102 protein-coding genes and 3 tRNA genes (1 of these 105 cut by a window edge) are annotated in these 111784 nt (G+C 67.2%); 48 read left to right on the forward strand and 57 right to left on the reverse strand.

Translation table 11 applies throughout. From position 1 onward, the window contains the following. Nucleotides 1-273: 273 nt before the first annotated feature. Nucleotides 274-2214 (forward strand): methyl-accepting chemotaxis protein, encoded by a 1941-nt coding sequence (locus tag HPA01S_RS06345; RefSeq protein ID WP_066267993.1) that lies wholly within the window; start codon nucleotides 274-276, stop codon nucleotides 2212-2214. Between the two features lie 179 nt (nucleotides 2215-2393). Here HPA01S_RS06345 and HPA01S_RS06350 read toward each other — a convergent pair whose 3' ends face one another. Then, a complete protein-coding gene (locus tag HPA01S_RS06350) occupies nucleotides 2394-2843 on the reverse strand; it encodes a DUF4148 domain-containing protein (RefSeq protein ID WP_066267995.1) in 450 nt (149 codons plus the stop codon). 217 nt (nucleotides 2844-3060) lie between these two features. On the opposite strand from HPA01S_RS06350, the gene HPA01S_RS06355 reads away from it, so the two are divergent. After that, nucleotides 3061-3744 (forward strand): heavy metal response regulator transcription factor, encoded by a 684-nt coding sequence (locus tag HPA01S_RS06355; protein WP_066267996.1) that lies wholly within the window; start codon nucleotides 3061-3063, stop codon nucleotides 3742-3744. Continuing rightward, nucleotides 3741-5159, forward strand: coding sequence for a heavy metal sensor histidine kinase (locus HPA01S_RS06360; protein WP_066267997.1), 1419 nt, complete (start codon nucleotides 3741-3743; stop codon nucleotides 5157-5159). The genes HPA01S_RS06355 and HPA01S_RS06360 overlap by 4 nt, the downstream gene beginning before the upstream one ends. A 35-nt stretch (nucleotides 5160-5194) precedes the next feature. Here the strand turns inward: HPA01S_RS06360 and hemW are convergent, their stop codons facing one another. The 5 genes from hemW to HPA01S_RS06385 form a co-directional block, all read right to left on the reverse strand. After that, a complete protein-coding gene (gene hemW / locus HPA01S_RS06365) occupies nucleotides 5195-6481 on the reverse strand; it encodes a radical SAM family heme chaperone HemW (protein ID WP_157084916.1) in 1287 nt (428 codons plus the stop codon). Further along, nucleotides 6478-7101 (reverse strand): RdgB/HAM1 family non-canonical purine NTP pyrophosphatase, encoded by a 624-nt coding sequence (gene rdgB / locus HPA01S_RS06370; protein WP_066267999.1) that lies wholly within the window; start codon nucleotides 7099-7101, stop codon nucleotides 6478-6480. Before rdgB ends, hemW begins: the two co-directional genes overlap by 4 nt. Next, entirely contained in the window at nucleotides 7098-7778 is a 681-nt protein-coding gene (rph, locus tag HPA01S_RS06375; RefSeq protein WP_370670982.1) for a ribonuclease PH, read from the reverse strand. The genes rdgB and rph overlap by 4 nt, the downstream gene beginning before the upstream one ends. Nucleotides 7779-7845: 67 nt before the next feature. Continuing rightward, complete coding sequence (locus HPA01S_RS06380; RefSeq protein ID WP_066268003.1) at nucleotides 7846-8754, reverse strand: PP2C family protein-serine/threonine phosphatase; 909 nt, start codon at nucleotides 8752-8754, stop codon at nucleotides 7846-7848. Further along, on the reverse strand, nucleotides 8751-9758 hold the full coding sequence (locus tag HPA01S_RS06385) for a serine/threonine protein kinase (protein WP_066268004.1): 1008 nt from the start codon (nucleotides 9756-9758) through the stop codon (nucleotides 8751-8753). Before HPA01S_RS06385 ends, HPA01S_RS06380 begins: the two co-directional genes overlap by 4 nt. Before the next feature lie 61 nt (nucleotides 9759-9819). Here HPA01S_RS06385 and HPA01S_RS06390 point away from each other — a divergent pair, with 61 nt between their 5' ends. From HPA01S_RS06390 to HPA01S_RS06405, 4 genes are all read left to right on the forward strand, one after another. Beyond that, nucleotides 9820-10752 (forward strand): YicC/YloC family endoribonuclease, encoded by a 933-nt coding sequence (locus HPA01S_RS06390; protein WP_066268006.1) that lies wholly within the window; start codon nucleotides 9820-9822, stop codon nucleotides 10750-10752. A gap of 2 nt (nucleotides 10753-10754) precedes the next feature. Beyond that, nucleotides 10755-11375: a guanylate kinase gene (gene gmk / locus HPA01S_RS06395; RefSeq protein ID WP_066268008.1), complete on the forward strand. Its 621-nt coding sequence runs from the start codon at nucleotides 10755-10757 to the stop codon at nucleotides 11373-11375. A 27-nt stretch (nucleotides 11376-11402) separates the two neighbouring features. Further along, complete coding sequence (rpoZ, locus tag HPA01S_RS06400) at nucleotides 11403-11606, forward strand: DNA-directed RNA polymerase subunit omega (RefSeq protein ID WP_066268010.1); 204 nt, start codon at nucleotides 11403-11405, stop codon at nucleotides 11604-11606. A gap of 131 nt (nucleotides 11607-11737) precedes the next feature. Continuing rightward, the gene (locus HPA01S_RS06405) at nucleotides 11738-13987 is read left to right on the forward strand and encodes a RelA/SpoT family protein (RefSeq protein WP_066268012.1); all 2250 of its coding nucleotides are present in this window, start codon (nucleotides 11738-11740) and stop codon (nucleotides 13985-13987) included. Nucleotides 13988-13996: 9 nt separating this feature from the next. Here the strand turns inward: HPA01S_RS06405 and greB are convergent, their stop codons facing one another. The 4 genes from greB to hrcA form a co-directional block, all read right to left on the reverse strand. Continuing rightward, nucleotides 13997-14569, reverse strand: a complete 573-nt coding sequence (gene greB / locus HPA01S_RS06410) for a transcription elongation factor GreB (protein ID WP_066268014.1) — start codon at nucleotides 14567-14569, stop codon at nucleotides 13997-13999. 57 nt (nucleotides 14570-14626) lie between these two features. After that, nucleotides 14627-14703: transfer RNA gene (locus HPA01S_RS06415), tRNA-Arg, on the reverse strand. 254 nt (nucleotides 14704-14957) lie between these two features. Then, nucleotides 14958-15034 (reverse strand) — tRNA-Ile (locus tag HPA01S_RS06420). 34 nt (nucleotides 15035-15068) lie between these two features. After that, a complete protein-coding gene (hrcA, locus tag HPA01S_RS06425; RefSeq protein ID WP_066268016.1) occupies nucleotides 15069-16088 on the reverse strand; it encodes a heat-inducible transcriptional repressor HrcA in 1020 nt (339 codons plus the stop codon). Nucleotides 16089-16180: 92 nt separating this feature from the next. On the opposite strand from hrcA, the gene HPA01S_RS06430 reads away from it, so the two are divergent. The 3 genes from HPA01S_RS06430 to rapZ are packed head-to-tail and all read left to right on the forward strand — an operon-like array spanning nucleotide 16181 to nucleotide 19676. Beyond that, nucleotides 16181-17098, forward strand: coding sequence for an NAD kinase (locus tag HPA01S_RS06430; protein WP_066268018.1), 918 nt, complete (start codon nucleotides 16181-16183; stop codon nucleotides 17096-17098). 3 nt (nucleotides 17099-17101) lie between these two features. Beyond that, nucleotides 17102-18745, forward strand: a complete 1644-nt coding sequence (gene recN / locus HPA01S_RS06435; protein WP_066268019.1) for a DNA repair protein RecN — start codon at nucleotides 17102-17104, stop codon at nucleotides 18743-18745. Between the two features lie 7 nt (nucleotides 18746-18752). After that, nucleotides 18753-19676, forward strand: a complete 924-nt coding sequence (rapZ, locus tag HPA01S_RS06440) for an RNase adapter RapZ (protein ID WP_066268020.1) — start codon at nucleotides 18753-18755, stop codon at nucleotides 19674-19676. A 126-nt stretch (nucleotides 19677-19802) separates the two neighbouring features. Here the strand turns inward: rapZ and mutY are convergent, their stop codons facing one another. The 3 genes from mutY to mutM form a co-directional block, all read right to left on the reverse strand. After that, nucleotides 19803-20894 (reverse strand): A/G-specific adenine glycosylase, encoded by a 1092-nt coding sequence (gene mutY / locus HPA01S_RS06445; RefSeq protein ID WP_066268223.1) that lies wholly within the window; start codon nucleotides 20892-20894, stop codon nucleotides 19803-19805. Between the two features lie 5 nt (nucleotides 20895-20899). After that, complete coding sequence (locus HPA01S_RS06450) at nucleotides 20900-22846, reverse strand: dynamin family protein (RefSeq protein WP_066268021.1); 1947 nt, start codon at nucleotides 22844-22846, stop codon at nucleotides 20900-20902. Between the two features lie 112 nt (nucleotides 22847-22958). Beyond that, entirely contained in the window at nucleotides 22959-23774 is an 816-nt protein-coding gene (mutM, locus tag HPA01S_RS06455) for a bifunctional DNA-formamidopyrimidine glycosylase/DNA-(apurinic or apyrimidinic site) lyase (RefSeq protein WP_066268224.1), read from the reverse strand. A gap of 92 nt (nucleotides 23775-23866) precedes the next feature. On the opposite strand from mutM, the gene HPA01S_RS06460 reads away from it, so the two are divergent. The 7 genes from HPA01S_RS06460 to pth all read left to right on the forward strand — a co-directional run bounded on the left by HPA01S_RS06460 (nucleotide 23867) and on the right by pth (nucleotide 29783). Next, complete coding sequence (locus HPA01S_RS06460) at nucleotides 23867-25648, forward strand: tetratricopeptide repeat protein (protein ID WP_066268022.1); 1782 nt, start codon at nucleotides 23867-23869, stop codon at nucleotides 25646-25648. Then, nucleotides 25645-26142, forward strand: a complete 498-nt coding sequence (locus HPA01S_RS06465; RefSeq protein WP_066268023.1) for a lipoprotein insertase outer membrane protein LolB — start codon at nucleotides 25645-25647, stop codon at nucleotides 26140-26142. The genes HPA01S_RS06460 and HPA01S_RS06465 overlap by 4 nt, the downstream gene beginning before the upstream one ends. 17 nt (nucleotides 26143-26159) lie before the next feature. Then, nucleotides 26160-27041, forward strand: coding sequence for a 4-(cytidine 5'-diphospho)-2-C-methyl-D-erythritol kinase (gene ispE / locus HPA01S_RS06470; protein WP_066268226.1), 882 nt, complete (start codon nucleotides 26160-26162; stop codon nucleotides 27039-27041). A 91-nt stretch (nucleotides 27042-27132) separates the two neighbouring features. Continuing rightward, nucleotides 27133-27209: transfer RNA gene (locus HPA01S_RS06475), tRNA-Gln, on the forward strand. A gap of 95 nt (nucleotides 27210-27304) precedes the next feature. Next, nucleotides 27305-28279 (forward strand): ribose-phosphate pyrophosphokinase, encoded by a 975-nt coding sequence (locus tag HPA01S_RS06480; RefSeq protein ID WP_066268025.1) that lies wholly within the window; start codon nucleotides 27305-27307, stop codon nucleotides 28277-28279. Between the two features lie 99 nt (nucleotides 28280-28378). Beyond that, complete coding sequence (locus tag HPA01S_RS06485; protein ID WP_066268028.1) at nucleotides 28379-29008, forward strand: 50S ribosomal protein L25/general stress protein Ctc; 630 nt, start codon at nucleotides 28379-28381, stop codon at nucleotides 29006-29008. Between the two features lie 97 nt (nucleotides 29009-29105). Next, entirely contained in the window at nucleotides 29106-29783 is a 678-nt protein-coding gene (gene pth, locus HPA01S_RS06490; protein ID WP_066268228.1) for an aminoacyl-tRNA hydrolase, read from the forward strand. Here pth and HPA01S_RS06495 read toward each other — a convergent pair. From HPA01S_RS06495 to HPA01S_RS06515, 5 genes are all read right to left on the reverse strand, one after another. Beyond that, nucleotides 29723-30031 (reverse strand): YfhL family 4Fe-4S dicluster ferredoxin, encoded by a 309-nt coding sequence (locus tag HPA01S_RS06495; RefSeq protein WP_066268030.1) that lies wholly within the window; start codon nucleotides 30029-30031, stop codon nucleotides 29723-29725. The two genes, pth and HPA01S_RS06495, sit on opposite strands and share 61 nt — an antisense overlap. Before the next feature lie 2 nt (nucleotides 30032-30033). After that, on the reverse strand, nucleotides 30034-30552 hold the full coding sequence (gene coaD, locus HPA01S_RS06500; protein WP_066268032.1) for a pantetheine-phosphate adenylyltransferase: 519 nt from the start codon (nucleotides 30550-30552) through the stop codon (nucleotides 30034-30036). Nucleotides 30553-30588: 36 nt separating this feature from the next. Further along, nucleotides 30589-31203: a 16S rRNA (guanine(966)-N(2))-methyltransferase RsmD gene (gene rsmD / locus HPA01S_RS06505; RefSeq protein ID WP_066268230.1), complete on the reverse strand. Its 615-nt coding sequence runs from the start codon at nucleotides 31201-31203 to the stop codon at nucleotides 30589-30591. Nucleotides 31204-31335: 132 nt separating this feature from the next. Next, the gene (locus tag HPA01S_RS06510; protein WP_066268033.1) at nucleotides 31336-32670 is read right to left on the reverse strand and encodes a M16 family metallopeptidase; all 1335 of its coding nucleotides are present in this window, start codon (nucleotides 32668-32670) and stop codon (nucleotides 31336-31338) included. An 18-nt stretch (nucleotides 32671-32688) separates the two neighbouring features. Next, the gene (locus HPA01S_RS06515) at nucleotides 32689-34137 is read right to left on the reverse strand and encodes a M16 family metallopeptidase (protein WP_084360514.1); all 1449 of its coding nucleotides are present in this window, start codon (nucleotides 34135-34137) and stop codon (nucleotides 32689-32691) included. A gap of 77 nt (nucleotides 34138-34214) precedes the next feature. Between HPA01S_RS06515 and ftsY the strand changes: the two genes are divergently transcribed. From ftsY to HPA01S_RS06535, 4 genes are all read left to right on the forward strand, one after another. Next, nucleotides 34215-35309, forward strand: coding sequence for a signal recognition particle-docking protein FtsY (ftsY, locus tag HPA01S_RS06520; RefSeq protein ID WP_066268035.1), 1095 nt, complete (start codon nucleotides 34215-34217; stop codon nucleotides 35307-35309). A gap of 67 nt (nucleotides 35310-35376) precedes the next feature. Then, a complete protein-coding gene (locus HPA01S_RS06525; RefSeq protein WP_066268036.1) occupies nucleotides 35377-36216 on the forward strand; it encodes an undecaprenyl-diphosphate phosphatase in 840 nt (279 codons plus the stop codon). Between the two features lie 415 nt (nucleotides 36217-36631). After that, complete coding sequence (locus HPA01S_RS06530) at nucleotides 36632-37249, forward strand: hypothetical protein (protein WP_066268037.1); 618 nt, start codon at nucleotides 36632-36634, stop codon at nucleotides 37247-37249. 50 nt (nucleotides 37250-37299) lie between these two features. Next, nucleotides 37300-38091: a DUF4399 domain-containing protein gene (locus HPA01S_RS06535; protein ID WP_066268038.1), complete on the forward strand. Its 792-nt coding sequence runs from the start codon at nucleotides 37300-37302 to the stop codon at nucleotides 38089-38091. 170 nt (nucleotides 38092-38261) lie between these two features. Here HPA01S_RS06535 and HPA01S_RS06540 read toward each other — a convergent pair whose 3' ends face one another. From HPA01S_RS06540 to HPA01S_RS06560, 5 genes are all read right to left on the reverse strand, one after another. Then, nucleotides 38262-38957, reverse strand: a complete 696-nt coding sequence (locus tag HPA01S_RS06540; RefSeq protein WP_066268040.1) for a haloacid dehalogenase type II — start codon at nucleotides 38955-38957, stop codon at nucleotides 38262-38264. Nucleotides 38958-38966: 9 nt separating this feature from the next. Then, nucleotides 38967-39350, reverse strand: coding sequence for a RidA family protein (locus HPA01S_RS06545; protein ID WP_066268042.1), 384 nt, complete (start codon nucleotides 39348-39350; stop codon nucleotides 38967-38969). A 96-nt stretch (nucleotides 39351-39446) separates the two neighbouring features. Continuing rightward, on the reverse strand, nucleotides 39447-40448 hold the full coding sequence (gene egtD, locus HPA01S_RS06550; protein ID WP_066268044.1) for an L-histidine N(alpha)-methyltransferase: 1002 nt from the start codon (nucleotides 40446-40448) through the stop codon (nucleotides 39447-39449). Nucleotides 40449-40476: 28 nt separating this feature from the next. Continuing rightward, nucleotides 40477-41805 carry an ergothioneine biosynthesis protein EgtB gene (gene egtB, locus HPA01S_RS06555; protein WP_084360501.1) on the reverse strand — a complete coding sequence of 443 codons (1329 nt, stop codon included), beginning with the start codon at nucleotides 41803-41805 and terminating at the stop codon, nucleotides 40477-40479. A 4-nt stretch (nucleotides 41806-41809) separates the two neighbouring features. Continuing rightward, nucleotides 41810-42937: a PQQ-dependent sugar dehydrogenase gene (locus HPA01S_RS06560; protein ID WP_245638586.1), complete on the reverse strand. Its 1128-nt coding sequence runs from the start codon at nucleotides 42935-42937 to the stop codon at nucleotides 41810-41812. 142 nt (nucleotides 42938-43079) lie between these two features. On the opposite strand from HPA01S_RS06560, the gene HPA01S_RS06565 reads away from it, so the two are divergent. Then, a complete protein-coding gene (locus HPA01S_RS06565; RefSeq protein WP_066268047.1) occupies nucleotides 43080-44186 on the forward strand; it encodes a DUF418 domain-containing protein in 1107 nt (368 codons plus the stop codon). A gap of 51 nt (nucleotides 44187-44237) precedes the next feature. Here HPA01S_RS06565 and HPA01S_RS06570 read toward each other — a convergent pair whose 3' ends face one another. Next, nucleotides 44238-45446, reverse strand: coding sequence for a glycosyltransferase family 4 protein (locus tag HPA01S_RS06570; protein ID WP_169801508.1), 1209 nt, complete (start codon nucleotides 45444-45446; stop codon nucleotides 44238-44240). A 148-nt stretch (nucleotides 45447-45594) separates the two neighbouring features. On the opposite strand from HPA01S_RS06570, the gene HPA01S_RS06575 reads away from it, so the two are divergent. Beyond that, nucleotides 45595-46659: an aldose epimerase family protein gene (locus HPA01S_RS06575; protein ID WP_066268050.1), complete on the forward strand. Its 1065-nt coding sequence runs from the start codon at nucleotides 45595-45597 to the stop codon at nucleotides 46657-46659. 15 nt (nucleotides 46660-46674) lie between these two features. On the opposite strand, the gene HPA01S_RS06580 is transcribed toward HPA01S_RS06575, so the two are convergent. From HPA01S_RS06580 to HPA01S_RS06590, 3 genes are all read right to left on the reverse strand, one after another. Beyond that, nucleotides 46675-47166, reverse strand: coding sequence for a hypothetical protein (locus HPA01S_RS06580; RefSeq protein ID WP_066268052.1), 492 nt, complete (start codon nucleotides 47164-47166; stop codon nucleotides 46675-46677). A gap of 102 nt (nucleotides 47167-47268) precedes the next feature. Further along, the gene (locus HPA01S_RS06585; protein ID WP_066268054.1) at nucleotides 47269-47685 is read right to left on the reverse strand and encodes a hypothetical protein; all 417 of its coding nucleotides are present in this window, start codon (nucleotides 47683-47685) and stop codon (nucleotides 47269-47271) included. Between the two features lie 37 nt (nucleotides 47686-47722). Continuing rightward, nucleotides 47723-48601, reverse strand: a complete 879-nt coding sequence (locus HPA01S_RS06590) for an NUDIX hydrolase (RefSeq protein WP_157084917.1) — start codon at nucleotides 48599-48601, stop codon at nucleotides 47723-47725. 226 nt (nucleotides 48602-48827) lie between these two features. On the opposite strand from HPA01S_RS06590, the gene rpoH reads away from it, so the two are divergent. Both rpoH and HPA01S_RS06600 read left to right on the forward strand, forming a co-directional pair. After that, the gene (rpoH, locus tag HPA01S_RS06595) at nucleotides 48828-49775 is read left to right on the forward strand and encodes an RNA polymerase sigma factor RpoH (protein ID WP_066268057.1); all 948 of its coding nucleotides are present in this window, start codon (nucleotides 48828-48830) and stop codon (nucleotides 49773-49775) included. Between the two features lie 127 nt (nucleotides 49776-49902). Beyond that, nucleotides 49903-51693, forward strand: a complete 1791-nt coding sequence (locus tag HPA01S_RS06600) for a 7TM diverse intracellular signaling domain-containing protein (protein ID WP_084360504.1) — start codon at nucleotides 49903-49905, stop codon at nucleotides 51691-51693. Nucleotides 51694-51892: 199 nt separating this feature from the next. Here the strand turns inward: HPA01S_RS06600 and lysS are convergent, their stop codons facing one another. The 10 genes from lysS to HPA01S_RS06650 all read right to left on the reverse strand — a co-directional run bounded on the left by lysS (nucleotide 51893) and on the right by HPA01S_RS06650 (nucleotide 64253). Then, a complete protein-coding gene (gene lysS / locus HPA01S_RS06605; protein ID WP_066268061.1) occupies nucleotides 51893-53443 on the reverse strand; it encodes a lysine--tRNA ligase in 1551 nt (516 codons plus the stop codon). Nucleotides 53444-53624: 181 nt separating this feature from the next. Then, entirely contained in the window at nucleotides 53625-54341 is a 717-nt protein-coding gene (locus tag HPA01S_RS06610) for an ABC transporter ATP-binding protein (protein ID WP_157084918.1), read from the reverse strand. Between the two features lie 130 nt (nucleotides 54342-54471). Further along, nucleotides 54472-55242, reverse strand: coding sequence for an ABC transporter ATP-binding protein (locus tag HPA01S_RS06615; RefSeq protein ID WP_066268065.1), 771 nt, complete (start codon nucleotides 55240-55242; stop codon nucleotides 54472-54474). 13 nt (nucleotides 55243-55255) lie between these two features. Further along, complete coding sequence (locus tag HPA01S_RS06620; RefSeq protein ID WP_066268070.1) at nucleotides 55256-56341, reverse strand: branched-chain amino acid ABC transporter permease; 1086 nt, start codon at nucleotides 56339-56341, stop codon at nucleotides 55256-55258. A gap of 18 nt (nucleotides 56342-56359) precedes the next feature. Further along, on the reverse strand, nucleotides 56360-57289 hold the full coding sequence (locus HPA01S_RS06625; RefSeq protein WP_066268072.1) for a branched-chain amino acid ABC transporter permease: 930 nt from the start codon (nucleotides 57287-57289) through the stop codon (nucleotides 56360-56362). Between the two features lie 328 nt (nucleotides 57290-57617). Further along, complete coding sequence (locus tag HPA01S_RS06630) at nucleotides 57618-59003, reverse strand: glycosyltransferase family 4 protein (RefSeq protein WP_169801509.1); 1386 nt, start codon at nucleotides 59001-59003, stop codon at nucleotides 57618-57620. A 60-nt stretch (nucleotides 59004-59063) separates the two neighbouring features. Beyond that, the gene (locus HPA01S_RS06635; RefSeq protein WP_066268236.1) at nucleotides 59064-60368 is read right to left on the reverse strand and encodes a replication-associated recombination protein A; all 1305 of its coding nucleotides are present in this window, start codon (nucleotides 60366-60368) and stop codon (nucleotides 59064-59066) included. 34 nt (nucleotides 60369-60402) lie between these two features. Continuing rightward, on the reverse strand, nucleotides 60403-61047 hold the full coding sequence (lolA, locus tag HPA01S_RS06640) for an outer membrane lipoprotein periplasmic chaperone LolA (protein ID WP_066268076.1): 645 nt from the start codon (nucleotides 61045-61047) through the stop codon (nucleotides 60403-60405). Between the two features lie 64 nt (nucleotides 61048-61111). Continuing rightward, nucleotides 61112-63463 carry a DNA translocase FtsK gene (locus tag HPA01S_RS06645; RefSeq protein WP_066268077.1) on the reverse strand — a complete coding sequence of 784 codons (2352 nt, stop codon included), beginning with the start codon at nucleotides 63461-63463 and terminating at the stop codon, nucleotides 61112-61114. Between the two features lie 115 nt (nucleotides 63464-63578). Further along, nucleotides 63579-64253: a Crp/Fnr family transcriptional regulator gene (locus tag HPA01S_RS06650; protein WP_066268078.1), complete on the reverse strand. Its 675-nt coding sequence runs from the start codon at nucleotides 64251-64253 to the stop codon at nucleotides 63579-63581. A 155-nt stretch (nucleotides 64254-64408) separates the two neighbouring features. On the opposite strand from HPA01S_RS06650, the gene trxB reads away from it, so the two are divergent. The 3 genes from trxB to rpmG all read left to right on the forward strand — a co-directional run bounded on the left by trxB (nucleotide 64409) and on the right by rpmG (nucleotide 65974). Continuing rightward, entirely contained in the window at nucleotides 64409-65356 is a 948-nt protein-coding gene (gene trxB / locus HPA01S_RS06655) for a thioredoxin-disulfide reductase (protein WP_066268080.1), read from the forward strand. Between the two features lie 201 nt (nucleotides 65357-65557). Next, a complete protein-coding gene (rpmB, locus tag HPA01S_RS06660) occupies nucleotides 65558-65791 on the forward strand; it encodes a 50S ribosomal protein L28 (RefSeq protein WP_066268082.1) in 234 nt (77 codons plus the stop codon). A 12-nt stretch (nucleotides 65792-65803) separates the two neighbouring features. Beyond that, a complete protein-coding gene (rpmG, locus tag HPA01S_RS06665; RefSeq protein WP_066268084.1) occupies nucleotides 65804-65974 on the forward strand; it encodes a 50S ribosomal protein L33 in 171 nt (56 codons plus the stop codon). Nucleotides 65975-66129: 155 nt separating this feature from the next. Here rpmG and HPA01S_RS06670 read toward each other — a convergent pair whose 3' ends face one another. Together HPA01S_RS06670 and HPA01S_RS06675 are read right to left on the reverse strand one after the other, a co-directional pair. Next, nucleotides 66130-67344, reverse strand: coding sequence for a DesA family fatty acid desaturase (locus HPA01S_RS06670; RefSeq protein ID WP_066268085.1), 1215 nt, complete (start codon nucleotides 67342-67344; stop codon nucleotides 66130-66132). Between the two features lie 163 nt (nucleotides 67345-67507). Next, entirely contained in the window at nucleotides 67508-68776 is a 1269-nt protein-coding gene (locus tag HPA01S_RS06675; RefSeq protein ID WP_066268086.1) for an RsmB/NOP family class I SAM-dependent RNA methyltransferase, read from the reverse strand. A 180-nt stretch (nucleotides 68777-68956) separates the two neighbouring features. On the opposite strand from HPA01S_RS06675, the gene HPA01S_RS06680 reads away from it, so the two are divergent. Next, on the forward strand, nucleotides 68957-70576 hold the full coding sequence (locus HPA01S_RS06680; RefSeq protein ID WP_066268087.1) for a peptide chain release factor 3: 1620 nt from the start codon (nucleotides 68957-68959) through the stop codon (nucleotides 70574-70576). On the opposite strand, the gene purN is transcribed toward HPA01S_RS06680, so the two are convergent. Next, nucleotides 70577-71173 carry a phosphoribosylglycinamide formyltransferase gene (gene purN, locus HPA01S_RS06685; protein ID WP_066268090.1) on the reverse strand — a complete coding sequence of 199 codons (597 nt, stop codon included), beginning with the start codon at nucleotides 71171-71173 and terminating at the stop codon, nucleotides 70577-70579. A 14-nt stretch (nucleotides 71174-71187) separates the two neighbouring features. Here purN and HPA01S_RS06690 point away from each other — a divergent pair, with 14 nt between their 5' ends. From HPA01S_RS06690 to HPA01S_RS06705, 4 genes are all read left to right on the forward strand, one after another. Continuing rightward, a complete protein-coding gene (locus HPA01S_RS06690) occupies nucleotides 71188-71919 on the forward strand; it encodes a YceH family protein (RefSeq protein ID WP_066268097.1) in 732 nt (243 codons plus the stop codon). 122 nt (nucleotides 71920-72041) lie between these two features. Next, a complete protein-coding gene (locus HPA01S_RS06695) occupies nucleotides 72042-73223 on the forward strand; it encodes an acyl-CoA dehydrogenase family protein (RefSeq protein WP_066268101.1) in 1182 nt (393 codons plus the stop codon). 11 nt (nucleotides 73224-73234) lie between these two features. Then, nucleotides 73235-74350: an acyl-CoA dehydrogenase family protein gene (locus HPA01S_RS06700; RefSeq protein WP_066268103.1), complete on the forward strand. Its 1116-nt coding sequence runs from the start codon at nucleotides 73235-73237 to the stop codon at nucleotides 74348-74350. 67 nt (nucleotides 74351-74417) lie between these two features. Beyond that, nucleotides 74418-75788, forward strand: a complete 1371-nt coding sequence (locus HPA01S_RS06705; protein ID WP_066268105.1) for an alpha/beta fold hydrolase — start codon at nucleotides 74418-74420, stop codon at nucleotides 75786-75788. 29 nt (nucleotides 75789-75817) lie between these two features. Here the strand turns inward: HPA01S_RS06705 and HPA01S_RS06710 are convergent, their stop codons facing one another. Then, a complete protein-coding gene (locus HPA01S_RS06710; protein ID WP_066268107.1) occupies nucleotides 75818-76723 on the reverse strand; it encodes a LysR family transcriptional regulator in 906 nt (301 codons plus the stop codon). Nucleotides 76724-76775: 52 nt separating this feature from the next. Here HPA01S_RS06710 and HPA01S_RS06715 point away from each other — a divergent pair, with 52 nt between their 5' ends. Genes HPA01S_RS06715 through HPA01S_RS06725 form a run of 3 tightly spaced genes read left to right on the forward strand, consistent with a single transcriptional unit; the run spans nucleotide 76776 to nucleotide 79165 of the window. Then, nucleotides 76776-77129 carry a hypothetical protein gene (locus tag HPA01S_RS06715; protein WP_066268109.1) on the forward strand — a complete coding sequence of 118 codons (354 nt, stop codon included), beginning with the start codon at nucleotides 76776-76778 and terminating at the stop codon, nucleotides 77127-77129. A gap of 9 nt (nucleotides 77130-77138) precedes the next feature. Continuing rightward, nucleotides 77139-78149, forward strand: a complete 1011-nt coding sequence (locus tag HPA01S_RS06720) for an alpha/beta hydrolase (RefSeq protein WP_218005328.1) — start codon at nucleotides 77139-77141, stop codon at nucleotides 78147-78149. 44 nt (nucleotides 78150-78193) lie between these two features. Beyond that, entirely contained in the window at nucleotides 78194-79165 is a 972-nt protein-coding gene (locus HPA01S_RS06725) for a Bug family tripartite tricarboxylate transporter substrate binding protein (protein ID WP_066268111.1), read from the forward strand. Nucleotides 79166-79196: 31 nt separating this feature from the next. Here the strand turns inward: HPA01S_RS06725 and HPA01S_RS06730 are convergent, their stop codons facing one another. Next, nucleotides 79197-79754 carry an HNH endonuclease gene (locus tag HPA01S_RS06730; RefSeq protein ID WP_066268113.1) on the reverse strand — a complete coding sequence of 186 codons (558 nt, stop codon included), beginning with the start codon at nucleotides 79752-79754 and terminating at the stop codon, nucleotides 79197-79199. A 204-nt stretch (nucleotides 79755-79958) separates the two neighbouring features. Between HPA01S_RS06730 and HPA01S_RS06735 the strand changes: the two genes are divergently transcribed. The 5 genes from HPA01S_RS06735 (at nucleotide 79959) to HPA01S_RS06755 (ending at nucleotide 87599) form a co-directional block, all read left to right on the forward strand. Then, nucleotides 79959-81023, forward strand: a complete 1065-nt coding sequence (locus tag HPA01S_RS06735) for a bifunctional riboflavin kinase/FAD synthetase (RefSeq protein ID WP_066268115.1) — start codon at nucleotides 79959-79961, stop codon at nucleotides 81021-81023. A gap of 120 nt (nucleotides 81024-81143) precedes the next feature. Continuing rightward, a complete protein-coding gene (ileS, locus tag HPA01S_RS06740) occupies nucleotides 81144-83990 on the forward strand; it encodes an isoleucine--tRNA ligase (protein WP_066268117.1) in 2847 nt (948 codons plus the stop codon). After that, nucleotides 83990-84514, forward strand: coding sequence for a signal peptidase II (lspA, locus tag HPA01S_RS06745; protein ID WP_066268119.1), 525 nt, complete (start codon nucleotides 83990-83992; stop codon nucleotides 84512-84514). Before ileS ends, lspA begins: the two co-directional genes overlap by 1 nt. Before the next feature lie 143 nt (nucleotides 84515-84657). Then, nucleotides 84658-86322 carry a Na/Pi cotransporter family protein gene (locus HPA01S_RS06750; protein WP_066268123.1) on the forward strand — a complete coding sequence of 555 codons (1665 nt, stop codon included), beginning with the start codon at nucleotides 84658-84660 and terminating at the stop codon, nucleotides 86320-86322. A gap of 92 nt (nucleotides 86323-86414) precedes the next feature. Beyond that, complete coding sequence (locus HPA01S_RS06755) at nucleotides 86415-87599, forward strand: aminotransferase class V-fold PLP-dependent enzyme (protein ID WP_066268124.1); 1185 nt, start codon at nucleotides 86415-86417, stop codon at nucleotides 87597-87599. Nucleotides 87600-87635: 36 nt separating this feature from the next. Here the strand turns inward: HPA01S_RS06755 and HPA01S_RS06760 are convergent, their stop codons facing one another. Next, nucleotides 87636-88541, reverse strand: a complete 906-nt coding sequence (locus tag HPA01S_RS06760) for a LysR family transcriptional regulator (RefSeq protein ID WP_066268126.1) — start codon at nucleotides 88539-88541, stop codon at nucleotides 87636-87638. Nucleotides 88542-88674: 133 nt separating this feature from the next. Here HPA01S_RS06760 and HPA01S_RS06765 point away from each other — a divergent pair, with 133 nt between their 5' ends. Further along, complete coding sequence (locus HPA01S_RS06765) at nucleotides 88675-90249, forward strand: MFS transporter (RefSeq protein ID WP_084360506.1); 1575 nt, start codon at nucleotides 88675-88677, stop codon at nucleotides 90247-90249. 111 nt (nucleotides 90250-90360) lie between these two features. Here the strand turns inward: HPA01S_RS06765 and HPA01S_RS06770 are convergent, their stop codons facing one another. Then, nucleotides 90361-91353 carry a quinone oxidoreductase family protein gene (locus HPA01S_RS06770; protein WP_066268128.1) on the reverse strand — a complete coding sequence of 331 codons (993 nt, stop codon included), beginning with the start codon at nucleotides 91351-91353 and terminating at the stop codon, nucleotides 90361-90363. 127 nt (nucleotides 91354-91480) lie between these two features. On the opposite strand from HPA01S_RS06770, the gene HPA01S_RS06775 reads away from it, so the two are divergent. After that, nucleotides 91481-92419: a DMT family transporter gene (locus HPA01S_RS06775; RefSeq protein ID WP_066268130.1), complete on the forward strand. Its 939-nt coding sequence runs from the start codon at nucleotides 91481-91483 to the stop codon at nucleotides 92417-92419. A gap of 15 nt (nucleotides 92420-92434) precedes the next feature. Here the strand turns inward: HPA01S_RS06775 and HPA01S_RS06780 are convergent, their stop codons facing one another. From HPA01S_RS06780 to HPA01S_RS06805, 6 genes are read right to left on the reverse strand one after another with little or no spacing between them, the layout of a single operon-like run. Continuing rightward, entirely contained in the window at nucleotides 92435-93232 is a 798-nt protein-coding gene (locus HPA01S_RS06780) for an SDR family oxidoreductase (RefSeq protein WP_066268132.1), read from the reverse strand. Between the two features lie 21 nt (nucleotides 93233-93253). Next, nucleotides 93254-94192, reverse strand: a complete 939-nt coding sequence (locus HPA01S_RS06785) for a DMT family transporter (protein WP_066268134.1) — start codon at nucleotides 94190-94192, stop codon at nucleotides 93254-93256. Nucleotides 94193-94243: 51 nt separating this feature from the next. After that, a complete protein-coding gene (locus HPA01S_RS06790) occupies nucleotides 94244-95830 on the reverse strand; it encodes a tripartite tricarboxylate transporter permease (RefSeq protein ID WP_066268136.1) in 1587 nt (528 codons plus the stop codon). 19 nt (nucleotides 95831-95849) lie between these two features. After that, nucleotides 95850-96356 carry a tripartite tricarboxylate transporter TctB family protein gene (locus HPA01S_RS06795; protein WP_066268138.1) on the reverse strand — a complete coding sequence of 169 codons (507 nt, stop codon included), beginning with the start codon at nucleotides 96354-96356 and terminating at the stop codon, nucleotides 95850-95852. A gap of 16 nt (nucleotides 96357-96372) precedes the next feature. Beyond that, nucleotides 96373-98184, reverse strand: coding sequence for a type IV pilus assembly ATPase TfpB (gene tfpB, locus HPA01S_RS06800; RefSeq protein WP_066268140.1), 1812 nt, complete (start codon nucleotides 98182-98184; stop codon nucleotides 96373-96375). Nucleotides 98185-98191: 7 nt separating this feature from the next. Further along, entirely contained in the window at nucleotides 98192-98974 is a 783-nt protein-coding gene (locus tag HPA01S_RS06805; protein ID WP_066268141.1) for a spermine/spermidine synthase domain-containing protein, read from the reverse strand. A 145-nt stretch (nucleotides 98975-99119) separates the two neighbouring features. Here HPA01S_RS06805 and HPA01S_RS06810 point away from each other — a divergent pair, with 145 nt between their 5' ends. Further along, the gene (locus tag HPA01S_RS06810; protein WP_066268142.1) at nucleotides 99120-99935 is read left to right on the forward strand and encodes a mechanosensitive ion channel family protein; all 816 of its coding nucleotides are present in this window, start codon (nucleotides 99120-99122) and stop codon (nucleotides 99933-99935) included. A gap of 34 nt (nucleotides 99936-99969) precedes the next feature. Here HPA01S_RS06810 and HPA01S_RS06815 read toward each other — a convergent pair whose 3' ends face one another. Beyond that, nucleotides 99970-100467 (reverse strand): DNA-deoxyinosine glycosylase, encoded by a 498-nt coding sequence (locus tag HPA01S_RS06815; RefSeq protein WP_066268144.1) that lies wholly within the window; start codon nucleotides 100465-100467, stop codon nucleotides 99970-99972. After that, on the reverse strand, nucleotides 100464-101309 hold the full coding sequence (locus HPA01S_RS06820) for a TatD family hydrolase (RefSeq protein ID WP_066268146.1): 846 nt from the start codon (nucleotides 101307-101309) through the stop codon (nucleotides 100464-100466). Before HPA01S_RS06820 ends, HPA01S_RS06815 begins: the two co-directional genes overlap by 4 nt. A gap of 77 nt (nucleotides 101310-101386) precedes the next feature. Here HPA01S_RS06820 and HPA01S_RS06825 point away from each other — a divergent pair, with 77 nt between their 5' ends. Further along, nucleotides 101387-101821, forward strand: a complete 435-nt coding sequence (locus HPA01S_RS06825; RefSeq protein WP_066268148.1) for an META domain-containing protein — start codon at nucleotides 101387-101389, stop codon at nucleotides 101819-101821. Between the two features lie 108 nt (nucleotides 101822-101929). Here the strand turns inward: HPA01S_RS06825 and lolD are convergent, their stop codons facing one another. Further along, nucleotides 101930-102604, reverse strand: a complete 675-nt coding sequence (lolD, locus tag HPA01S_RS06830) for a lipoprotein-releasing ABC transporter ATP-binding protein LolD (protein WP_066268153.1) — start codon at nucleotides 102602-102604, stop codon at nucleotides 101930-101932. Next, nucleotides 102597-103853: a lipoprotein-releasing ABC transporter permease subunit gene (locus HPA01S_RS06835; protein WP_066268242.1), complete on the reverse strand. Its 1257-nt coding sequence runs from the start codon at nucleotides 103851-103853 to the stop codon at nucleotides 102597-102599. Before HPA01S_RS06835 ends, lolD begins: the two co-directional genes overlap by 8 nt. 40 nt (nucleotides 103854-103893) lie before the next feature. Here HPA01S_RS06835 and HPA01S_RS06840 point away from each other — a divergent pair, with 40 nt between their 5' ends. Both HPA01S_RS06840 and recJ read left to right on the forward strand, forming a co-directional pair. Further along, the gene (locus tag HPA01S_RS06840; RefSeq protein ID WP_084360508.1) at nucleotides 103894-104889 is read left to right on the forward strand and encodes a hypothetical protein; all 996 of its coding nucleotides are present in this window, start codon (nucleotides 103894-103896) and stop codon (nucleotides 104887-104889) included. After that, nucleotides 104886-106706: a single-stranded-DNA-specific exonuclease RecJ gene (gene recJ / locus HPA01S_RS06845; RefSeq protein ID WP_066268154.1), complete on the forward strand. Its 1821-nt coding sequence runs from the start codon at nucleotides 104886-104888 to the stop codon at nucleotides 106704-106706. Before HPA01S_RS06840 ends, recJ begins: the two co-directional genes overlap by 4 nt. Before the next feature lie 315 nt (nucleotides 106707-107021). Here the strand turns inward: recJ and HPA01S_RS06850 are convergent, their stop codons facing one another. From HPA01S_RS06850 to HPA01S_RS06860, 3 genes are all read right to left on the reverse strand, one after another. Then, nucleotides 107022-108284: a putative Na+/H+ antiporter gene (locus tag HPA01S_RS06850; RefSeq protein WP_066268155.1), complete on the reverse strand. Its 1263-nt coding sequence runs from the start codon at nucleotides 108282-108284 to the stop codon at nucleotides 107022-107024. Between the two features lie 143 nt (nucleotides 108285-108427). Next, a complete protein-coding gene (locus tag HPA01S_RS06855; RefSeq protein ID WP_066268156.1) occupies nucleotides 108428-109171 on the reverse strand; it encodes a LytR/AlgR family response regulator transcription factor in 744 nt (247 codons plus the stop codon). A gap of 42 nt (nucleotides 109172-109213) precedes the next feature. Then, on the reverse strand, nucleotides 109214-110275 hold the full coding sequence (locus tag HPA01S_RS06860; protein WP_066268158.1) for a sensor histidine kinase: 1062 nt from the start codon (nucleotides 110273-110275) through the stop codon (nucleotides 109214-109216). A gap of 143 nt (nucleotides 110276-110418) precedes the next feature. Here HPA01S_RS06860 and argH point away from each other — a divergent pair, with 143 nt between their 5' ends. Further along, nucleotides 110419-111784 carry the 5' portion of an argininosuccinate lyase gene (argH, locus tag HPA01S_RS06865; protein ID WP_084360509.1) on the forward strand. Its footprint extends 86 nt past the window's final position, so the window shows 1366 of its 1452 coding nt (coding positions 1-1366); the start codon lies at nucleotides 110419-110421; its stop codon lies off the right edge, out of view.

Genomic DNA, 111784 nt, shown 5'->3' on the forward strand with positions numbered 1-111784 from the left:
GGGGGGGGACGTCAGCCGCACTGCGAGAGCAGTCTCGGCATGCACCTTCGCGTGGGCCATGCCACCACGCCGATTCACCCACCGGCACAGGAACTGCGGGCGCTTTCCCCCTCTCTTCCCGGGTTTCTCTGACCCGGCAACGTGGGACAGTCGTCATCAGAGGCATTGCGCGGCTCGAGTGGTTTGATCCGCCTGGCAATTGCCTCGCAGATCGACGAAAGGAACCCTGTGCCCCATTCCCTGTCTCCCACAACAGGCAGCGCCCTGGCCTCCATGAGCCTGCGGACCAAGCTGCTGCTGCTCGTCGTTGGCGTGGTGCTGGTCGGCTTTGCCGCCACCGTGTTGACCCTCACGCGCCAGGCCGGCCAGTTGCAGGAAAGCACGGCCCTCATGTATGCCGAGGAGCTGGCCACCCGCAACGCCGCGCAGATCGGGGCCGAGCTCAATGCGACGATGACCGCCGCGCGCACGCTGTCGCAGTCGTTGGCCGGTTTGAAGGCCAGCGGCAACGCCGACCGTGCGCAGGCCGATGCCCTCATCCGCAGTGTGCTGGCGAACTCGCCGCAGTTCCAGGGCGCCTGGGCCGCCTGGGAGCCCGATGCCTTCGACGGCCGCGATGCCGATTTCGCCGGCAAGCCGGGCCACGACGCCTCGGGGCGCTACATCCCGTACTGGAACCGGGGCGACGGTGCGCTGGTGATGGAGGTGCTGGTGGACTACGACAAGCCCGGCGCGGGCGACTACTACCAGCTGCCCAAACAAAGCGGGAAGGAGACGCTGATCGAGCCCTACACCTACACGGTGGCGGGCAAGGACGTGCTGATCACCACCACCTCGGTGCCCATCGTGGTGGATGGCCGCTTCGTCGGTGTGGCCGGCATCGACGTGCCGCTCTCCAGCCTGCAGGACAAGGTGCAGGCGATCCGCATCTACGACACGGGTTATGCCAGCCTGCTGTCCCATGGCGGTGTGTACGTCGGTGATCGCGACGCGGCGCAGGTGGGCCAGGCCCTGGCGAAACCGGCGCAGCTCGATGCCGTGCGCGCCACGCTGCGCGACAACCACCCGGTGCGCATCCACTACGAACACGACCGCTTGAACACCGCGGTGACCGGCATCTATGTGCCCGTGCACGTGGGCAAGGACGGTTCGTCGTGGGCGTTCGCGGCCACGGTGCCGCAAGACCGCATCCTGGCCGAGGTCCGCCAGCTCAACATCACGGCCTGGGTGCTCGGCGCGGTGTCGATCGTTCTGGTGTCGCTGGGCCTGCTGTGGGCCCTGCAGCGCCTCGTGTTGCGGCCGCTGGGGGGTGAGCCAGCGGAGGCGGTTGCCGTCAGCGCCCGCGTGGCGCGTGGCGACCTGGGGCAGTCCGTGCCCGTGCGCCAGGGCGATGCCCACAGCCTGATGGCACAGCTCTCACGCATGCAGCAAGACCTGGCCGGTGTGGTGGCCCGGGTGCGGCAAGGCGCCGAGGCGGTGGCCACGGCCAGCGCGCAGATCTCGCAAGGCAACCAGGACTTGTCGGGCCGCACCGAAGGCCAGGCCAGCGCGCTGGAAGAAACCGCCGCCTCCATGGAGCAGCTGGGCACGGCCGTGGGCCAGAACTCGACCCACGCGCGCGAAGCCGACCAGTTGGCGCGTTCGGCCAGCACGCTTGCCGAACAGGGTGGCACCGCGGTGCAGCGTGTCGTGGACACCATGCGCGACATCGACGCCGGTTCCCGCAAGATCGCCGACATCATCGGCGTGATCGACGGCATCGCATTCCAGACCAACATCCTGGCGCTCAACGCGGCCGTGGAAGCGGCCCGCGCCGGCGAGCAGGGCCGCGGTTTTGCGGTGGTGGCGGGCGAGGTGCGCAGCCTCGCCACGCGCTCGGCACAGGCCGCACGCGAGATCAAGGAGCTGATTGGCAGCAGCGTGGAGAGCGTGGAGAACGGCACTGCGATCGTGAACGAGGCGGGCCAGACCATGCAGGCCGTGATCGCCTCTATCCAGAAGGTGTCGCGGCTGATGTCCGAGATCAGCACCGCCAGCGGCGAACAGAGTGCGGGCGTGAGCCAGGTTGGCGAAGCGGTGGTCCAGCTGGATCAGACCACGCAGCAGAACGCGGCGCTGGTGGAAGAAATGTCCGCCGCCGCGAACAGCCTGCGCCAGCAGGCAGACGAGCTGGTCAAAACCGTGTCCGTTTTTCAGCTGAAGGGCGGCGCATAGCCAGCACAACCGGGGTGACGGGGCAGCGCACCGGGCCGCGTTGCAGAAACGAAAAAACCGCCACAGGCCCTCCCGGGCCCTGGCGGTTCAGCTTGGCAGCGATGCCGTCTGGTGAAGCGCCCCGGCCGGACCCTTTCCGCCGAACCGCTCCGCCAGACGGCTGCCACAACTGGTGTCGATCAGCGTTTCGCCATCGTGTTGCCGTTGTTGAGGGCGCGCAGGCCAGCCTGGCGCACTTGTTCGGCTTGTGCCGGGGTTGCAATCACCGGGTAGAGGTGGCTGTCCACGTTCACCAGGCCCAGGCGTTGGGCTTCCTGCAGTTCGGCCAGCACTTGCGGGCGGGTCTTCTCGAAGCCGGCCGGCACCTTCAGGGGCATGGTGTCCATGTTGTCCATCAGGCCGGCGTTACGCGCGGCAATGGCCTCGGCACGCACTTCGGTACGGGTCTTCTCGAAACCGGCGGAAACCTTGAGAGGCATGGTGTCCATGTCGTTCATCAGGCCGGCATCGCGCGCTGCGATGGCCTCGGCACGCACTTCGGCGCGGGTCAGCGGGGCGTTCTGGGCCATGGCGGTGCCGGCAACGGCGGTCAGAACCAGGGGCAGGAGGATGCGGGTGGAGAGCTTCATGATGGTGTCCTTGATACGTTGGGGGAAGACGACTGGGTAATCTGTTTGCGTCGCAATCTGCGCGGCACAGGAGTGACTGTAGAAACCGGGTCTGTCGTTTTCCGAACGCGAGAATTACGGATTCGTAATTCAGCAAAACCGGCAATTCCCGGACAATTCGGGTTCCTGCGACGTCTTTTGGCGTTGTTTCCTCCACCCCCATCACCGGATTGCTGACATGCGCGTGCTGGTCATTGAAGACGAATCCAAGCTGGCGGACTACGTCAAGCGGGGTCTCTCCGAGGCCGGCTACACCGTGGACGTGGCGCGCGACGGCATCGAGGGCCGTTACCTCGCGCTGGAGGGCGACTACCAGTTGGTGGTGCTCGACATCATGTTGCCCGGCATCGACGGCTTCGGCGTGCTCGCCGCGCTGCGCGAGAAACGCAACACGCCGGTGCTGATGCTGACCGCACGCGACCGCGTGGAAGACCGCGTGCAAGGCCTGGAAGCCGGCGCGGACGATTACCTCGTCAAACCCTTCGCCTTCTCCGAGCTGCTGGCGCGCGTGGCCGCGCTGCTGCGGCGTGGCCCGGCCGCGGTGGCCGAGGCCAGCAACACGCGCATGACCCTGTGCGACCTGGAGATGGACCTGATCAGCCGCAAGGCCTGGCGCGCCGGTCAACGGCTGGACCTCACCGCCAAGGAGTTTTCGCTGCTGGCCCTGCTGGCGCGGCGCAAGGGGCAGATTCTCTCGCGCACTACCATCGCCGAGCAGGTGTGGGACATGAACTTCGACTCCGACACCAACGTGGTGGAAGTTGCGGTGCGCCGCCTGCGCTCCAAGATGGACGACCCCTTCAAGCCCAAGCTGCTGCACAACGTGCGCGGCATGGGCTATGTGCTGGAGGAACGCACATGAACACCCGCACCGTGAACAGCAGCCAGCCCGTCAACGGAACAACCACGGCGGCCACGGAGAAATCGTGCCCCTACTCCATCAGCCGTCGCCTGTCCTGGCTGCTGGCGGTGCAGACCGTGGTGGGTCTGGGCGTGCTGCTGGCCTTCATTTACGGCGCCACCAGCATGCTCTTCGCCGCCAAGCACGAGGAAGAATTGCGCAGCTACACCCACGTGCTGGTGGACGTGGTGCAGGAGGCCGACACGCTGGGCGGTGAAGCCGAGGTGAAGGCCCGCCTGGCCTGGCTGGCCGAGCGCCGTCCGGGCACCTTCGTGGAAGTGCAACGGGCCGACGGCAGCGTGTTCTACCGCGACGCCGAGCCCACCTTCAACATCACCGCGGCCGCCACGCGCGGCATGGATTTTTCCCTGTCCACCCAGGAGGCCGGTGAGCTCAAGGGCAAGGTCATTCTGGACTGCTCTCAAGACGCCAAGACCGCCCGCCGCATGGCCTTCCTGCTGGTGGGCGCGGTGCTCGCAGGGGCCGCGCTGGTGGGATGGGGCACCTATTGGCGCGTGCGCTGCAGCTTCCGCCCCTTGCTGGACCTGGCGGCCCAGACCAAGGCCATCGACGCCCGCCACCTGGGCCAGCGGCTCTCGCTCCAGGAACCTGCGGAAGAACTGCAGCCGCTGATCGACCAGTTCAACGGCCTGATGCAACGCGTGGAGCGCACCTACGCCCAGCTCGAAGGTTTCAACGCCGACGTGGCGCACGAGCTGCGCACGCCGCTGGCCAACCTGATCGGCCACACCGAGGTCACGCTCAGCCGCGAGCGCAGCGTGCAGGAGCTGGAAGAAACCTTGCACTCCAACCTGGAAGAACTGCACCGCATGGCGGCCATCGTCAACGACATGCTGTTCCTGGCGCAGGCAGACCGCGGCGTGAAGGCCCGGCGCGGTGCGTCGGTGAGCCTGGCCGAGCTGGTGCGGCAGGTGGTGGAGTTCCACGAAGCGCCGATGGAAGACCGCGGCCTGCGCGTGCAGATCGACGGCGATGCGGCCCTGTCGATGGACGAGCCCCTGGTCAAACGCGCGCTCTCCAACCTGCTGGGCAATGCGATCCGTTACGCCGACCCGGGCTCACAGCTCAAGGTGCACATTGCGCGCGAGCCGGCTGCGGATGGCAGCTCGGGCGACAGCGTGCGGCTGTGGGTGGAGAACAGCGGCCCGTCCATCGCCGCCGAGCACCTGCCGCGCATGTTCGACCGCTTCTTCCGAGCCGACGCGGCGCGCTGCGAAGTGGAGAAGCCGCACCACGGCCTCGGCTTGTCCATCGTGGCCGCCATCGCGCGCATGCACGACGGTTTCCCGGCCGCCGAGTCGCACGACGGTCGAACCCGCGTGGGCTTCAGCCTGCGCAGCACTGCGGCGGCCTGATCGTTGCAGCCCCTGGCGGGCTGCCGCGTTGGCGCTCAGTCCGCGAGGAACAGTTCCTGCAGGTCGCTGAGGAAATCAAAGCCGCGCTCGGTCGGCCACACGCGCACCGCATCGCGCGCGATCAAACCCTTCTGCTCCGCCTGCGCCAGCCCGGCGGCAATGCTGGAGAGCGGCAGGCCGGTGCGCTCCATGAACTGCAGCAGGGTGAACCCCTCCTTGAGCCGCAGGGCGTTGAGCATGAACTCGAACGGCAATGCCTTGCGCGAAACCTCTTCCGCGCTCACCACCGCGTTGCCGCTGGCCGCGCGCTCCATGTACAGGCGCGGCTCGCGCACCCGCACCGGGCGCGCCACGCGGTGCGCAAAACTCAGCTTGCTGTGCGCGCCGGCACCGATGCCGAGGTAATCACCGAACTGCCAGTAGTTCAGGTTGTGCCAGCACTGGTGGCCTTCACGCGCGTAGGCCGACACCTCGTAGCGCTGCAGCCCGGCTTCGCCGGTCAGCTCGGTGATGCGGTCCAGCATGTCCCAGGCCTCGTCCTCTGGCGGCAAGGCCGGCGGGTACTTGGCGAAGTAGGTGTTGGGCTCCAGCGTGAGGTGGTAGATGGAGATGTGCGGCGGCGCGAAGGACAACGCGGTGCGCAGGTCGGCCTCGCAGTCGGCCAGCGTCTGGCCCGGCAGCGCGTACATGATGTCGAGGTTGAAAGTGTCGAAGGCCATCGCGGCCTCTTCCACCGCCGCCATGGCCTGCGCACGGTCGTGCACCCGGCCCAGCGCCTTCAGGTGCGTATCGTTGAAGCTCTGCACGCCGATGGACAGGCGCGTCACACCGGCCTCGCGAAAGGCGCGGAAGCGGTCTTTCTCGAAAGTACCGGGGTTGGCCTCGAGCGTGATCTCCGCATCGGCCTCCAGCCGCAGCATGGCGCGCACGTCACCCAGCAAGCGGTCGATCGCTGCCGGTGAAAACAGGCTGGGCGTGCCGCCGCCGATGAACACGCTGTGCACCGTGCGGCCCCAGATCAGCGGCAAGGAGGCCGCGAGATCGGCGCGCAGGGCGTCGAGGTAGGCCTCTTCGGGCAGGGCTTCACCGGCAACGGCGGTGGCGCTCCATTCGTGCGAGTTGAAATCGCAATAAGGGCACTTCTTCAGACACCAGGGCAGGTGAATGTAGAGCGAGAGCGGCGGCAGGCTTTGCAGCTGCAGCGTGCCCGGGCGCATCCAGTGGCGCACGTCGTTCCACGGCGTTTCGGCTGAAGCGGGCGCTGCCGTGGCCCTCGGGCCACCGCCCGGCCAGGACATCGGCACGCCGATGGGGTCGGTCATGGTGTGCCGTTCGGAGCGGGAGCGAACCAGCGTTCCCGCATCAGTTCAAGCATCTGTTGCGCCGCGCGGCCGCGGTGGCTGTTGGCGTTCTTCACCTCGGTGGGCAACTGCGCGAAGGTCTTGCCGAAGGTGGGCAGGTACATCACCGGGTCGAAGCCGAAGCCGTTGTCACCCACCGGCTCGCGCGTGATGAGGCCAGGTGCCCGGCCGCTGGCCACCAGCGGCTCGGGGTCGTCGGCGCTGCGCAAGGCCACGAGGGTGCTGATCAGGGCAGCACGCCGGTCGTTCACGCCGGCCATCTGCTCCAGCAGCGCGCGCACGTTGTTGCCATCGCCCTTGGCGTAACCGAACTGCGTGGCGTAGTAGGCCGTGTCCACGCCAGGCAGGCCGCCGAAGGCTTCCACGCACAGGCCGGCGTCGTCGGCCAGTGCGGGCAGGCCACTTTCGTGCGCGGCGTGGCGGGCTTTCGCCAGCGCGTTTTCGATGAAAGTGCGGTGCGGCTCGGGCGCCTCGGGAATGCCCAGGTCGGCCTGGCGCACCAGCTCCACGCCCAGCGGGGCAAACAGGGCCTGCAGCTCGGCCAGCTTGCCGGCGTTGTTGGAGGCCAGTACCAGCTTCATGCGAGGCCCAGTGCCTGGCGTTGCAGGCCCACCAGTTCGCCAATGCCCTTCTCGGCCAGTGCCAGCAGGTCGTTCATTTCGCTGCGCGTGAAGGCCACGCCTTCGGCCGTGCCTTGCACTTCCACGAAGTGCCCGGCGCCGGTCATCACCACGTTCATGTCGGTGTCGCAGGCCGAGTCTTCCACGTACTCCAGATCGAGCAGCGAGCGACCAGCCAGGATGCCGACCGAGATCGCGGCCACGTGGTCCTTGATCGGCGATGCCGTGATCTTGCCGCTGGCAATCAGCGTGCTGACGGCGTCGTGCGCCGCCACGAAGGCACCGGTGATGCTGGCGGTGCGCGTGCCACCGTCGGCCTGGATCACGTCGCAGTCGAGCGAGATGGTGCGTTCGCCCAGCGCCTTGAGGTCGAACACCGCGCGCAGCGAGCGCCCGATGAGGCGCTGGATCTCCTGCGTGCGTCCGCTCTGTTTGCCCTTGGCGGCTTCGCGGTCGCTGCGCGTGTGGGTGGCGCGCGGCAGCATGCCGTACTCGGCCGTCACCCAGCCTTCGCCGCTGCCGCGTTTGTGCGGTGGCACTTTTTCTTCCACCGAGGCGGTGCAGAGCACCTTGGTGTCGCCGAACTCGATCAGCACCGAGCCCTCGGCGTGTATGGTGTAGTGACGGGTGATGCGCACAGGGCGCAACGCATCGGCGGCCCGTTGGCCGGGTCGGGACAAATCGCTCATGGGAAACCTCGGGAGTTCAGGAATTGCGTTCGGCCGTGCGGCGGATCGCGGCATTGATTTCGGCGATGGATTTTTCGATCGCCGCGTCGTCCAGGTCTTCGATGGACGGGTCGGCCACACCCGACTGGATGGTGGACGCGAACACGCCGTCGTCGACATCGTCGCTATCGTCGGTGGTCGCGCGCGTGGACTTGAATTCCTCCACGGTCTCCCACTCCATCGCCAGCACGGTGACGTTGTCGCAGCGCGGCCCGCCGCGCTTGAGCGCCATCTCCACCAGTTCGGGCACGGCCTGCTCCAGCGGACGCCGGGACAGCTCGGCCGTGATCTCTTCATCGCTCACCGTGCCCCAGAGGCCGTCCGAGCAGAGCAGGATGCGGTCGCCCTGCAGCAGGTGCACCGGGCCGGAGAGGTCAAACACCGGCTTGGCGGGTGAGCCCAGACAGGTGAACAGGATGTTGCGGTTGATGTGGTCGGTGGCGCGGCCCAGGTGCTGTTGCTGCTCCATGTAGGAGTGGTCACGCGTGCGCGTGAGCAGCTGGCCGTTGCGCACCACGTACAGGCGCGAATCGCCGCAATGCACCCAGTGCAGGTGGTTGCGCTCCATCACCGCCGCCACCAGCGTGGTTCTCGGCGTGTCCAGCATGCCCTTCTCCGCGGCATACCGGATGATCTGGTGGTGCGCCGCCATCAGGGCGCTGGAGAGGAATTCCGGCACCTCGCGCACGGTGGGGTTCGCGGCCTTCTGGAAATACGCGGAGAAGGTCTGCAGCGCGAGCTGCGCCGCCATGGCGCCCTCCGGGTGGCCACCCATGCCATCGGCCAGCACGAACAGCCCCGACACCCGCGTGTAGGCATAGCCCATGCGGTCTTCGTTGCGCTCCCGGCCCCCTTGGCGGCTGATCTGGTAGACCGAGAACTTCATCGAAACTTCGTCGCCGCGTTGGTCGACTTGCGCAAGGACTTCTTGTTGTCGGACACGATGTTGTCAAACTGCAGCCGCATCTTCTCGGCCACGGTGAGCTTCGTGTAGCTGCGTTCGGTCTCGCGGCTGAGCTCCTTCTGGAGCGCGAACACCGATTGCGGGCGCGACAGCGGATCGAGCGACATGCACCACTCGACCACCTCGATCAGGTTGTCGGAGTACACGCCGCGCAGGCGCGACAGGGCCAGCGAGAGGCGGTCTTTCTCCAGCCGCTGCGGCGCGTCGTTGGGCGGGTAACCCTGCATGCTGGCGTAGATGCAGGCACCGATGGCGTAGATGTCGGTCCAGGGGCCCATCGACGAGTCGCGCCGGTACATCTCGGGCGCGGCAAAACCGGGCGTGTACATCGGACGGATGAAGTTGCCTTCCTTGCTCAGCACCTCGCGCGCGGCGCCGAAGTCGATCAGCACCGAGCGGTTGTCGTCGGTCACGAAGATGTTGGCCGGCTTGATGTCCAGGTGCAGCATCTTGTGCTGGTGCACGATGCGCAGGCCGCGCAGGACCTCGTCGTACAACGAGCGGATGGTGGATTCGCGGAACACCTTCTGCTTCTTGAGTTCGCGCGCCGTGATGATGAATTCCTGCAGGGACGCACCCTCCAGAAAGTTCATGACCATGTAGACGGTCTCGTTCTCGCGGAAGAAGTTGAGCACGCTCACCACCGACTGGTGGGAGATCTGGGCCAGCGCCCGCCCCTCTTCGAAGAAGCTCTTGAGCCCCAGGCGATACAGCGAGAGTTTTTCCGGCTGCACCTGCGGCAGCAGTTCACCCGGGCCGCGCGAGGCAAGCGAGGACGGCAGGTATTCCTTCACCGCGACCTGCTGGCCCTCGGTGTCCACGGCAAGGTAGACGACCCCGAAGCCCCCTGCCGCCAGCTTGCGAACAATGCGGTATCCGCCGATCACAGTGTCCGGCGGCAGCGGTGCGGGTTTGACCTTTGACATAATTCGGGTGGATTCCGGAACGCCTCGTTTTGGACCATTCACCCAGATGGGGCAAAGTTCAATGGCAGTTTACAGCATGACCGGTTACGCAACGGCCCACTCCAGCGGGTCCACTGCGCCGGCCAGCAGCGAGTCTGGCCGCGACCTCCAGACCGGTGTGGGCATGGAGATCAGGTCCGTCAACAGCCGTTTTCTCGACCTGACCTTCAAGCTTCCCGACGATCTGCGCGGCACCGAACCGGCCCTGCGCGAGTTGCTGGGCGCCCGCCTCAAACGCGGCAAGGTCGAGGTACGGGCCTGGATTGAAGGACGTTCGGAGACCGTGCCACGCCAGCCTGGCGCGCTCGACCTGCAAAAACTGGTCGGCCTGCAGGACACCGTGCGGGCCTGGTTGCCAGCCGCTGCACCGCTGTCCGTGGCCGAGGTGCTGCAGCTCACGGCACGTCAGCAGGGCAATCCCGGCGAACTCAACAACACCCTGGTGGCCCTGGCTCACACGGCCCTCGAAGGCCTGACCGAGGCACGCGAACGCGAAGGCAAACGCCTGGCCGCGATGCTGCAGGACCGCCTGAGCCAGCTGCGCAAGCTGGCCAAGGACGCACAACCCCTCATTCCGCAATTGGTCGCACAACAGCGGCAGCGCTTCATCGACCGCTGGAACGAAGCCCTGGGCGCGGGCGGTACCGGCGCACTGGGCAATGCCGTCACCTCGGAGATGGCCAACGACCGCGCCCTGACCGAGGCCACGGCGTTTGCGATCCGCATTGACGTGGCCGAGGAGCTGACCCGGCTGGATTCGCACCTGACGGAGATCGAGCGGCTGTTGAAGAAAGGTTCGGAAATCGGCAAACGGCTCGACTTCCTGATCCAGGAACTGCACCGCGAAGCCAACACCATGGGTTCGAAATCCTCCAGCCTCGAACTCACACGCATCTCGGTGGACATGAAGGTGCTCATCGAACAGATGCGCGAACAGGTCCAGAACATCGAATAAATATGGAATATCCCGGAAATCTGTTCGTCGTGGCCGCCCCCAGCGGGGCCGGCAAATCCAGCCTGGTCAAGGCACTGATGGAACTCGACTCGCGCGTCGTGCCCTCGGTCTCGCACACCACCCGCGCGCCCCGCGGCCAGGAGCTGCACGGGCGCGAATACTACTTTGTGAGCAATGAGAGCTTCGACCAGATGGTCATCCAGGGCGCGTTCCTGGAATGGGCACTGGTGCATGCCAACCGCTACGGCACCTCCAAGATGGCCATCGAGCAGCGCATGGCCCAGGGGGCCGACGTGGTGCTGGAGATCGACTTCCAGGGCGCCATCCAGGTCAAGCGCATATTCCCCAACGCCGTGCTGATCTTCATCCTGCCGCCCAGTTGGGAAGAGCTTCGCTCGCGCCTGGAGCGGCGCGCGGAAGACACAGCCGAGGTGATCGAACTGCGGCTGCAGAATGCCGCCACCGAGATGGCCCATGCCCAGGAATTCGACTTCGTTATAATCAACGAGTTGTTCGAGCGGGCCTTGTTTGACCTCAAGGCCATCGTCCATGCCCAGCGGCTCAAGTTTTCCGCCCAGCGTCTCGCCCGCGGCGATACCTTCAAAGCGCTCAACATCCTCTGATTTTTTGCCCTCACCCGGAGCCCGCCCATGGCACGCATCACCGTCGAAGATTGTCTGGAAAAGATCCCCAACCGCTTTCAGCTGGTGCTGGCAGCCACGTACCGCGCGCGCATGCTGAGCCAGGGCCACGCCCCCAAGATCGAGAGCAAGAACAAGCCGGGCGTGACCGCTCTGCGCGAAATCGCCGACGGCAAGGTCGGCCTCGAGATGCTGAAGAAAGTGCCGCTCTGAGCGTGTGCACTCCGGAAAAACACCGCTTCGCGGTGTTTTTTTTCGCCTGAATCAGGGCAATACCACTCTCTCACGCACAAACTCCGTGCATGGACGCAGCGGGATTGATCGTCTCGCGCTAAAGTAGAAGGATGATCAGCGAGGCCGCCACCGGCACCCTACCGCCTTCTCCCGAGCAAGCCCATCCGGCCGCCAGCGCGGCGGCGGCCAGCTTTGCCGCGTTGCTCGGCAAGCTCGACTACCTGGGCCCGGCCGACATCGAAAGCATCCGGCAGGCCTACCGCTTCGCCGACGAAGCCCACCTGGGCCAGCTGCGCAAGAACGGCGACCCGTACATCACCCATCCGATTGCGGTGGCGGCGCAATGCGCCGAATGGAAGCTCGATGCCCAGGCACTGATGGCGGCCCTGATGCACGACGCCATCGAAGACTGCGGCGTGACCAAGGAAGATCTGGTGGAGCGTTTCGGTGCTCCCGTGGCCGAACTCGTGGATGGCCTCACCAAGCTGGAGAAGCTGGAGTTCGACACCCGCGAGCAGAACCAGGCCGAGTCCTTCCGCAAGATGCTGCTGGCGATGGCGAAGGACGTGCGGGTCATCCTGATCAAGCTGGCCGACCGCACACACAACATGCGCACCATGGGCGACATGCCGCGCTCGAAGTGGCAGCGCATCAGCAGCGAAACACTGGAAATCTACGCGCCGATCGCGCACCGCCTTGGGCTGAACTTCACCTACCGTGAACTGCAGGATCTGGCCTTCCGCTTCCTGCACCCCTGGCGCTACGAGGTGCTGTCCAAGGCCTTGAACAAGTCGCGCAACCGCCGGCGAGATCTGATCGCACGCGTGCAGCGCGAGGTCGAGGCCGGGTTCGTGGGCCACGGCCTGAACGTGCGCATCATGGGGCGCGAAAAAACGCTGTACTCCGTGTACCGCAAGATGGACACCAAACACCTGTCGTTCTCGCAGGTGACCGACATCTACGGCTTTCGCATCGTGGTGCCCGAGCTGACCGACTGCTACACCGGCCTGGGTGTGCTGCACCAGATGTACAAGCCGCTGCCGGGCAAGTTCCGCGACTACGTGGCCATTCCCAAGGTCAACGGCTACCAGTCGCTGCACACCACACTGGTCGGCCCCTTCGGCACCAACATCGAGTTCCAGTTGCGCACGCACGCCATGGACGTGGTGGCTGAGTCCGGCGTCGCCGCGCACTGGCTGTACAAGGCCAGCGAACCCAGCAGCGACATGTCGCAGCGTCTGGGCACGCAGTGGTTGCAATCCCTGCTCGACATCCAGCAGGAAACGCACGACGCCGCCGAGTTCTGGGATCACATCAAGATCGACCTTTTCCCCGACGCGGTCTACGTGTTCACGCCCAAGAGCAAGATCATGGCGCTGCCGCGTGGCGCGACCGTGATGGACTTTGCCTACGCCATCCACAGCGACGTCGGCAACCACACAGTCTCGGCCCGCATCAACGGCGAGCAGCGCCCGCTGCGCACCGAGCTGGCCAACGGCGACGTGGTCGAAATCGTGACCGCCGACAAGGCCGAGCCAAATCCGTCCTGGCTGTCCTTCGTCAAGACCGGCCGCGCCCGCTCCAAGATCCGGCACCACCTGAAGACGGTGGCGCAGGAAAAATCGCATGAGCTTGGCGAGCGCATGCTCAGCCAGGCCTTGCGCTCCGAGGGCATCGCTACGCTGCCAAGCGAAGAGGGCACCTACCAGGGCACTTGGGAGAAGCTGCTGCGCTTCACCGGCAGCAAGAGCCGCACGGAGCTGTTGGCCGACATTGGCATGGGCAAACGCATCGCCAGCATGGTGGGCAAAAAGCTCGCCGTGCTGCTGGCCGAAACCGGCCTGAAACCCGACGCCCTGCTGATCAGCACGGAGCGTTATGCCAGTGGCCAGGAAGAATCGGTTTCGCAAGGCGTCGTCACGCTGGACGGCAGCGAAGGCCTGTCGGTGCAGTACGCGCCCTGCTGCAAGCCGATTCCGGGTGACCGTATCGTCGGCTACCTCGGCCGCGGTGAAGGCCTGGTGGTCCACGCCGACGACTGCCCGACCGGCAAGCGGCTGCTGCTGCGCGACGGCGAACGTTTCCTGGAAGTGGAATGGGCCGACGAACCGGTGCGCTCGTTCGACACCACGGTGGTCGTGACCGTCACGAATGGCAAGGGTGTGCTGGCGCGTGTGGCCTCGAGCATCGCGGCCGCCGAAGCCGACATCACCCATGTGGACATGGGCGATGAGCCCGCGCAGACCGCCACCGACATCCGTTTCTCGGTGGCAGTGCGTGACCGCCAGCACCTGGCCGAAGTCTTGCGCAGCCTCAAGCGCACGACCTCGGTGCTCAAGGCCCAGCGCTACAAACCCTGAGCGTTGAGATCAGGCGGGGGCGTCGTCCGCAGGTGCGGGGTACTGCACCGACAACACCTCCAGTTCCTGCACACCGCCCGGCACCACCAGCCGCACCACATCGCCCACGCGCGCCTTGAGCAGCGCACGTGCCACGGGCGACACCCAGCTGACCTGCCCCTGTGAACTGTCGACCTCGTCCACGCCGAGGATGGTGACGGTGGTTTCCTGCCCGCTGTCGTCGGCGTAACACACTGTGGCGCCGAAAAACACCTGGTCGCCACCGAAATGCAGCGAGGGATTCACCACTTCGGCAATTTCAAGTCGCTGGGTCAGGAAGCGGATGCGGCGGTCGATCTCGCGCAGGCGTTTTTTGCCGTAGAGGTAGTCGCCGTTTTCAGAGCGGTCTCCATTGCTCGCCGCCCAGTGCACGATCTCCACGATCCTGGGGCGCTCTTCGTCGATCAGCGCAAAGAGTTCGCTGCGCAGGCGGTCGTAGCCGGCGCGCGTGATGTAGTTCTTGCCACCGACGGGCACGGGCGGCGCAGCGGGCAGCTCGTCGTCATCGTCGGTATCGATCTCGCGGGTGAATGCCTTGCTCATGGGCGCTTCCTCGGCGGAAAAGAAAAAACCCGCAGCTTTTGGCTGCGGGTTTTTATATGGTGCGGCTGGCAGGAATTGAACCCACGACCCCTTGGTTCGTAGCCAAGTACTCTATCCATCTGAGCTACAGCCGCGAAGCCTCGAATTATAGCAGCATTTTTTGCAGTTCGTGCTGGACACGAACCAAACTTGAATCTATTTCGAAGTGGCCGCCCGATAACGAGGCCCGATCCACTCCATTCGGACTTGAAGGCTTCACTCCTCTACCTTCAGGCGACCTGCCCAGGAGCGTTCCTCATCTGCCACGCATCCCGAGCCCAGGTGCTCCGTCAACGCCACAGGCAGGCAAGTTGAAGGAGGTGGGGTTTTCAACCCCTGCAAGGGATACTGGTAGGCCGTGTTGGACTTGAACCAACGACCAAAGGATTATGAGTCCTCTGCTCTAACCAACTGAGCTAACGGCCCGACAAGGGCTGGATTGTAGGGCGCGCGGCGCGCCCTACTTGTGGTGGCTGAGCGCGTTGCCCACCAGCTTGGCCGTGACGTCGACGATCTGGATCATGCGTTCGTAAGACATGCGCTGCGGTCCGATCACGCCGAGCGTGCCCACCACCTGGCCATCGACTTCGTAAGGTGCAGTCACCACCGACAGGTCTTCGTAGGGAACGACCTGGCTTTCGCCGCCGATGTAGATGCGCACGCCGTCGGCCTGGGCCGACACGTCCAGCAATCGGATCAGCTGGGTTTTCTGCTCGAACAGGTCGAACATGCGGCGCAGGTTGCCCATGTCGCTGGAGAACTCGCTCACCGACAGCAGGTTGCGCTCGCCCGACACCACCACCTCGTCCTGCGCCTGGCTGGCCTCGGCGCCGATGTCCACCGCCGCTTTCATCAGGTCTGCGATCTCGCCACGCAAGGCCTCCACCTCGGTTTTCAGCCGCTCGCGCACCGCTTCCATGGTGAGGCCGGCGTAGTGGGCGTTGAGGAAGTTGGCGGCTTCGAGCAGTTGCGGCTGGCTGAAGCTGACCTGGGTGTGGATGATGCGGTTCTGCACGTCGCCCTCGGGCGACACGATGATCACCAGCACACGCCGCTCGGACAGGCTGAGGAATTCGATGTGCCGGAACACCGAGGCCCGGCGCGGTGCCACCACCACGCCGACGAACTGCGACAGGTTGGACAACATCTGCGCGGCGTTGCTGATGACCCGGTGCGGCTGGCCGGCGGCAATGCCCGGGCCGCCCATCTCGCTCACCGGCGACAGGCTGTCGCGGCGCACGGTCAACATGGTGTCGACGAACAGGCGGTACCCGCGGGCGGTGGGAATGCGACCGGCCGAGGTGTGCGGGCTGGCGATCAGCCCGAGCTCTTCCAGGTCGCTCATCACGTTGCGGATGGTCGCCGGCGAGAGCTCCATGCCAGCGGCCTTGGCCAGCGTGCGTGAGCCCACGGGCTGACCATCGGCGATGTATCGCTCGACGAGGGCTTTGAGCAGCAACTTGGCGCGTTCATCCAACATGGCCCCATTCTAAGGAAAGGTGGGCCACAGCCCCTTGCGCAGCACGGCATTTGCGGCAATCCGCCACGGACAACTGTGTTGTAATTTCCCGCATGAGCCTGCCCCCTGAAACCCGGTCCGCGCCAGCCCGCTGGAACCGCCCCCTGCGGTTTGCGCACGTTGCCATCGTGGGCAAGTACCAGGCGCCCGGCGCGCGCAACGCGGTGGAAGAAATCGCCCACTTCCTGCACGACGAGGGTTGCGACGTTTCGCTGGAGCGCGACACCGCGGCCAACACCGGCCTGCTGCAATACCCAGCACTGGACGTGGCGGCCATGGGCGATGCCTGCGACCTGGCGCTGGTGGTGGGCGGCGACGGCACCATGCTCGGTATCGGCCGGCAGTTGGCGCGTTACGGCGTGCCGCTGGTGGGCATCAACCAGGGGCGGCTGGGTTTCATCACCGACATTCCCTTCGGCAGCTACCGCGAGAACCTGCGCCCCATCCTGCGTGGCGAATTCCAGGAAGACGCCCGCTCCCTGATGGCCGCCACGGTCTGGCGCGACGGCCGCTGCGTGTTCCAGGCCACCGCACTCAACGACGTGGTGGTGAGCCGCGGCAGCGTGGCCAGCATGATCGAGCTGCGCGTGGAGGTGGACGGCCATTTCGTCGCCAACCAGCGCGCAGACGGTCTGATCATCGCCTCGCCCACCGGCTCGACCGCCTACGCCCTGTCGGCCGGCGGCCCGCTGATCCACCCCGGCATCGGCGGCTGGGTGATGGTGCCGATCGCGCCGCACACCTTGTCGAATCGTCCGGTGGTGATTCCCTCGCACAGCGAGATCGCGGTGGAGATCGTCTCCGGCCGCGACGCCAGCGCCAACTTCGACATGCAGTCGCTCACCAGCCTGCTGCACGGCGACCGCATCGTGGTGCGCCGCTCTGAACACGCGCTGCGCCTGCTCCACCCGGTGGGCTGGAGTTACTTCGACACGCTGCGCAAAAAACTCCACTGGAACGAAGGCGCCTGACCGATGAGCCTCCGACGCATCGTGCTGCGCGACTTCGTGATCGTGCAGTCCCTGGACCTTGAGCTGGAAAACGGTTTCGGCGTGCTCACCGGCGAGACCGGGGCCGGCAAATCCATCCTGATCGACGCACTGCAACTGGCGCTGGGCGCACGCGCCGACAGCGGCGTGGTGCGCGAGGGCGCGACGCGCTGCGACGTCGCGGCCGAATTCGACGCCCCCGCTTCGCTCACGCCCTGGCTGGAAGAACAAGGCTTTCCGGTTGAAGACGGTGTGCTGCTGCGCCGCACGGTGGACACCGAAGGCCGCAGCCGCGCCTGGATCAACGGCAGCGCCGCCACCGTGACGCAGCTCAAGGCGCTGGCCGACAGCCTGGTCGACATCCACGGCCAGCACGCTTGGCAGAGCCTGACCCGCGCCGAGGCGGTGCGCGACCTGCTCGATGCCTATGCCGGCATCAACACCAGCGCCGCGGCCCAGACCTGGGCCCAGTGGCGGCAACGGCGCAAAGCGCTGGATGTGGCAACCGAAAAACAGAACACGCTGCGCCAGGAAAGTGAACGCCTGGCCTGGCAGATCACCGAACTCGACAAGCTGGCACCACAAACCGGCGAGTGGGGCGAACTCAACGCCCAGCACGGCCGGCTGGCCAACGCGCAGTCCCTGCTGGACGCCGCGCAGACCGCCACCAACGCCCTGGACGACGACGATGACAACGCCGCCGCCCTGGTGCACCGCGCGCTCGCTGCGCTGCAGGCCCAGGCCCACATCGAACCGCAGTTCGCCAGCGCCATCGAGGCGCTGGAAGGCGCGCTGGCGCAGGTGCAGGACACGGTACACAGCCTGCACCAGTACACACGCCACACCGAACAGGACCCGGGCAGCCTGGAAGCGCTCGACCAGCGCCTGTCGCTCTGGGTGTCGCTGGCGCGGCGCTACCGCCGCCCACCCGAAGAACTGGCCGAGGTGCACGCACAGTGGAAGGCCGAACTGGCCCAGGTCGATCAGGCGCTCGACCTCGATGCCCTGCAGCGCGCCGAACGCGCCGACTGGAAAAGCTTCACCGCCGCACTGCAGGCCATCAGCAAGGAACGGCAGAAGGCCGCGCCCAAACTCTCGAAGGCCGTCACAGCCACCATGCAGACCCTGGGCATGCAGGGCGGCGTGTTCGAGGTCGCGCTGCTGCCACTGGAAGAACCCCAGGCCCACGGCGCCGAGCAGGTGGAGTTTCGTGTCGCCGGCCACGCCGGTGCCACGCCCAAGGCGGTGGGCAAGGTGGCTTCGGGTGGTGAACTCTCGCGCATTGCGCTCGCCATCTCGGTTGTCACCAGCCAGCTCGGCCAGGCACCGACGCTGATCTTCGACGAGGTCGACTCCGGCATCGGTGGCGCCGTGGCGCACACCGTGGGCCAGTTGCTGCGCCAGCTCGGCAAAGACCGCCAGGTGCTGGCCGTGACCCACCTGCCCCAGGTCGCCGCCTGCGCCGACCATCACCTGCTGGTGAGCAAACAGGCCCAGGGCCGGCAAACCATGAGCACGGTGGCGCCCATCGCCCACGAAATCCGGGTGCGCGAACTCGCGCGCATGCTGGGTGGCGGTGAACAGTCCGAGATCTCGCTGGCCCACGCCCGCGAGATGCTGGCCGCGTGAGCACCCGATGAACGACATCACCGACAAGCCCATCCACCTGGTCCTGATCACCGGCATGTCCGGCTCCGGCAAGTCCGTGGCCATCACGGCGCTGGAAGACGTGGGCTTCTACTGCGTCGACAACCTGCCGCCCGCACTGCTCGAATCCTTCATCGAGCTGGAGCAGAACCAGCACTCCCCGCGCGTGGCCATCGCCATGGACGTGCGCAGCGCCGCCTCGCTGCCCGGCCTGCCAGCGCGGCTGGCCCAGCTGCAGCGCCACGCCACACGCCCGGTGCACCTCACCACGGTGTTCCTCGACGCCACCACCGACACCCTGGTGCGCCGCTTCTCCGAAACGCGCCGCCTGCACCCGCTGTCACTCAAGCACGCAACCGACCAGCACCGCGCGCTGACCGAAGCGATCGAACACGAGCGCGAGCTGCTGGCCGAGTTGCGCGAGCAGGCCCTGGTGCTCGACACAAGCCTGATCCGCCCGACGCGCCTGCGCAGCCAGATCAAGGACCTGCTGGGCGCGACGCAGGCGCCCCTGACGCTGGTGTTCGAGTCCTTCGCCTTCAAGCGCGGCATCCCCATGGACGCCGACTTCGTCTTCGACGTGCGCATGCTGCCCAACCCGCACTACGAGCCCGCACTCAAACCCCTCACCGGGCTCGACGTGGCGGTGGCGGCCTACCTGGCGGCGCAGCCCGAGGTGGTGCAGATGGAACAGCAGATCACCAGCTTCCTCAGCCACTGGCTGCCGCAGATGCTGCGCGACCACCGCAGCTACGTCACGGTTGCCATCGGCTGCACCGGCGGACAGCACCGCTCGGTCTATCTGGTGGAGCGGCTGGCGCAGGCCTTCGGCAGCGCCTGGTTCACCCGCGTGCGCCACCGCGAAGACGACGACTGGCCCACACCGCCCAGCCCGGCCGCAACCCACACCTGAGCAACCGCCCGGCGGGGCCGACCCCAGGTTCGCGCGCTATCTGACACGCTGGCCATCGCGCACCTGGTGGCAGCCGTGCTCAACCTCCCTGGCTGAAAAGCTGTCGGTTCCGGGCAAGCGCCAGCGTCAGCCGGGCAGCGCCTGCAACAGCAAGCGCACCGGGGCCGGCAGACCGTAGGCCGCCAGGTCCGCCTCGTCCACCCATTGGCCGGCCGGCCAGGCATCCGCCTGCGGTGCCACCTCCAGCAACATCGGGTGCAGGCGCAGCTCGCGGTGCGTGAGGCTGTGCGCCACCGGCGCCAGGGCTTGCAGCTGCGCGTGCAAAACCTCGGGCAGCGCGGCCAGCAATGTTGCTTCGTCGGCGAACACCGGCGGGCAATACAGCTCAGCCCAGATGCCTTTGTCGGGCCGTCGCTGCAGCCAGTAGCGCGTGCCAGCCTTCCCATCGGCGTTGCTGCTGCGCAGCACCAGCAACCACCAGCTTTCGAAGCGGCGCACCAGCCGGCGCGTTTTCACCGGGTAACGCTGCACCTCGTCGCTGGCGTGCGCGCGGCAAACGCTTTGCACCGGGCAGCGCGGACACAGCGGTTTGCTGCGCAGGCAGACCGTGGCACCCAGGTCCATCAGGCCCTGGGTGTAGGCGGTCATGTCGTCCAGGGTGGGCGCAACAGGCAGCAGCGACTGGGCCAGTGCCCAGAGTTCGCGCTGCGGCTGGGTCTGTGCCAGATCGCCGTCAAACGCCAGCAGGCGCGACAGCACGCGGCGCACGTTGCCGTCCAGGATGGAGATGCGTTCACCGTGGCAGAAGGCGGCAATGGCGGCGGCGGTGGAGGCACCGATGCCGGGCAGGGTCTGCAGGCCTTCGGCGGTGGCGGGAAACACACCACCATGCAGTTGCACCACCGCCTGCGCACAGCGGTGCAGGTTGCGTGCGCGGCTGTAGTAACCCAGGCCGGCCCACAAGGCCATCACCTCGTCGGGCGCGGCCGCGGCCAGTGCCTGCACATCGGGAAAACGCGCGAGAAAACGTGGGTAGTAGGTGAGCACGGTGCTCACCTGGGTCTGCTGCAACATCACCTCGGACAACCACACGCGGTAGGGGTCGCGCGTGTGTTGCCAGGGCAGGCCACTGCGGCCGGAATGCCGCTGCCAGGTGATCAGGTAGGGCGCAAACAAGGCCTGCGGCGCCAGCGCGCCGGCTTCCTGCACGGACACCATGCGGCTCATGCCGCCACGGCTTCGTCGGATTGTTCCTGTTCGGGCGCGGCCAGCAGGTGGTCGGTGAGCTCGGCGAGCTTGGCGTCGAGCTGGTTGAGGTCGTCCTGGTGCGCCTGCAGTTCGCGGATGCGATCGTCCAGGCCGCCAGCAGCCTGCTGGATGCGCGAGACCGCCTCGATGCGGCGGGTGAAGTTGCGGCGGCGCTCGCGCAGCTGTGCGTCGAGCTGGGCCGCGGCGGACTTGTTCCAGAGTTCCACCTCGTTCACCGCGGTGTCGTACACACCACGCAGGCGGCTCATCAAAGCACGGGCGAGGCGTTCGGCGAACTCGGGCTGGGCCAGCCGCAGCGCATTGCCCAGGCTGAGGTATTGCAGGTGGCTCTTCTCGATGAGATCGAGCTCCTGCACATAGTGGCCCAGGCGCGGCGGCGACGGTGCCTGCAGCGAGAAGCCGTATTCGGCGTTGAGGTTCTTGAAGCTGCCTTCCAGCATGGACTGGATCTCGCCAGCCATGTGGTCGGTCTTGACCAGATCGGTGCGCAGGCGGTCAAAGGTGTGGTCGTAGGCGCGTCGCACACCCAGCTTGATGCCAGGCTGCTTGAGCGCCTTGCCCAGCGTGGCTACCTCGGTCTTGAGGTGCGAGATGCTGAGCATGGCAAACAAATCCTTGAGCAGGCGCAGGTGCACCGAGCGCACGGCCTGGATCTTGGCGCCGCTGGCGTCGAAGTCGGCCTGCTCCTGCTCGATGCGCAGGCGCATCTGCTTGATCACGCCGGCGTTCTTGCCACGCAGGCCTTCGAGCTCCTGCACCTGTTCCACCAGATCCCGTGCGCGGGTGTGCACCATGCGGCCGGTTTCGGTGCGCAAGGACTCGATGCCCTTGGCCACCGCCGCCCGCAGGATCTTGCGGCGCTGGCCCAGCAGGTCCACGCCCAACGCGCTTTCCAGCTCCATCAGCTTGCTGGCTTCGAGCAGTTGTTTGTCGCGGTGCACCTTGGCGAGCAGGCCCTTCTGTGCAGACACGGCCAGCACCTGGCTCGGCGCCAGGCCCAGGATTTCGGCCGAGTCGGTGCGCTGCGAGGCAATCTGCAGCTGCACCTGCTCGGGCGAGCTGAGCGCGTCCCACATGGTGTCGATCTTGTTCAGCACCACCAGGCGCGATTCACGCCCTTCGCCCAACACCGCGAGGTGCTGACGCCAGATCGTCAGGTCGGACTTGGTGACACCGGTGTCGGCCGCCAGGATGAACACCACCGCATGCGCCTGCGGCAGCAGGCTCACCGTGAGTTCGGGCTCGGCGCCGATGGCGTTGAGGCCGGGCGTGTCCAGAATCACCAGGCCCTGCTTGAGCAGGGGGTGCGCCATGTTGATCAGGGCATGGCGCCACTTGGGCACCTCGATCAGGCCGTCGGCACCCGGCAAGGGGTTGTCCTCGGGCACGTCGTCGCTCCAGAAGCCCAGGGCAGCCGCTTCGGACTGCGGCACGCGGCGCACTTCGGCCACCTTCTGGATCGCACGCGCCAGCTGTTTGGGGTCATTGACGTCCAGGTCGATGCGCTCCCATTTGTCGGGCACGTTGCGCCAGTCCACCAGCGACTGCGGCTGCAGGCGGGTTTCGATCGGCAGCAGGCGCAGGCAGGGCGGCACGTCGGCGTCGTAGCCCAGCTCGGTCGGGCACATGGTGGTGCGACCGGCACTGGCCGGCATGATGCGGCGGCCATAACCGGCGAAGAAAACAGCGTTGATCAGCTCGGACTTGCCGCGCGAGAACTCGGCCACGAAGGCCACCATGATCTTGTCGTTCTTGACCTGGCTGTGCAGCTGATCCAGGCGCTCGCGCACGCCGGACTCCATCAGATCGTGGTCGGTCAGCCACTCGGACAACAGCTTCAGGCGCAAGGCAAACTGCTTGCGCCATATTCCATGCTGGTCAAATTCCTGGTTGAAGCTCATGTGCCGTGGTCCCCGTCGATGGGCCAATATAGCATCGGCACCCGGGTGAAACCTGACCGGCAGGCATGCCCGACAGCCGGGCGCCCCGCCCGCCTTCTCACCCGGCAGCGCCTCAGCGTTTCTGGCAGGCCGTACAGAAGAAGGTCGAGCGCTGGCCCTGGCGCATGGCCTTGACCGGCGTGCCGCAGACCCGGCAAGGCAGGCCCTCGCGTCCGTAGACCATGGCATCGAGCTGGAAGTAGCCGCTCTTGCCCTCGGCGCTGGAGAAATCGCGCAGCGTGCTGCCGCCCAGCACCACCGCGCGCTGCAGCACCGTCACGATGGCCCCGTGCAGGCGCGCCGCGCGCGGCTTGCTCAGGCGGTCCGCCCGCAACGCCGGGTGGATGCCGGCCATGAACAAGGCTTCGGAGGCATAGATGTTGCCGACCCCGACCACGATGTCTCCAGCCATCAACACCTGTTTGATGGGTGCTCGCCGCAACTGCAGGGCACGGTGAAAGGCCAGCGGATCAAAGCCTGGCCCCAGCGGCTCCACGCCCAGGCCACCCAGCAGCTTGACCGCGCGGGCGTCGTCCAGCGAGGGCGCATACACCACCGCGCCAAAGCGGCGCGGATCGTGCAGGCGCAGCGTGCCCAGGCTGGTCTGCAACTCAACATGGTCATGCACGCCGCGTGGAGGCAGGTTCGGCGCAAACTGCAGGCTGCCCGACATGCCCAGGTGCACCAGCAGAACGCCTTCGTCCAGCTGCACCAGCAGGTACTTGCCGCGCCGATCCACCGCGCGCACCAGCCGCCCGGCCAGCATGGCGGGCTCACAGCCCAGCGGCCAGCGCAAGGCCTTGCCCATGGACAGCGCGAGCACGCGCGCGCCCGTGATGCGGTCGGCAAAACTGCGGCGCGTGACCTCGACTTCGGGCAACTCGGGCATGTCTGAAAGCTTTTTCTGTGGCGGCAGGAACATCGGTACGGTCTTGTGATCCCAAAGCGGAGACCCGTACACCTTCCCATTATCATGACCCGATGAACACCATGCACCGCACAGCGACCCTGGTTCTGATGGGCCTGGCCTTTGGCGCCGCAGCGCAGCCGGCCACACCGGGTGCGCCGCCCACGGAGGCCACCACACCCCCGGCCAGTGCAGCCCCCATCACCAACTCCGACCTGAACGCGCCGCTGTTCTACCAGTTGTTGATCGGCGAACTCAACGTGGTGGCGGGTGATCCGGGCACGGGCTACTCGCTCTTTCTCGATGCGGCGCGCAAACAGAAAAACCCCGAGCTGTACCGGCGCGCGGTCGACGTGGCGCTGGCAGCCCGCTCGGGCGATGCCGCACTGACCGCCGCACGAGCCTGGTCACAGGAGTTGCCCAACAGCCCTGAAGCCAACCGCTTCGTGCTGCAGATCCTGCTGGCGCTCAACCGCGTGGCCGAAACCGGCCCGGTGCTCAAAGCCATCCTGCAGGCCAGCCCGGTGGCCGAGCGCAACGACACCATCAACGCCATTCCGCAGACCTTCAGTCGCCTGACCGACAAGGCGCTGGCCGCCAGCGTGGTGCGTGAAGCGCTGGAGCCCTCGCTCAAACAAGCCTTCCACGCCGCCGCCGCATGGACCACCGTGGGCCGCATGGAACTCGCACAGCAGAATCTGCCACAGGCACTGGCCGCGGCACGCGAGGGGCACAAGGCCGATCCGGCCTCGCCCTACCCGGCCCTGCTGGCGCTGGAACTGATGGAACAAGATGTGGACGGCGCCGAGGCCCTGGTGCGCCAACAGTTGCAGGCCGGCAGCACATCGTCCGCAACCTCGGGCGACACCGCTGTGGCCCTGTCTTACGCCCGCATCCTGCTCGACCTGCAGCGCAACGCCGAAGCGCGTACGCAGCTCGAAGCCCTGACCACCCGGCAGCCCGAACAGGCCGAACCCTGGCTGCTGCTGGCATCACTGCAAGTGCAGGACAACAGCCTGCCGGCGGCCACCACGTCGCTGCAGAAGTTCATGGCACTGGCGCGCCAGTCGAGCGACGAGCGCATCAGCCGCGGCCTGACCCAGGCCTACCTGCTGATGGCCCAGATCGCCGAGAAACAGAACGACTTCCCCACCGCCAACGCCTGGCTGGACCGGATCGAAAACGCCGACGACATCATGGCCGCGCAAATGCGCCGCGCGTCGCTGCTGGCGCGCCAGGGCCAGCTGCCCCAGGCCCGCGCCCTGCTGCGCAACCAGCCGGAGCGCCGCCCCGAAGACGCGCGCCTCAAACTCGCGGCCGAGGCCAACCTGCTGCGCGACCTCAAGCAATACCAGCTGGCCTACGAGGTCTACACCGAAGCCGCCGCCAAATTCCCCGAAGACACCGACCTGATCTACGACCAGGCCATGATGGCCGAGAAGGCCGGCAAGATCGCCGACATGGAGCGCCTGCTGCGCCAGCTCATCGCGGCCAAGCCCGACCACCACCACGCCTACAACGCCCTGGGTTATTCGCTGGCCGAGCGCAACCTTCGCCTGCCCGAGGCCAAACAGCTGATCGAGAAGGCAGTGTCCATGGCACCGGGCGATGCCTACATCCAGGACAGCCTGGGCTGGGTCGAGTTCCGCATGGGCAACACCGCACGCGCGCTGCAGATTCTGCAGGCCGCCTACGGCAAACGCCCCGACCCCGAGATTGCCGCCCACCTGGGTGAGGTGCTGTGGGTCAGCGGACAACGCGAGCAGGCGCTCAAGGTCTGGCGCGAAGGCCTGCTGCTGGCAGCAGACAACGAAACCCTGCAGAGCACCCTGAAACGCCTGCAAGTACAGCCATGATCGCGCGCCGTTTTCCCGCGCCGTGGTGCCTGGCACTCGCGGCAGCCGCCCTGTTGTCGGCCTGCGCCACCCCGCCCCGCCCCGCGGCACAACCCGGCGAAGAACTCTGGAGCGGCCGGCTGGCGCTGCAGATCCACAGCACGCCGCCGCAGTCCTTCTCCGCCGGCTTCGATCTGCGTGGCGCCCCTGCGGCCGGCGAACTGCAACTGATGTCCCCACTCGGCAACACCCTGGCCACCGTGGTCTGGACGCCGCAGAGCGCCGAACTGCGCCAGGGCGGCCAGGTCACCCAGCGCGGCAGCCTGGATGAGCTCACCACCGAGCTCAGCGGCACCGCCGTGCCGGTGGCCGCCTTGTTCGGCTGGCTGCGCGGTGAACAGGGCGAGGTGCCGGGCTGGCAGGCCGATCTGTCGCGTCAGGCAGAAGGCCGCATCACGGCGCGCCGCTCGGCCCCGTTGCCGACGGCCGAGCTGCGCGTCGTGTTCCAGCCATGAGCGCGGCGGCCCCACCGCTGCGCCAGCTGCTGGACGTGCCCGCGCCGGCCAAGCTCAACCTGTTCCTGCACATCACCGGCCGCCGCGATGACGGCTACCACCTGCTGCAGTCGGTCTTCATGCTGGTCGACTGGTGCGACCAACTGCATTTCGAGTTACGCCCGGACGGGGTGATTCAACGCGAAGACCTCACGCCGTCCGCCCAGCTGCCTGTCGAAGACCTGTGCGTGCGCGCCGCGCGCGCCCTGCAACAGGCCACCGGCTGCCCACTGGGCGTGCGCATCGGACTGGAAAAACGCCTGCCGGCCGAAGCCGGCATGGGTGGCGGCTCCTCGGATGCGGCCAGCACCCTGCTGGCGCTCAACCGCCTCTGGGGACTGGGCCTGAGCCGTGCGAAACTGGCCAACATCGGCCTGCAGCTGGGCGCCGACGTGCCATTTTTCATTGGTGGGCGCAACGCCTGGGTGGAAGGCGTGGGCGAACGCCTGACGCCGGTGGCGCTGCCGCCGGCCCGTTTCCTGGTGGTCAAGCCACCCGGTGGCGCATCAACCCAACGAATTTTTGGCGCGCCGACGCTCAAGCGCGATTCAGAAACTGCTACAATCCGAGGCTTTGCTGCAAACGACTCGTGTGACGGTGCGCTGATCGATCTCCAGAAAATTCTGGCGTTCGGACACAACGACCTTCAACCCGTGGCGCAGGCGCTGTGTCCCGATGTGGGGCATTGCATTCAGTGGCTCGCTGGCCACGGTTTGCAAGGGCGCATGACCGGATCGGGAACCGCGGTGTTTGCACATCTGCCGCAGACTGTGAACCTGACGGACGCCCCCGGCGACTGGACGGTCAGAGACTGCAGCAACATGGATGCACATCCATTGCTTGACTGGTGTTGCGATTAGAATCTGCAGCGCACAGCCCGGTCAGTGGTTGCGCAACCTGCGACAATTTTGGGTTGGTTGTACGACATCACGTTGAACAGCCGACCTGCGTAGGGGAGTCGCCAAGTTGGTAAAGGCACTGGATTTTGATTCCAGCATGCGAGGGTTCGAGTCCTTCCTCCCCTGCCACCGTTCAACACAAACGTATCGGAACGGCCATCCCACCGGATGGCCTTTTTTGACGGCGATCCGCTCGGCCCGTCGCTCAAATCGCTGGGAACACCATGCAAGTTCAACCCCCGGATTTCATGATCTTCACCGGCAATGCCAATCCGGTGCTGGCTGCCGAGATCGCGCACCACCTGGGAACCCAGCTCGGCGCGGCCAATGTGGGCCGCTTCTCCGACGGTGAAGTCACTGTGGAAATCACGCAAAACGTGCGTGCCCGTGATGTCTTCGTGATCCAGTCGACCTGTGCCCCGACCAATGAGAACCTGATGGAACTCATCATCATGGTCGACGCGCTCAAGCGGGCTTCGGCCGCACGCATCTCCGCCGTGATCCCCTACTTCGGCTATGCCCGCCAGGACCGCCGCCCGCGTTCGGCCCGCGTGCCGATATCGGCCAAGGTCGTGGCCAACCTGCTGCAGACAGTGGGCGTGAGCCGCGTGCTGACCATGGACCTGCACGCCGACCAGATCCAGGGCTTCTTCGACATTCCGGTCGACAACATCTATGCGTCGCCCGTGCTGCTGGGCGATCTGCGCCAGAAGAACTACCCCGACGTGCTGATCGTCTCGCCCGACGTCGGTGGCGTGGTGCGCGCCCGTGCGCTGGCCAAGCAGCTCAACTGCGACATGGCCATCATCGACAAGCGCCGTCCGAAGGCCAACGTGTCGGAAGTGATGCATGTCATCGGTGACATCGAAGGCCGCAACTGCGTGATCATGGACGACATGATCGACACCGCCGGCACGCTGGTCAAAGCCGCCGAGGTGCTCAAGGAGCGCGGTGCCAAGAACGTTTACGCGTATTGCACGCACCCGATCTTCTCGGGCCCCGCCATCGAACGCATTGCCAAGGGCAATGCCCTCGACGAGGTGGTGGTGACCAATACCATTCCCCTGTCGCAGGCCGCACAGGCCTGCTCCAAAATTCGCCAGCTCTCCGTGGCACCGCTGATGGCCGAAACCATCGCGCGCATCGCCTCGGGTGAGTCGGTCATGAGTTTGTTTGCCGATCAGGACAACCTCTTCTGAGGGCCTGACAGCAGCAAAAAGTGGGCGGCCTCCATGGTGGGGGCGGCTCTTTTGAAACAGAGGCGTTCTGGTCGCGGAACCCCTCCACAGGAGTTAGTCATGCAATTCGTCGCTTTTGAGCGCGCCAAGCAGGGTACGGGTGCGAGCCGCCGTCTCCGCAACACCGGCCGCACGCCCGGTATCGTTTTCGGTGGTGACACCGATGTCGCCACGATCGAACTCGATCACAACGCCCTGTGGCACGCCCTGAAGAAGGAAGCGTTCCACTCGTCCATCCTGGAGATGGATCTGGCCGGTTCGGTGCAGAAGGTTCTGCTGCGCGATGTGCAGTACCACCCCTACAAGCCGCTCGTGCTGCACGTGGACTTCCAGCGCGTGAACGACAAGACGCGCCTGCACAAGAAGGTGCCGCTGCACTTCATCAACGAAGAGAACTCGCCTGCGGTCAAGACCGACAAGTGCGTGATCAACCACGTGATGACCGAAATCGAAATCGAGTGCCTGGCCACCCAGCTGCCCGAGAACATCACCGTCGACATGGGCGAAGTGGTCAAGGGTGCCACGGTGCACACCGGTGACATCAAGCTGCCCAAGGGCATCAAGCTGGTGATGCACGGCCGCAAGAACCTGACCATCGCCACCGTGGTGGAGCCGGTCGAAGAAGTGGTGGCCGCTCCCGTGGTCGCTGCCGCCGACGACAAGAAGGGTGCCAAGGGCAAGAAGAAGTAAGTCCTGCCGGACGCTTCCCCCGCACCTGCAAAGGCCCGCTTCGGCGGGCCTTTGTGTTTTCCGGGCCGCTCAAAAGGCCTGATCGATAATGCCGCACATGATCAAGCTCATCGCCGGCCTGGGCAACCCGGGGCCGGAATACGAACAGACACGCCACAACGCCGGTTTCTGGTGGGTCGACGAAGCCGCCCGCCTGCTCAAGGTGTCCCTGCAGATGGAACGTGGCCACTACGGCCTGGTGGCGCGCGCCAGCGTGGCCGGCCAGAGCGTCTGGCTGGTCGAGCCGCAGACCTTCATGAACCTCTCGGGAAAATCGGTCGCCTCGCTCGCGCGCTTCTTCAAGATCACGCCTGAAGAGGTGCTGGTGGTGCACGACGAGCTGGACCTTCCGCCCGGCGAGGCCAAGCTCAAGAAGGGTGGCGGACACGCCGGCCACAACGGCCTGCGCGACATCCATGGCCAGCTGGGCAGTGCCGACTACTGGCGGCTGCGGGTCGGCATCGGCCACCCGGGCAACAAGAACGAAGTGGCGAACTGGGTGCTGAAGAAGCCGTCACCGGACGACCGCATCGCCATTGCGCAGGCGCTGGACCGGTCGCTCAAGGCCCTGCCCCAACTGATCGCCGGCGAGATGGACAAAGCCACCGCCCTGATCCACACCAGCAAACCGCCGCGTCCCAAGCCACCACGCCCGGTGGCAACAACGCCTGCGGCTCAGGCCGCAGAAGCGGGTGGTGCTGCGCCCGGCTCGCCGCCGCCCTCGGCCAGCGACTGACCGGCGTTCTGCAACCGCTGGTACTTCTGCCACAGGGTCTCGCGCGACTCGACGTGGTTGGGGTCGACCGGAATGCAGCTCACCGGGCAGACCTGCATGCACTGCGGTTCGTCAAAGTGGCCCACACATTCGGTGCAACGCGCCGGATCGATCTCGTAGATCACCTCGCCCATGTAGATCGCCTGGTTGGGGCATTCGGGCTCGCACACATCGCAGTTGATGCATTCGTCGGTGATGAACAAGGCCATGGTCAGGCCTGCAGTGTTTGGGGTGCGAGGCGCGCTGCGACCGCGGCGCTCACCATCTGCGACACGTCGCCGCCCAGTTGCGAGATTTCGCGCACCAGCGTGCTGGAGATGCACTGCAGCTCGGCCTGCGGCAGCAGAAACACGGTTTCCACGTCGGGGTTCAGCTTGCGGTTCATGGCCGCCATCTGCGCCTCGTAGTCGAAGTCGGTCATGTTGCGGATGCCGCGCACCACGGCGTTCGCGCCCTGCTGGCGGCAGAAGTCCATGATCAGGCCTTCAAACGGCAGCACGCGCACCCGGCCGGGCAGGCTGGCCGCCACTTCGGCTGCCATGTCCAGGCGCTGTTGCAGCGTGAAGCGGGTCTTTTTGTGGTGGGCAATGGCGACCGCGATGATCACCTCGTCGAACAGCAGCGCGGCGCGCCGCGTGACGTCCTCATGGCCGAGGGTGATGGGGTCGAAGGTGCCGCTGTAGACCGCGACGCGACCCTGGCCACCGGTTGAAGCAAGGGCTGAACTCATGCCCCGGATTATGCGCGTGCGGGTCTGATGCCCGCCTCAGCCGGCGGCCAATGGCCGCAACAGGTGAAAGGCCACCGCACCAGCCTTGCCCTGGCGGTGCAGTTGCAGGCCGAGCTGGGCGAGTTCGTCCGCGCCCCAGGGGCGGGGCGCTTCCAGGTAGATCAGGCCGTCGTCGCGCAGCGCCTGGCGGGCCGCGGCGAGCGCGCCGGTGTACACGGCGTCGTTCTGGCCGTCGGCAAACGGCGGGTCGAGAAACACCACGTCCCAACCCTGGCCGGCGCGCTGGCGCAAGGCGGCGATGCCGTCACCACGCTCCACGCGCACGCCGCTGGCCTTGAGCTGCGTGCTGATGCGGCTGAGGTTGGCCAGTAGCGCGCTGTCCTGCTCGACCAGCACCACCTCCACCGCGCCGCGCGAGGCCGCCTCCAGGCCGAGTGCGCCGGTGCCGGCAAAGGCGTCGATGCAGCGCCAGCCGCTCAGGTCCTGGCCCAGCCAGTTGAACAGGGTTTCGCGCACGCGCGAGGGCGTGGGCCGCAGGCCCGGCCGGTCGGTCACGGGCAGCTTGCTGCGTTTCCACTGGCCGCCGATGATGCGCACCTCGTGCGGCGCAGTGGCGGCGGTGCGGGCCGCGTTGGAGACAGGTTTTTTCATGGGCGCGAGCTTACGCGAGTCGACGAACACCCGGGCGTGCTCGATCAAGAAACACCGCGGATCTGGCTCCGCCAGGCCGCAGGTGTTGCCCCCCGCAAGGGGGAGGCGCCGCAGGCGCTGCGGGGGTGAGCCCTACTTGCCGCCGACCACCACCGTGACCATGCGGTCCGGCTGCAGCACACGCGCAAAGGCGCGCTGGATGTCGGCCGTGCTCAGGCGCTGCACTTCGGACGTCCAGGTATCGAGGTAGTTCAGCGGCAGGTCGTTCCAGGCGATGTTGGCCACGTTGTCCAGCAGCTTGCGGTTGCTGTCCAGGCGCAGGGCTTCGCCGTTGACCAGGTAGTCCTTGGCGGCCTGCAGCTCAGCCTCGGTCGGCCCCTCGGCGACGAACTTGCGCACCACCTCGCGCACCACCTCCACCGCCTGCGTGGCCTGATCGGGCCGCGTGGTCAGCGCGATCTGGAACGCGCCGGCCTGGCGGCCGTTGACGAAGTAACTCGACACGCCGTAGGTCAGGCCACGTTGCTCGCGCACCTCGCTCATCAGGCGCGAGACAAAACCGCCACCGCCCAGCACGTAGTTGCCCACGAACAGGGCAAAGAAGTCGGGGTCGTTGCGCGGCACGCCGGGCTGGCCGATCAGCACCTGGGCCTGTGCCGCGGCAAACGGCAGGCGTTGATCCACCGCTTGCGTGAGCGGCAGCACCGGCGGCATCTCGGGCAGGGCCTGGCAACCGTGTGGCTGCAGGGCGGCCATCAGGCGGCCCACGATGCGGTCGGCGGTGGAGCGGTCCACCGCACCCACCATGGACACCTGCGCCCCGCAGCTCATCACATGGCGGCGGTAGAACTTGCGCATGTCGGCCACGCTGATGGTGCGCAGGGTCTTGGCGTCGCTGCGAAAACCGTAGGGATGCTTGCCGAAAACGGCGGTGCTGAAAGCGCGGCTGGCCTGGGTGCCGGGGCGGTTCTCGGCCTCCTGCAAGGCGGCCACCAGGCGTTCGCGGTCACGTTGCCAGACGCGTTCGGGCCAGGCCGGCGCGGCCAGCTGGCGCGCGGCCAGGGCCACGGCGCGTTCCAGCAGATCGGGCTCCGTGAGGGTGCGCAGCGAGACGTTGAAACGGTCCAGCGTGGCGTCGGCACCGAACTGCGCGCCGAGGTCGGCCCAGGCTTCACCGAGCTGGTTTTCGTCCAGCGCGGGCAGGCCGGGCTGGGCCGCCACGCCACCCGAGAGCAGGCTGGCGGTGGCATTGGCCAGGCCAACCTGGGTCGCGGGATCGCGGCGGCGGCCGCCATCGAAGTCGATCTGCACGTCCAGCATCGGCAGCGACGGGCTGTTGATCAGGCTCACGCGCGCGCCGCTGGCGTGTTGCCATTGTTCGATCGGAATGGTGGCCTGGGCGAGGCCCGCCGTGGCCAGCAGGCACAGGGCGAGCACGGGGCGTTGCAGCAAGGGAAGAAGCTTCATGGTGTGTGCGGGCGCGGTTCAGTCGTGCGTGAGCGCAGGGCGTGGACCGGCCGGGGCCACGGGCACGGCCTCACGGCGCGAAGGGTCGGGCACCAGCACGCCGGTGGTGAGTTGTTCGTCGGAGAAATAACGCTGCGCCACGGACTGCACCTGGGCCGCCGTGACGGCGCGCAGCCGGGTCATGAGGCGCTCGTTGCCATCCAGCCCCTGACCATTGATCCAGTTGCTGCCGAGTTCACGCGCCTGGTTGGCCACCGAGTCGAGCTTGTAGATCTCGCCGGCCATCCACTGCGTCTTCACGCGCTGCAGCTCCGCGTCCTGGATGCCGTCGCGTGCGATGCGCGCCACCTCGGCCTGCAATGCCGCGGCAGCGGCGTCGGTGCTCACGCCTTTGGCCGGCACCGCCGTCAGCATGAAGAGCTGCGGGCCACGGCCCATCAGGCCGTAGGACGAGCCGGCGCTGTCGGCCAGGCGCTTGCCGCCCGTGCCCACGCCTTGCACCAGCGCGCGGTCCAGGCGGGCGCCGTCGTAGCCGTCGAGCACCGCCGAGAGCACGGTGAGCGCCAGCGCATCGCGGTCGGCGTCGTCATCGACCTCGGCACCGCGCCACTGCGGCACCTTGTAGGCCAGCGCGACCAGGGCCTGGTCGGCCACGGCGCGGTATTCGAGCCGGCGCGGGCCGACCTGCTGCGGCTCCAGCCGCGGCTTGCGCGCCGGCACGGCACCGTTGGCGGTGATGGCGCCGAAGTGTTTCTCGGCCAGGGCGCGCACCTGCTGCACGTCCACGTCGCCAGCGATCACCAGTGCGGCATTGGCCGGCACGTACCAGCGGCGGTAGAACGCGCGGGCATCGTCCGGCGTCATGGCATCGAGGTCGCTCATCCAGCCGATCACCGGGCGCCGGTAGGGGCTGGCCTGGTAAACCATGGCGGTCAGGGCTTCGTACATGCGCGAGCGTGGCGACTCTTCGGTGCGCTGGCGCCGTTCTTCCTTGATCACCTCGATCTCGCGCTTGAACTCGTCGTCGTCCCACTGGTTGCGGGCGAAACGGTCGGCCTCGAGCCGCATGCCCTCTTCCAGCTGGCGCACCGGCAACTGCAGGTGGTAGGCGGTGGCGTCGCGTGTGGTGAAGGCGTTGTCCACGCCGCCCAGCGCGGCCACGCGGCGCGAGAACTCGCCGGGTTTGATGTCGGGCGTGCCCTTGAACATCATGTGTTCCAGCGCGTGGGCCACGCCGCTGGTGCCGTCGACCTCGTCCATCGAACCGACCCGCACCCACAGCATCTGCACCACGGTGGGCGCACGCCGGTCGGGCCGCACGATCAGCGTCATGCCGTTGGCCAGCGTGAACTGCTGGGCCGATGCGGACGGGCTCGAAGCGGAGGTGGTACTCGGGGTGGAAGGGCTGGGCGTGGCGGGTGGTGATGGTTGCGCCAGCGCGCTGCCAGCCAGCATCGCCAGAGCCATCAAAAGCACCCGACAGCGTGTGTCGGTGGGTGGCGATGGGCGTTTCATAGAATGCAATGGATTCTAGAGATGGAAAAATGTTCTCGTTCTTTCGCAAAAAAACCCCTCCTCCTTCTGTGCCGGCCACGCCCGAGGCCTCGCCGGCCCCGCGTGAACCGGCCGCGCCCGCTCCGGCTGCTGCAACTCCACCGGCCCCCGCAGTGCCCGCCATCGCGCCGGTTCCGGTTCCGGCACCAGCTCCGGTTCCGACTCCAGTCCCCGCACCGGCCGCACCGCGCCAGGGCTGGCTGGACAAACTCAAGGCCGGCCTGCGCAAGACCGGTTCGGGCATTGCCACGGTGTTCACCGGCACGCAGATCGACGATGCGCTGTACGAGGAGCTCGAATCGGCCCTGCTGATGGCCGACACCGGCGTCAAGGCCACCAGCCATCTGCTGGACGACCTCAAGCGCCGCGTGAAGGAGCAGAAGACCACCGACCCGGCGGCCGTCAAGGGCCTGCTGGCCGATGCCATTGCCGACCTGCTGGCACCGCTGCAGAAGCGGCTGGTGATCGGTGAACACAAGCCCACGGTGATCATGGTCGCGGGCGTCAACGGTGCCGGCAAGACCACCTCCATCGGCAAGCTCACGCGACACCTGGCCGACAGCGGTGCCTCGGTGCTGCTGGCGGCGGCCGACACCTTCCGCGCCGCCGCGCGCGAGCAGCTCGCCGTCTGGGCCGACCGCAACACGGTGGAGATCATCACGCAGCAAGGTGGTGACCCGGCCGCCGTGAGCTTCGACGCCGTCACCGCCGGCAAGGCGCGTGGGCGCGACGTGGTGCTGGTCGACACCGCCGGACGCCTGCCGACGCAGCTGCACCTGATGGAAGAGCTGCGCAAGATCAAGCGCGTGGTGCAGAAGGCCGATGCCAGCGCGCCGCACGAGGTGCTGCTGGTGATCGACGGCAACACCGGGCAGAACGCGCTGCACCAGGTGCGCGCCTTCGACGAAGCGCTGCAGCTCACCGGCCTGGTCATCACCAAGCTGGACGGCACGGCCAAGGGTGGCGTGTTGTGCGCCATCGCGCGCGAGAAGCCGGTGCCGGTGTACTTCATCGGAGTCGGCGAAAAGCTCGAAGACCTCGAAACCTTCGACGCACGCGAGTTCGCCCAGGCCCTGCTGGCCTGAAGCGGGCGGGTGGCGCCTCCCTATACTTCGCGCACCCGCCCACCACACCCAACCCAACACCCACGCCATGAGCCCAACCACCGCCTGGCTGGAAGCCGCTTTCCTTGGTCTGATCCAGGGGCTGACCGAATTCCTCCCGATCTCCTCCAGCGCGCACCTGCGCATCATCGGCCCGCTGCTGCCCTCCGGCGGCGACCCGGGCGCGGCCTTTACCGCCATCACCCAGATCGGCACCGAAGCCGCGGTGCTGTTGTACTTCCGGCACGACATCGTGCGCATCTTCCTGGCCTGGTGGGCCTCGCTCACGCAGGCACACAAACGCCAGGACCCGGACGCGCGCATGGGCTGGCTGATCATCATCGGCTCGGTGCCCATCGTGGTGCTCGGCCTGCTGTTCAAGGACGCGATTGAAGGGCACCTGCGCAACCTGTACATCACTGCCACCATGCTGATCGTGTTCGGCATCATCCTCGGCGTGGCTGACCGCCTGGGCCGCCGCGAGCGCACGCTGGACAAGCTCACCTGGGGCCATGGCCTGCTGTTCGGCCTGGCGCAGGCGATGGCGCTGATCCCCGGCGTCTCGCGCTCCGGCGGCACCATCACCGCCGGCCTGCTGATGGGCTACACGCGCGAAGCCGCTGCCCGTTATTCCTTCCTGCTCGCCATTCCGGCGGTGATGGGTTCAGGCTTCTACCAGCTGCTGCGCAGCTGGCAGCACGGCAGCCCCATCGCCCCTGGCCCGACCGCCCTGGCCACCCTGATCGCCTTCGGCGTGGGTTATGGTGTGATCGTGGTGTTCCTCAAGCTGGTGTCCACACGCGGCTACATGGCCTTCGTGTACTACCGCATCGCGCTCGGCCTGCTGGTGTTCGGCCTGCTCGGCGCCGGCATACTCAGCGCGCATTGACGTGCCGCCCCGGCCCGGACCGCCTGCGCCACGCGGGTTCCGGGCCCGGCGACTGCTGCGCTGACGCGACCTGCTCGCGCCCGGCAGCCCCATCCCCCTGTGCACCGGCTTTGCCGCGCCGCGGCTGATCGCGCCGGGCCTGACCATCGGCTGCGCACCGGTCAATCCCCATCCTTCCCCGCAACGCCTGTCACTTCGCTGCGCGCTGGCGCACGACCGGTCGGCCCATGGGTGCGCCGCAGCACCTGGGTGGCACGACCATTGCAAGCATGCGGCGAGGTGGCTGGCCGGCCGGTGAAGGGCCGATGACGGGCCGTGACTCGAAACGACAACACAGCGCTTTCACAAACCGGCATTAGGATAACTTTATTACTACATCTCCGACTGCCCATTTTTCCAACGCAGAACGCTTTCCATGGCCATCACCCTGCTTGTTTTCGCCCACCTGATTGCCGCCTGCATCGCCATCGGCACCATCGTGATCACCGACCTGCGGCTGTTCGCCCGCGCCATGGGGTACAGCGTGGTGATCCCGCCGCCCGAACGGCTCGAAACCCGTGTGATCACGGGGGCGCTGTTGCTGCTCTACCTCAGTGGCGCCTGCCTGATCGCGCTTGGCGTGCAGGGCTTCGCCGGCCACCTGAGCAACCCCAAGCTGCAGGGCAAGCTGGTGCTGGTGGCGCTGCTGACCCTCAACGCCTTCTTCCTGCACCGGCAGGTGTTCCCCATCCTCGGGCGTTCGCGCACGGTCTCGTGCTGGACGCGCCGGGAATGGCTCACGGTTTCGCTCAGCGTGTCGCTGTCCAACAGCCTGTGGTTCTATTGCGCCTTCCTCGGTGTGGCCCGGGTCTGGAACGGCACCGTGTCGCTCGCGCTGGTGCTGGCCGTCGCCCTCTTGGCATGGATGGTGTTTTTGGTCCTGGTCAACGCCTTGTTGTTCGTGGCCGCGCGCGACAGGCCGCGAGAACGGCCGGATTGGATAGACTCCATGAAGGCTTCCCTGAGCGACTTCTCCGGGCTACGGGACCGATAACCCGCCAGACGGCCATCCGTTCCACAGACAGGCACCGCGCCAGACCCGACATGCACGCCCTCCTCCGTTTTGCCGCTGTCCTGGCCGGCTCGGCCGCACTCTCGTCTGCCTGGGCACAGACCCCTTCCCCCACCACCGCGCACCCCTGGCAAGCGGCAGCGCCACGCCTGACGGCCGAGGCCTACTTCACCAACCTCAAGGACGGTGACCGCATCGAAACCCCTTACCTGCTCAAGTTCGGCCTATCCGGTGGCTGGGGCCTGGCACCGATCGCGCAACCCGGGCGCGCCAAGAGCGGCCACCACCACCTGCTCGTCAACCGCGACCTGCCCTTGAACTTCAAGGAAGCGCTGCCCTTCAACGACCAGTACATCCATTTCGGCAAGGGCCAGATGGAGACGGTGCTCACGCTCGAGCCCGGCACCTACACCTTGCGCATGCTGCTGGCCGACCAGAAGCACCTGCCGCACTTCGTCTACAGCAAACCGGCCACCATCACGGTGACGCAGAAGAACGCCACCGACCCCAAGACCTTGTCGGTCAAGGGCGTGAGCATGGTGCTGGACGGCCCTGTGTTGAAGCGGCCGTTTCGTGTGCAGTTCCACGCCTCGGCGTTGAACGTGGCCCACCAGGCGCAGCGCATCCCCGAAACAGGCCACTTCCGCCTCACCGTGTCGCCCGCTGCCGGCGCGCCGGTGCCGATGGACTTTGTGGAAGGCCAGACCGAAGTGTGGCTGTCGCCACCGGCCGGCAGCTACAGCCTCAAACTGGAGCTGCTGGACAACATTGCACCGGGCAAACCGCTCACCGACGCCGCCACCACCAGCGTGCGCGTCGAGTAAGTTGCCCCCTGCGCTGCTGCGCGGCTTCCCCCTCTGTGGCGCGCCTGCGGCGCTTCGGGCGGGGACGGCACCTCGGGCCGGCGGAGCCGGACCCCCAATGCCTTTGGAAAAAGGCACTTCGCACGTAACGGGTCGTGCGCCGGCGCAGCACAAAACGGATACGAGCGGCCTCAGCAGCCGAGCTGATCGGCCAGGTGCAGAAAATCGCGCGCGTGCCAGCTGTTGGCCGGATCGACTGACACGTCCTTGGGCCGCGTGACGCCAAACTCCAGCGGACGCTCCACGTAGGCCGTGGCCAGGCCGCAGGCCCGCGCCGCGGCCAGGTCGTCCTGGTGCGCCGCCACCAGCATCACCTGCGCGGGCGGCAACCGAAACACCTCGGCCACGCCGAGGTAGGTGCGTGGATCGGGCTTGTAGGCGCGGAACACCTCGGCCGACAGCACGCAGTCCCAGGGCAGGCCGGCGCGCTTGGCCATGTTCGTCAGCAGGCCGATGTTGCCGTTGGACAGCGTGCAGAGGGTGTGCCGCGTCTTCAGTCGCGTGAGCCCGGCCACCGTGTCGGGCCAGGGGTCGAGCCGGTGCCAGACGCGGTTGAGGTGTTCGCGCTCGGCCTCGCTCAGCTGCGCCAGGCCGAAACGCGGCAGCAAATCGTCCAGCACCAGGCGGTGCAGGTCGTCGATCAGCGTCCAGCCGAGTTCACCCGAACGCACGCGCTGCATGGCGGGCTGGTAACCGGCGCGCCACGCAGTGGCAAACGCATCGGCATCAACTTGCGGGTAGAGCGCCTGCACCTCGCGCACGATGCTGCCGTGCCAGTCGACCACGGTGCCGAAGACGTCGAAGGCGAGGACGGGTGTGTTCGACATGCGGATTCCTCAGCGCGGTTTGAGCGCGGTGACTTCGATCTCGATCTTCATGCGCGGATCGAGCAGGCCGGCACTGATCATCATGGCCGCCGGGCTCGCCCGGCCCAGGTACTTTCGCAGCACCGGCCAGCAGGCTTCGAACAACGACGCATCGGGCAACACGTAGTTGACGCGCACCACGTCGTCGAGGCTGGCGCCGGCCTGTTGCAGCGCGGCCTGGATGTTGAGCAGACACTGCTCGGTCTGCTGCACCACGTCGTCCGAGATTGTCATGGCGCTGTAGTCAAAACCGGTGGTGCCGGAGACGAACACCCAGTCACCTGCAACGACGGCGCGTGAATAACCAATCTGTTTTTCGTAGGGTGAGCCGGAGCTGATGTGTTGTCGGTTCATGGTGTGGCGGGTGGTGGTTGATGGTCTGTGTGGAGGCCATTGTGCCGCCGCACCCGCCGGCATGCCGCGAGCGCGCGGTGGTCGTCGTCGTGAGACTTACACCGGTGCCCAGAACACGCTGAACCAGCCGTTGGCATCGGTCCAGTGCCGGGGTTCACCAAACCCGGCCTCGCGCAGCAGCGCCGCAAAGTCTTCGGGCTGCCACTTGTACGAGTTCTCGGTGTGCAGGCGCTCGCCATCGGCGAACCTGCGCTCACCCTCCGGCCAGCGCACGGTTTGTGCGCCCGTGGCCTGCAGGTGCATCTCGATGCGCGAGGCATCGGCATTGAACAGCGCCACGTGCTGCCACGCGGCGGGTGCGAAGTCGGCCTGCAGCAGATGGTTCACGTGCCGCAGCAGGTTGCGGTTGAACGCGGCGGTGACGCCCAGCGCGTCGTCGTAGGCCGGTTCGAGCACGGTGCGCGCCTTGACGCGGTCCACACCGATCAGCAAGCCACCGCCCGTGCCTCCCGATTCGCACACCGCGTGCGTCTGGCACAGCAGCGCGAGCGCTTCGTCGGGCTGGAAGTTGCCGATGCTGGAGCCGGGGTAGAACACCACGCGTGGCCGTTGCGCCAGCGCGCGCTCCTGCAGCCAGGTGGCGCTGTCGGGGCCGAGCGCGAACCGGGTGGAGAAGTCCATGCCCAGGCCGAGCATGGGCAGTTCGGGGTGGCGCTGCTGCAAGGCGGCCAACGTGTCGCGCAGGTAGTCCACCGAGATGTCCACCGGCACGTAGGCCGACGGTTGCAGCAACGGGAACAGGCGCGCGGCCTTGGCGCAGCTGCCGGCGCCCAGGTCGACCAGCACCGCGCCTTCGGGCAGATGGCGCGCCATCTCCGCGCCGTGCTGCGCGAACACGGCGGCCTCGGTGCGCGTGGGGTAGTACTCGGGCAGTTCGGTGATGGCATCGAACAGGCGCGAGCCAAGTGCGTCGTAAAAGAACTTCGGCGCGATGCGCGCCGGTGTCGCGAGCAGGCCCGCGATCAGTTCGGGCTGCACGGCGTCGGCACGCGGCCGGTGCAACTGGACGAAAGATGGCGCCTGGTCGATGTATCGCATGGGGTCTCCTCAAGCGCCGTGCGGGGCGTCAACTGGCTCTTGCCAGCCGCAGGCCACTGAACTGCCAGCGTGCGTCGGTCGGAAAGAAATTGCGGTAGCTCGCACGCAGGTGCGGCGCGGGCGTGGCACACGAGCCACCGCGCAGCACGTACTGGTTGATCATGAACTTGCCGTTGTACTCACCCACTGCGCCCTCGGCGGGCTGGTAACCCGGGTAGGCGGCGTAGCTGCTGCTGGTCCATTCCCACACGTCGCCATACATCTGCAGCAGGCCGTCGCCCGCAGCGCGTGCGGGCAAGGGGTGCAGCGCTTCGTTTTCCTGCAGGTTGCCCTGCACCGGCAGCGGGGCGGCAGCGGCCTCCCATTCGACTTCGGTGGGCAGGCGTGCGCCGGCCCATTCGCGGTGCGTGGCCGAGGCCCAGCGCGCAAACGCGTCGGCCTCGAAGTGGCTGATGTGCACCACCGGGGTGTGCGGGTCCAGCGCCACCTCACCGTGCAGCGTGAACACGCTGGGCAGGGCGTTGGCGTCGGCGGGCAGCGTCCAGTACAGCGGCGCGCGCAGGTTCTGGGCACAGACCCAGTCCCAGCCGGCGGCGAGCCACCAGCGCGGCTCGGTGTAGCCGCCGTCCTGCACGAAGTCCCACCAGTCGCCGTGGGTGACGAGGCGGTTCATCAGCGCATGGGGTTCGAGCCACTGCCGATGGCGCGGCATTTCGTTGTCGAAGGCGAAGCCATCGCCCGTGTGCCCCACCTCCACCAGTCCACCGGGTTGCTCGATCCAGCGGGGTGCGTCCGCCGTCACCGGCACCAGGGGCCAGTGGCGGGAGTACGCCGGGCGCAGGGGGTTGATGGACAGCAGGTGCTTCACATCGGTGAGCAGCAGCTCCTGGTGCTGCTGCTCGTGGTGCAGGCCGAGCTCGATCAGGCGCAGGGCGTCGGCATGTCCGGTGTGTTCGATCAGCCGGGCCATGCGCGCGTCCACCTGTTCGCGCCATTGCCAGACGGTGGCGAGATCGGGTCGTGTGAGCAGGCCGCGCTGCGGGCGCGAGAAACGCTCGCCCACGCCCTGGTAGTAACTGTTGAACAGCACGCGGAAGGCGGGGTCGAAGGGTTTGAAGCCGGGCTCGAAGCGTTCGAGCACGAAGGTCTCGAAGAACCAGGTGACGTGCGCGAGGTGCCATTTCACCGGGCTCGCATCGGGCATGGACTGGGCCTGGCAGTCCTCGGGCGAGAGCGGTTCGGCCAGCGCGCGGCTGCGTTCGCGCACCGCCGTGTAGCGGCGCGCCAGCCCCGCGCGGTGTTGCCATGTGTCTGATGAGGAACGCTGTGCGGCAACCGGCGGGGACGTGGGGTTCATGGTGTCAGCTTTCGGGCTTGAGCCGCAGCAGCTGGCCTTCGCGGTCGTCGGTCAGCAGGTAGATGAAACCGTCCGGACCTTCGCGCACGTCGCGCACGCGCTGCGCCAGATCGGGCAACAGCTTCTCTTCGCGCACCACGCGGTCGCCGTCGAACACCAGTCGCACCAGGTAACGGAACTTGAGCGACCCCACCAGCAGATTGCCCTGCCAGTCGGCGCCGTATTGGGTGCCTTTCACGAAGGCCATGCCCGAGGGCGCGATGGAGGGCTTCCAGTACACCAGCGGCTGCTCCATGCCCTCCTGGCTGGTGATCCCCGCGCCGATCGCACCGCCGCCATAGTTCTCGCCGTAGGTGATGACGGGCCAGCCGTAGTTCTTGCCGGCGTCGGTGCGGTTGAGCTCGTCACCGCCCTGCGGGCCGTGTTCGATGGTCCAGAGCCGGCCACCCGGGCCGATGGTGGCGCCCTGCACATTGCGGTGGCCGTAGCTCCAGATCTCGGACAGGGCGCCGCTGCGCCGCACGAAGGGGTTGTCGGGGTGGGCACTGCCGTCGGTGCGCACGCGCACCACCTTGCCGTGGTGGTTGTCCAGGGTCTGGGCGTCGTTCATGCGCTGGAAGCGGTCGCCCAGCGCCAGGAACAGGCTGCCGTCCTCGGCCTGCGCAATGCGGCAACCAAAGTGCAGCCGACTGCTGATCTTGGGCTGCTGACTGAAGATGACCTTCACGTTCTCCAGCGAGCGCGCATCGGCCGACAGCCGCGCCGAGGCCAGCGCGGTGGAGTTGCGCATGCCGCCGCTGCCCGGCTCGGCGTAACAGAAGTGCACGGTGCGGTTGCGCGCGAAGTCGCGGTCGGTCACCAGGTCGAGCAAGCCGCCCTGCCCGACCGCGTCCACCGGTGGCACCCCGGCCAGCGGATCGCCCACGCGGCCGTCGGCACCGATCACGCGCATGCGGCCCGGCCGCTCGGTCACCAGCATGCGGCCGTCGCCGATGAAGGCCACTGCCCAGGGGTTGTGCAGGCCTTTGGCGACCACCTCGGTGGTCGGGCCGGCGGCCTGTGCCGTGGCAGCGAACAGCGGTGCGGCCAGCAACAGGCACAAGGGAATGATCGGACGGTGTGCAGAGGTCATGTGGCGTGGCATGTTGGCTTGCAAAGTCCCTGTTGGTGCGTTCGCGTGCGCCGGGGTTCCCGGGATCACCGCGCCGCCTCGGCCCCATCCGCTCGCGTGGAACAATCCAGGCGACGACAAACGCATTCTCCACCACACCCCCATGATCCCGAACCGGCCACGCGACCCTTTGCCGGACAGCTTGCGCGCACTCGCCCTGCTGTCGGTGCTGGTGGTGAACGCCCTGGGCTACGCCGCCGCGCCATGGGGCCCCACGCTGGGCCAGCGTTCACCCGCCGACGGCGACGCCGCCGCCCTGGTCCAGGGCCTGGTGGCCGCGCTGCTGTACGGCAAGGGCTACCCGATCCTGGCGTTCGTGTTCGGCATGGCGCTCTGGCTGGCGGCGCACGGGCGCGCCCGCCCCGAGGCGTTGCGGCGCGGCACGCTGCGCCAGCGCCTGCTCGGCCTCGGCGTGCTGCACGGCGCCCTGCTCTACTTCGGCGACATCTTGACCCTGTACGCGCTGGTCGGGCAGCGGCTGCTGCGCCGCCTGCACGCGCCATGGCGCAGCTTGCGCCGCCAGCTGTGGTTTGCGCTGGGCTGGGCGGTGCTGGCAAAGCTGGCGCTGGTGGCGGTGGCCCTGCATCTGGCCGACCGGCCACCGAGCGTGGACGCCGCCTCGCTGTCGTCGGTGCAGACCGGCTGGCAGTTCCTGAAACTGAATGGCGGCGCCTACATCCTGAGCCAGTTCATCGCCATCGTATTGGCGGCACCGCTGCTCTACCTGTGCATGCTCGCCGGTGTGGCAGCGGCGCGGCTGCGGCTGCTGAGCCACCGCCGCTGGCGGCCGATGCTGCAACGCGGCCTGCTGCGCGCGGGTGTGCCCCTGCTCCTGGTGTCGCTGGCGTACGGCTGGGGCTGCGCCATGAGCGACCCGTCGGGTGTGCTGTACGCGCGCCTGGAAGCCGTCGGCTACCTGGTGGACACGCCACTGGCGGCCGCCTACATCGCCGCGCTGGCGCTGCTGTCCTCGGGTGGCCGCGCCGCCTGGTGCCGCTGGGTCGAACCGCTCGGGCAACGCACACTGACGCTCTACGTGGGCCACAGCCTGCCCTGCCTGTTGCTGTTCTCGGGCCTGGGCTGGGCCCTGAAAGCCACCACCGTGCAGATGCTGCTGTTCAGTCTGGGCCTGTGGCTGCTGGCGCTGGCAGCGGCCGCGCTCAGCGGAAAAAAGCGCTGGCCGTTGGAGGCCTGGATGGCGCGCCGTTGACGGGGTGCGGGGCCTGTCGAAAGAAGTCAGCGCGGCCGGCGGCCGCGGCCGTCAAGCGCCGTGGGCCGCAGGCGCCGGCGTGCTGTCCAGCAGCGCGGCCATGTGGTCGAGGCGCCGCCGGTACTCGTGCTCGAAGGTGCGCTCCCTGGCAAAGTCCAGGGCCACCCGGGCCATCTCGGCCACCTGCTTCGGGTCGCGGCTGAGCCGCTGGATCACCGCGGCCAGGGCGGCCGAATCGTTCATCGGCACGCTCACCCCCGCGGCACAACGCTGCATCAGGCCTTCAAAAGCCTCGTTGGCGTAGCCCACGATGGGCACGCCGCAAGCCATGGTTTCCAGGTAGGTGCACGATGGATCGCCCTGGCGGTGGCAGCACACGAACAGGTCCACCTGGTCGCGTACCGTGGGCATCAGCTCGGACGCGAAGTCCAGCACACCACCCATTCGCACGAGGCCGCCGAGCTGGTGCCGCTGGATGGCGGCCTCCATCTCGGGAACGAGTGGCCCGTCACCATAGATGTCCAGCGTGAAGGGCACATGCAGGTCTTTCAGGGCCAGCGCCACTTTGATGAGGTGATCGGCGCCCTTCATGGCATTCAGGCGGCCCGAAAACGCCAGGCGCATCGGCGAGTCGACAGACCAGGGCTCGGTGCGCTGCGCCACCCTGGGCGCGGCGGGCAGCATCTCTGCAGACACACGGCTGTCGAAGTACAGCAGCGCACGCGGGTTGAGTTCTTTGTAGATGTCGTACACCGGTGTGCCATTGCAATGCACCGCCGCAGATGCCTTGATCGCGGCAACATTGGCGCGCTCCTGGCGCCAGGCCCAGATTTTCCGGCGCCAGGCCACCAGGGGATTAAGGCCATCGGCATCGATGATCTGCCAGCGCGTGCGCAAGGTGTACTCGGACGCCATCACATACTGGACACCCAGGGATGCGCACAGGGCCGGCATGTGGTTGAGGCGGTGGTCGGTACCACCGTACACCACGGCCGCGCGGGCGATGGCGCGACGAGCTTCTTCGCTGTCGTAGCTCGCCACCGTGACCTCGAATGGCAGCTCGCTCGGCTTCAGCCAGAGGTCGTCCAGGTTGCCGGAATGGCCGCTCTCGTCCTTCTCGGTGAGCAAGGCCACGGGGCCATCCCACTGGTCGACATTCATCTGCATGCCGGTGACAAACTTTTCGGTCAGCCGGATCCTGCCATCAGACGACACGCCTGCATTCAGACTGGGCGCGATCAACAAGGTCTTGCTTTTCATGATGTGTGCGTGAATCAACCATTCGAACTGGCCGTGCCGAAGTGTATCGACTGGCCTTGTACGCGGGTGCGAGAAAAGTCGCAATCGCCCGCAAAGGCCAAGGCTGCCCCCAGGCAGGAGCCGGCCCGAACGCGTCAACAATAGCGCCATGACCATCCACACGTTTCCCCACCTGCTCGACCCGGCCCGCTTCGAAGGCGAGGTGGAGGGCCGCCCCACCGCCCTGTACATGCTGCGCAATGCGCGCGGCATGGTGGTGGCCGTCACCAACCTGGGCGCCAAGGTGCTGCAGATCGTGGTGCCCGACCGCGACGGCACGTTCGACGACGTGGCGCTGGGTTACGACCGGCTGGCCAATGTGATCACCGGCTCACCGTCCATGGGCGCCTTCGTCGGCCGTTACGCCGGGCGCATCGGCGGCGCGCGCTTCACCTTGAACGGGCACGAACACCGGCTCACGCCCAACGCCGGCGCACATTGCACGCACGGTGGCCCGCGGGGTGCCCGCCACCGCGCCTTCGAGGCCACGCAGACGAATGCCCACACGCTGCAGCTGCGCCACCGTTTCCTGAGTGCCGAAGACCAGTTCCCCGGCACGCTGGATCTGGCCCTGACCTACCGCCTGACCGAAGACAACGCCCTGGTGATCGAACACGAAGCGATCGCGCTCGACGAACCCGGCCCTGCCAGCTTCACCAGCCACATCTACTTCAACCTCGACGGCGTGCGCCAGGGCCAGCGCATCGACAGCCATGTGCTGCACGTGCCATCGGCCCACGAGGTGCTGGCCACCGGCGCCGACGACATCGCCACCGGCGAATGCCTGTCGCTCGACGGCCACGCGCACGACCTGCGCATGCCGCAGCGACTGGGTGCGCTGAGCGACATCGACCGGAGCTACCCGCTGGCCCCACCGCCCACGCCCGGTACGGAGGCGCGGCTCTGCGCCCACCTGCACAGCCCGGTCAGCGGGCGCACGCTCGATGTGTGGACCACCGAGCCCCTGCTGCAGGTCTACACCGCCGGCCAGCTCGGCGTTGCGCCCAAGGCCGACCTGGGCAAGTGGGGCGTGCAGCACCGGCCGCGCTCGGCCGTGTGCCTGGAGCCGCAACACTTCCCCAATGCGCCGAACTGCCCGGCGCTGCCGCAGAACAACGTGGCGCCCGGGCGGCCCTACCGGGCGACGACGGTCTACCGGTTCGGCACCGTCTGAGCGCCGCAGGCGTCGTCAGAAGAGGAAGGGGATGCGGTCCCGGCGCTGGCACTCAGGCGGCTCGCCGTACCCAGCCGAGCGCACCTTGTGGTCCTGGGTGATTTCCACCTGGAACCAGCGGCAGAACGGGTTGTCGTAACGGTAACTCCAGACCGAGCCCCGCTCACGCGCCAGCCCTTGCACCTCACCTGGCCGGCCCAGCCTGGCGCGCACCTCGCCCTCGTCCATGCCGGGCAGGATCTGGACAAAGTTGGCCTCGTCGAGCACCTGTTCCGCCCGGACGGCGCGCCCGGCTCCATCGAGATAGACAAACCAAGTCTGGGTGCCATAGGGCCCACGGGGAAACTCCAGCCGGGTGCCGCCGTCAACCTGTCGCCGGGTTTCCGGCGGGCCCATGCGGGCAACGATCTGCTCCCCGGTGAGTCCGGTGAGGTCGGCGGGTGGGGCGTAACCGACGCAGCCGGTCAAAAGCGAAGCACCCATCAGGTGCCACAAGGACAAGCGCATGGCGGGCTCCCGGTTCGTGGATGAAGGCGCACCTCAGGTGCTCAAGTGTGTCGCTCCCGAAACGCCGACGTCTGCGCGCTCTCGCACACAGGGCTGGCCGCCTCAATCCCGGCAATAACCTTCGCCGCTGCGCACGGTGAGGCAATCCGACTTCGCGGCCAGCCACTTCATGCCGGTGTCGGCGCCGCCAGTGGCGTGCACAGTTTCCGCCACACCGTCGCGCTCGAAAGCGATGCGGTCTTCGCCCTGGGCGGTGCCGGCAAAGCTGCGCGGGCCATCCAGATTGCGCACCGTCACTTCGTAGCGGCCAAGGCCACCGGTGATCTTCAGGTAGGTGCCTTCCGGCCCGTTCCACTGGCCAACCCAGCCATCGGTGATGGGCGCGGCGGCAACGGTGGCGGGCTCTGCCGGTGCCGGTGCGGCCACCGGTGGTGCCTCGGGCGCCGGTCGCTCCTGGCAGCCCGCGGCGAGCAGCGCCGCCGACAGAACGGCAAGGGAACACAAGGTGGTGCATGTCATGGCGTGCGGTCCTTGAGGCGGGACAACAGAAACGGCTTCAGCCCAGCAAGGCAGCCAGGCCACCCTCGGGTTCAAAGCGCTGGTTGCGGTGCACCAGCCGGGTCGGGCCGGGCCAGGCCGGCGCCACGATGCTGTGCCGCGGGTCGCCGGGGTAACAGATCACGCGCCGGCCGTCTTCGTCGAAGGGTTCGGGTTCGATCAGCGCTGGCGGCCGGCTGCGCGCGGCAGCCAGCGCCTGCGACACGTCGGCCAGGGCGCTGAGCTGGCTCAGGCTCATGATCTGGGGCGGCGCAAGGTCGATCTCCCCGGCCCAGTAACGTTCGAGCGCGACACGCGGCGACTGCCAGACCGCCTCGGTGGCCTCGTGCGCGCAGTGCTCCACCACCTGGTCGTCCGGTGCCACGGCAACGAAAAAGCGGGTGTCGAAGCGTTTGTTGCTGACCGAGGGCACCCGCGGCGTGACCCAGCGCGACCATGGCACCAGGCAGGCGGTGGGCATGCGCAGGCCCAAGCCCTGCAGAACGGTCGGGAAAGCCGTGCCGGCGGCGGTCTGCTCGCGCACCCTGGCCACCAGCCCGGCGCCCTGCGCCTGGCCGAGCAGAAGGCCACACTCCTCGAAAGTCTCGCGCAGGGCGGCAACGTGCAGGCCCAGGGCGATGTCTGCGGCAAGCCCGGGCTCACCCAGCGCCGCCAGGCTGGCGCTGAGTGGGCGGTCCAGCGTGGCCGGTTCAACCAGCCGGTCGGCCGCATCCAGCTTGCCGCCGGGAAATACGTGCACGCCACCCAGCACGCCGGAGTTGCCGTGCCGGCGCACCAGCAGCACCTGCAAGCCAGCGGGCCCGTCGCGCAGCACCATCACGGTGGCCGAGGGCACGGGCGGGGTGAGCACTTCGTCGGAGTTGATGGCGATGGACATGGAATGACATTGTGGCCCTCCGGCCCGCGGCGGGCGGTCGCCGTGGCGCAAGGCCTCTGAAATCAACACCTAAGAACTACTTTTCTGGCGTTGCCAGCCACAAACCGGGGCCGGCCACCCCCTGCCAGATGCAAAACCGCACAGGGCCCGGGCCATGGAACTTCCGCTTTAGCACTCCCTCTTAGAGAGTGCTAACATGCTTCGCAGACACCTGAGGAGGGTTCATATGTCCCACACACTTGCTCCTGTTGCCACCGCCACCCAAGGCTCGATTGCCGTGGCCAACCCGTGGGCGCTGGTGCCGCCCCTGGGCAACCTGGACGCCTACATTTCCGCCGTCAACCGCCTGCCCCTGCTCACGCTGGAGCAGGAGCAGCAGGCCGCGCGCCGCCTGCGCGACGACAACGACCTCGACGCCGCCGGCCAGCTGGTGATGTCCCACCTGCGCCTGGTGGTCTCCATTTCGCGCCAGTACCTGGGTTATGGCCTGCCGCACGGCGACCTGATCCAGGAAGGCAACGTCGGCCTGATGAAAGCCGTCAAGCGCTTCGACCCCGACCAGGGCGTGCGCCTGGTGAGCTACGCCATGCACTGGATCAAGGCCGAGATCCACGAATACATCCTGAAGAACTGGCGCATGGTCAAGCTCGCCACGACCAAGGCCCAGCGCAAGCTGTTCTTCAACCTGCGTTCGCGCAAGCAGGGCTTCCGTGCCGAGGCGCTGGATGGTGACACCCACCGCGAGGTGCTGTCGGACAACGAAGTTGGCGTGATGGCGCGCGAGCTCAACGTGAAGCCGGAAGAAGTGCGCGAAATGGAAACGCGCCTCTCGGGCGGCGACGTGGTGCTCGACCCGACCCCGGGCGACGACGGCGAAGACGCCTACGGCCCCATCGCCTACCTGGCCGACGCCAACCACGAGCCAACTGCGGTGCTCGAATCGGCCCAGCGCGACCACCTCGCCACCGAAGGCGTGGCGCGGGCCATGAGCGAGCTCGACGAACGCTCGCGCCGCATCGTCAGCGAGCGCTGGCTCAAGGTGAACGACGACGGCTCTGGCGGCATGACGCTGCACGAGCTGGCGGCCGAGTACGGCGTGAGCGCCGAGCGCGTGCGCCAGATCGAGGTGGCGGCCATGAAGAAGATGCGCAAGGCCCTGGCGGCCTACGCCTGAAGACCCGAGCGCCCCGCCAGCCCGGCGGGCCACTCGAATCGAACAGCCCCGGTGGTCACACACCCCGGGGCTTTTTTCTTGGCCGGCCCGCCCCGGAAATGCCTCGAACCGGCGACACAATCGGTGCATGTTTCAAACTGTGTTGTCGGCAGCGATGTCCTGCCGCCGGGCCCTGTGTGGGCCGCTGGCCTTTGCCGCTCTGGCCTTTTCCCTGAGCCTCCTCACCGCCCTCCTGCTGCCCCAGCACGCCCGGGCCGACACGCACGCACCGCCGCTGGTGCTGCTGGACGGCTCACAGCCCACCATACCGCTCGCACAGCGCAGCACCTGGTGGGTGGACAACAGCGGTGCGCTCAGCGTGCAGGATGTGGAAAGCGCCCAGTACCGCCTGCCCTTTGTGACGCGCAGCGAGGAGCACCGGCTGCGCCTGCGCGATGGTGCGGCGATGTGGGTGCGTTTCGAGGCCATGGCCACCGACGACGGCCAGCGCTGGGAACTGGAGCTGGCGCGTTCGGGCACAGACCGCATCAGCCTGTACTACCGGCAGGCCAATGGTGAGTGGAAAGCGCAGCACGCGGGCGACCGCATTGCGGTGCGGAACTGGGCCTTCCCCGACCGTTACCCGGTGTTCTCGCTCGACCCCCGCGTCAACACCCCCGTGACCTACTTCGTGCGCATCGAACACGCGCGTGTGCCCTTCTCCGGCTCCCTGCAGATCCACGACCACAACACCCTGCGCGAACTGCGCATCCACCAGCAGTTCCTGCTCGGCGCCTACTTCGGGCTGGCGCTGCTGCTTGCGGCCACGGCCGTGGCCAACGCCCTGGTGTTCCGCGACGTCAGTTTTGCCGCCTACGCCATCTACATCAGCCTGCTTGGCCTGGCGCTGGCGGCGTCGCTCGGCGTGGGCGGGCAGTTCCTGTGGCCGGGTGCGGTGCGCTGGAACGGTCAGGCGGAGTTTGTGCTGCTGCCGCTGGCGGCCGTGGCCGGCATGCTGTTCGTGCGGCATGTGGTGCAGCCCCGGCGCATCGGCCGCTGGCTGGACCGCAGCGCGCTCACGCTGGCGGCGCTGTTCCTGGCCCTGATGGTCTGGGACACCATCGCGCCCAGCGACGGCAGCTTGCTGGCCGTCACCACGCTCGGGGCGCTGACCATGCTGCTGGTCTACGCCATGCTCTGGCCCGCCTGGCGCACCGGTGACCGCTGGGTGCGCTGGATCGCGCTGGGCATGCTGCCGATCCTGCTGGCCGGTGCGTTACCTGTGCTGCGCAACTTCGGGCTGCTGTCTTCCGGGTTCCTGTCGCAGTACGGCATGGCCATCGCCGCCGCCATCGAGGCGCCCCTGTTGATCTATGGCCTGCTGCAGCGCTCGTCCCAGCAGCACGAGGCACAGGCCCGCGCCCGCGCCCTGGCGCTCACAGAGCCCCTCACCGGCCTGAGCAACCGGCACAACTTCATGCTGCGCCTGCACGAAAGCCTGGTGCGTGCGCAGCGCTACGAGCACCGCAGCGCGCTGCTGCTGATCGCACTGGACAACCACACCTGGTTTGTCGAACAGCACGGACGCGAGGTGGCCGACCGCGCGCTGGTGATCACCGGCTCGCTGCTGCGTTCGGTGGCACGCGACGTGGATGCCGCCAGCCGCGTGGACGACAGCACCCTGGCGCTGCTGCTGGAAGGCCCGGTGCGCGAGGGGCAGGCTCTGGCGGCCGCCACCAGCATCGTCGCCGGTGGCCTACGGCCGTCGGCGCAACTGCCGGTGGGCAGCACCCTGAAGTTCAAGATCGTGGTGGCGCTGCTGCCCGATCCGGCGCAGGACCTGCAGCAGGACGCCCAGGCCCACCTGGACTGGCTGCAAGGTGCCATGGACACACTTCGCAAGGACCCGCGCAAGGCGATCCTGAAGTTGAATTCCTAGGCAGCGGCTCAGCCGGTGTGTGACCGGCGGCGCAGGGGGAGTGCGCACACTGCCGGAGTGCGACCCATCACGAAAGAGACAACGCCAGACCAGGGGCAGCAAGGGTCCGGCTTCGCCGGCCTAAGCTGCCGTCCCCCTCCCAGCGCCGAAGGCGCGCAAGAGAGGGGGAAGCCGCGTCAGCGGCGCAGGGGGAGCCTCTTCAAACCTCCCGGCGCAACGCAGGGAACAGGATCACGTCGCGGATGCTGGGGCTGTCGGTCAGCAGCATCATCAGGCGGTCGATGCCGATGCCGCAGCCGCCGGCCGGTGGCATGCCGTACTCGAGCGCGCGGATGTAATCGGCGTCGTAGTACATGGCTTCTTCGTCGCCACCATCCTTGGCCGACACCTGCGCCTGGAAACGCGCGGCTTGGTCTTCGGCGTCGTTCAGCTCGGAGAAGGCGTTGCCGAACTCGCGCCCGGTGATGTAGAGCTCGAAGCGCTCGGTCACCGCCGGGTTGGCGTCGTTGGCGCGCGCCAGCGGCGAGATCTCGGTCGGGTGGTCCATGATGAAGGTCGGGTTCCAGAGCTTGTCTTCGACCTTCTCTTCAAAGTACAGCACCTGCAGGCTGGGCAAGCTGCGGCTGGAGAGCTGGTGCTTCTCCTCCGTCATGCCGAGCTTCTTCAGCTGCGCCTGCAGCCAGGCCACATCGTCCACGTTGTCGCCGGCTTCGGTGTATTTCAGGATGGCTTCGCGGATCGTCAGGCGCTCGAAAGGCGACAGCACGTCCACCGGTTTGCCCTGGTAGGTCAGCGGCTCGTCACCGCGCACCTGGCGCACCACGTGGCGGATCAGCTGCTCGTTGAAGTCCATCAGGTCCTGGTAGTTCCAGTACGCCGCGTAGAACTCCATCATGGTGAACTCGGGGTTGTGGCGGACGCTGATGCCTTCGTTGCGGAAGTTGCGGTTGATCTCGAACACGCGGTCGAAACCGCCCACCAGCAGGCGCTTGAGGTACAGCTCGGGCGCGATGCGCAGGAACATCTCCTGGTCGAGCGCGTTGTGGTGGGTCTTGAACGGCTTGGCGTTGGCACCGCCGGGGATGGGGTGCAGCATCGGCGTTTCCACTTCGAGGAAACCGTGCTCCACCATGAAGTCGCGGATGGCCGTGAGCGACTTGCTGCGTGCGGCAAAACGCTGGCGCGCGGACTCGTCCATGATGAGGTCCACGTAGCGCTGGCGGTACTTGATTTCCTGGTCCGCAATGCCGTGGAACTTGTCGGGCAGCGGGCGCAGGCTCTTGGTCAGCAGGCGTATCTGGCTGGCCTCGATGGTGAGCTCGCCCGTGCGCGTGCGCATGAGCTTGCCTTCCACGCCGATGATGTCGCCCAGGTCCCAGTGCTTGAACGCGGCGTACACCGCTTCGCCCACCGCATCGCGGCTGACGTAAACCTGGATGCGGCCCGAGGTGTCCTGCAGGGTGGCGAAACTGGCCTTGCCCATGACGCGCTTGAGCATCATCCGGCCCGCCACGCTGGCCGGTGCCGGTGTGGCTTCCAGCGCCTCCTTGCTGCTCTCACCAAACTGCTCGGCCAGCTCGGCCGCCTTGTGGGCAGGCTTGAAGTCGTTGGGGAACGCCACGCCCTGCCCCTGTTTCTGCGCTTCGCGCAGGGCCTTGAGCTTCTCGCGGCGTTCGGCGATGAGCTGGTTTTCGTCCTGCGCGGCGGGCGCGCCGGTCTCGGCGTGGGGGGGAGTTTGGGCTTGGGTCATGAATGAAAAATGGGTTGGGCACCGCGGTGCGCAACCCGGGATTGTAGTTTTAGGTGCCCCCCCGCCGCGCTGATGCGCGCGCGCCCTCAAGAGGGGCGCACCCTGGGGCCGGCAAAGCCGGATCCTCGGGTGCCCTGGATGGGGCACCTCGCGCCGGCATCGCGCCGTCGCGTGAGCCGCTTTATTCGCCGAGGTAGGCGGCGCGCACCTTGGGGTCGTCGAGCATCTCGCGGCCGATGCCGGTCATGATGATTTCGCCCGAGTCCATCACGTAACCTCGGTCGGCGATCTGCAGGGCGCGGCGGGCGTTCTGTTCCACCAGCAGAATGGTCACGCCCTGGGCCGACACGTCGCGCACGACCTCGAAGATCTTGTCCACCATGATGGGCGACAGGCCCATGGACGGCTCGTCGAGCAACAGCACCTTGGGCTGGCTCATCAGTGCGCGCGCCATCGCCAGCATCTGCTGCTCGCCACCGCTCATGGTGCCGGCGAGCTGGTCCTTGCGTTCGCGCAGGCGCGGGAAGATGCCGAACATCTTGTCGATGTCGTGCGCAATGCCGGCCTTGTCGGTGCGGATGTAGGCGCCCATCTGCAGGTTCTCGGTGATGGTCATGCGCGTGAACACGCCGCGGCCTTCCGGCACCATGGCCAGGCCCTGTTTCACCAGGTCCCAGGCACCCTTGCCCTTGATGCTCTTGCCCATGTACTCGATGTCGCCAGCCTCGAATGCCAGCGAACCGGTGACGGCCTTCATCGTGGTGGTCTTGCCGGCGCCGTTGGAGCCGATGAGCGAGATCAGCTCGCCTTCGCGCACTTCGAGGTCGACGCCCTTGACGGCCTTGATGCCGCCATACGCCACCTTCAGACCGCTGATTTTGAGAAGTGTGTTTGCCATGTGATTTCCTGTTCGTTGCGCGATCCGGCGCGAGGGACGTCAAACCAGAGCATCGCGGAACCGGCCTTGCCGGGCCGCAGATGCGGCCCCCTGAAGGGGGTGACGCGAAGCGGCGCGTGGCTGGGCCATGTCAGTGACCACCGGTGCCGAGATAGGCCTCGATCACCTTCGGGTCCTTTTGCACGTCGGCGGGGGAGCCCGAGGCCAGTTGTTTGCCGTAGTCGAGCACGGTGACGCGGTCGCACAGGCCCATCACCAGCTTCACGTCGTGTTCGATCAACAGGATGGTGCGGTCGTCCTTGCGGATCTGGTCGATCAGTTCGCGCAGCTGCACCTTTTCGGTCGCGTTCATGCCGGCAGCGGGTTCGTCCAGCGCGATCAGCTGCGGGTCGGTCGCCAGGGCGCGAGCGATCTCGAGCCGGCGCTGGTCACCGTAGCTCAGCGTGCGCGACTTGTACTCGGCCAGCTTCTCGATGCCCACATAGGCCAGCAGCTCGCGCGCCCGCTCGCGGATCGCCGTCTCCTCGCGCTTGAAGCCGGGCGTGCGCAGCACGGCGCCGATCAGGCCCGAGTGGGTGCGCACATGGCGGCCCACCATCACGTTTTCCAGTGCCGTCATTTCGGCGAACAGGCGAATGTTCTGGAAGGTGCGAGCGATGCCGGCCTTGGCCACTTCGTGCACGGCGGTTGGCGTGTAGGCCTTGCCCGCGAGCTCGAAGGATCCGCTGTCGGGCGTGTACAGCCCGGTCAGCACGTTGAAGAAGGTGGTCTTGCCGGCGCCGTTGGGGCCGATCAGGCCATAGACCTGGCCGCGTTTGATTTCGATGCCCACATCGCTCAGGGCCTGCAGGCCACCGAAGCGCTTGGAGACGTTCGCCACTTTGAGAATCGTGTCGGTCATCTGGATTCTCCGCTCACTTGGACAGGGACTTGCCATGCTCGGGCGCGGGCCACAAGCCTTTGGGGCGAAGCAACATCACCACCACCATGGCCAGCGCAATCAGCAGCTGGCGCAGGATTTCCGGTGCCAGGCGGCCGTCGGTCATGGCGGTGAGCGGGTGCGCCACGTGGCGCAGCAGCTCGGGCAGGCCGGCCAGCAGCAAGGCGCCGAGCACCACGCCCGGGATGTGGCCGATTCCACCCAGCACCACCATGGCCACGACCATGATCGACTCCATCAGCGAGAAGGATTCGGGCGACACGAAACGCTGGAACGAAGCGAACAACACGCCGGAGACACCACCGAAGGAAGCACCCATGCCGAAGGCCAGCAGCTTGAGGTTGCGCGTGTTCAGGCCCATGGCCTTGGCGGCGATTTCGTCTTCGCGGATGGCCATCCAGGCGCGGCCAATGCGCGAATCCTGCAGGCGGTACGAGATGATGATCGCCAGGATCACGAAGAACAGGAACAGGTAGTAGTAGAGCGTGACCGGCTGGAAGGTGAAGTCGCCAATGGTCAGGCGCTTGCCGAGGTCCAGCCCAAAGACCGAGATGGTGTCGATCTGGCTGATGCCCTTGGGGCCGTTGGTGATGTTCACCGGACGGTCCATGTTGAGCAGGAAGATGCGAATGATCTCGCCGAAGCCCAGCGTGATGATGGCCAGGTAGTCGCCGCGCAGCTTGAGCGTGGGGGCGCCCAAGATCATGCCGACCACGCCCGCAACCACCGCCGCGAGGATCATCACCCACCAGATGCTGTAGTGCAGTCCGTTGGGGAACATCGCCTTGATGGCCGGGAAGGTGTCGGCCAGGTGGGGCGAACCGAGCAAGGCAAACACGTAGGCCCCAACGGCGAAGAAGGCGATGTAGCCCAGATCCAGCAGGCCGGCGTAGCCGACCACGATGTTCAGACCCAGGGCCAACAGCACATACATGAGTGCGATATCGACAATGCGCACCCAGGAGTTGCTGCCGGTCGATTGCAGGATGATGGGCAGCAGCAACAGGGCCACTGCGGCGAGCACGAAGGCGATCAGCTTGCCGGTTTTGGTGTTCATCATGGTGTTTCTCCCTGGCGATCAGGCTCGGTCCGCCACACGTTCACCCAGCAGGCCCGAAGGGCGCAGCGTGAGCACGATGGCCAGCACGATGAAAGCGAAGATGTCGGTGTACTGGCTGCCCAGCACACCACCGGTGAGCTTGCCCAGGTAACCGGCACCCAACGATTCGATCAGGCCCAGGGCAATGCCCCCGACCACCGCACCGGCGAGGTTGCCGATGCCCCCCATGACCGCCGCCACAAAAGCCTTGAGGCCGGGCATGAAGCCCATGGCGTGCTGCACCGTGCCGTAGTTGGAAGCCCACATCACACCCGCGATGGCCGCGAGCATGGCGCCGATGATGAAGGTGGCGGAGATGACCGTGTCGGGCTTGATGCCCATGAGCGCCGCCACCCGCGGGTTCTCGGCGGTGGCGCGCATGGCGCGTCCCAGATTGGTGCGGTTGACCAGCCACATGAGGAAGGCCAGCGTGACGGCCGTGGTGGCCAGGATGACGACCTGCGTCACCGAGATGACCGCGCCGCCCACTTCAATCGGAGAGCGCGAGAGCATCGAGGGATAGGACTTGGGGTTGGGCGCCCAGATGATCATGGCGAATGTCTGCAGCAGCAGCGACATACCGATGGCGGTGATCAGCGGCGCCAACCGGTTGGAGTTGCGCAGCGGCCGGTAGGCGAGTTTCTCGATCGAGAAGTTGAGCGTGGCGCAGATCACCATGGCGATGACCGTGGCCAGGAACAGGATCATCCAGGTGGGCAACCCGGTGGATGCGCTGGTCATCCAGCCGATGACGGTCCAGCTGGTCAGGGCGCCCACCATCAGCACGTCACCGTGCGCAAAGTTGATGAGGCCGATGATCCCGTACACCATGGTGTAGCCCAAGGCCACCAGGGCGTACATGCTGCCCAGCACCAGACCGTTGATGATCTGCTGAAGCAAAACGTCCATGAAAGATTCTCCGTGTATGTGACAGGCCAGAAAACGCTTGTGGCTCAGGTTGCTTCAACCTAGCAAAAAACCCGCCAGACATGCCCCTGAAACAGGACTGCCCGCAGGTTGGTGGACGGATTGTAATGACGCGTTTTTGGGCTCCCATGCGTGTAAGCCCTTACCCGTCAGGGGTTTACCCTGGTTTTAGAGCGGGCTCCTCAACGCACATCAGCACGAATGCAGGTGCATTAGTTATTTTGATTTTGAGGTGGCTTGCGCCCGCGCAACTTATTGAGTTGGCACGGCTTTGCGCGCGGCGGCACACCCGCCATCGAGCCGGTCACATTCAGCCAAACGCTTGCAACAGCAGCTTGTGGCGGTGGGCATGCATGGCTTCGTGGGTGTACCGGGAGGCACTCTCGCGAGCCCTCAGCCCCGCATCTCGCAGCGTCGCAGGGTTGTGCGTCAGGCGCACCAGCACATCCTTCAGGCCAGCTACATCGCCTGGTGGGCACAGGAATCCGTTGCCTTCGTCGCTGATATAGGAACTCAGGCCCAGCGTGTTCGAAGCCACCAGGGGAACGGCCTGCGAGAACGCATCAAAAATGATGCGCGGCTGTTCGTCGCTGACACTCGGCACGATGACCGCGTGGTACTGCTGCAGAAGACCCATGAACGCCTCGCCGTACGAAACCGGCTCCAGGGCGCGGATCTTCACCGTCTTCAAACGTGCGGCCGTGGCAACGATCTGTTCGCGCAGCTCGCCTTCGCCAATGAAGTCGACCGCCACATGCACGCCCTCCTGGTCCGCCAGGGCCAGCGCCTCCAGCAGAACGGCCACGCCCTTGTGCGGATGAAGCCGGCCGGCAAACAGGAACCGCACAGGCTCGCCCGACTTCTGCTGCCATTGCGCAGCCGCCACCGAAGACGACAGGATGTTCGCCGCATCGATCCAGGACGCCGGGGTCACGTAGATCTTGTCGTCAGGGTGTTTGCGAAACGAGGTTTCGTAGCCCGGGTGCGTGACGAAGGTGATGTCCGCCGCACCGACAAAGAACTTGGCCAGGTATTCGTTGATCGAGTTGCGAAGCCGGTGTTTGAACGATGTGGCAACGGCATCAAAACGCCGCCAGGGCGCGGACTCCACCACCATCACCAGCTTCTTGCGCCTCATGAGCGCGATGGAGTTGCCGATCCAGCCGGGCGGGATGGGCCAACCCACCACACTGGAGTGCAGGATGTCACAAGACCCCACAGCCTTCCACAACTGGCCACTCAGCCGTGGCAAATCCTTGATCGCCTGTGCAAACGAGGTAGATGAGGGCAAGGCCACCAGGGTCAGGCGCTCCGCCAGATCGGCCTGCAGCGGGCTGAGCCCGGTCTCTTCGGTCAAGGGCACAACCGGCGATGCGAGTGTGAGCTGCTCGATGTAGGGGAAATGTCTGGCGAAGTCCTTGTGCCACAGGTCATCCAGCCAGATGCCACCGGCCTTGTCCACGAAAGTCGGGATCGGGCTCAGCAGCAGATAGCGGTGCCGGACCTTGGGCGATTCGTGGAAAAGATCTTCAGGACGGGGGGCGACGTTTTCCATGGCGAATCGTTGACGGGTGAGAAGGGTTGGCCTGATCGGCGCGACCAGATGCATGGACCCATGCCGATGGAGTGCGTCGCAGCTCAAAACCGCTGCGTTAGGGGATGAAGAGCAGCGCGCCAGATGGTAGCAGTCCGGCATGTACACCGATCCTTTGATTCCCATCCGCCCCGCGCGCAGGCGGACGAGACGCCCCAGCCCTCAGGCTTTACCAGCCTCTTCGTCCCACTTTTTCAGCACGGCCAGCTTCTCGCCGATCTTCACCTCCAGCCCCCTCGGCACCGGCTGGTACCAGCCGGGGTCTTGCATGCCGTCGGGCAGGTAGGTTTCGCCGGCCGCGTAGGCGTTCGGCTCGTCGTGGGCGTAACGGTACTCGTGGCCGTAGCCCAGTTCCTTCATCAGCTTGGTCGGGGCGTTGCGCAGGTGCACCGGCACCTCGCGGCTCTTGTCCTGCTTCACGAAGACCCGGGCCTGGTTGTAGGCGTTGTAGCCGGCGTTGCTCTTGGGCGCCGCGGCCAGGTAGATCACCGCCTGCGCCAGCGCCAGCTCGCCTTCCGGGCTGCCCAGGCGCTCGTAGGTGAGTGCGGCGTCGTTGGCGATCTGCAAGGCGCGCGGATCGGCCAGGCCGATGTCTTCCCAGGCCATGCGCACGATGCGCCGCGACAGGTAACGTGCATCCGCCCCGCCGTCGAGCATGCGGCACAGCCAGTACAGGGCACCGTCGGGGCTGGAGCCGCGCACGGATTTGTGCAGGGCCGAGATCTGGTCATAGAAGTTGTCGCCACCCTTGTCGAAGCGGCGCGCGTTCAGGCTCAGCGCGTTGCTGATGAACTCGGCGTCGATGTGCGTGATGCCGGCCGCACCGGCCGCGGTGTTGCACTGCTCCAGCAGGTTCAGAAAACGCCGCGCATCGCCATCGGCATAACCGACCAGGGTGTCCACAGCCTTGTCGTCGAACCGCAGATGCCCGATCGCCTTCTCTTGCGCGCGCTGCAGCAGCTGCTTGAGCTCGTCATCGGTCAGCGACTTCAGCACATAGACCTGGGCGCGCGACAACAAGGCCGAGTTGACCTCGAACGAGGGGTTTTCGGTGGTGGCCCCGATGAAGGTGAACAGGCCCGACTCCACGTGCGGCAACAGCGCGTCCTGCTGCGACTTGTTGAAGCGGTGGATTTCGTCCACGAACAGGATGGTGTGCCGGCCCTGCGCCAGGTACTGCTGCGCCTGCTCCATCGCGGCGCGAATGTCCTTGACGCCCGAGAACACCGCCGACAGGGCGATGAACTCGCTGCCGAAGGCGTTGGCGGTCAGGCGTGCCAGCGTGGTCTTGCCGACGCCGGGCGGGCCCCAGAAGATCATCGAATGGGCTTTGCCCGACTGGAACGCCAGCCGCAGAGGTTTGCCCTCACCGAGCAGGTGCGACTGGCCGACCACCTCGTCCAGCACCCGGGGTCGCAGCGCTTCGGCCAACGGCGCCACGGGCGCTTGTGCAAACAGATCGGCCACGGTGTTGTGCGGTGCGGGAGCGGTCACGCCCGGCTCAAGGCTTGATCACGGCAGCACCGGCCGGTGGCTGGAACGTGAAGTCCGCCGTTTTCAAGGCCGGGTTGGCCTGCCAGTCGTTGAAGGTGAGCACCGAGCGCTGGCCCAGGCTGTCCTGGATGTCGAGCACCGCCAGCTGGCCCTGGCGAAAGCCGACGCGCACGCTCTGCAGCTGGCCGTTGCGGTCTTTCGGCCTGGCTTCGACCCATTCCGTGCCGTCCTGTGCCGGCCCGGCCTTGAGTTCGAAGGCGGCCGACAGGCCCTTGATGTCCGTGCCGGACGCGATCAGCGCGGCGGGGGTGCTGCCCAGGGCGTCTTTCTGCGGGCGCGAGGTCACCTGGTTCAGGTCCACGTCGTAGAGCCACAGGGTCTGGCTGTCGGCCACGATGGTCTGCTCGAACGGTTTGTTGTAGACAAACCGGAAGCGGTTGGGACGCAGGAACTCGAAGCTGCCGCTGGAGGTCTTGCTGCGCGCCACCGTGTCGCTGGCGCGCTTGGGCGAGGTGACGACCTGGGTGAAGCTGGACTTGCCGCTGTTCACCGATTGCAGGAACTTCTCCAGGTCCTGCAGGCCGTCGGCCTGGGCGGCGAAAGCGGTCAGCGCCAGAGCGGCGGAAGTGAGGATGGCTTTGAGCTTGATCATGGAAGGTCTGACCCGGTAAAGCCGACTTGGTTGCACACCAACGCAACGGGCTTCACTCGTGGCCTCATTCGTTGCGTGAGGGCACCAGGATGTCGCGCTGGCCGCTGGACGTGAGCGCGCTGACCAGGCCGGCGTTCTCCATGTCCTCCAGCAGGCGCGCGGCGCGGTTGTAGCCGATCTTGAGCTTGCGCTGCACGTAAGAGATGCTGGCCTTGCGGTCCTTGATGACGATCTCCACCGCCTGGTCGTAGAGCGCGTCCTTTTCGCCGTTGCCGTCGCCACCGCCTTCACCGAACAGGTCGCCGCCCTCGCCATCACCCGTGCCGCCTTCGAGCACACCGTCGATGTAGTTGGGTTCCCCGCCCTGCTCTTTCAGGTAGGCCACCACGCGGTGCACCTCGTCGTCGCTCACGAAAGCGCCGTGCACCCGCACCGGGAAGCCGGTGCCCGACGGCATGTACAACATGTCACCCATGCCCAGCAGGCTCTCGGCGCCCATCTGGTCAAGGATGGTGCGGCTGTCGATCTTGCTGCTCACCTGGAACGACAGGCGCGTGGGAATGTTGGCCTTGATCAGGCCGGTGATCACGTCCACGCTAGGGCGCTGGGTGGCCAGTATCAGGTGGATGCCGGCGGCACGCGCTTTCTGCGCCAGGCGGGCGATCAGCTCTTCGATCTTCTTGCCCACCACCATCATCAGGTCGGCCAGTTCGTCGATCACCACCACGATGTAGGGCAGGCGCTCCAGCGGCTCGGGCTGTTCGGGCGTGAGGCTGAACGGGTTGCCGATGATCTCGCCACGCGCGGTGGCCTCGTCGATCTTGGTGTTGAAGCCGGCGAGGTTGCGCACGCCCATCTTGCTCATCAGCTTGTAGCGCTTCTCCATCTCGGCCACGCACCAGTTCAGGCCGTTGGCCGCGTGCTTCATGTCCGTCACCACCGGTGCGAGCAGGTGCGGGATGCCTTCGTAGACGCTCATCTCCAGCATCTTCGGGTCGATCAGCAGCAGGCGCACGTCGCGCGCATCGGCCTTGTAGAGCAGCGACAGGATCATCGCGTTGATACCAACCGACTTGCCCGAACCGGTGGTACCGGCCACCAGGCAGTGCGGCATCTTGGCGAGGTCGGCCACGATGGGCTGGCCGCCGATGTCCTTGCCCAGGCCCATGGTCAACATGGACTTGGCGTCGTTGTAGACCTGCGAGCCCAGGATCTCGCTCAGCTTGATGGTCTGGCGCTTGGCGTTGGGCAACTCCAGCGCCATCAGGTTCTTGCCCGGGATGGTTTCGATCACCCGGATCGAAATCAGCGACAGGGAGCGCGCCAGATCACGACCGAGATTGACGATCTGCGAACCCTTCACACCCGTGGCAGGCTCGATTTCGTAACGCGTGATCACCGGCCCAGGCGCAGCCGCCACCACCCGCACCTCGACGCCGAAGTCCTTGAGCTTTTTCTCGATCAGGCGGCTGGTCATCTCCAGCGTCTGGCTGTCCACGCCGACCTGGTGCGTGGGCGCACTGTCCAGCAGGTCCACCTGCGGCAGCTTGCTGTCCGGCAGTTCGGTGAACAAGGGCTTCTGGCGCTCCTTGGCGACACGCTCGCTCTTGGGCACATCCACCAGCGTGGGTTCGATCACCACCGGCGTCGGGTGATGCTCCTCGATTTCCACCCGCTCGACCTTCACCACCTCTTCGCGCTCGCGCGCGGCCTTCTCACCGATGCGCTGGTCTTCCACCGCCTCACGTTTCTCGCGCCGGGCAACGAACCAGCCGTCCAGCATCACACCCAGCTCTTCGGCCCAGTGGCCCCAGGAAAAACGGAACACGGTGGGCAGGCAGACCAGCAGCAGCGCCAGCATGGCCAGCGCCGAGCCGGTAAAGCCCAGCCAGCGCATGGCGGCCGGGCCCAGCGCATGGCCCAGCACACCACCGGCGTGGTCGGGCAACAGGGCTTCCAAGCGGTACAGGCGGCTCCATTCCAGCACCGTGCTGGCCGCCATCAGGGTGAACAGCGCCAGCCAGAACAGCGCGCGCCGCGCCCAGGGGCGGTGCCAGAGGCGGTCGCCAGCGGGGGCTTCGTCGTCACCGCTTTGCGCGCCACGAATCCAGCGCGCGAGGGTGGACAACCAGGCGCGCACGCCGGCCATGAACAGCCACCAGACCGAGAAGCCCATCAGGTAATAGCTGCCGTCAGACAGCAAGGCGCCGAGGCGGCCACCCCAGTTGCCGACCTCGGAGCCGGTGCCGGTGGTGCTCCAGGCCGGATCGGCCAGGGAGTGGCTCAACAGCGCCAACAGCCAGAACGCCAGAGCGGCGGCCCCCAGCACCAGGCCGATTTCCTGCGCAAAGCGGGACACCCCCGTCGGGCCGGCGGTCGTGCGGTCGGCGTTGAGGGTGTTGAGTGAATAAGTCATAGGCCTCGCTGAATTCCAGCGGCTAGCTTACCCCATGCGTCGGCCCGTCCAGCCCGTGGGGAACACCTCCGGTAACACGCTGCGGCGGTGTGCCACAGGCCGCAGCCTGGGTCGATCAGCCCAGCGAGTTGAGGCGTTCCTTGATGACCGTGCTGCCGTCTTCGGTGACTTCGATGAAGCCGCGGTCTTCCAGGTCCTTCATGACCCGGCTGACCATTTCACGCGAGGCGCCGATCATCTTGGCCACGTCCTGGCGCGAGACACGGTCCTTGATGACCAGCTGCCCATCCTTGTCGGGCTGCGCAAACTCGAGCAGCGCACGCGCCACGCGGCCATACACATCCATCAGGGCCAGGGACTCGATCTTGCGATCGGCGTGGCGCAGGCGCTGCACCAGACCCTTCATGACCGCGTAGGCCATGGACGTATTTTCGGGCAGGCAGCGTGCGAATTCGGTACGGCCCAGGATCAGCACGTCGGTCTGCACCTCGGCGCGCACCGTCGCCGAATGCGGCTGGTTGTCGATCAGGCTCATTTCGCCCACATAGTCGCCCGGGTTCATGGTGGCCAGAATCACCTCCCGGCCGCGGCTGTCGGTGGTCACCACGCGGGCACGGCCGGTCAGCACGATGGCCAGCGCGTTCGACTTCTTGCCCTGTTCGACGATGCACTCGCCGCGCTTGAAGCGCCGCTTGACCACAGAATCGGCCACGGCTTCGGCCTGCGCCTGCGTCAGGGTGGAGAACAGCGGAACCCGACGGATCAGGTCCAGATTGGACAGGAGGGACATGCGTGTATTCCTAGCTTGCAACAGCGCGGAGGGCGCTCTTCCATACAATGATCGGCACACTTGGGGCGACATAAAGGACTGTTTTTTCCTTCTACCGCTCTTATATAGCCGCTTACTCTAAACCACTTGGCCTTGAAACCGATCGGGCTTGTAACATGAAACACGCGAAAGTCCTTATTCTGGGCTCCGGCCCTGCCGGCTACACCGCCGCCGTTTACGCCGCGCGCGCCAACCTCAACCCGGTGCTCATCACCGGCATCGCCCAGGGCGGCCAACTCATGACCACGACCGACGTGGACAACTGGCCCGCCGACGCCGAGGGCGTGCAGGGCCCCGACCTCATGCAACGTTTTCTGGCACACGCCGAGCGTTTCAAGACCGAAATCATCTTCGACCACATCAATGCGGTCGATTTCAGCCAGCGCCCCTTCGTGCTCAAGGGCGACAGCGGCGAATACAGCTGCGACGCCCTGATCATCGCCACCGGCGCCTCGGCCAAGTACATTGGCCTGCCCTCCGAAGAGGCCTTCATGGGCAAAGGTGTCTCGGGCTGCGCCACCTGCGACGGGTTCTTCTACCGTGGGCAGGAAGTCAGCGTCGTCGGCGGCGGCAACACCGCGGTGGAAGAAGCGCTTTACCTGTCCAACATCGCCAGCAAGGTCACCCTGGTGCATCGCCGTGACACCTTCAAGGCCGAAGCCATCCTGGTCGACAAGCTGATGGACAAGGTCGCAGCCGGCAAGATCGAACTCAAGCTGCACAGCACGCTGGACGAAGTACTGGGTGACCAGACCGGCGTGACCGGCGTGCGTCTGAAAAACGTGCAGACCGGCGCCCATGAAGAGCTGAACCTCAAGGGCTGCTTCATCGCCATCGGCCACCAGCCCAACACCGACATCTTCAAGGGCCAGCTGGACATGAAGGACGGCTACATCACGACCCGCTCGGGCCTGCAGGGCATGGCCACCATGACCAGCGTGCCCGGCGTGTTCGCCGCGGGTGACGTACAGGACCACGTCTACCGCCAGGCCATCACCAGCGCCGGCACCGGCTGCATGGCCGCACTCGACGCCCAGCGTTTTCTCGAACAAAACGCCGCCTGAACGCGTTTTTTTCGGCCCAGCTGGCGGCCAAATCCGCCAGCTGGCTATAATTGCGGGCTTTGCTGAGATTTACCGGCTTGCCCGGGCACGAAGCAGATTCGGGTTACCGCCACCCTTTCCTGGCGAGGTGAGGCTGATGCGCCCAACACGGAGACCCCTCCGGTTCGCGGCCAGCAGCTGTTTAATGATCGGAGTGTCCTCATGGCACGCGTCTGCGAAGTCACGGGCAAGAAGCCCATGGTCGGGAACAATGTTTCCCACGCCAACAACAAAACCAAGCGCCGGTTCCTGCCGAACCTGCAATACCGCCGTTTCTGGGTCGAAAGCGAAAACCGCTGGGTGCGTCTGCGCGTCTCCGGTGCCGCCCTGCGCCTGATCGACAAAAACGGCATTGACGCCGTGCTCGCCGACCTGCGCGCACGCGGTCAAGCTTAAGGAGAACCACACATGGCAACCAAAGGCGCACGCGAGAAGATCAAGCTGGAATCCACTGCTGGAACCGGCCATTTCTACACCACCACCAAGAACAAGAAGACCACGCCGGACAAGATGCTGATCAAGAAATTTGATCCCAAGGCCCGCAAGCACGTGGACTACAAGGAAATCAAGCTCAAGTAATCGAGCGTTTTCCCCGCAAAAAAGCCGCTGTCACCAGCGGCTTTTTTGTGCGCGCTCGAATCACGGTGCACCCACACCGGATCGATAGCCAAAAAAAATGCCACCCTCGGGGTGGCATTTTTTGTCCGGGGCAGCTGCGGCCGGCTGGAGATCGATCAGGCGTATGCGGAGCGCAGGCGGATCGAGAAGTCGCGCAGGGCTGCGATGCCACTCTCTTCGGCACGGCGGCACCAGGCCTGCAGGTCGATGGCAAGCTGCTCGCGAGTGGCATTGGTGCTGGACCACAGAGCGCGCAGCTCTTCGCGCATCGTCACCATCTTGTCGAGCACCGGGTGCTCGGCACGCACCTGGGCCAATTGGGGCTTGACGCTGGCCGGCACCTTGTCGTCGTCGCGGTGCAGCCAGCGGCGCGCGGCCTGCAACACGGTGGCGTCGCCACGGCGTTGCTTCAGCGCCTGGAGTTCGTGCTTGCAGGCGGCACGCATCTCCAGCGCATAACCTGCCATCACTTCGTAGCGGTTGGCGATGATCGCTTCGAGCGTCTTTTCATCGGCCACCGGGCGCACGGCGCCATACGCCATCTTCGGCGGCACCTTCTTCACCGAAGCCAGACCCACGGCCTTCATCATGGAGATGTACATCCAGCCGATGTCGAACTCGTAGGGCTTGACCGACAGCTTGGCCGAAGTCGGGTAGGTGTGGTGGTTGTTGTGCAGCTCTTCGCCGCCGATGATGATGCCCCAGGGCGACACGTTGGTGCTGCCGTCGGTGGCCTCGAAGTTGCGGTAACCCCACCAGTGACCGATGCCGTTGATGATGCCGGCGGCGGTGATCGGGATCCAGGCCATCTGCAAGGCCCAGACCGAAAGGCCCAGCACGCCGAACAGCGACACGTTGATGATCAGCATCAGGCTCACGCCCAAGCGCGAGCGACCGGTGTAGAAATGCTTCTCGACCCAGTCGTTCGGCGTGTTGTGGCCGTAACGTTCGATGGTTTCGGCGTTCTTGGCTTCGGCGCGGTACAGCTCGGCACCTTCGTAGAACACCTTCTTGATGCCGAAGATGTGCGGGCTGTGCGGGTCACCTTCGTGCTCACACTTGGCGTGGTGCTTGCGGTGGATGGCGGTCCACTCCTTGGTCACCATGCCGGTGGTCATCCACAGCCAGAAGCGGAAGAAGTGCGATGCAATCGGGTGCAGGTCCAGCGAGCGGTGCGCGGAATGGCGGTGCAGGTAGATGGTGACGCTGGCGATCGTGATGTGCGTGAACACCAGGGCCACGATAAGCACCTGCCACCAGGCGGCACCGGTGATGCCCTGCGCCAGAAACTGGATCAGACCATCCCACAGAACGGAAAAAGAAGAAGACATTGAGTTCCTATAGACCGCCCGAAGGTGTCCGACACGCACACGCTGGCCCAGGGGCGGGGAGGGCCAGCAAACCCATGGATTTTACGGGCGGGGTGGCAATTCACCAAACCCCGGGCCCATGATGTGAAAACCCGGCCTTATAAGCAGGGCAGGAGGCGCTTTTTCAAGCCTTTTTCCGCCAGACGGCTGCAAAAAAGCCGTCAGTTGCGTGCCGATGAGGCCACAAACGCAGCCAAACACCGTTTTCACCGGCTGTCAGGGTGTTGGCTTCCCCCACATGTGCCGACGCCAGCAACTCGGCCACCGGCACGGCTTCGAAGTCCGGGTGCGCCTGCCCGAAGGCTTCGGCAACGGCCTCGTTTTCCTGCGTCAGCAGGCTGCAGGTGGCATAGACCAGCCGGCCACCCGGTTTGAGCAGGCGGGCCGCGCTGTGCAGGATGGCCTGCTGCAGCTCGGCCTGGGCGGCCACCGTAGCCGGGGTCTGGCGCCATTTCAGATCGGGGCTCCGGCGCAGCGTGCCCAGGCCGGAGCACGGGGCATCCACCAGCACGCGGTCGATCTTGCCGGCCAGGCGCTTGATGCGCTCGTCGCGCTCGTGGGCAATCGCCACCGGGTGCACGTTGGACAGGCCGCTGCGCGCCAGGCGCGGCTTGAGCGCGTCCAGCCGGTGGCCGGAGGTGTCGAAGGCGTAGAGACGGCCGCTGTTGCGCATGGCCGCGCCGATGGCCAGGGTCTTGCCGCCGGCGCCGGCGCAGAAATCGACCACCATCTCGCCGCGCTTGGCGTCCAGCAGCAGGGCCAGCAGTTGCGAGCCCTCGTCCTGCACCTCCACCTCACCCTGCACGAAGGCCGGCAGCTTGGCCAGCGAGGGCTTGCCCTGCAGGCGCACGCCGAGCGGGGAATAGGGCGTGGCCTGGGCGGTCAGCCCAGCGACCTTGAGCGCGGCCAGCACCGGCTCGCGTTTGGCCTTGAGCGCATTGACGCGCAGATCCAGCGCCGCCGGCTGGCTCAGGCTGTGGACCAGGGCGTCGAATTCGTCGCCCACCTGCTCGCGCAGGGCCGTGGCCAGCCATTCCGGCAGGTTGTGGCGGTGTGGCGCCATCAGGTCGGCGTCGGTGACGGCGTCGCAGTGGTCGAGCCAGGTTTTTTCGGGTTCCGTCAACGCACTCTTGATGAAGTCGCGGTCACCGGGGAAGGCCAGGATGGCCAGGCGGCGCCATTTGGAGCCGCTGCCCGAGCGCGCGAGCCATTCCAGCTTGAGGCGCTCGCGCAGGATGGCGTAGACGGTGTCGGACAGGGTGGCCCGCTCGCGCGGGCCGAGTGAGCGGTTCTCGCGGAAGTGGCGGGCCACCACCGCGTCAGTGGGGTGTTCGAATTTAAAAACCTGCTCGATCAGGCTGGCGCTTTCGTCCAGAAGGGCTTTGGGATGCATGGGAGGTATTGTCACCCCTTGAATTGGTCGCCGCCCTGCGCCGCTGCGCGGCTTCCCCCCGGGGGGACGATGCCTGGGACCGGCAAAGCCGGATCCTCGACATCCCTGGACCGGGGCACGCCCTCCGGCCACGGACGGGGTCGTGCAACGCGTTTCTCGCGCCAGAGATAATCGCGGGCTATGTCCGATCTTTCCCAACAGGTGCGCCGCCGCCGCACTTTCGCCATCATTTCCCACCCCGACGCCGGCAAGACCACGCTGACCGAGAAGCTGTTGCTGTTCTCCGGCGCGATCAACATCGCCGGCAGCGTGAAGGCCCGCAAGGCCGCGCGCCACGCCACCAGCGACTGGATGGAAATCGAAAAGCAGCGCGGCATCTCGGTCGCCTCGTCGGTGATGCAGATGGAATACCGCGACTGCGTGATCAACCTGCTCGACACCCCGGGCCACCAGGACTTCTCCGAAGACACCTACCGCGTGCTGACGGCAGTGGATGCGGCGTTGATGGTGATCGACGCCGGCAATGGCGTGGAGCCGCAGACGCGCCGCCTGCTGCAGGTCTGCCGTGCGCGCAACACACCCATCCTCACCTTCGTCAACAAGCTCGACCGCGAAGTGCAGGCACCGCTGGACCTGATGGACGAGATCGAGCGAGAACTCGGCATGACGGTGGTGCCCTTCACCTGGCCGGTGGGCATGGGCAAAACCTTCCGCGGCGTGTTCGACCGCCGCACCGACCAGATGCGCGTGTTCGCCGCCGGCGAAGAACGCCGGGGTGGCAATGAAGACGTGCTGGCCGGCCTGAACAACCCCGAGAGCATCAAACGCTTCGGCGCCGAATTCGAACAGGCGCGCGACGAGCTCGAGCTGGTGGACGGCGCCTCGCCTGCGTTCGATGAAGCGGAGTTTCTGGCAGGGCGGCAAACGCCGATGCTGTTCGGCTCGGCGGTGAACAATTTCGGCGTGCGCGAAGTGCTCGACGCCCTGGTCGACCTGGCGCCACCGCCCGGCGAGCGGCCCGCACTCCAGCGCACGGTCAAGCCGGAGGAGCCCAAATTCAGTGGCGTGGTCTTCAAGATCCAGGCCAACATGGACCCGGCGCACCGCGACCGCATTGCCTTCGTGCGCCTGGCCAGCGGCCATTTCGTGCGTGGCATGAAGCTCAAGGTCGTGCGCTCCGGCAAGGACCTGCGGCCCAACACCGTGGTGAGCTTCCTGTCGCAGCGCCGCGAGCTGCTCGACGAGGCCTTTGCCGGCGACATCATCGGCATTCCCAACCACGGCGTGCTTCAGTTGGGCGACACGCTCACCGAAGGCGAGAGCCTGCAGTTCACCGGCCTGCCCTTCTTCGCGCCGGAAATCATCCGCAGCGTGGAAGTGGCCGATCCGCTGCGCAGCAAACAGCTGCGCGCCGGCCTGACCCAGCTCGGCGAAGAAGGCGCGATCCAGGTGTTCCGCCCCGTGGCCGGCTCGGTGCTGCTGCTCGGTGCCGTGGGCCAGCTGCAGTTCGAGGTGGTGGCGCACCGGCTGGAGCACGAGTACGGCGTGAAGGCCCGCATCATGAACAGCCCCTACCAGGTGGCGCGCTGGGTCACCTGTGCACCCGAGGACGGCGGCGAGAACGAGCTCAAGCGTTTCATCGACGCCAACAGCCACCGCGTGGCACTCGACGCAGTGGACGCGCCCACGCTGCTGGTGGACCACTCGGCCACGCTGCGCGCGGTGGAGGCCAACTGGCCGAAGATCAAGTTCCACGCCATGCGCGAACACGCTGGCCTGGTGTTCGCCAGGGGCGTTTGATCAGCCGGCTGCTTGCAGCAGCCGCTCCACGGCCAGCGGATACATCAGATGCTCCTGCGTGAGCACCCGCTCGGCCAGGGTGTCGGGCGTGTCGCCCGGCAGCACCGGCACCACGGCCTGCGCCAGGATCTCGCCGTGGTCCAGCTCGCTGGTCACGCGGTGCACGGTGGCACCGGCAAAGCGACAACCCATCTCGATGGCGCGCTGGTGCGTCTTCAACCCCGTGAAGGCGGGCAGCAGGCTGGGGTGGATGTTGACCAGCCTCCCCTCGTAGTGCCGCACGAAGCCCGGCGTGAGAATGCGCATGAAGCCGGCCAGCACCACCAGGGCAGGCTGGTGGCGGTCGATTTCGGCCACCAGGGCGGCGTCGAACGCCTCGCGGTCGGCGTATGCGGTGTGGTCCAGCGCGGCGGTGGTGATGCCCTGGTCTTTCGCCCAGGCCAGGCCCGGCGCCGCAGCCTTGTTGCTGATCACGGCCGCCACGCGCGCGCCAAAACGTGCCTGCCAACGCTGCGCCCTGCCCCTCTCCACGATGGCGGCCATGTTGGAGCCGCCGCCGGAGATCAGAATCACAATGTTTTTGTTCACGCCTGACATGGCCCGGAAGTGTAATGACCCCAGACCTGCAATCCCCCGCCCCCAGCCGCCCGCGCGGCCACGATTTTCAGCAGCGCCCGCTCTCGCCCGCCGAGGCGCGTGTGCTCGGCACGCTGATGGAGAAGGCGCGCACCGTGCCCGACAGCTACCCGCTCACGCTCAATGCGCTGGTGACCGGCTGCAACCAGAAATCCAGCCGCGAGCCGGTGATGAACCTGGCCGATGCCGCGGTGCTGGAAGCGCTGGACAACCTGCGCAGCCTGCACATGGTGCTGGAAGGCAGCGGCAGCCGCGTCACGCGCTACGAACACAACTTCACACGCGCCGTGGGCGTGCCCGACCAGTCGGCAGCGCTGCTGGGCATGCTGATGCTGCGCGGCCCGCAGACCGCCGGTGAGCTGCGCCTGAACACCGAGCGCTGGCACAAGTTTCTCGACATCGCCTCGGTCGACGCTTTCCTGGAGGAGCTGCAGGACCGCTCGGACGACAAGGGCGGCCCACTGGTGGTGAAGCTGCCGCGTGCACCCGGCGCGCGCGAGCAGCGCTGGGCCCACCTGCTGTGCGGCCCGGTGGACACCGCGGCGCTGGCCGCCGCCCCCTCCACCCAGGGCAGCGCAGCCACCGAAGACGAGCTGATCCACCTCACGCGCCGCGTGGCCACGCTGGAACAGACCGTCGCCACGCTGCAGGACCAGCTGCAACACCTGCACGAACAGCTCGGCTTGTCGCAGCCCGGACAGTCCTGAAACGAACGGTCGTGCGAAACTGATCGGCTTGAAAGAGCCAACGAATCCGGCGGGTTCGTTGGCACCTTCATTGTTCAATCAGCCGGCACACACCCGCGGTGGCGGCCACCAGGAGACATTCCATGGATTTGGCATTCACGCCCGAAGAGCAGGCGTTTCGCGATGAAGTCCGCGCCTGGGTCAAGGCCAACCTGCCGGCCGAGATCGCCCACAAGGTCCACAACGCGCTGCGCCTGACGCGCGACGACATGCAACGCTGGGCCAAGATCCTGGGCAAAAAGGGCTGGCTCGGCTGGGGTTGGCCGAAAGAGTTCGGCGGCCCGGGCTGGACCGCCGTGCAGAAGCACCTGTTCGAAGAAGAATGCGCCCTCGCCGGCGCGCCGCGCGTTGTGCCGTTCGGCCCGGTGATGGTGGCGCCGGTCATCATGGCCTTCGGCAACAAGGAACAGCAGCAGCGTTTTCTGCCCGGCATTGCCAGCGGTGAGGTCTGGTGGAGCCAGGGCTACAGCGAACCGGGCTCGGGCTCGGACCTGGCCTCGGTCAAGACCCGCGCCGAGCGCAAGGGCGACAAGTACATCGTCAACGGCCAGAAGACCTGGACCACGCTCGGCCAGTACGGCGAGTGGATCTTCTGCCTGGTGCGCACCAGCAACGAAGGCAAGCCGCAGACCGGCATCTCCTTCCTGCTGATCGACATGGCCTCGCCCGGTGTCTCGGTGCGGCCGATCAAGCTGCTCGACGGTGAGAGCGAAGTCAACGAAGTCTGGTTCGACAACGTCGAGGTGCCGGCCGAGAACCTCATCGGCGAAGAGAACAAGGGCTGGACCTACGCCAAGCACCTGCTCAGCCACGAGCGCACCAACATCGCCGATGTGAACCGCGCCAAGCGCGAGCTGGAACGCCTGAAGCGCATCGCCAAGACCGAAGGCGTCTGGGACGACCCACGTTTCCGCGACCAGATCGCGCTGCTGGAGGTGGACGTGGTGGCACTGGAGATGCTGGTGCTGCGCGTGCTCTCGGCCGAGAAATCGGGCAAGAACTCGCTCGACATCGCCGGCCTGCTCAAAATCAAGGGCAGCGAAATCCAGCAGCGGTACGCCGAGCTGATGATGCTGGCGGCAGGCCCCTACAGCCTGCCCTTCATCGAAGAAGCCATGGAAGCCGGCTGGCAGGGAGACTTCCCCGGCGGCGTCACGGCCAACGCGCCGCTCGCCTCCACCTACTTCAACCTGCGCAAGACCACCATCTACGGTGGCAGCAACGAAGTGCAGCGCAACATCGTTGCCCAAACCGTGCTCGGATAAGGAGACAAGACATGGACTTCGATTTCAGCGACGACCAGGAACAACTGCGCGACGCCGTGCGCAAATGGGTCGACAAGGGTTACAGCTTCGAGCGCCGCACCGGCATCGTGGCCGCTGGCGGCTTTGACCGCGCCGCCTATGGCGAACTGGCCGAACTCGGCCTGGCCGGCCTCTACGTGAGCGAAGACGACGGTGGCCTGGGCATGGGCCCCATCGAAGGCATGGTGGTGATGGAAGAGCTGGGCCGCGGCATCGTGCTGGAGCCCCTCGCCCAGACCCTGATCGCCTCCGGCGTGCTCGGCGGTTACGCCCCGGCCGAACTCAAGGCGGCCTGGCTGCCGCGCATCGCCTCGGGCGAGGCGCTGGTGGTGCTGGCGCACCAGGAGCGCAAGGCCCGTTACCGGCTCGACGTCTGCGCCGCCACCGCCAGCCAGGCCGGCAGCGGCTGGACCGTATCCGGCACCAAGAGCGTGGTGGCCGCGGCCGACCAGGCCGACGCCTTCATCGTGCCGGCCACGGTGTCGGGCCAGCTGGCCCTGTTCCTGGTGGAACGCAGCGCCAGCGGCGTGCGCACCACCGGGTACCACACGCAGGACGGCGCCCGCGGCGGTGAACTCACGCTGAAGGACGCGCCCGCCCAGCTCATCACAAAGGACGGCCTGACCGCGCTGGAGCATGGTGTGGACATCGGCATCGCCGCAGTGTGTGCCGAAGCCGTGGGCGTGATGGACAAGACCCTGGCCATCACGGTCGAGTACATGAACACGCGCAAGCAGTTCGGTGTCGCCATCGCCAGCTTCCAGGCGCTGCGCCACCGCGTGGCGGACATGAAGATGCAACTGGAACTGGCGCGCTCCATGAGCTACTACGCCAGCCTCAAGCTCAACGCCCCGGCGGCCGAGCGCCGCGCCGCCATGGCGCGCGCCAAGGTGCAGCTGGGCAGTTCCATGCGCTTCGTCGGCCAGCAGGCGGTGCAGCTGCACGGTGGCATCGGCGTGACCGACGAGTACATCGTGAGCCACTACTTCAAGAAGCTCACGCAACTGGAGATGAGCTACGGCGACTCGCTGCACCAGCTGGGCGAAGTGTCCAGCCGCATGCAGGACACGGCCGGCGTCTTCGCCTGACCCATCAAGCGGCCCGCACCACGCGGGCCGCCTTGTTTTTGATCCCCTTGCAACAGGAAACCTGCCCATGACCACCCGCCGATCCATCTTTGCCGCAGCGGGCAGCCTGTTGCTGGCCGCCTGCGCCGGCATGCCCCAGGGCGCCGCACCGCCACCCATCGTGTTCGTGCATGGCAATGGCGATTCGGCCTCCATCTGGCAAAGCACGCTGTGGCGTTTTGAATCCAACGGCTGGCCACGCGAGCGCCTGCACGCCATCGACCTGCCCTACCCGCTGGGGCGCGACGACGATGGCAAGGCGCAGCCGGGCCGAAGCTCCAGCGCCGAACACATGGCCTTCCTCAAGGCCGAGGTCGAGAAGGTCATGCAGGCCACGGGGGCGCCCAAGGTGGTGCTGGTGGCCAACTCACGCGGCGGCTACGCGGTGCGCAACTACATCCAGAACGGCGGCGGCGACAAGACCGTGAGCCACGCCTTGCTGGGTGGCACGCCCAACCACGGCGTCTGGGCCATCAAGGGCTTCCGTGAGGCCAACGAATTTGCCGGCACCGGCCCCTTCCTGAGCGCCCTGAACGCCCCCAAGAACGCCGCTGGTGACGAGGTGACCGGGCCCGTGAAATGGATGACCCTGCGCTCCGACAACAACGACAAGTTCGCGCAACCCGATGGCGTGTGGATCGGCGCCCGGGGCACACCCACCCAGGTCGGCTTCGACGGACCCGCACTCAAGGGCGCGCACAACGTCGTGCTGCCGCGCGTGGACCACCGCGAAACTTCGTTCGCGCCCGCCGCGTTCGACGCCATGCACCGCTTCATCACCGGGCAGGCACCACGAGCATCCGGGATCACGCCGCAAACGCCCGCCGTGCTCAACGGCAAGATCACCGGGCTCGGCCTCTCGTCCACAGACCCGGCCTCCGGCAACTACTCGAACAACCTGCCCGTGCCCGGCGCGCAGCTCGCGGTGTATGCCATCGACCCCGCCACCGGCGAACGCCGGGGCGCGGCAGTGCACAACAAGACCGTGGGCGCCGATGGCCTCTGGGGCCCCTTTGCCGCGCAGGCCGGGGCCTACGAGTTCGTCATCATGGCGCCGGGTTACGCCACCACCCACATCTACCGCAGCGCCTTCCCGCGCGGCAGCAATCTGATCCACCTGCGCGCCGAGCGCCTGGCCACGGCCGACAAGGACGCCAAGTCCGTGGTCACCTTCACCCGGCCTCGCGGCTACTTCGACGCCGCGCGCGACACGATGTCGTTCGACGGCAAGGCCCTGCCCGGCGTGCCACCGGCAGGGGCGGGCGTGGCGAGCTCAAAAATCCAGCTGGCCGAGAGCGGGATGCGCAGCATCACCGCCGAATTCAACGGCGAGAAGATCACCGGCCGCACCTGGCCCGCCGCGGAAAACCACCTGGTGATTCTGGAACTGACGTACTGACGTACTGACGCGGCTGGCGCGCCGCCCGCTCAGGCGTAACGCGCCAGCTGTTCCTGCAGCATGCCCCAGAGTTCCGCGGCGGGCCGGCTCAGCGTCGCGTCGCGCCGCCGGATCAGGCCGATCCGGCGCACGACGTCGGGTGAATGCAGCGGCCGCGTCAGCAGATCCACGGCAGCGCCCGAATGCAAGGCCAGGCGGGGCAACACGCCAATGCCGACGCCGCCGCGCAGCAACCCCAACATGGAAGACAGGTGCTCCACCTCATCGAACCAGGGTGACGCAATGCCCTCTGCAGCCAGGGCTTCGTCGATCTGCTGCCGGTTGGCGCTGGTGGAGCGAAGGGCCACCACACGCCACGGCTGCAGGTCCTTCCACGCCACGCGCTTGCGCCGTTGCAACGGGTGACCGGCCCGGAACGCGATCACATAGGGGTCATCAACACAGTGCTCGGCATGCAGCTCGGCGGTCGGGTGCCCGAGCACACCGATGCCGAACTCGGCCTCGCGCGAAAGCACGGCCTGCGTCACGCGCTGGCCCGTGTCGTCCCGCAGGTGCAGGCGCACTTGGGGATAGCGCCGGCGGAAGGCGTCGAGCACCGGCGGCAACACCGCATAGGCCACCGTGGTGAGGCAGGCCACGTCAATGCGGCCGGATTCACCGCGTGCACAACGCCCGGCCTCGGCCACAGCGTCGTCGAGCTGATCGAGCAACAGCGCCGTCTTGCGCACCAGCTCGAGCCCGAGCGGGCTCAGCGAGACCCGGCGCGTGGTCCGCTCCACCAGTGCACCGCCCACGGCGGCCTCGAGTTGCGCAATGCGCCGGCTGAAAGCCGACTGCGTGATGTGCACGCCTTCGGCCGCGCGCACAAAACTGCCGGTGCGGTGCAGCGCCGCCAGCGCACGCAGGTCGTCCACCCGGTAATTCGTGATCGCCATGCATTAATTTCTGAAAATTGAGCAATATACAGAAAGTAACTCCACCGGAAGAATGCGCACCCAGTCCCTGTCCTGGTTTGCGCCCATGCCCGTCATCAAAGTTTTTACCGCCGATCCCGTGTCCGCCTCCCTGGCCGAAGCCATGGGGCACGACATGGAGCAACTCTGCCTTGGCCTGCTGCGTGCACACCCCTCGGCGATTCAAATTGCCTTCCTGCCCGCCGTCATGGCACGCGGCGCGCCCGCCTTGCTGGAAATGCACTACCGCGCCCAACCCTTTCGTGATGCCACCGCGCTGGCTGGTTTCATGGATGGCGCCGAGCGCTCGCTGCAGGAACACCTGGGTCAGGTGCCACGCATCCGCTGCTTTGCCGTGGATGCCGTGGGCCTTTCCGCGCGCAACTGAGCCATGTCCATGAACAACCACCCCGGCACCACCAACGCTCAAGCCGCCCCGATGTGCCTGCGAGAAATCCGCAGCTTCTTTGTGGGGGGCGCCATCCGCAGCCTGCATGGACTGCCCGTCGAGCAGCGGCGCTTCGCCCAGAACGGGCCGGCGCGCGACGTCGATCCCAACGGCGACCACGTGTGCGGGCAGATGTACGTGCAGGCCTATCTGCAGGCGAATCCCACGCGGCGCGTGCCGCTGCTGCTGTGGCATGGCGGTGGCATGACCGGCGCCAACTGGGAAACGACACCCGATGGCAGGCCCGGCTGGCTCTCGTTTTTCCTTCGGGCGGGTTTCGACGTGTACGTGAGCGACGCGGTCGAACGGGGGCGTGCAAGCTGGGCTCGCTGGCCCGATATCTACACCGAGCCCCCACTGCACCGCAGCCTGAACGAGGGCTGGGACATGTTCCGCGTCGGACCTCGTGAAGGCTATGCGAGCTCCGCCAGCGAGCGGCGCGCACATGCGGGCCAGCAGTTTCCGGTCGAAGCCTTCGACAGCTTTGCCGCGCAGTGGGTGCCGCGCTGGGCCGACCACGAAGCGATGACGCTGGCGGCCTACGACGCGCTGCTGCAGCAGGTGGGCCCCTGCATCGTGCTGGGCCACAGCCAGGGCGGCGGGTTCGCGCTCGAGGCGGTTCGCCGCCGGCCTCGGCAGGTGGCCGCAGTCATCGCGGTGGAGCCCTCCGGCGCGCCACAGACGCCGCACTCCCAGGACATGACCCCACTGCCCCCGCACCTGTACGTGTGGGGCGATCACATCGCGGAGCACCCCATCTGGCAGCGCTACCGCGCCAACGTGGATGCACACGCGGTCGCGCTCAAGGCGGCCGGCACACGCGCGGACGTGTGTGACCTGCCCGGCGAAGGCCTCCGTGGCAATTCCCACTTTCCGATGACGGACCGCAATTCGGATCTCGTCGCGGCGCGTGTGCTGCACTGGCTCGACGCCATCGCGCCACCCACCACCCAGAGCTGATTTCCCTTTTCAACGCCCGCCGTTCCTTCAGGAGACACCAACACATGACACGACGCAGATTCCTTCAAGCCACCGCCTGTGTGGCCGCCGCCCTGAGCACGGCACCGGCCTGGGCACAGGATCCCCGCTGGCCCACGCGCCCGCTGCGCATCATCGTGCCGTTTGGCGCTGGCAGCGGCAACGACATCGTCGCGCGCCTGGTCGGGGAGCATCTCACGCGCGCACTGGGCCAGCCGGTGGTGATCGACAACCGCGCGGGTGGCAACGGCACCATCGGTGCCGACACCGCGGCCCGCTCGGCGCCCGACGGCTACACGCTGTTCGTGACGACGAACACCACGCAGGCCGCCGCCCCGAGCCTCATGAAGAAGATCAACTACGACCCGATCAAGGACTTCGCGCCGATCGGCCGCATCGCCAACACTCCTGCCCTGTTGCTGGTCAACCCTTCGCTGCCGGTCAAGACACTGGCGGATCTGATCGCGCTGGCCAAGTCCCGCCCCGGCAAGCTCACCTACGCATCCGGCAGCGCCGGCACGCTGGTGCCCGGGGCCATGCTGACCAGCATGGCCGGCATCGACATGCTGCATATTCCCTACAAGTCCATTCCGCTCGGGCTCAATGACGTGATCTCGGGGCAGGTCGACATGATGTTCACCGACATGGCCACCGGCACGAACCAGGTCAAGGGCGGCAAGCTGCGGGCCCTGGGCGTGAGCAGCACGGCACCGGTGCCCGCGTTGCCCGATGTGCCGCCAATCGCGCAGACGCTCAAGGGTTTCGAGCTGCTCGCCTGGTACGCCATGTACGCGCCTGCCGGCACGCCAGCCCCGGTGATCGAACGCCTCAACCGCGAGCTGCGCGCTTTCGTCGGCAACCCGGCCACGCAGGAGCGGCTGATGGTGCTGGGCTTGCAACCCATGACCAGCACGCCTCAGGAACTGGCCGATTTCGGTCGCAGCGAACTCGCCAAATGGGCCCAGCTGATCCAGCAGGCGGGTATCCAGCCCGAGTAAGGCACGTGGCGGCGTTCAAGCCGCCATCACCTCAGGCGTGCAGCCGCGAGTTCTTGGGCAGGTGGGACATCAGGAACTCCATCTGGTCCGCCAGGATGCGGCGGTTGCGCAGGATGAAGTCTTCCCACAGGCTGGGCACGTAGGGCGTGTACAGCAAGCCCATGTGGGCCTGCTCGGGCGTGCGGTTGCCCTTGCGGTGGTTGCACGACTTGCAGGCCGTCACCACGTTCATCCAGGTGTCGCGCCCGTTCTGGCCCAGCGGCACGATGTGTTCGCGGGTGCACACCTCGTCGTGGCAGGCCTCGCCGCAGTAGGCGCACACATTGCGGTCGCGCGCGAACAGCTTGCTGTTCGTCAGCGTCGGGCGCAGGTCGAAGGGGTTGATGCGCGGCACCCCCTGGGTGCCGATGATGGAGTTGACCGTGATGATGGACTGGCGCCCGGTCATCGCGTTGTGCCCGCCATGGAACACCGCGATCTCGGCCCCCATCTCCCAGCGCACTTCATCCGCCGCGTAGTGCAGGACGGCTTCTTCGAGGCTGATCCACGACTGTGGCAGCCCCTGGGCAGAGAGCTTCAAGACCTTCAAGACGGGCTCCTTCCAATGAACATGCCAACGGGGAGGGGCGGCCATGGCCAGGCCGCCCTGCGCGCGCGGGCCGGGCCAGCGGGCGCATATCATCGTGTGCCAATATAGCGCGCTTTGATGAAGCGGCTGTGGCAATGGGCTGGAAGCGCCCGCTTTCGGCCCCATCTGCCCCACGAACCCCGCCACCGACCACCCTCCTCCGGCATGAAAATCTTTCGCGGCCTGCGCTCCCACACCCCCGGCTCGGCGGGCTGCGCACTGACCATCGGCAACTTCGACGGTGTGCACCGGGGCCACCAGGCCATGCTGGCGCTGCTCAACAACGAAGCCCAGCACCGCGGCGTGCCCAGCTGCGTGATGACCTTCGAGCCGCACCCGCGCGACTATTTCGCCGCGCTGCACCAGAAACCCGAGCTGGCGCCGGCCCGCATCGCCACCCTGCGCGACAAGCTGCAGGAGCTGGAGCGCTGCGGCGTCGACGAATGCGTGGTGCTGCCCTTCAACGCCCAGCTGGCCTCGCAACTGCCGCAGGCCTTCATCGAAGACACGCTGGTGCGGGCCTTCGGCGCTCGCTACGTGCTGGTCGGCGACGATTTCCGCTTTGGCGCGAAGCGCGCCGGCGACTACGCCATGCTCGACGCCGCCGGCAACCGCCTGGGTTTTGATGTGGCGCGCATGCAGAGCTACGAGGTGCACGGCCTGCGTGTCTCCAGCTCCGCCGTGCGCGAGGCACTGGGTGCCGGGCGCATGGACGACGTGGCGGCCCTGCTCGGCCGGCCCTACAGCATCAGCGGCCACGTGGTGCACGGGCGCAAGCTCGGCCGCCAGCTGGCCGAGAGCGCGCCGGGGCGCAACGACGGTTTCCGCACCCTCAACCTGCGCTTCTCGCACTGGAAGCCGGCGGCCAGCGGCATTTTCGCGGTGCACGTGCACGGCCTCGGGCCGCACGCCGATTCGCCGCCGCTGCCGGGTGTGGCCAACCTCGGCGTTCGGCCGTCGCTCGACCCCGCCGACGTCAACGGCGGGCGGGTGCTGCTGGAGACCCATTGCCTGGAATGGCCGGCCGACATGGCCGCCAGCCTGCCCGGTGCAGAGGCCTACGGTAAAATCGTGCGCGTGGAACTTCTGCATAAACTGCACGACGAGCTGAAATACGACAGCCTCGACGCCCTCACCCAGGGCATCGCACGGGACTGCGACGACGCACGCGCGTTCTTCGCCTCGCTGCACACCCAGACCCATCGGCAGACCACGCGCGACCGAATTTAGACGACCCGTCTGCCCGGTCGCCGCCCTTCGACAGGCTCAGGGCGAACGGTTTCTGTCCCCAGTCCCCCTCACTCCCCCGTTCGGGCTGAGCTTGTCGAAGCCACCACGGAATTCCTTGCCATGTCCGATTCCCCCACCGATTACCGCAGCACCCTCAACCTGCCCGACACGCCTTTCCCCATGCGCGGCGACCTGCCCAAGCGCGAGCCGGGCTGGGTCAAGGCCTGGGAAGACCAGGGCCTGTACCAGCGCCTGCGGGTGGCACGCGCTGGCGCGCCGCTGTTCGTGCTGCACGACGGCCCGCCCTATGCCAACGGCCAGATCCACATGGGCCACGCGGTCAACAAGATCCTCAAGGACATGATCGTCAAGTCGCGCCAGCTCAACGGCATGAACGCGATCTATATCCCGGGCTGGGACTGCCATGGCCTGCCGATCGAAAACGCGATCGAGAAGAAACACGGGCGCAACCTCAGCCGCGACGAGATGCAGGCCAAGAGCCGCGCCTTCGCCAACGAGCAGATCGCCATCCAGATGGCGGGTTTCAAGCGCATCGGCGTGCTGGGCGACTGGGAGCACCCGTACAAGACGATGAACTTCGCCAACGAGGCCGGGGAACTGCGCGTGCTCAAGCGCGTGATGGAACGTGGTTTCGTCTACCGCGGCCTCAAGCCCGTGTACTGGTGCTTCGACTGCGGCTCCTCGCTGGCCGAGTTCGAGATCGAATACGCCGACAAGAAGAGCGACACGCTGGACGTGGCCTTCGAGGCCAACGACGGCGCCGCCCTCGCCAAGGCCTTCGGCCTGGCCGCCCTGCCCGAAGGCAAGAGCGCTTTCGCCGTGATCTGGACCACCACCGCCTGGACCATCCCGGCCAACCAGGCGCTCAACGCCCATCCGGAACTGAGCTACGCGCTGGTCGATACGCCGCGTGGCGTGCTGCTGCTCGCCGAAACGCTGGTCAACAAGAGCCTGGAGCGTTTCCAGCTCGAAGGCAGCGTGATCGCCACCGCCAAGGGTGAGGCCCTGCGCGACCAGGTCTTCCGCCATCCGCTGTACGACGTGGACGCCGGCTACCGCCGCCTCTCGCCGCTGTACCTGGCCGACTACGTGAGCGACAGCGACGGCACCGGCCTCGTGCACTCGGCACCCGCCTACGGTGTGGACGACTTCAACTCCTGCGTGTCGCATGGCCTGCAGGTCGACGACATCCTCAACCCGGTGCAGGGCAACGGCGCCTACGCGGCGGATTTCCCGCTGTTCGGGGGCCAGCACATCTGGAAGGCCGTGCCGGCCATCCTGGAAGCGCTGAAGAACGCCGGCCGCCTGATGGCCACACAGCCCATCACCCACAGCTACCCGCACTGCTGGCGCCACAAGACGCCGGTGATCTACCGCGCCGCCGCGCAGTGGTTCATCCGCATGGACGAGGGCGAGGGCGTGTTCACCAAGGACAAGGCACCACAGACCCTGCGCCAGACCGCGCTGGCCGCCATCGAACAGACCAGCTTCTACCCGGAAAACGGCAAGGCGCGCCTGCACGACATGATCGCCGGCCGGCCCGACTGGTGCATCAGCCGCCAGCGCAGCTGGGGCGTGCCACTGCCGTTTTTCCTGCACAAGGACAGCGGCGAACTGCATCCGGACACCATGGCCATCATCGACCGAGCCATCGGCGTCATCGAACAGGGCGGCATCGAAGCCTGGAGCCGTGTCACGGCCGAAGAGATCCTCGGTGCGGCCGACGCAGCGAACTACAGCAAGAGCACCGACATCCTGGAGGTCTGGTTCGACTCGGGCTCGACCTTCTCGCACGTGCTGCGCGGCACGCACCCGGAAGCGCACCACGAGACCGGCCCCGAAGCCGACCTGTACCTCGAAGGCCACGACCAGCACCGCGGCTGGTTCCACTCATCTCTGCTGCTCTGCGCCGCGGTGGAAGGCCATGCGCCTTACCGCGGCCTGCTGACCCATGGCATGACCATCGACAGCCAGGGCCGCAAGATGAGCAAGTCCATGGGCAACGGCATCGAGCCCGACGAGGTGAGCAAAAAACTCGGCGCCGAGATCATCCGCCTGTGGGTCGCCTCCAGCGACTACTCGGGCGACATCGCTGGCGACGAAAAGATCCTCGCCCGTGTGGTCGATGCCTACCGCCGCATCCGCAACACCCTGCGTTTCCTGCTCGCCAACATCAGCGACTTCGACCCGGCCACCGATGCCGTGCCGCACGACCAGCTGCTGGAGATCGACCGCTACGCACTCGCCCGCGCATCGCAGTTCCAGGCCGAGGTGCTGGCGCACTACGAGGTGTACGAGTTCCACCCGGTGGTGTCCAAGCTGCAGGTGTATTGCTCGGAAGACCTGGGCGCGTTCTACCTCGACGTGCTCAAGGACCGCCTGTACACCACCGCGCCCAAGAGCCTGGCGCGGCGCAGCGCGCAGACCGCACTGCACCAGATCACCCAAGCCATGCTGCGCTGGATGGCGCCCTTCCTCAGCTTCACCGCCGAAGAAGCGTGGCCGGTGCTGGCCGGTGCGCAGAACCAGGGCTCGATCTTCTTCGAGACCTATGCCGACCTGCCGCAGGCCAACGAAGGCCTGCTGGCCAAGTGGACCCGCATCTGCGAGATCCGCAACCTGGTGAACAAGGAAATCGAAACCCTGCGCGCCGCCGGCCAGGTGGGCGCTTCGCTGCAGGCCAACGTGCGCCTGACCGCACCGGCCGACGACCATGCCTTGCTGGCCTCGCTCGGTGACGACCTGCGCTTCGCGCTGATCGTCTCGGCGGTCGAGCTGCAGCTGGGCGACGCTTTGGCGGTGCAGGTGGTGCCGTCCAGCGCCACCAAGTGCGAGCGCTGCTGGCACTACCGCACCGACGTGGGCAGCGACCCCGCCCACCCCACGATCTGCGGCCGCTGCACCAGCAACCTGTTCGGCGCGGGCGAAACCCGCCAGGTGGTCTGATGGCCGGCGCCGCAGGCACGCCGGGCCGCGGCCCGGCCAGCATCGCCCCCTGGCTCGGCCTGGCGGCGCTGCTGCTGGTGGCCGACCAGGTGACCAAGCAGTTGATCCTGGCCTATTACCAGCTCGGCGACAGCACCCCCATCACCGGCTTCTTCAACATCGTGCGCGCCCACAACACCGGCGCGGCGTTCTCCTTCCTCGCCGGTGCGGGCGGCTGGCAGCGCTGGTTCTTCACCATCGTGGGCCTGGGCGCGGCGGGCTTCATCGTCTGGATGCTGCGCAGCCACCCGGGCCAGAAGCTGTTCTCCTTTGCGCTGGCCTGCATCCTGGGCGGCGCGCTGGGCAACGTGGTCGACCGCCTGTGGCACGGCTACGTGGTCGACTTCCTCGATTTCCACTGGACCTTCCTGTCGGGCATGTTCCCGGCAGGCCACTTTCCGGCCTTCAACCTCGCCGACACCGCCATCAGCATCGGCGCGATCTGCCTGATCCTGGACGAGATCCGGCGCGTGCGGCGCAAGTGAACAACACCCCCGCGCCGCCTTCGGCGTCACCCCCTCCAGGGGGCAACGCGAGTGCACCGGCAAAGCCGGATGCACCGCGTTCCTGACCGGGCACAGCGTTCGCGGCGCGGGGCCATCCCGTGCGGCGTATAGTCCCGAGGTCAATGAAACATTTGTTGGACCTTCTGGCTGCCATCGCCCTGCTGGTGTGGGGCACTCACCTGGTGCGCAAAGGGATGTTGCGCGTGTTCGGCAGCAACCTGCGCCAGATCCTCGCCTCGAGCATGGGCAACCGCTTCACGGCCGCGCTGTCGGGCCTGGGCGTCACGGCCCTGGTGCAATCGAGCACCGCCACCGCCCTCATCACCGCCTCCTTCGTCGGCCAGGGCCTGATCGCCCTGCCCTCGGCCCTGGCCGTGATGCTCGGCGCCGACGTCGGCACCGCCATGATGGCGGTGCTGTTCTCCTTTGACCTTTCCTGGCTGTCGCCGCTGTTCATCTTCCTCGGCGTGACGCTGTTCATCTCGCGCCAGGGCAGCTCGGTCGGCGACATCGGCCGCGTGCTGATCGGCCTGGGGTTGCTGCTGCTGGCCTTGCGGCTCATCTCCGCCTCCACCGCGGTGCTGACGCAGAACCCGGCGGTGCAGCTGATGCTGGCCTCGCTCACCAGCGACCTGCTGCTGGAGATCCTGCTCGGCGCCGCGCTCGCGGTGCTGGCCTACTCCAGCCTGGCCGTCGTGCTGCTCGTGTCCTCGCTGGCGCTGCAGGTGGTGGGCCTGGACGTGGCCCTGGGCCTGGTGCTCGGTGCCAACCTGGGCAGCGGCCTGCTGGCCGTCATCACCACCGCCAAGGCCGGGGTCACCACCCGCCAGGTGCCGCTGGGCAACCTGCTGTTCAAGGTGCTGGGCGTGCTGATCGCGATCTGGCTGATTCCGTTCTGGGTGCACTTCATGGAACCGCTGGTGCAGGACCCGGCCACCCTCACCGTGCTGTTCCACCTGAGCTTCAACCTGATGGTGGGCGTGCTGTTCATCGGCCTCACCCAGCCCGTGGCCCGCATGGTGAACCGCCTGCTGCCGCTGCAGGACGGCAACAGCGCGCTCGACCGCCCCAACCACCTCGACCTCTCGGCCATCGCCACGCCTTCGCTGGCGATTTCCTGCGCGGCCCGCGAAGCCATGCACCAGGCCGACGTGGTCGAGACCATGTTGCGCGGCGTGGTCACGGTGATCCGCACCAACGACCTCAAGCTCTCGCAAGACCTGCGCAAGCTCGACGACACGGTGGACAGCCTGTACTCGGCGATCAAGTACTACCTCACCAAGATCTCGCGCGAGCAGCTCAGCGAGGCCGAAGGCCAGCGCTGGACCGACATCATCAGCTTCACCATCAACATGGAGCAGATCGGCGACACGGTCGAGCGCGTGCTGCTCGACATCGAAGACAAAAAGATCCGCAAGGGGCGCGAATTCTCCGAGGCCGGCATGGCCGAAATCAACGAACTGCACGCCCACCTGGTCGACAACATGCGCCTGGGCATGAGCGTGTTCCTCAACGGCAACGTGCGCGACGCGCAGCGCCTGCTGGAGGAAAAAGTGCGCTTCCGCGACATGGAGCGCGAATACGCCGCCACCCACCTGGACCGGCTCACCGGCATGACGCCGCAGAGCATCGACACCAGCGCGCTGCACCTGGACCTGATCAACGACCTGAAGCGCATCAACTCGCAAATCTGCTCGATCGCCTATCCCATTCTCGACGGCGCCGGCGTGCTCGCACCCAGCCGCCTGCGCGAACACGTCCCTCCCACACACGCCAGCCGACTGTGAGCCCGCGGCATACCCGGTGCCCGGCAGATGACCGGGCGCTGTGCTAGGCTGGCCGTCCTTTTTTGCGCCCCGCCCCCAACAGGAGACATCCCATGCCCGGACTGCTGCCCCACGTCGACCCCGACGGCCTGCTCGAGTTCTCGGTGGTCTACACCGACCGCGCCCTCAACCACATGTCCAAACGCTTCCAGGGCGTGATGACCGACATCTCGGCCATGCTCAAGCGCGTCTACGGCGCGCACTCGGCGGTGCTGGTGCCCGGCAGCGGCACCTTCGGCATGGAGTCGGTGGCGCGCCAGTTCGCGCACGGCAAGCATGTGCTCGTCATTCGCAACGGCTGGTTCAGCTACCGCTGGACGCAGATCTTCGACATGGGGCAAATCCCGGCCAGCCACACCGTGCTGAAGGCGCGCCCGGTCGCCACCGGCGCACAGGCCGCCTGGGCACCGGCGCCCATCGACGAGGTGGTGGCCACCATCGCGCGCGAAAAACCAGCCCTGGTGTTCGCACCGCACGTGGAAACCGCCTCCGGCATGATCCTGCCCGACAGTTACCTCAAGGCCGTGGCCGACGCGGTGCATGCGGTGGGCGGCCTGTTCGTGCTCGACTGCATCGCCTCGGGCGCGATGTGGGTCGACATGCAGGCCACCGGCGTGGACATCCTGATCTCGGCACCGCAGAAGGGCTGGAGCAGCTCGCCCTGCTGCGCCATGGTGATGTTGAGCGAACGCGCACGCGCCGCCATCGACGCCACCCAGAGCACCACCTTCGCGATGGACCTCAAGAAGTGGCTGCAGATCATGGAAACCTACGAAGGCGGCGGCCACGCGTACCACACCACGCTGCCGACCGACGCGCTCACGCGCCTGCGCGACACCATGCTGGAGACCGAGGCCTACGGCGTCGAACGCGTGCGCCAGGAACAGATCGCGTTGGGCACGCAGGTGCGTGCGCTGCTGGAGCAGCACGGCTTCGCCAGTGTGGCCGCACAGGGCTTCCAGGCACCGGGTGTGGTGGTGAGCCACACCACCGACCCGGACATCCAGTCGAGCAAGAAATTCCTCGCGCTGGGCCTGCAGACCGCGGCCGGTGTGCCGCTGCAGTGCGACGAAGGACCGGACTTCAAGACCTTCCGCATCGGCCTGTTCGGCCTGGACAAATGGCACGACGTGCCGGCCACGCTGCAGCACCTGGAGCGTGCACTGGCCGAGGTCGGCGGCAAACAGCCCCTGCGGCCTGAGCCGCATCTACACGTTGTCAGCGCCGGGTTGCACTGACCCGCCGCCTGGGGGCCATCGGCGGACGGGCCAGCCTTAGCCGATTTGACATTCGCTGGTGAAGAGGCGTTCGGCGATGAAGTCGACGAACACGCGCACCTTCGGGGACAGGTGGCGGCTCGACGGCCAGATGAGATTGAACTGCCCCGGTGCGTTGAGGTGGTCGAGCAGCAGCGGCACCAGGGCGCCCGACTTCAACGGGTCTTGTGCCAGGAAATCCGGCATGCAGCCGATGCCGATGCCACGCGTCACCGCGCCGCGCAAGGCCTCCATGTTGTTGCAGGTCATCACATGCTGGATGCGCATCTCCGGCTCACCCTCGGGCAGCGACAGCGGCCAGTCCTGGATCTTGCCGCTGTTGGGAAAACGGAAGCCGATGCTGCGGTGTGCCTTCAGATCGCGCGGGCATTGCGGCGTGCCATGCCGTTCGAGGTACTCGGGTGAAGCGCAGAGCAGCAGCCGGAAGGGCCGCAACGCCCGCACCATCAGGCGGCTGTCCGGCAACTGGCCACTGCGGATGGCGACATCCACGCCTTCCTCGATGAGATCCACGATGCGGTCGGAGAAGTCGAGGTCGAGTTCGATGTCCGGGTAACGCGCCATGAACGCTGGCAGCACCGGCAGGAGCAGGTGGTAGGCCACGATCGGGCTGGACACGCGAATGCGTCCCGTGGGGGATTCGCGGGTGCGCAGCAGGCTCTCGTGCGCATCGTCGAGGTCGTCGAGGATGCGCCGGCCACGTTCGTGAAAGGCGCGGCCCTCTTCGGTCAACCGCAGGCTTCGTGTCGAGCGCTGCACCAGGCGCACGCCGAGTCGATTCTCCAGCTTCGTGACCGCCTTGCCGACCGCCGAGGGTGACAGCCCCAGCACGCGGCCGGCCGCGACAAAGCTGCCGAGATCGGCGGTTCTCACAAAGGCGGCAAGGCCGGTCCACCGATCCATGTCCACTCCATTCGATCCATTTGCGCTCTATTGAAAGGAGCGATCGCCATCTTATCAATTATTCGAGCGTGAATAAACTCAACGGCATGCAGGGGGGCCATCGCCCCCGTGCCGCACCGAACCGAGAGCCACCATGCCGAACGACCGCATCACACCCCCCACCCGGAAGTGGCTCGCCCTGCTCGCGATCTGCGCCGCGGCCGCCGCCATGCCGCTGACCTTCACCGGGACCGCGGTCGCGCTGCCCGCCATCGGCCATGCGCTCGGCGGCACGCCCGTCGCCATGGCCTGGGCCACCAACGCCTTCATGCTCACATTCGGCTCGGCGCTGATGGTGGCGGGCGCGCTGGCCGACAACCACGGGCGCAGGCGCGTATTTCTGTCGGGGTCGCTGGCCTTCGCGCTGTTCTCGCTCGCGCTCGTCTTCGCGCCCGGCATTCTTGTCTTCGATCTGCTGCGTGGTGGTCAGGGCCTGGCCGCGGCGGCCGCCTACGCCGGTGGTGCGGCCGCGCTGGCGCAGGAGTTCGAGGGCCAGGCCCGCCTGCGCGCCTTCAGCCTCATGGGCACGAGTTTTGGCGTCGGCCTGGCGCTCGGCCCCATCGCCTCGGGCCTGATGATCGAGGTCTTCGGCTGGCGCAGCATCTTCCTGGCGGTGGTGGCCCTGACCACGTTCGCGTTCGTGCTGGCCCGTTTCGCCTTGACGGAAAGCCGCGACCCCGCCTCGAGCGGACTGGACAGTCGTGGCGCGCTGGTCTTCACGGCCATGCTCGCGCTCTTCACCTGTGGGATGCTGCTCGTCCCGGAACGGGGATGGAGCAGTGCCAGCGTGCTGGCGCTGCTGGTGGGGTCGTTGGTTTGCCTCGTCGCCTTCATCGCGGCGGAGCGACGCATCAGCCGCCCCATGCTGGATCTTTCGCTCTTCCGCTACCCACGCTTCGTCGGCGTGCAGCTGCTTGCCGCCGCGCCCGCCTACGGTTTTGTCGTCCTGCTGGTGCTCCTTCCTCTGCGTTTCGTGGGCATCGAGGGCATGGGCGAGGTGGCAGCGGGCAGCATGATGATCGCGCTGTCGACACCGCTGTTGGTGCTGCCGGTCGTGGCAGGCATGCTGGTGCGCTGGTTTCAGCCGGCGACGATCTGCGGCGCCGGCCTGCTTGTCTCCGCGGCCGGCCTGTTCTGGCTCGCCCTGACGCCGATCGGCGCACCGGTTGCGGAGACCGCCCTGCCGATGCTGCTCATCGGCCTCGGCATCAGCCTGCCATGGGGTTTGATGGACGGGCTGGCGGTCAGCGTCGTGCCAAAGGAACGGGCAGGCATGGCGACCGGGATTTTCTCCACCGTGCGCGTCGCTGGCGAAGGCGTGGCGCTCGCCGTGGTCGGCGCTGTGCTCTCCATGCTCATCTCCGGCAGCATCGCTGCCTCGGACGTGGCCGGCAACGCGCCGGCAGCGGCGCAACGCCTCGCGGGAGGCGACCTCCAGGGGGCACTCGCCCTCCTGCCGGGCACCGACTCGGCCACATTGCTGGCGCTTTATGGACAGGCGTTTGCCTGGCTTCTCATGCTGCTCGCCGGCATCACCGCCATCACCGCCGTCGTCGTGTTCCTGTTCCTTGGCAGCGGCGAGACGCCCAACCCTGTCGCCGCGACCGAGCCAGACGAGGCGCAGACGCCACCACCGCCGCGGGCCAGCTCACCAAGCTGTTCGGCCTGATGCAATCCGTTTCACGTTCGCGGCGCGGCGCGGCCCAAGCCCGGGAGACCGGGTGCGCGCCCGCACCGCTGTGCTTCCGCCCGGCATTCGCGCACCGCAGCCGCGCAGCACTCAGGGCAGCAGCACCGTGCAGCCGGTGGTGGCCCGCGCTTCCAGGCTCTTGTGCGCGGCCTGCACATCGGTCAGCGCAAAGCGCTGGTCGATGCGGATCTTCACCTGCCCCGCTTCGACCACGGCGAACAGGTCGTCGGCCATGGCCTGGGTGCGCTCGCGGCTGGTGATGTGGGTGAACAGCGTCTGGCGCGTCACGTACAACGAGCCCTTGGCCAGCACGGCCGGGGCGAACGGCGCCACCGGGCCCGAGGCGTTGCCGAAGCTGGCCATCAGGCCGAAGGGGCGCAGGCAGTCGAGCGATTTCTCGAAGGTGTCCTTGCCGACCGAGTCGTACACCACCTTCACGCCCTGGCCGTTGGTGATGTCCTTGACGCGCGCGGCAAAGTCTTCGGTGCGGTAGTTGATGGCGTGGCTCGCGCCGTGCTCCAGCGCCAGCGCGCATTTTTCGTCCGAACCGGCGGTGCCGATCAGCTGCAGGCCGAGCGCCTTGGCCCATTGGCAGGCGATCAGGCCGACACCACCGGCGGCGGCGTGGAACAGCACGAAGTCGCCCGCCTCCAGGCCTTCCACCGGCCGCGCGCGCTTGAGCAGATACTGCGCCGTCAGGCCCTTGAGCATCATGGCGGCACCGGTCTCGAAGTCGATCACGTCGGGCAGCTTGCAGACGTTCATCGCCGGCATCACGCGCACGTCGCAGTAACTGCCGGGCGGGTTGGCGGCGTAGGCCGCGCGGTCGCCGGCCTTGAGGTGGGTCACGCCCTCACCCACCGCCTCCACCACACCGGCACCCTCCATGCCCAGCGCCAGCGGCATGGTGTTCGGGTAAAGGCCGGTGCGTTGGTAAACGTCGATGAAGTTCAGGCCGATGGCGTGGTGGCGGATGCGCAGCTGGCCCGGGCCGGGCTCGCCCACGCTCACGGTGTCGACCACCAGTTGTTCGGGGCCGCCATGGGCGTGGATGCGCACGGCGCGGCTGGTCTGTTCGCTCATCGAAGGCTCCTTGAGGTGTCGTGATGTCCAGGTGGCGATGCTGCCACGGATTGCCGGCACGTCTCAGCCGGCCGGGCAATCTCCCCAACCCGCGGCCAGGGATGGCCACGCGCGTACAGTGCAGCCGATGTCCCAGCCCGCCGGCACCCGCCTCTCTGCCACCACCTTGCTCATGCTGCTCCTGCCGCCGCTGCTGTGGGCCGGCAACGCGGTGCTGGGCCGCATGGTGCAGGGCCTGGTGCCTCCGGTCACGCTGAACTTCCTGCGCTGGGCGCTGGCCTTCGTGCTGCTGTTGCCGATCGCCGGCTGGGTGCTGCGGCCCGGCAGCGGTTTGTGGCCCCACTGGCGGCGCTTCGCCTTGTTGGGCCTGCTGGGCGTGGGCTCGTACAACGCGCTGCAATACCTGGCCCTCAAGACCTCCACGCCGATCAACGTGACGCTGGTGGCCGCCAGCTCGCCGGTGTGGATGCTGCTGCTCGGGCGCCTGCTGTACGGGGTGGCGATCTCGCGCCGCGCCGCGCTCGGCGCCGCCTTCTCGCTGATCGGCGTGGCGGTGGTGCTGTCGCGCGGCCACCTGGAGCAATTGCTCGCGGTGCGGCTGGTGCCGGGTGACTTCTGGGTCCTGCTCGCGTCCATCCTGTGGGCCTGGTACAGCTGGCTGCTGGCACGGCCCAAACCCGGTGCCGAGCCGGCGGCCATCAAGGCCGACTGGGCGGCCTTCCTGCTCGCGCAGATCGTGCTCGGCCTGTTCTGGTCGGGGCTGTTTGCGGCCGGCGAATGGCTGGTGTTGCCCGAGCTGCCGCCGGGTGAATCGCACATCCACTGGGGCTGGCCGACAGCCGCCGCGCTGCTGTACTTTGCGGTCGGCCCGTCGCTGATCGCCTACCGCTGCTGGGGCACCGCCGTGGCGCGCGTGGGCCCCGCACTGGCCAGCCTGTTCCAGAACCTGACCCCGCTGTTCGCCGGGCTGCTGTCGGCCACCTTGCTGGGCGAGCCACCGCAGCCGTACCACGTGGCCGGCTTCGTGCTGATCGTCGGCGGTATCCTGGTGTCGTCGCGGCGCTGACGCGCCGCCCCTGCCTCAGAAGGTGCCGGGGTAGGCGCCGCCGTCGGCCAGCACGTTCTGGCCCGTGATGTAGCCGGCGTGCACACTGCACAAAAACGCGCAGATGGCGCCGAACTCCTGCGGCGTGCCGAAGCGCTGCGCCGGGATGGTCTTGCGGCGCGCATCGGCAATTGCCTCCACGTCCCGGCCGGTCTTGCTGGCGGCACCTTCCATGGTGACGCGCAAACGGTCGGTGTCGAACGCACCGGGCAGCAGGTTGTTGACGGTCACGCCCTTGCCGGCCAGCGGGCTGCGCGCGACCCCGGCAACAAAGCCGGTGAGGCCGCTGCGCGCGCCGTTGGACAGCCCCAGGATGTCGATCGGTGCCTTCACCGCACCCGAGGTGATGTTGACCACACGGCCGAAGCCGCGCTGCGCCATGCCGTCCACCAGTGCCTTGAGCAGTTCGATCGGCGTCAGCATGTTGGCGTCCAGCGCCTTGATCCATTCGTCGCGCTCCCAGGCCCGGAAGTCACCGGGCGGCGGGCCGCCGGCGTTGTTGACCAGGATGTCGAACGCCGTGCCCGGTCCACCGGCCACCGCCAGCGCCGCCGCGCGGCCTTCCGGCGTGGTGATGTCGGCGGCCACGCCGAGCACGCTCACGCCCGGCGCCGCTTCACGCAGGGCGGCCACGGCCGCATCGAGTGCGGCCGCGCCACGCGCCACCAGCACCACGTTCACCCCTTCGGCGGCCAGCGCCTGCGCGCAGCCCAGGCCGAGGCCCTTGCTCGCGCCACACACCAGCGCCCATTTGCCCTTGATACCCAGGTCCATGTGAATCTCTCCAGTCGTCGATTATTTGGAAGTGCCGCGGCCAAAGCGCGTCACCAGGAAAACACCACCGAGCACCAGCACCGTGCCGGCAACGATCCAGCGGTTGAAAGGCTCGTCGAGGATCAGCACGCCCATGAGGATGGTGGACATCGGGCCGATCATGCCGGTCTGTGCGGTCAGGCCGGCGCCGATGCGCTCGATCGCCATCATCACCATCAGCACCGGCGCAAAGGTGCACAGGGTGGCGTTGAGCAGCGACAGCCAGATCACCTCGGGCGCCACCGCGGCCGCGCCCATGGGCCGCAGCAGCACGAACTGCAGCAGGCACAACACGCAGGCCACACTGGTCGCCAGCCCCACCAGGCGCATGGAGCCGAGGCGCTTGACCATCTCGCCGCTGTAGACCAGGTAGATCGCATAACTCACGGCGCTGGCGAACACCAGCAGCGCACCGAGCAGCGCATGCGGCCCCTGCGCACCGGCCTCGTGCCCGAACACCAGCAGCACACCGGCGTAACTCACCGCCATGGCGATGGCCTGCAGGCCGGTCACGCGGCGTTTGTAGACCAGCCAGCCCAGCAGCAGGACCAGCGTGGGGTTGAGGTACAGGATCAGGCGCTCCAGGCTGGCGCTGATGTATTGCAGGCCCCAGAAGTCGAGAAAGCTCGCGAGGTAATAACCGGTGAAGCCGAGGCCGAGAACGCCCAGCCAGTCGCGCCGCGTCAGCGCCGCCGGCTTCACGCCGTTGCGCGGCCGGCCGGCCCACCAGGCCAGGGCCAGGAACAGCGGCAGCGCGAACAGCATGCGGTACATGATGAGCGTGACCGCATCCACGCCGTGGCGGTAGGCCAGCTTGACGATGATGGCCTTGCCGCTGAAGGCGATGGAGCCGGCGCTGGCGAGCAGCAGGCCACTGGCGACATGGGACGAAACGGGATGGGCGGGCGGCGTGGCAGGCATTGGCGCGATTATCCCGGCTGACCCGCGGCAACGCCCCCGCAGGGCCATGCCCTATGGCGAACGCTGCCGTCTCGGTTGCAGCACCACCACCAGCAACAACAAGATGGCGGTCATCAAGAGCAGCGCCGACACCGGCCGCTCGATGAACACGAACCAGTCGCCGCGCGCGAGCTGCAGGGCATGGCGCAACTGCTCTTCCAGGTCGCTGGCCAGCACGAAACCGAGCAGCAGCGCCACGCCTTCGCAACCCAGGCGTTGCAGCACGAAGCCCAGCAGGCCCAGGCCCATCACCAGCCAGACACCCCAGCCGTGTGGACCGAGCGCCAGCGCACCCAGGCCGCAGGCCACCAGCATCGCGGCCAGCAGCGCACGGCGCGGCAGGCGCAAGACCTGCAACAGCGCCGGTGCCCACCAGCGCGCCAGCGGCAGGTTGAGCGCCAACAGGAACAGGTTGCCGACCCACATCGACACCAGCAGGCCCCAGAACAGATCGGGCTGCACCTGCATCACCGCCGGCCCGGGTTCGATCGCGTGCAGGCCGAGCGCGCCCAGCAGCAGGGCCATCACGGTGTTGGGCGGCAGGCCGAGCGCCAGCATGGGCAGGTAGGCGGTCTGGGCGCCGGCGTTGTTGGCCGCCTCGGGCGCGGCCACGCCACGCAGATTGCCCTGGCCCAGCGGCGGTGTGCGCTGGCGCGAGACCACGGCCTCCAGCCGGTAGGCCGCCAGCGAGGACAGCAACGCCCCGCCCCCGGGCACGACGCCGAGCACCGCGCCCAGGCCGGTGCCACGCAACATCGCCGGCCAGACCTGCTTCAACTCCTCGCGGCTCGGCCGCGTCTGCAGATCCAGCGCCGCGGTGCGCGGCGGCAACGCTGGTGGCTGGGTGGCCGTGGGCGCGGACGGTGTGGCCGGTGCCAGCGCCGACAGGCCGGCCAGCTCGGCCGCGACCGGCGCCACCACAAAGAAACCCAGCGCCAGCGCGATGAAGCCCACGCCCTCGCTCAGGCCATGGTGGCGGCCCATCCAGGGCTCCAGGCCTTCGGGCACGAAACGCGCGGTGCCGGTGTGCACGTCCCAGCCCATCAGCCCCAGCAGCAGGCCCAGCACCGCCATCGCCAGCGCCTTGAGGAAGGAACCCGAGGCCAGCACGGTGGCGCCCACCAGGCCGACCACCAGCAACAGGAAACGCTCGGCAGCACCGAACTGCTGGCCGAGCGACACCACCCACGGCGCCAGCAGCACCACCAGCGCGATGGCCAGGCAACCGGCGACGCAGGAGCTGATGGTGGCGGTGGCCAGCGCGGCACCGGCGCGGCCCTGCAAGGCCAGCGGGTGGCCGTCGTGGCTGGTCATCACCGACGAGGCTTCGCCGGGCTGGTTCAACACGATGGCGGGCAGCGAGCCGCCGTACTGCGCGCCGTAGTACACGCCGGCCAGCACCAACAAGGCAGGCAGTGCCGGCAGGCCGAGCGTGGCCGGCAGCAGCAGGGTGATGGCGGCCACCGGCCCCAGGCCGGGCAACACGCCGAACACGCTGCCGACCAGCACACCGAGTGCGATCAGCCCCAGCGCCTGCCAGCCCCAGACCGCCACCAGGCCTTGCTGCAGCGCCGCCCACCAGGAAAAGTCGAAGCCCATGGCGGTGCCTGTGCCGCGTTCAGTTGCCGGCCCGCGTGGGCCACAGCGGCAGGTCCAGATCCAGCGGGCCGACCCACAGCACCAGCACCAGCAGCGCCAGCCCGATGGACCAGAGCCAGACCCGCGCCGGCGTGCCACCCGGCGTGCCGGGCACCACCGCCAGCAGCAGGCCGGCCACACCGGCCACCAGCCCGAAAGTGGGCCAGCCCTGGAACCAGGGGCCGATCCAGGGCCATTGCGCCGGGCCGCTGCACAGCGCCAGCCAGAACAGGCCGGCGAGCAGGCGCAACAAGGGGCCAAAGCCCCAGTGCCGCACACGGCCGCCACCCAGGGCCTCGAAGGTCAGCGCCTTGAACAGGATGCAGATGCCGAGCAGGCCGAGCAGCAGGCCCAGCAGCAGCGGCACATAACCGGGCCCCATGTCGGCCGCCGAACCCAGGCTGTGGCGCGAAGCCGCCCAGCCAAAACCCACGCCCAATGCCAGGAACAGCAAGCCTGTCAGACAGTCCTGCAGGTTCTTGATCATGGCGCCGGCCCCGCGCTCACTGCACCGGCGGCGTACACGCCAGCACCTCGTCCATGGTGGTCTGGCCTTCGGCCACGCGCGCCGCGCCACCCAGGCGCAGCGGGCGCATGCCGTCCTGCACCGCCTGCTTGCGCAGCGCGTCCAGCTTGGGCTCACCGCTCACCTTGTCCTTGAAGGCTTCGGTGACCACCAGCAGTTCGTACAGGCCCATGCGGCCACGGAAGCCGGTCATGCGGCAGTCCACACAACCCACCGGCTGGTAGGGCCGGTAGCTGCCGCTGACCTGCCAGGGTTTGACCAGCTCGGCCAGCTCGGTGCGCGAGGCGGCGGTTTCGTCCACGTCCTGCGGCTTGCGGCAGGCCGGGCACAGCGTGCGCACCAGGCGCTGCGCGAGCACGCCGAGCACGGTGGCATTGATGAGGTAGGGCGGAATGCCCAGCTCCATCAGCCGCATGATGGCCGAAGGCGCGTCGTTGGTGTGCAGCGTGGTGAACACCAGGTGGCCGGTGAGCGCGGCCTGCACCGCCATCTCGGCGGTGGCCAGGTCGCGCACCTCGCCGACCATGATGATGTCCGGGTCCTGCCGCATGAGCGAGCGCAGGCCCTGCGCAAAGTCCAGGTCGAGGTGCGGCTGCACCTGGGTCTGGTTGAAGGCCGGTTCGATCATCTCGATCGGGTCTTCCACCGTGCTCACGTTCACCTCTTCGGTGGCCAGCCGCTTGAGCGTGGCGTAGAGCGTGGTGGTCTTGCCCGAGCCGGTGGGCCCGGTCACCAGCACGATGCCATGCGGGCGTTTGGTGAGGCCTTCCCAGCGCTGCGCGTCGTGCGGTGCAAAACCGAGCGCGCTCAGGTCTTTCACTGTCGACTCGGGATCGAAGATGCGCATCACCAGCTTTTCGCCGAAGGCGGTGGGCAACGTGGACAGGCGCATTTCCACCTCGTCGCCACGCGCGCCGCCAACACCGGGGCGCAGCGTCTTGATGCGCCCGTCCTGCGGCCTGCGCCGCTCCACCACGTCCATGCGGCCGAGCAGCTTGATGCGCGCGGTCATGGCGTTCATCACGCCGATCGGCATCTGGTAAACCGGGTGCAGCACACCGTCGATGCGGAAGCGGATCACACCCTGCTCGCGCCGCGGCTCCAGGTGGATGTCGCTGGCGCGCTGGTCAAACGCGTACTGCCAGAGCCAGTCCACCACCTGCACCACGCCCTGGTCGTTGGCGTCGAGCTGCTTGTTGGCCTTGCCGAGTTCCACCAGCTGCTCGAAGCTGTTGAAGCCCTGTGCGCCGGTCTTGCTGGCCGCGCGCACCGACTTGGCGAGGGCAAAAAATTCGCCGGTGAAGTTGTTGATGGCCTGCGGGCTGGACAGCACCAGGCGCACGGTGCGCCGGGTCTGGCGCTCCACCTCGGGCACCCAGTCGCGGATGAAGGGTTCGGCCGTGGCCACCACCACCTCGCTCGCGCTCACCTGCACCGGCAGCACCTTGTGGCGCTCGGCGTAGGCCGCGCTCATCACGTCGGCCACCTTGCCCACGTCGACCTTGAGCGGGTCGATGCGCATGTACTCCAGCCCGCTGCGTTTGGCCAGCCATTGCGTGAGCGCCTCGACATCGAGCACATGGTGGTCGGCGGCGCGTGCCATGCCCACCACCGCCAGCCGCTGCAACGGGTGCTGCGAGCTGTGGGCCGAGGCGCAGCGTGCGGTGGTGCGTTCGGCCTCTTCGGCCGAGATCACACCGTCCTCGCGCAACCAGCCGACCAGCGTGCGCCAGTCCAGCGGACCATCGAAGCTCTTCTGTGGTGCGTCGACGGCGGCGGAGGTTTTCATGGGTGTTTCAGGATACCGGTTTGAACAGGCGCAGCCACTTCACCGCGGGCAAACCCCAACGGGCCTGCACCGCCTCGGCGCGTGCCAGCAAGGCCATGCGCGTCGGGCGCTCGGCGGTGCGCTGTGCCAGCACCACGGTGTTGCCTTCGCGCGTGGGCTTGAAGGCCCACACCGCATCGTCGCCGAACGCGGCGCAGATGCTTTGCAGCGAGCGCTCGTAGCTGGTGTCGCGGCCGAACAGGTTGACGGTGAGGCAACCGTCGTCGGTGAGTGCGGCGCGGCAGTCGGCGTAGAAGTCGGGGCTGTCGAGCACCGGGGCGGCGGCCTCGTGGTCGTACAGGTCGACCTGCAGGGCATCGTAGGCGCCCACGTGGGCAGCGGCGCGGATTTCTTCACCGGCATCGGCCAGCAGCACGCGCAGGCGCGGGCCATCGGCCGGCAGCTTGAACCACTGGCGGCACACCGCGAGCACCTGCGGGTTGATCTCGATCGCGGTGGTGTCCATGCGCAGCTTCTTGAAGCAGTACTTGGTCAATGCCGCCGAGCCCAACCCGAGCTGCAGCGCGCGGCGCTTGGCCACCGACTCGGGTTCAACGAACAGCAGCCAGGCCATCATGCGCTGCACGTAGTCGAGCTCGATTTCGAACGGTGCCTCCAGCAACATGGAGCCCTGGATCCACTCGGTGCCCAGGTGCAGGAAACGCACCTCGCTGTCTTCGGAGATGGTCACTTCGGGCAGCACGGGCGCGCCACGGCGGGCGCGCGCGGCGGCGTTGGCGCCGGCCTTCATGCCACACCCCCGTCACCCAAAATGTTTACAAAAAGGCACAATGCGCTCGGCAAGGACAGCCCGCCTTCACAAGACATCGGGCGCGCGGGCAGGTGGAAGGGATTCGGCATCAATCTGTGCAAGTCTGAACTGGAGGGAAACCATTATGAACACGGAAGTGATCTGGAACTTCATCGTCACCCAGGGTGCCGATTTCGGCCTCAAGGTGCTGGGCGCCATCGTCGCCTGGATCGTCGGGCGCTGGCTCATCGGCGTGGCGGTCAGCCTGATCGGGCGCGCAATGGAAAAAGGCCGCAAGCTCGACGAGACCCTGATCCGTTACCTCAAGTCCATCATCTCGGTGCTGCTGACGCTGGTGCTGATCCTGGCGATCCTCGACATCTTCGGCGTGCGCACCACCTCGTTCGCCGCCCTGCTGGCCGGTGCCGGCCTGGCCATCGGCGTGGCCTGGAGCGGCATGCTGGCGAACTTCGCCGCCGGCATCTTCCTGCAGGTGCTGCGGCCCTACAAGGTGGGTGACTTCATCAGCGCCGGCGGCACCATCGGCACGGTGAAGGAGCTCGGCCTGTTCGCCACCACCATCCTCACGCCCGACAACGTGACCACCATCGTGGGCAACAACAAGGTGTTCTCGGACAACATCCAGAACTTCAGCCAGGAACCGTTTCGCCGCGTGGATTGCCTGGCCAAGGTGGCCAACAGCGTGGACGTGAACGACGCCATGGCGCGCCTGCGGGTGGCCGTGGCCGCCATCCCCAACGTGGTCGCCTCACCCGCGCCGGACGTGGAAATCCTGCAGTTCACGCCCGAAGGCCCGTTGCTCTGCGTGCGGCCGTACACCCACACCGACCACTACTGGCAGGTCTACTTCGACACCCACAAGGCGGTGGTCAGCACCTTCGGCGCGGCGGGTTACCCGGTGCCGGAAACGCCGGTGCTGCACCGCACGGTGGCGGCCTGAGGCACTCGCCAACAGACGGCGCGGGGCTGGCCGCTCAGCCACCCGCGCCGTGCCGGCGCAGCACCTCGGCCCAGGCCGCCAGCTTGCGGTCAAAACTCCAGCTGGCATTGGCCGGGCTGGTGGACGGCAGCTTGTACAGCGGCACGCCGAGTTTTTCGGTGTGCGTGGCGTGGCGAAAACTCTCGGCGCCGTTGTGCGCGATGGCGCCCAGCTTGGGACACTGCCAGCGCACCATCGAAAAATCGTTCAGCGCGGCGTTCTGGATGTTCACGTCCAGGCTGCCTTCGCGCTCGCAGGCGCCGTACACATCCCACACGCCGAGGCCGTGCGCGCGCAGGGCGGCAACGCGGTCGACATAGTCCATCGCCGGCAGCGGCAGCGCCCACAGCGCGCCGAGAATCTTCCAGAAGTGGTTCTGCGGGTGGCCGTAGTACTGCTGCGTGCGCAACGAAGCCACACCCGGGAAGCTGCCGAGCACCAGCACGCGGGTGTCGGCATCCAGCACCGGCGCCAGGCCTTGCAGCCGGCTCATGTGACTGGCTCCAGCGCCTGCAACCCCGGCAGGGCCGCGAGTGCGTTGGTGGTGCTGGCCTGTGCCATGTGCTCCACCGGGATGTTGCGCAAGCCCGCCACCACCGCACCGATGCGTGGCAGTTCCAGCGGGCTGTTCACACCCTGGGCGCGGCCGGCCTCGCGCTCGGCGGCGGTCACGTACAGCCATTGCGGCGGGATGTCGGGCGCGTCGGTCTCCAGCACCAGGGCCGACAGCGGCAACTCAGTCGCCAGCCGGCGCAGCTGGCGCGCGGTGTCGAAGGTACAGGCGCCACCGAAACCGAGCTTGAAGCCCAGCTCGATGAAGGCCATGGCCTGTTGTTCGCTGCCGTTGAAGGCGTGGGCGATGCCGCCACTCACCGGGCGCTCGCGCAGGTGCTTGAGCAAAATGTCGGCGCTGCGCCGCACGTGCAGGATCACCGGCAGGCCGTGCCGGTGCGCCAGCTTGAGCTGCGCTCGGTAGAAAAAAACCTGGCGCTCGCGCATCTCGGGTGTGCACAGCGCGGGCACGAAGAAGTCCAGGCCGATCTCGCCCACCGCCACCAGGCGCGGGTCGTCGCGGTGTTCGGTGAGCGCAGCGTCGAGCGCGGCCAGGTCGCTGTCGTCTGCGCGCGGCACGTACAGCGGGTGGATGCCCAGCGCGTAGGCGTCGCCGGTGCGGTGCGCGAGGCGGCGCACGGTGTCGAAGTTGCTGCGTTCCACCGCCGGGATCACGCACAGGCCCACGCCCCGCTCGGCCGCGCCGCGGCGCTGGCTCAGGGTGAGCGCATGGTCGGCGCCGAACTCGGGCGCGTCCAGATGGCAGTGTGTGTCGATCCACATGGCGGTATAAGGGGCATTGTGCCGGCAAGTCCCATGGCGGCCGGCGCAGCACAACAACAACCCGGAAGGAAACCGACATGTCCCTGTCTCAACCACGCTCCCGCCTCGCCTGGCTCGCCGCTCCGGCGCTGATGGTCCTCACCGCCTGCGCCATGCCCGGCGCCCCCGCCGCCGCACCGCTGGTGGGCAGCGAGTGGTTGCTGGAAGACCTGGGCGGGCGCGGCGTGCTCGACCGCGTGCAAGCCACGCTGGCCTTCCCCGAAGCCGGGCGCGTGGCAGGCAACAGCTCGTGCAACCGTTTCTTCGGTTCCTACACGCTGATGCAGGACAAGGTGGCGTTCGGCCAGCTCGCGGGCACTCGCATGGCCTGTACCGAAGCGGTGAACGAGCAGGAGATGCGGTACCTCGACGCGCTGCAGAAGGCGCAGCGCCTGGAGGTGCAGGGCAAGACCCTGCTGATGCACGTGCAGGGCCTCGACAAGCCGCTGCGTTTCACGCGCACCAAGCCCTGATCTTCACACTGCGGCCCCGGAGCGGATTGCCTGATCCAGTGCAGCCCGGGAACCGGCTCTGCCGGGCCTGAGGCTGCACCCCCGCGCAGAGCGCGGCGGGGGGTGTCCTCAGTCCAATACGCCCGTCGTCAGACGCAGCACGCGGCCGCAACGCGCGGCCAGGCTCTCGTCGTGGGTGACGACGATGAACGACGTGCCCTGGTCCCGCGCCAGCTCCATCATCAGCTGAAACACGCCTTCGGCGGTGCTGCGGTCGAGGTTGCCGGTGGGCTCGTCGGCCAGCACGCAGGCCGGCTGCGCCACCAGCGCACGCGCAATCGCCACGCGTTGGCGTTCACCACCCGAGAGTTCGGCCGGCCGGTGGTGCAAGCGCTCGCCCAGGCCCACACGCGTGAGCATGCGGGTCGCCTGCTCGGCCGCCTCGGCGCGCGGCAGGCGCCGGATCCACAGAGGCATGGCCACGTTGTCGCGTGCGCTGAACTCGGGCAGCAGGTGGTGGAACTGGTAGACGAAGCCCAGGTGCCGGTTGCGCAGCTCGCCCTGCTGCGCGGCGTTCAGGCCCGACAGCGTCTGGCCCATCAGCTGCACGCTGCCGGCGCTGGGGGCGTCCAGCCCGCCCAGCAGGTGCAGCAGCGTGCTCTTGCCCGAACCGGAGGCGCCCACGATGGCGACGGTCTCGCCCCTGCGCACGCTCAGGTCCACGCCCTTGAGCACGGTGACGTCGAGCCGGCCTTCGTGAAAACGTTTGGTGAGGCCTTGGGCCTGAAGTACGAGGTCACTCATAGCGAAGGGCTTCTGCAGGGTTGACGCGGCTCGCGCGCCAGCTCGGGTAGATGGTGGCCAGGAAGGACAGCACCAGCGAGATCACCGCCACCGGCAGGATGTCGCTCTGCTGCGGATCGCTCGGCATGCGGCTGATCAGGTAGATGTCCTGCGGCAGGAAGCTCGCGCCCAGCAGGCGTTCGAGCGCCGGCACGATGGTGTCGATGTTGAAAGCGATACCCAAGCCGAGCAGCAGGCCCGCCCCGGTGCCGATGATGCCGACCATCGCACCCTGCACCATGAACACGCCCATGATGCTGCGCGGGCTCGCGCCCAGGGTGCGCAGGATGGCGATGTCGGCGCGCTTGTCGGTCACCGTCATCACCAGGGTGGACACCAGGTTGAAGGCGGCCACGGCGACGATCAGCGTGAGGATGATGAACATCATGCGTTTTTCGAGCTGCACGGCCGCGAACCAGGTGCGGTTCTGGCGCGTCCAGTCGCGCACCAGCAGGCCGGGGTCGAGGTCGGCGGCGATGGACAACGCCACCTCGCGCGCCTGGTGCAGGTTCTTGATCTTCACGCGCACGCCGGTCGGGCCTTCCACGCGGAAGATGCGTGCCGCGTCGTCCTGGTGCAGCAGGGCCAGCGCCGAGTCGTATTCGAAGTGGCCGGAATCGAAGGTGCCCACCACCGTCATCTGGCGGATGCGCGGCACCACGCCGGCCGGCGTCACCTGGCCGCTGGGCGCGATCAGCGTCACCGTGTCGCCGGCGATCACGCCCAGGCTGCGCGCCAGTTCACCACCGAGGATGACGCCGAACTCACCCGGCACCAGGCGTGGCAGCAGGGTGTCAGACAAGTCAGCCACCAGATCGGTCACCTTGGGTTCAAGCGCCGGGTCGATGCCGCGCACCAGCGTGCCCTTCATGTCCTCGCCGCGTGCGATCAGCGCCTGCGCGCCCACGAACGGCGCGGCGCCCAGCACTTCCGGATGGCGCTCGATGCGCGCCAGCGTCTCGGCCAGATCGGGGATGGCCTGGCCGTTGGGTTCAAACACCTCGATGTGCGACAACACGCCCAGCATGCGGTCACGCACCTCCTTCTGGAAGCCGTTCATGACCGAGAGCACGATGATGAGCGCAGCCACCCCCAGCGCAATGCCCAGCATGGACACGCCCGAGATGAAGGAGATGAAGCCGTTGCGCCGGGTGGCGCGGCCGGCGCGGGTGTAGCGCCAGCCCAGGATGAGTTCGTATGGGGTTTGCATGGTGAAGTGCGGGCATTGTGGCATCCCCGACAATCGGAGCATGCCCGCATCCCACACGGCCTCTGAGCCGACCCCGCACCTGCTGGTTCCTTTCGCCAGCGCGAGCGACCCCGGCTGCCGCGCCGTGTTGCCGCAGCTGAAGCTGCCGCAGCTCGGCGCGCTGCTGGCCGAACTGACACCGGTGGTGGCCGACACGGGCGACGAGCACAGCCTGAGCCCACCGCACGAACGCGCGCTGGCGCAGGCCATCGGCCTGCTGCGCGCCGACGGTTGCCCGTTCGACGACGGCCTCATTCCCTGGGCCGCGCTCGACGATGCGCAGCCAGGCACACCGCAGGCCTGGTTCACGCCCTGCCACTTCCAGGTCGGCATGGAGCAGGTGACGCTGCTGCCGCCGGATCAGCTCGACCTGAACGACGCGCAGTCGCGCGCACTGTTCGATGCGCTGGCACCGTATTGCGCCGAGGACGGCATCACGCTGAGCTACCAGTCGGCCACGCGCTGGCACGCACGCGGCGAGCCGCTGCGCGGCATTGCCTGCGCCAGCCTGGACCGCGTGGGCGGCCGCTCGGTGGAAGCCTGGATGCCGGAGAGCACGGCCAACCCGCCGGGCAGCCGCCTGCTCAAGCGCCTGCAGAGCGAGGCGCAGATGCTGTTCTACACGCACGCCGTGCACGATGCGCGCGCAGCCGCGCGCCAGCACCCGGTCAACGGCTTCTGGGTCAGCGGCGCGGGCGCGCTCGACCATGCCCTGCCACGGTACACACCGCCCACCCAGCCCCAGGGCCTGCGGCAGGCCGCGCTGCAAGCCGACTGGTCCGGCTGGCAACAGGCCTGGGCCGCGCTCGACGCCGGCGACATTGCGCAGGCGCTGGCGCGTGTGCAGCGCGGTGAGCCCTTCACCCTGACGCTCTGTGGCGAACGCAGCGCACAACGTTTCACCCATGCCCCGCGCAGCGCCGTTGCGCGTGTGGGCCGATGGATCAAGAACCTGCCGGGCCGTGCCCCGGCCTGGAAGACGCTGGAAACCCTATGAAGATCATCACCCGCGACGTGCCTCCGCGCGCCGCCTGGACCCTGGAACAAGGCGGCCTGCACCCGCTGCTGGCGCGCCTGTTCGCCGCGCGCGGCATCACCAGCCCGGACGAACTCGACGACTCGCTGGCGCGCCTGATTCCGCCCACGCAAATGCTGGGCGCGCAAGACGCGGCGTGCGCCCTGGCCGACGCCATGGCGGCGCAGAAAAACATCTGCATCGTGGCCGACTACGACTGCGACGGCGCCACCGCCTGCGCGGTCGGCCTGCGCGGCCTGCGCCTGCTCGGCGCGCCGATGGGCTTCGACCGCGTGAACTACCTGGTGCCCGACCGCGTCACCGACGGTTATGGCCTCACGCCCTCGATTGCCAGACGCGTGAAGGCGCAAGGCGCCGACGTGCTGGTGACGGTGGACAACGGCATCGCCAGCGTGGACGGCGTGCGCGCCGCGCGCGAGCTGGGCCTGCAGGTGATCGTCACCGACCACCACTTGCCGGCCTTGAAAGACGGCGAGATCACGCTGCCCACCGACTGCATCATCGTCAACCCCAACCAGCCCGGCTGTCCGTTTGAAAGCAAGTCGATTGCCGGCGTGGGTGTGATGTTCTACGTGCTGCTGGCGCTGCGCGCCGAATTGCGCGAGCGCGGTGTTTTCAGTGCGCGCCCCGACGCCGGGCCGCCCCAAGGCGGGGCAGCGCCCGTGGGGGGCAGCGCACCACGCGAAGCGGGCAGCGTGGGGGCAGCCGTCCCTCAGCCGAAGATCGACGCCCTGCTGCCGCTGGTGGCACTCGGCACGGTGGCCGACGTCGTCAAGCTCGACGCCAACAACCGCCGCCTGGTCTCGCAGGGTTTGAAGCGCGTGCGCGCCGGCGCCATGCCGCCGGGCATGACGGCCCTGTTCAACGCCGCCGCGCGCAAGCCGGCCGCGGCCACCGGCTTCGACTTCGGTTTTGCCCTCGGCCCGCGCCTGAACGCGGCCGGCCGCCTGGCCGACATGACGCTGGGCATCGAATGCCTGACCACCGACGACGCGCTGCGCGCCGACGAGCTGGCGCGTACGCTGGACGGCATCAACCGCGAGCGCAAGGCCATCGAAGGCGACATGCGCGAGCAGGCGCTGCAGATGGCCGAGGAGATGTTCGACGAATCGGAAGAGCCGCCGCCCGCGCTGGTGGTGTTCGACCCCGACTTCCACGAAGGCGTGGTCGGCATCGTGGCCTCGCGCCTGAAGGACAAGCTGCACCGCCCGACCTTCGTGTTCGCCGCCAGCGGCGCCGAGGGCAAGGAGCACGAGCTCAAGGGCTCGGGCCGCTCCATCGCCGGCTTCCACCTGCGCGACGCTCTCGACCTCGTCGCCAAGCGCCACCCGGGTGTGCTGCTGCGTTTTGGCGGCCACGCGATGGCCGCCGGCTGCACCATCGACGAAGAGCACCTGGAAACCTTCGAGGCCGGCCTGCAGCAGGTGGCCCACGAGTGGCTCGACGCCGCCACCCTGCAGCGCCGCATGGAGGCCGACGGCCCGCTGGACACGCAGTACCGCCGCGCCGACATGGTGGATACGCTGCACAAGGAGGTGTGGGGCCAGGGCTTTGCGCCGCCGGTGTTCTGCGAGGAAGTGCAGGTGGTGTCGCAAAGGCTGGTGGGTGAGAAGCACCTGGCCCTGAAGCTCAAGCACCAGGGCGAGCCGGTGGACGGCATCTGGTTCGGCCACACCGACCCGCTGCCCGCACGCGTGAAGATCGCCTTCCGCCTCGACGCAGACGAATGGCAGGGCCAGCGGCGGGTGCGGTTTCTGGTGGAGGCGGCGGAGATCTGAACGGTATCCGCTTCCCGGGTCTGGGTTCGCCTGGGTTTCGCTCAGGCGCCTCGCGGGATCAAGGTCACGGCGCGCCCTGCTCCGCGAATGTCCCCCGGCGGCTGGTGCCGCCTCCTCCTTGATTTCGCTGCGCAGAGCACCCCATGCCCTCGATCTGAAGGAACAGTGGCGTGCCTGCGCTGGCGCGCCGACAGGTCGCTGGTGATCGGGTGGTTCGCCGCAGCGAAATAAAGGGGGAGAACCGGCGCAGCCGGTTCGGAGGACATTCGCGGAGGCGAGCCGCCCGGTCACCAGCGACCGGCGCCTCGTCAACGCTCAAAGAAGCCAAAACGCAGCGGCAGCGACAGCCGTCGGCCCCAGAGCGCCCAGCAACAAACCCACCGCACTCACGGTTTCGTCTGCAAAGCCGCGCTTGAGCAACGCGACACCGGCCGGATTGGGCGCATTGGCGATGACCGTGAGGCCACCGCCGGCCACGGCTCCTGCGACCAGCATGTATTTCGCCTCATCGGAAATGCCGGCGATGAGCGAGCCCAGGTAGGTGAGCGCCGCGTTGTCGGTGATGGCCGTCAGCCCCAGTGCGCCGAAGAACAGCGCCACCGGCTCCAGCCCGGAGACGATCGGCTGCAGCCACCACGCCTGCATGCCGCCCAGCACCACCAGACCGGCCAGGAAAAAGGCCACCAGCAAGGCTTCCTTGAGGATGAGCGGGTTCTGGTGTTCGCGGTAGGCCTGCGTGAAGCCCATGAACAGGAGGAACAGGCCCAGGAAGATCACCGGGTGGTGCGCAAAAACCACCACGCCGGCCAGCAGCCCCAGGTGAATGGCCACCACCGGCAGCGGTACACGGGTTTCCTTGGGCAAACCATCGTTGACCAGCGGGCCACTGCCCAGATGCGGGCCGAGCACCAGTGTGGCCACCGTGGCATTCACGACGACCGCCAGCGCCGCCTTCCAGCCGAAGTGGGTGAACATGAAGGCACTGTCCCATTGCCAGGTGGTGGCCACCATAAGCACCGGCGGTGCTGCATACGAAGTGAGCGTGCCGCCGATGGAGATGTTCACGAACAACACGCCCAGCGCCAGGTATTTCGCGCCCTCAGGCACATGGGGGCGGAATATGCGCGGTGCCAGCATCAGCGCGGCAATCGTCATGGCCGCCGGCTCGGTGATGAGCGAGCCCAGCAGCGGCACGGCGGCCAGGCCGAGCCAGGCGGTGGCCAGGGGTGTGGAAAAGGGCAAACGCTCGGCGATGCTGTGCACGCCCGCCATCACGGTGCGCAGCACCGGCCGCGACGCGGCCATCACCATCACGACAAAGACGAACAGCGGTTCGGTGTAGTTGCGCGATTCGGCATAGGCCAGTGCCTGGTCGCCGCCGACCGCGAGCGACATGCCCACGATCAACACCATGGCCCAGAAGCCAAACACCACTTCCACCTCGCCCAACAGGTGGAAAAGGCCGGCGTGGCGGGGGAAACGATGGGAGAGCCGCTCGAACTGCTTGGCCGCGAAGGTGTGCAGGAGGGCGATGGCAAAGATGGCGGCAGCCATCCACTCGACGAAGGTCTGGGTCATGGGTCAGGTCGCAGGAAAACCGCGAGGCGGCCCGACCATTCGCAAAACCTGACACGCCCCCTTGGCGTGCCACCCGTGCGCGATTTTAGCTGGGCAGGTGTGTCATGAGCCGAGCCTGCCGAGAACGCATGGCCCGAAACAACTCAGCTCATCAAGGCTTCACGCACCGCCGCCAGTTGCCGGCGCGACACCGCCAGGCGCTCGTCCACGCCGTCGAGCCGCACCATCCAGCCCTCACCCTCGACCGGGTCGTTGTGTTTTTCCACCGCACGCACCGCGCGGCGCGACACCAGGGCATTGCGGTGCACACGCACGAACAGGTGGGCGTAACGCTGTTCGAGGTCGCTCAGTGCGCCGTCGAAGATGTGTTCCTTTTCGGCCGTGCGCACGGTGATGTACTTCAGCTCGGCCTTGAGGTAGATCACGTCGGCCAGCGCCACGCGTTCGCTGCGGCCCCGCTCCTGGATGATCAGGCTCTCGGGCAGGCCGGTGGCGTCCTGCGCGCCTTCGGCCGCGCTGCGCTGGCGCACCACCTTCTGCAGCGCCTGCTGCAGGCGCTCGCGCCGCACCGGCTTGGTGAGGTAGTCCACCGCTTCCAGCTCGAACGCGTGCACCGCGTGCTCGGCGTAGGCGGTGACGAACACGATGGCCGGTGGCGAGGCCATCTGGCGCAACGTATTGGCCAGCGAGATGCCGTCCACGCCAGGCATGTGGATGTCCAGCATCAGCAGGTCGCAGCCGGTGCGCTGGATCTGCTCCATTGCCTGCACCGCGTTCGAGGCTTCACCCACCACGTCGGCGCGCGGCTCGGTGCATTCGCCCAGCAGCGTGCGCAGCCGGGACCGCGCCAGCGCTTCATCGTCAACGATCAATACCTTCAGTGCCATGTCACCCTCTCCATTGTCCGATCTGGGTCGGCGAAACCCCGCTTATACCGGTATTTCGAGTCTTACCTGAAACACGCCGTTGACCAATGCGCTCTGAAAACGCCCCTGCACGTCGTGCAGCAGCGTCAGGCGCTGGCGTACGTTGTCCAATGCCAGCCCGTTGCCCGGGCGCCCGCTGCCCGCCGGCACGGTGTTGGTGACCTTGATGACGACCACACTGCCGCGGCGCTGGGTGCTGATGCGCACCACCGCCCCGCTGGCGCTGGGCTCGACCCCGTGTTTGACCGCATTCTCCACCAACGGCTGCAGGATCAGCGGCGGCAATTTGGCGCGCGAGGCGGTTTCGTCCACGCTCCACTCCACCCGCAGCCGGTCGCCAAAACGCACCTGCTCGATCGCCAGGTAGTGTTCGGCCAGGTCCAGCTCCTGGCGCAGCGGCACCGCCTCCTTGGCGTCGGCCAGCGCATGGCGGAACAGCTCGCTCAGGTCTTCCAGCAGGTTTTCGGCCTTGGCCGGCTCCTCGCGCACCAGCGCAATGGCGCTGTTGAGCGTGTTGAACAGAAAGTGCGGGCGGATGCGCGCCTGCAGCTCGGCCAGCCGGGCCGTGGTGCCGGCCGGGCCGCGCGCCTTGGAGCGCCACATGAGCGCGGCCACCAGCACGCTGGAGACCAGCGCGCCCGAGGCGGCGCTGGCCAGCCAGGGCGAGGGCTCGGCCAGGCCCATCCAGACCAGCAGGCCGCAGCCGTACAGGCCGGAGAGCGCGCCGAAACCGATGGCCGCCGCCCACTGGCCGGGTATAGGCAGCAAGCCGAGCTGGCGCTTGAGGCCGCAGACCGTGAGCAACCAGGCCAGCACCGCCGGCAGCGCGGCCCCGGTGTAGATGGCCGTCTGCGTGACCCAGGTGAAGAACGTGGTGGCGCCGAACAGCGCGGCCACCACCACGATGGCCTGCACGAACAGCACGGCACGCAACACCGTGCCGACCTGGCAGGTGTCGAAGACCTGGACCCGCATCCGCAGGTGTTCGGGCATCTCCGCAATCGGGCGCGCACCCGCGGCATGCGCCAGTTCCTGGAAGCTCGATAAAATTCTGGAATCTTTCATGGGAAGCACATCCGTCTTCGGGTCTACCCGTGAGGGCCTCTACAGGGTCCAATGCGCCGTCAACCGGCCCGGGCGTCCTGCCCAAAGCTCCATCCCTGGCGGACTTCCGCTTCCTCATTTCTCATCCAGCCGCTGGCAAAACCATGTCCACCAACCAATTCGATAAAAAATCCGAAGCCTGGTCCGCCCTATTCTCGGAGCCCATGAGCGAGTTGGTCAAGCGCTATACCGCCAGCGTGTTCTTCGACAAACGCCTGTGGCAGGCCGACATCAGCGGCAGCCTGGCCCACGCGGAAATGCTCGCGCACCAGAAGATCATCGGCACCGCCGACCACGAGGCGATCCAGCGCGGCATGGCGCAGATCACGACCGAGATCGAATCCGGCGCCTTCGAGTGGAAGCTCGACCTGGAAGACGTGCACCTCAACATCGAGGCGCGCCTGACGCAACTGGTGGGCGATGCCGGCAAGCGCCTGCACACCGGCCGCAGCCGCAACGACCAGGTCGCCACCGACGTGCGCCTGTGGCTGCGCAGCGAGATCGACCTGATCCTCCCGCTGCTCAACGAGCTGCAGACCGCGCTGGTCGAGGTGGCGGAGCAGAACGTCGAGGTGATCCTGCCCGGCTTCACCCACCTGCAGGTGGCGCAGCCGGTGAGCTTTGCCCACCACCTGCTGGCTTACGTGGAAATGTTCTCGCGCGACGCCGAGCGTTTTGCCGACGTGCGCCGCCGCACCAACCGCCTGCCGCTGGGTTCGGCCGCGCTGGCCGGCACCACCTACCCGCTGGACCGCGAACGCGTGGCGCGCACCCTGGGCATGGTGGACGAACACGGTGAACCGCAGGTGTGCCAGAACAGCCTGGACGGCGTGAGCGACCGCGACTTCGCGATCGAATTCACCGCCGCCGCATCGCTCTGCATGGTGCACGTGAGCCGCTTCAGCGAAGAACTCATTCTCTGGATGAGCCAGAACTTCGGTTTCGTGAAGATCGCCGACCGCTTCACCACCGGCAGTTCCATCATGCCGCAGAAGAAGAACCCCGACGTGCCCGAGCTCGCGCGCGGCAAGACCGGCCGCGTGGTCGGCCACCTCATGGGCCTGATCACGCTCATGAAGGGCCAGCCGCTGGCCTATAACAAGGACAACCAGGAAGACAAGGAGCCGCTGTTCGACACCGTGGACACGCTCAAGGACACGCTGCGCATCTTTGCCGAGATGGTCGGCGGCCAGGTGAACCCGGCCAATGGCAAGAAGGAAGGCGGCATCACCGTCAACGCCCTCGCCATGGAAGAGGCGGCCAAGAAGGGTTACGCCACCGCCACCGACCTGGCCGACTACCTGGTGAAGAAAGGGCTGCCGTTCCGCGACGCGCACGAAACCGTGGCGCACGCGGTGAAGGCCGCGGTGTCGCACAACTGCGACCTGTCCGAGCTGCCGCTGGCGGTGCTGCAGGGCTTCAACAGCAGCATTGAAAAAGACGTCTACGAATGCCTGAGCCTGCGTGGCA

Source organism: Hydrogenophaga palleronii NBRC 102513, assembly GCF_001571225.1.
Taxonomy (GTDB): Bacteria; Pseudomonadota; Gammaproteobacteria; order Burkholderiales; family Burkholderiaceae_C; genus Hydrogenophaga; species Hydrogenophaga palleronii.

Excerpts from the sequence above, each read along its gene's own strand:
- HPA01S_RS06345 (WP_066267993.1), top strand. The coding sequence starts at position 274 with ATGAGCCTGCGGACCAAGCTGCTGCTGCTCGTCGTTGGCGTGGTGCTG.
- HPA01S_RS06350 (WP_066267995.1), bottom strand. The coding sequence starts at position 2,843 with ATGAAGCTCTCCACCCGCATCCTCCTGCCCCTGGTTCTGACCGCCGTT.
- HPA01S_RS06355 (WP_066267996.1), top strand. The coding sequence starts at position 3,061 with ATGCGCGTGCTGGTCATTGAAGACGAATCCAAGCTGGCGGACTACGTC.
- HPA01S_RS06360 (WP_066267997.1), top strand. The coding sequence starts at position 3,741 with ATGAACACCCGCACCGTGAACAGCAGCCAGCCCGTCAACGGAACAACC.
- hemW (WP_157084916.1), bottom strand. The coding sequence starts at position 6,481 with ATGACCGACCCCATCGGCGTGCCGATGTCCTGGCCGGGCGGTGGCCCG.
- rdgB (WP_066267999.1), bottom strand. The coding sequence starts at position 7,101 with ATGAAGCTGGTACTGGCCTCCAACAACGCCGGCAAGCTGGCCGAGCTG.
- HPA01S_RS06380 (WP_066268003.1), bottom strand. The coding sequence starts at position 8,754 with ATGAAGTTCTCGGTCTACCAGATCAGCCGCCAAGGGGGCCGGGAGCGC.
- HPA01S_RS06385 (WP_066268004.1), bottom strand. The coding sequence starts at position 9,758 with ATGTCAAAGGTCAAACCCGCACCGCTGCCGCCGGACACTGTGATCGGC.
- HPA01S_RS06390 (WP_066268006.1), top strand. The coding sequence starts at position 9,820 with ATGGCAGTTTACAGCATGACCGGTTACGCAACGGCCCACTCCAGCGGG.
- gmk (WP_066268008.1), top strand. The coding sequence starts at position 10,755 with ATGGAATATCCCGGAAATCTGTTCGTCGTGGCCGCCCCCAGCGGGGCC.
- rpoZ (WP_066268010.1), top strand. The coding sequence starts at position 11,403 with ATGGCACGCATCACCGTCGAAGATTGTCTGGAAAAGATCCCCAACCGC.
- HPA01S_RS06405 (WP_066268012.1), top strand. The coding sequence starts at position 11,738 with ATGATCAGCGAGGCCGCCACCGGCACCCTACCGCCTTCTCCCGAGCAA.
- greB (WP_066268014.1), bottom strand. The coding sequence starts at position 14,569 with ATGAGCAAGGCATTCACCCGCGAGATCGATACCGACGATGACGACGAG.
- hrcA (WP_066268016.1), bottom strand. The coding sequence starts at position 16,088 with ATGTTGGATGAACGCGCCAAGTTGCTGCTCAAAGCCCTCGTCGAGCGA.
- HPA01S_RS06430 (WP_066268018.1), top strand. The coding sequence starts at position 16,181 with ATGAGCCTGCCCCCTGAAACCCGGTCCGCGCCAGCCCGCTGGAACCGC.
- recN (WP_066268019.1), top strand. The coding sequence starts at position 17,102 with ATGAGCCTCCGACGCATCGTGCTGCGCGACTTCGTGATCGTGCAGTCC.
- rapZ (WP_066268020.1), top strand. The coding sequence starts at position 18,753 with ATGAACGACATCACCGACAAGCCCATCCACCTGGTCCTGATCACCGGC.
- mutY (WP_066268223.1), bottom strand. The coding sequence starts at position 20,894 with ATGGTGTCCGTGCAGGAAGCCGGCGCGCTGGCGCCGCAGGCCTTGTTT.
- HPA01S_RS06450 (WP_066268021.1), bottom strand. The coding sequence starts at position 22,846 with ATGAGCTTCAACCAGGAATTTGACCAGCATGGAATATGGCGCAAGCAG.
- mutM (WP_066268224.1), bottom strand. The coding sequence starts at position 23,774 with ATGCCCGAGTTGCCCGAAGTCGAGGTCACGCGCCGCAGTTTTGCCGAC.
- HPA01S_RS06460 (WP_066268022.1), top strand. The coding sequence starts at position 23,867 with ATGAACACCATGCACCGCACAGCGACCCTGGTTCTGATGGGCCTGGCC.
- HPA01S_RS06465 (WP_066268023.1), top strand. The coding sequence starts at position 25,645 with ATGATCGCGCGCCGTTTTCCCGCGCCGTGGTGCCTGGCACTCGCGGCA.
- HPA01S_RS06480 (WP_066268025.1), top strand. The coding sequence starts at position 27,305 with ATGCAAGTTCAACCCCCGGATTTCATGATCTTCACCGGCAATGCCAAT.
- HPA01S_RS06485 (WP_066268028.1), top strand. The coding sequence starts at position 28,379 with ATGCAATTCGTCGCTTTTGAGCGCGCCAAGCAGGGTACGGGTGCGAGC.
- pth (WP_066268228.1), top strand. The coding sequence starts at position 29,106 with ATGATCAAGCTCATCGCCGGCCTGGGCAACCCGGGGCCGGAATACGAA.
- HPA01S_RS06495 (WP_066268030.1), bottom strand. The coding sequence starts at position 30,031 with ATGGCCTTGTTCATCACCGACGAATGCATCAACTGCGATGTGTGCGAG.
- coaD (WP_066268032.1), bottom strand. The coding sequence starts at position 30,552 with ATGAGTTCAGCCCTTGCTTCAACCGGTGGCCAGGGTCGCGTCGCGGTC.
- rsmD (WP_066268230.1), bottom strand. The coding sequence starts at position 31,203 with ATGAAAAAACCTGTCTCCAACGCGGCCCGCACCGCCGCCACTGCGCCG.
- HPA01S_RS06510 (WP_066268033.1), bottom strand. The coding sequence starts at position 32,670 with ATGAAGCTTCTTCCCTTGCTGCAACGCCCCGTGCTCGCCCTGTGCCTG.
- HPA01S_RS06515 (WP_084360514.1), bottom strand. The coding sequence starts at position 34,137 with ATGGCTCTGGCGATGCTGGCTGGCAGCGCGCTGGCGCAACCATCACCA.
- ftsY (WP_066268035.1), top strand. The coding sequence starts at position 34,215 with ATGTTCTCGTTCTTTCGCAAAAAAACCCCTCCTCCTTCTGTGCCGGCC.
- HPA01S_RS06525 (WP_066268036.1), top strand. The coding sequence starts at position 35,377 with ATGAGCCCAACCACCGCCTGGCTGGAAGCCGCTTTCCTTGGTCTGATC.
- HPA01S_RS06530 (WP_066268037.1), top strand. The coding sequence starts at position 36,632 with ATGGCCATCACCCTGCTTGTTTTCGCCCACCTGATTGCCGCCTGCATC.
- HPA01S_RS06535 (WP_066268038.1), top strand. The coding sequence starts at position 37,300 with ATGCACGCCCTCCTCCGTTTTGCCGCTGTCCTGGCCGGCTCGGCCGCA.
- HPA01S_RS06540 (WP_066268040.1), bottom strand. The coding sequence starts at position 38,957 with ATGTCGAACACACCCGTCCTCGCCTTCGACGTCTTCGGCACCGTGGTC.
- HPA01S_RS06545 (WP_066268042.1), bottom strand. The coding sequence starts at position 39,350 with ATGAACCGACAACACATCAGCTCCGGCTCACCCTACGAAAAACAGATT.
- egtD (WP_066268044.1), bottom strand. The coding sequence starts at position 40,448 with ATGCGATACATCGACCAGGCGCCATCTTTCGTCCAGTTGCACCGGCCG.
- egtB (WP_084360501.1), bottom strand. The coding sequence starts at position 41,805 with ATGAACCCCACGTCCCCGCCGGTTGCCGCACAGCGTTCCTCATCAGAC.
- HPA01S_RS06560 (WP_245638586.1), bottom strand. The coding sequence starts at position 42,937 with ATGACCTCTGCACACCGTCCGATCATTCCCTTGTGCCTGTTGCTGGCC.
- HPA01S_RS06565 (WP_066268047.1), top strand. The coding sequence starts at position 43,080 with ATGATCCCGAACCGGCCACGCGACCCTTTGCCGGACAGCTTGCGCGCA.
- HPA01S_RS06570 (WP_169801508.1), bottom strand. The coding sequence starts at position 45,446 with ATGAAAAGCAAGACCTTGTTGATCGCGCCCAGTCTGAATGCAGGCGTG.
- HPA01S_RS06575 (WP_066268050.1), top strand. The coding sequence starts at position 45,595 with ATGACCATCCACACGTTTCCCCACCTGCTCGACCCGGCCCGCTTCGAA.
- HPA01S_RS06580 (WP_066268052.1), bottom strand. The coding sequence starts at position 47,166 with ATGCGCTTGTCCTTGTGGCACCTGATGGGTGCTTCGCTTTTGACCGGC.
- HPA01S_RS06585 (WP_066268054.1), bottom strand. The coding sequence starts at position 47,685 with ATGACATGCACCACCTTGTGTTCCCTTGCCGTTCTGTCGGCGGCGCTG.
- HPA01S_RS06590 (WP_157084917.1), bottom strand. The coding sequence starts at position 48,601 with ATGTCCATCGCCATCAACTCCGACGAAGTGCTCACCCCGCCCGTGCCC.
- rpoH (WP_066268057.1), top strand. The coding sequence starts at position 48,828 with ATGTCCCACACACTTGCTCCTGTTGCCACCGCCACCCAAGGCTCGATT.
- HPA01S_RS06600 (WP_084360504.1), top strand. The coding sequence starts at position 49,903 with ATGTTTCAAACTGTGTTGTCGGCAGCGATGTCCTGCCGCCGGGCCCTG.
- lysS (WP_066268061.1), bottom strand. The coding sequence starts at position 53,443 with ATGACCCAAGCCCAAACTCCCCCCCACGCCGAGACCGGCGCGCCCGCC.
- HPA01S_RS06610 (WP_157084918.1), bottom strand. The coding sequence starts at position 54,341 with ATGGCAAACACACTTCTCAAAATCAGCGGTCTGAAGGTGGCGTATGGC.
- HPA01S_RS06615 (WP_066268065.1), bottom strand. The coding sequence starts at position 55,242 with ATGACCGACACGATTCTCAAAGTGGCGAACGTCTCCAAGCGCTTCGGT.
- HPA01S_RS06620 (WP_066268070.1), bottom strand. The coding sequence starts at position 56,341 with ATGATGAACACCAAAACCGGCAAGCTGATCGCCTTCGTGCTCGCCGCA.
- HPA01S_RS06625 (WP_066268072.1), bottom strand. The coding sequence starts at position 57,289 with ATGGACGTTTTGCTTCAGCAGATCATCAACGGTCTGGTGCTGGGCAGC.
- HPA01S_RS06630 (WP_169801509.1), bottom strand. The coding sequence starts at position 59,003 with ATGCCGGACTGCTACCATCTGGCGCGCTGCTCTTCATCCCCTAACGCA.
- lolA (WP_066268076.1), bottom strand. The coding sequence starts at position 61,047 with ATGATCAAGCTCAAAGCCATCCTCACTTCCGCCGCTCTGGCGCTGACC.
- HPA01S_RS06645 (WP_066268077.1), bottom strand. The coding sequence starts at position 63,463 with ATGACTTATTCACTCAACACCCTCAACGCCGACCGCACGACCGCCGGC.
- HPA01S_RS06650 (WP_066268078.1), bottom strand. The coding sequence starts at position 64,253 with ATGTCCCTCCTGTCCAATCTGGACCTGATCCGTCGGGTTCCGCTGTTC.
- trxB (WP_066268080.1), top strand. The coding sequence starts at position 64,409 with ATGAAACACGCGAAAGTCCTTATTCTGGGCTCCGGCCCTGCCGGCTAC.
- rpmB (WP_066268082.1), top strand. The coding sequence starts at position 65,558 with ATGGCACGCGTCTGCGAAGTCACGGGCAAGAAGCCCATGGTCGGGAAC.
- rpmG (WP_066268084.1), top strand. The coding sequence starts at position 65,804 with ATGGCAACCAAAGGCGCACGCGAGAAGATCAAGCTGGAATCCACTGCT.
- HPA01S_RS06670 (WP_066268085.1), bottom strand. The coding sequence starts at position 67,344 with ATGTCTTCTTCTTTTTCCGTTCTGTGGGATGGTCTGATCCAGTTTCTG.
- HPA01S_RS06675 (WP_066268086.1), bottom strand. The coding sequence starts at position 68,776 with ATGCATCCCAAAGCCCTTCTGGACGAAAGCGCCAGCCTGATCGAGCAG.
- HPA01S_RS06680 (WP_066268087.1), top strand. The coding sequence starts at position 68,957 with ATGTCCGATCTTTCCCAACAGGTGCGCCGCCGCCGCACTTTCGCCATC.
- purN (WP_066268090.1), bottom strand. The coding sequence starts at position 71,173 with ATGTCAGGCGTGAACAAAAACATTGTGATTCTGATCTCCGGCGGCGGC.
- HPA01S_RS06690 (WP_066268097.1), top strand. The coding sequence starts at position 71,188 with ATGACCCCAGACCTGCAATCCCCCGCCCCCAGCCGCCCGCGCGGCCAC.
- HPA01S_RS06695 (WP_066268101.1), top strand. The coding sequence starts at position 72,042 with ATGGATTTGGCATTCACGCCCGAAGAGCAGGCGTTTCGCGATGAAGTC.
- HPA01S_RS06700 (WP_066268103.1), top strand. The coding sequence starts at position 73,235 with ATGGACTTCGATTTCAGCGACGACCAGGAACAACTGCGCGACGCCGTG.
- HPA01S_RS06705 (WP_066268105.1), top strand. The coding sequence starts at position 74,418 with ATGACCACCCGCCGATCCATCTTTGCCGCAGCGGGCAGCCTGTTGCTG.
- HPA01S_RS06710 (WP_066268107.1), bottom strand. The coding sequence starts at position 76,723 with ATGGCGATCACGAATTACCGGGTGGACGACCTGCGTGCGCTGGCGGCG.
- HPA01S_RS06715 (WP_066268109.1), top strand. The coding sequence starts at position 76,776 with ATGCGCACCCAGTCCCTGTCCTGGTTTGCGCCCATGCCCGTCATCAAA.
- HPA01S_RS06720 (WP_218005328.1), top strand. The coding sequence starts at position 77,139 with ATGAACAACCACCCCGGCACCACCAACGCTCAAGCCGCCCCGATGTGC.
- HPA01S_RS06725 (WP_066268111.1), top strand. The coding sequence starts at position 78,194 with ATGACACGACGCAGATTCCTTCAAGCCACCGCCTGTGTGGCCGCCGCC.
- HPA01S_RS06735 (WP_066268115.1), top strand. The coding sequence starts at position 79,959 with ATGAAAATCTTTCGCGGCCTGCGCTCCCACACCCCCGGCTCGGCGGGC.
- ileS (WP_066268117.1), top strand. The coding sequence starts at position 81,144 with ATGTCCGATTCCCCCACCGATTACCGCAGCACCCTCAACCTGCCCGAC.
- lspA (WP_066268119.1), top strand. The coding sequence starts at position 83,990 with ATGGCCGGCGCCGCAGGCACGCCGGGCCGCGGCCCGGCCAGCATCGCC.
- HPA01S_RS06750 (WP_066268123.1), top strand. The coding sequence starts at position 84,658 with ATGAAACATTTGTTGGACCTTCTGGCTGCCATCGCCCTGCTGGTGTGG.
- HPA01S_RS06755 (WP_066268124.1), top strand. The coding sequence starts at position 86,415 with ATGCCCGGACTGCTGCCCCACGTCGACCCCGACGGCCTGCTCGAGTTC.
- HPA01S_RS06760 (WP_066268126.1), bottom strand. The coding sequence starts at position 88,541 with ATGGATCGGTGGACCGGCCTTGCCGCCTTTGTGAGAACCGCCGATCTC.
- HPA01S_RS06765 (WP_084360506.1), top strand. The coding sequence starts at position 88,675 with ATGCCGAACGACCGCATCACACCCCCCACCCGGAAGTGGCTCGCCCTG.
- HPA01S_RS06770 (WP_066268128.1), bottom strand. The coding sequence starts at position 91,353 with ATGAGCGAACAGACCAGCCGCGCCGTGCGCATCCACGCCCATGGCGGC.
- HPA01S_RS06775 (WP_066268130.1), top strand. The coding sequence starts at position 91,481 with ATGTCCCAGCCCGCCGGCACCCGCCTCTCTGCCACCACCTTGCTCATG.
- HPA01S_RS06780 (WP_066268132.1), bottom strand. The coding sequence starts at position 93,232 with ATGGACCTGGGTATCAAGGGCAAATGGGCGCTGGTGTGTGGCGCGAGC.
- HPA01S_RS06785 (WP_066268134.1), bottom strand. The coding sequence starts at position 94,192 with ATGCCTGCCACGCCGCCCGCCCATCCCGTTTCGTCCCATGTCGCCAGT.
- HPA01S_RS06790 (WP_066268136.1), bottom strand. The coding sequence starts at position 95,830 with ATGGGCTTCGACTTTTCCTGGTGGGCGGCGCTGCAGCAAGGCCTGGTG.
- HPA01S_RS06795 (WP_066268138.1), bottom strand. The coding sequence starts at position 96,356 with ATGATCAAGAACCTGCAGGACTGTCTGACAGGCTTGCTGTTCCTGGCA.
- tfpB (WP_066268140.1), bottom strand. The coding sequence starts at position 98,184 with ATGAAAACCTCCGCCGCCGTCGACGCACCACAGAAGAGCTTCGATGGT.
- HPA01S_RS06805 (WP_066268141.1), bottom strand. The coding sequence starts at position 98,974 with ATGAAGGCCGGCGCCAACGCCGCCGCGCGCGCCCGCCGTGGCGCGCCC.
- HPA01S_RS06810 (WP_066268142.1), top strand. The coding sequence starts at position 99,120 with ATGAACACGGAAGTGATCTGGAACTTCATCGTCACCCAGGGTGCCGAT.
- HPA01S_RS06815 (WP_066268144.1), bottom strand. The coding sequence starts at position 100,467 with ATGAGCCGGCTGCAAGGCCTGGCGCCGGTGCTGGATGCCGACACCCGC.
- HPA01S_RS06820 (WP_066268146.1), bottom strand. The coding sequence starts at position 101,309 with ATGTGGATCGACACACACTGCCATCTGGACGCGCCCGAGTTCGGCGCC.
- HPA01S_RS06825 (WP_066268148.1), top strand. The coding sequence starts at position 101,387 with ATGTCCCTGTCTCAACCACGCTCCCGCCTCGCCTGGCTCGCCGCTCCG.
- lolD (WP_066268153.1), bottom strand. The coding sequence starts at position 102,604 with ATGAGTGACCTCGTACTTCAGGCCCAAGGCCTCACCAAACGTTTTCAC.
- HPA01S_RS06835 (WP_066268242.1), bottom strand. The coding sequence starts at position 103,853 with ATGCAAACCCCATACGAACTCATCCTGGGCTGGCGCTACACCCGCGCC.
- HPA01S_RS06840 (WP_084360508.1), top strand. The coding sequence starts at position 103,894 with ATGCCCGCATCCCACACGGCCTCTGAGCCGACCCCGCACCTGCTGGTT.
- recJ (WP_066268154.1), top strand. The coding sequence starts at position 104,886 with ATGAAGATCATCACCCGCGACGTGCCTCCGCGCGCCGCCTGGACCCTG.
- HPA01S_RS06850 (WP_066268155.1), bottom strand. The coding sequence starts at position 108,284 with ATGACCCAGACCTTCGTCGAGTGGATGGCTGCCGCCATCTTTGCCATC.
- HPA01S_RS06855 (WP_066268156.1), bottom strand. The coding sequence starts at position 109,171 with ATGGCACTGAAGGTATTGATCGTTGACGATGAAGCGCTGGCGCGGTCC.
- HPA01S_RS06860 (WP_066268158.1), bottom strand. The coding sequence starts at position 110,275 with ATGAAAGATTCCAGAATTTTATCGAGCTTCCAGGAACTGGCGCATGCC.